Consider the following 111,363-nt stretch of genomic DNA (forward strand, 5'->3'; position numbering starts at 1 on the left):
GTTGTCCGAACCGTCCAGCACCACGTCAACGTCCTGCAGCAGGCGGTCCACGTTTTCCGAGGTGACCCGCTCGGGCACGGCCTCGACCTCGATGGACGGGTTCAACGCCAGCAGCCGCTCACGTGCCGAATCCACCTTCAGCTGGCCGACGCTGGCCTCGGTATGCACGATCTGCCGGTGCAGGTTGCTGCGCTCGACACGGTCGTGGTCGGCGAAGCGCAGGTGCCCTACCCCGGCGGCCGCCAGGTAGAACCCGGCCGGTGCGCCCAGGCCGCCCGCGCCCAGCACCAGCACCCGCGACTGCTGCAGGCGGCGCTGGCCGGCTTCGCCCACCTGCGGCAGCAGCAGGTGGCGCGAATAGCGGTCATAGAAATCGCGGTCGGCGGCGCTGGTCAGTGGCTGCACCAGCGGCAGCGCCTGCTCGCGCCAGGCCACGGTGCCGCCGGCAACGGAGGTCACGTTCGTGTAGCCCGCATCCAGCAGCGCCTGCGCCGCATCGGCCGAGCGCTTGCCGCTCTGGCAGATCAGCAGGATTTCCTGTTCCGGCAGCGGCAGGTGCGCCGCAGGGTCGGCCAGCAGTTCATCCTTGGCCACGCCACGCGCGCCCTCGGCCATGCCGCCGGCCCGCTCATGCGCCTCGCGCACGTCGATCAGCACCGCACCATGGGCCACGCGCGCACGCGCCTGCTCGGGGGAAATCTCTGGAATGCTCATGGTGTCCATTGTAGAGCCGGGCCCCATGTTGACGGAGCCGACGGCGCGTAGGACCCTCTGGCCGGTGAAACCATCGATCAATCCCGTACAGACCGGGCACCTGGTACTCCGGCCGTTCTCATGCGCCGACGGCCCCGAGGTCTTCGCCGGCATCACGCCAACGCTGACCCGCTTCATGGCATTCGATCCGCCGGACTCTTTTGCGGCATTCGAAACGATCGGCCAGGAATGGCTGCGCCTGATCGAGGAAGGCTCGGAATACACGTTCGTGATCCGGCATCTGCAGGACGGACGCTTTGTGGGCATCGCCGCCGTACACCGCGCTAGCGAGGGCGAACCCGAGCTCGGCATCTGGATAAGCGAGCGCGAGCACGGACAGGGCTACGGCCGCGAGGCAGTGCGTGCCGTCGTCCACTGGTGCGCGGAACGGCTCGCTGCGGTCGCCTATCGCTACCCAGTGGCGGTGGACAACGTGGCCAGCCGGCGGATTGCCGAAGCACTGGGCGGCCAGGTGGTCGGCACCGAGCAGAACGCGAAGTTTGCGTCGGTGGTCTATCGGATTCCGGTGCCGGGGCTGCCTGGCTGAGGTTGCCGGCCAGCGGCCGGCACTACCGACAGGATCGCCACAACGAGAAAGGCGGCCCTGCGGCCGCCTTCTCGTGGATCACTTGCCCTTGACGTGCTTCATCAAGCGCCGCTTGGCCTTGACCTGCCGTTCGGTCAGCACGTTCTTCTTGCCTTCGTACGGGTTGGCACCCTCGCGGAAGATGAACTGCACCGGCGTTCCGATCAGCTTGAAGCGCTTGCGGAAGAAGTTCTCCAGGTAGCGCTTGTACGACTCCTGCAGTTCCTTCAGGCGGGTGCCGTGCACGATGAAGGTCGGCGGGTTGGCGCCGGCCGGGTGCACGTAACGCAGCTTGGAGACGTGGCCGCGGATGGTCGGCGGCGGGTTGGTCTCGTAGGCCACTTCCAGCGCCTTGTTCACTTCGCTGGTGGTGAAGGTCTTGTTCGCCGATTCGTGCGCACGGTGCACCGCACGGAACAGCTCACGCAGGCCCGAGCCATGCTTGGCCGAGATGCGCACCGATTCGGCCCACGGCACGAAGCCCAGGCGCAGCGACAGCATCGTTTCGGCCTGCTCACGCTGGTAGTCGGTCAGGCCATCCCACTTGTTGATCGCGATCACCAGCGCGCGGCCGGCATCCAGCACGGCGCCGAGCACGGTGGCGTCCTGGTCGGTCACGCCTTCGGTGGCATCGAGCATCAGCACGGCCACCTGGCACTGCTCGATCGACTGCATGGTCTTGACCACCGAGAACTTCTCGACGACCTCGTCCACGCGCGAACGGCGACGCAGGCCGGCGGTGTCGATCAGGCGGTACTCGCGGCCGTCACGCTCCAGGTCCACCGAGATCGAATCGCGGGTGGTGCCCGGCACGTCCGAGGCGATCATGCGCTCTTCGCCGAGGATGCGGTTGACCAGGGTCGACTTGCCCACGTTGGGGCGACCGACGAAGGCGATGCGGATGCGGTTCGGATCGTTGTCCAGCTCTTCGCCGCTGCCCTCTTCCGGCAGGCGCTGGATGACCTCGTCCAACAGGTCGTCCAGGCCCTGGCGGTGGGCAGCCGACACGGTCAGCATCTCGCTGAAGCCGTAGCGGGCGAACTCCGAACGCACGGTGTCCTCGTCGGTGCCGTCGATCTTGTTGATCAGCAGCAGCGTCGGGCGCGACAGCTTGCGCAGCCAGGCCAGGATCTCATCGTCCATCGCCGAGGTGCCCTCGCGGGCATCGACGACGAACAGGATCAGGTCAGCTTCGCCAGCGGCAGCACGGGCCTGGCGCGTGGTAGCGCCAGCCAGGCCTTCTTCTTCCTCTGCGATGCCGCCGGTATCGACGACGAGGAAATGGTTGTCCTCGTCAAGCCGGCAGACGCCATAGTTGCGGTCCCGGGTGACGCCGGGCTGGTCATGGACCAGGGCGTCACGTGTACGGGTCAGTGCATTGAATATGGTCGACTTGCCGACATTCGGCCGTCCAACCAGGGCGACCAAAGGCAGCATCGCGATTACTCCGTATTAATTTGCCAACCGGAATGCGGTCAGCTTGCCATCAACGTTCTGCACCAGCAGCACTCCATCGACGACGATTGGCTGGGCCAGAAGCGCATCACCGCCGCTTTTCGCCCGCGCCGCCATCGCGCCATCGGAGGCCTGCAGCCAATGCAGGTATCCCTTGTAGTCACCGACCACCACGTAGTCGCCGTGCAGCGCCGGGCCGGTCAGCGAGCGCCGGGCCAGTGCGGTCTGCGACCACATCGCCGCGCCGCTGGCCTTGTCCAGGCCGAACACGCCGCCCTTGTTGTCGGTAACGAAAACATTGCCCGAAGACACCGCCACGCCGCCGGCACCGCCGTGGTCGCGCGCCCACAGCGGGCGACCGGTCGGGCCTTCGATGGCCATGGTCTGGTTCTTGAAGCTGCTCACGAACAGCGTGTTGCCGTCGAGCACCGGGGCGCCATCGACGTCGGCCATGCGGTCCAGCTCGGTACGGCCTTCGCCGCTGCCCACGTTCTGGTCCCACAGCGTGCGGCCGTCCTGCATGGCCAGCGCAGCGACACCGCCCTCGTCCTTGCCGATGAACAGCACGCCCGGACCAGCCACCACCGGCGCGTTGCCACGCACGGTCAGCGCCGGCAGCTCGCTGGGGTTGAACCACTTCTGGGTGCCGTTGCCGGCGTCGAACGCGGTGACGCGACCGTCATTGCTGCGCACGAAGACCATGCCCTGGGCAATGGCCGGCGCGGCGATCACTTCGTTGGGCACGCGTGCGCGCCACTTCTCGCTGCCATCGTTGATGTCCAGCGCGATCACCTGGCCATCGAGGGTGCCGATGACCACCAGGTTCTCGCCGACGCCCGGACCACCGGACAGCCGCAGCTTGGCCTTCTTCTTTTCCTTCTTCGGCTCCCAGGTCCAGACCTTCTTGCCGGTCTGCAGGTCGATGGCGTGCACGCCACCGGTGATCGCCGCGGCGAACACGTGGCCATTGGCCACTGCCGGGCCCTGGCGCACGCCGATGCGGCGCTCGCCCTTGCCCAGGTTGACCGACCAGGCCTTGTTGACCTTCAGGGTCGGCTCGAACTTGACCAGTTCGGCCGGCTCCTGTGCCTTCTTCGCTGCTGCGTCCTTGCCGGCGAACCAGCCCTTCATGGTGCTGCAACCGGACAGTGCCATGCCGAGCAGCAGCACGGAGGCGACGCGGGTGATCATGACCTTCTGACTCATCAAACCGACTCCGCAGGGGCGGCGACGGTGCCGCCGGCGTCCATAACCTTGGTTTCCAGCAGTCGCCGCTGCGGCGCTGCCACGTCCAGCGTTTTCAGCGCCTTCTCATACTGTTCGCGGGCGGCGTCACGCTTGCCCTGCGCCATCAGCGCATCGCCATGGATTTCCAGGCTGCTGCTGTCGGTGGCGCTGCCCAGCAGCTTGATCGCTTCATCGCCCTTGCCGGTTGCCACCAGCAGGCGTGCCACGCGCTGGTCGACCACGCGCTGCAGGTCGCCGTCGACCTTCACCGCGCGCAGGGTGGCCAGCGCTTCTTCATTCTTGCCCGCATCGACCTGGGCCTTGGCCAGCTGCAGCGCCGCCAGGTCGCCGTAGATGCTGGACGGGCCAGCTTCCAGCGCCTTGACCGCCTTCGCAGCGTCGTCGAGCTTGTTCTGCTGCAGGCCCACCAGGGCCTTCTGGTACTCGACATTGGCCGAAGCCAGCTTGCCGCCCTGATCCTTCTGGTACCACTGCCAGCCGGCAATGGCACCGATGGCGATGACTACGCCACCGAGGATGCTGGCGCCATTCTTCCGCAGCCAGCTGCGGACGCGTTCACTTTGTTCGTGCTCGTCGAGCAGATCGTCGATCGCCATGCGTACTCTCGCCCCGCCCATCGGGAGGGACCATTGGGATTATCGAAGGTGGTGAAACCGTGTCTCAGTGCGAAACCGGGACAACGGAGCCTTCAGAGGATACCTGAAAGCGTGCCACGTTGGCTCGCTGGTAGGGCGTCAGATCGACGATAGCGCCGTTCTGCTGAACCTGGACCGCCGAAGCGTTGCCCAGGGTCACGCGGGTCACCTGGCCCGGGGTGAAGCTGCGGGTCTCGCCGGCCTTGATCAGCGCTTTCTCGACGGTACCGCCCTCGGGGCCGGCGATATCGACCCAGCTGTCACCGCTGAACTGCATGTCCAGGTTGGCGGCAGGGGCCGGCGCAGCGCGCGGCACCGGGGCCAGCGAGGCGACGTACGGGGTGGCGGCCGGCTTGGCGACGGGCGCGGCCGCGACCTCGGCGGGCGCCGGCGCGGCAGAGCCGGGGCCGGCCGGGGTAACCGGTACGGCGGCCGGGATCACGTCCAGCGAGGCGGTGCTCGGTGAAGGCGCGGTGCCATCGAAGTGACCGCGGGTGGCGAACCAGACCGGAACTGCCAGCACGGCGGTGATACCGACATACAGCGCACGGCGGCCAAGATTCTCGGCAATCCGGCGCGCACGCGGGGTGTGGGTGTGGCTGACCAGGGTGGGCGGAACCACCGGGCCAACCTGGGCCTGTTCCAGCAGTTCGCTGACATCGACGCCGAGCAGGCGGGCGTAGCTGCGCAGCTGGCCGCGCACGAACACCGGCGCTCCCAGCTTCTGCCACTGCTCCTGCTCGAGCGACTTCACCACTTGAACCGGCATGCGCAGGCGCTGGCCGACGTCTTCGAGGGTCAGTCCGGCGGCCTCACGGGCCTGGCGCAGGCGGGTGCCGCAGCCGGCCACGGTATCGAGATCGCTCACAGTCTGGTCATCAATCACAATGCATCAACCCTGGAGTTAGGAGCCCGCGTCCTGCGGAAATTCCTGTCGAATCCGCTGAAGATAGCGATCAGATGCTGCCTGATCACCCAGTCGCGCCTCGATTTCAGACGCAAGTTGTAACACGGAACGCGTGGCCGGTGCAGCCGCAATCCTACGTTCGGCGAAGGCCCGGGCTTCCATGAACTGGCCGCGACGGAAGCTCAGCTGGGCCATCGCCTCCAACGCGACCGGGTTGCCAGGCACGTGGGAAAGGGCGGCGCGCAGGTCGCGTTCGGCACGTTCAAGCTGGCCAGCATCCAGCGCGCATCCACCGGCATTGGCCAGGGCAGCGGCGGGCGTGGCGTAGTCCGGGGCCGTCAGGGCACGATCGAACCAGACCAGCGATTCGGCCGAGTGCCCGTGCTGGCACAACCATGCCGCGTAATTATTGAGAACGTCACCGCGTTGCGGTGCCAGCTCTGCAGCGCGGCGGAAGCCATCCCCCGCCTGCTGCTCGCGACCCCTGCGGTCTTCCACCCCGGCCAGCAGCATCACCGCGTCCACACCGTTGGGCTGCAGCTTCAACGCGCGGCGCACCTTGCGCTCGGCCTCGTCCAGGCTGCCCACCTGCATGTCACGGGCGGCCAGCGCCAGCAGGTCCTCGTAGTGGAACTTCTGGCGCACGCCCGGCGCATCGCGGACGCTGTGGATCGGCGCAACCCCGCCCGGGCCGATCGGAATCTCACTGGTGGTCGTGCATCCGCCCGCTGCCAATGCCAGCGCGCCTGCGAACAGGGCCACCGGCAGGCGGTCAGGCCGCGGCATCGCTCCCCTTCCCCGCCTGCAGCGTCTTGTTGAACTCGGCCTGGCGGCGGGTACGATCCATCACCTGGCCCTTGAGCTGGCCACACGCAGCGTCGATATCGTCGCCACGGGTGCGGCGCACCATGGTCAACACGTTGCTGTCGAGCAGGATCTTCTGGAAGGCGCGGATATGCGCTTCTTCCGAGCGCTCGTAGCGGGTACCGGGGAACGGGTTGAACGGGATCAGGTTGACCTTGCCCGAGTCCCTGGCCTGCACCGCGTTGTCGAACTGGTGCATCAGCCGCGCCAGCTGGCGGGCATGCTCGGGCTGGTCGTTGATGCCCTTCATCAGGGTGTATTCGAAGGTGACCGATTCGCGGCGCTTGTTGGCGCGCAGGTAGCGTGCGCACGAAGCCATCAGCTCGGCGATCGGGTACTTCTTGTTGAGCGGCACGAGGGTCTCGCGCAGCTCATCGTTCGGCGCATGCAGCGACACCGCCAGCGACACGTCGCTTTCGGCGGACAGGCGGTCGATCTGCGGCACCAGGCCGGAGGTCGACAGGGTCACGCGCTTGTTGGCCAGGCCGTAGCCCAGATCGTCGCGCATCACGCTCATGGCACGCACGACGTTGTCGAAGTTCATCAACGGCTCGCCCATGCCCATCATCACCACGTTGGTGAGGCGGCGCATCTGGTGCGGCACGTTGCCCAGGTGGCGTGCGGCAATCCACACCTGGCCGATGATCTCGGCGGTGGTCAGGTTGCGGTTGAAGCCCTGGGTGGCGGTGGAGCAGAACGTGCAGTTCAGGCCACAACCGACCTGCGAGGACACGCACAGCGTGCCGCGGGTCTTGTCGGGGATGTACACGGTCTCGATGGCGTTCTTGCCATCCACGCCCATCGCCAGCAGCCACTTGTGGGTGCCGTCGGCGGAGGGCTTGTCGAAGATGATGTTCGGGACGAGGACCTCGGCATGCTCCTGCAGCTTGGCGCGCAGGACCTTGCCGAGGTCGGTCATCTCATCGAACTCGGTGACGTAGCGATGGTGGATCCACTTCATCACCTGATGGGCGCGGAACTTCTTCTCGCCGAGAACCTCGACGAAAAACTTCTCCAGGCCCGCGCGATCGAGGTCGAGCAGGTTCTGCTTGCCAGCCGTGGGTGCCGACTTCGGCAGCGGCTGGATGGCGATTTTCTGTACGACCTCGTTCACGGCATTACTCTCAGCGCGAGACGACTTCGGTGGCGGCGAAGAAGTACGCGATTTCAATCGCGGCATTCTCGACCGAGTCCGAGCCGTGGGCGGCATTGGCATCGATGGATTCGGCGAAGTCGGCGCGGATGGTGCCCGCAGCGGCTTCCTTCGGGTTGGTGGCGCCCAGCAGGTCGCGGTGGGCCAGGACGGCGTTCTCGCCTTCCAGGGCCTGGATCATCACCGGGCCGGAGATCATGAACTCGACCAGTGCGTTGAAGAACGGACGCTCGCGGTGCACGGCGTAGAAGCCTTCGGCTTCACGACGCGACAGCTGCTTGTACTTGGCGGCCACGACCTTCAGGCCGGCCTTTTCGAAGCGGGCGTAGATTTCGCCGATGACGTTCTTGGCAACGGCGTCCGGCTTGATGATCGAAAGGGTGCGCTCCAGCGCCATGGGATGTCTCCAATGGAATCGGGCCGCTGATGGCCCGAAGGGTAACAAAAAAAAAGCCGCGTCGAAACGCGGGCTTAGCCTGATAAACGTGCGCGGATTGTAAAAGATCCCGCTCAGTAGTGCCAGCCCATGGCTGGCAGGCAGGATGCCGGATCTCGAGCCCTGGAGCCTGCCCATTCAGGATCAAGCGTTGCCAGCCATGGGCTGGCACTACTGAATCCCTTGTAACCGGGCGACAGGATTTTGCTGCACTGCAAAATGCCATACGGTACCGTCTGGTTCTAGTATCAAACAATCGTTTGATTAAGGTCCGCCCGCCCGATGGCCAAGCCCGCCCACTTCTCGACCAAGGACCGGATCCTCGGCGCCGCCGAGGAGCTGTTCGCCCAGCACGGCTTTGCCGGCACCTCGCTGCGCCAGGTCACCAGCCAGGCCGACGTCAACATTGCTGCGGTCAACTACCACTTCGGCTCCAAGGAAAACCTGGTCAACGAGGTGTTCCGCCGCCGCATGGACGAGATGACCGGCGCCCGCCTGGCCCAGCTCGAGCGTGCCCGCAACGAACACCCCGGGCAACTGCGGCCGGTGCTGGCCGCCTTCGTCGAGCCGGCCCTGGCGCTGGCCCAGGACCGCCAGAACGGAGGTGCCTTCGTACGCGTGATCGCCCGTGCCTACGCTGAAAAGAACGACAACCTGCGCAAGTTCCTGTCCGACCACTACGGCCACGTGCTGCGTGAGTTCGGCAAGGCGATCGCCACCTGCGTGCCCGGCCTGAGCAAGGAAGAGCTCTATTGGCGCCTGGATTTCCTCGCTGGCTCGCTGACCTATGCCATGGCCGATTTCGGGCTGATCAAGCGACCTGCCGGTGTCACCGAAACGGCGCATCGTGCCCATGCCGCCCATGAACTGATCCATTTCGCCGAGGCCGGATTCCGCGCCGCCGCCCGCAGCGGCAGCGCCCTGCCCGCCTCCCTTGATTCCACCCAGTAACTGCTGACCAACAAAGGCCCTACACCATGTCCAATTCCCTGCTAGTCCGCCGCGCCGCCGTGCTGGGTGCCGGCGTCATGGGTGCCCAGATCGCCGCCCACCTCACCAATGCCGGCGTCGACACCGTGCTGTTCGACCTGCCTGCCAAGGAAGGTCCGGCCGATGGCATCGTGCTGAAGTCGATCGCCAACCTCGGCAAGCTGAGCCCGGCGCCGCTGGCCAGCAAGTCGCTGGCCGAAGCCATCACCCCGGCCAACTACGAGACCGGCCTGGAACAGCTGAAGGACTGCGACCTGATCATCGAGGCCATCGCCGAGCGCATGGACTGGAAGCAGGACCTGTACAGGAAGATCGCTCCGTTCGTGGCCGACCACGCCGTGCTGGCCTCCAACACCTCGGGCCTGGGCATCAACAAGCTGGCCGACGTGCTGCCCGAACAGTTGCGCCACCGCTTCTGCGGCGTGCATTTCTTCAACCCGCCGCGCTACATGCACCTGGCCGAGCTGATCCCGGCCACCACCACCGACGCCAGCGTGCTGGAAGGCCTGGAAGCGTTCCTGGTCACCACCCTGGGCAAGGGCGTGGTGTACGCCAAGGACACGCCGAACTTCATCGGCAACCGCATCGGCGTGTTCTCGATCCTGTCCACCATCCACCACACCCAGGAATTCGGCCTGGGCTTCGACGAAGTGGACGGCCTGACCGGCCCGCTGGTCGGCCGCCCGAAGTCGGCCACCTACCGCACCTCCGACGTGGTCGGCCTGGACACCATGGCCCACGTCATCAAGACCATGGGCGATACCCTGCCCAACGACCCGTGGCATGAGTTCTTCAAGTCGCCGAAGTGGCTGGATGCGCTGATTGCCAAGGGCGCACTGGGCCAGAAGACCGGCGCCGGCATCTTCCGCAAGGTCGGCAAGGACATCGTGGTGCTGGACCTGGAAAAGCAGGACTACCGTCCGGCTGATCGCGCCGCCGCACCGGAAGTGGTCGAGATCCTGAAGATCAAGAACCCGGCCGAGAAGTTCGCCAAGCTGCGCGAGAGCCAGCACCCGCAGGCGCAGTTCCTGTGGGCGACCTTCCGCGACCTGTTCCACTACAGCGCCTACCACCTGGCCGACATCGCCGAGACCGCGCGCGACGTCGATCTGGCCATCCGCTGGGGCTACGGCTGGTCGCTGGGCCCGTTCGAAACCTGGCAGGCTGCCGGCTGGAAGCAGGTCGCGCAGTGGATCGCCGATGACATCGTCGCCGGCAAGAGCATGAGCAACGCCCCGCTGCCGGATTGGGTATTTGACGGCCGTGACGGCGTGCATGCCGCCGAGGGCAGCTACAGCCCGTCGCGCAACGCCAAGCTGCCGCGTTCGTCGCTGCCGGTGTACCAGCGCCAGCGCTTCCCCGATCCGCTGCTGGGCGAGAAGTTCGCGCCGGGCGAGACCGTGTTCGAGAACGACGGCCTGCGCATGTGGCACGACGGCGATGGCATCGCCGTGGTCAGCTTCAAGACCAAGATGAACACCGTGTCCGACCACGTGCTGGATGGCCTGCAGGAATGCGTCACCCGCGCAGAGAAGGACTTCCAGGGCCTGGTGATCTGGCAGCAGAAGGAGCCCTTCTCCGCCGGTGCCGACCTGGCTGGCGCCTTGGGCCTGCTGCAGGCCGGCAAGGTCGACCAGTTCGAAGAAATGGTGCACAACTTCCAGCGCACCAGCCAGCGCATCAAGTACTCGCTGGTGCCGGTGGTGGCTGCCGTGCGCGGCCTGGCACTGGGTGGCGGCTGCGAGTTCCAGATGCACAGTGCCAAGACCGTGGCCTTCCTGGAAAGCTACATCGGCCTGGTCGAGGCCGGCGTCGGCCTGCTGCCGGCAGGCGGCGGCCTGAAGGAACTGGCGGTGCGTGCCTCGCAGGCCGCTGGCCCGGGCGGTGACGTGTTCGCCGAACTGAAGAAGACCTTCGAGACCGTGGCGATGGCCAAGGTGTCCAACTCGGCGGTCAACGCCAAGGAACTGGGCCTGCTGCGCAGCACCGACAAGGTGGTGTTCAACAGCTACGAGGCGCTGTACATCGCCAAGGCCGAAGCACGCGCCCTGGCCGAAGCGGGCTACCGTCCGCCGCTGCCGGCACGCCGCATCCAGGTGGCCGGCGACGTCGGCATCGCCACCTTCAAGATGATGCTGGTCAACATGCTGGAAGGCCGCTTCATCAGCCCATACGACTATGAGATCGCCGAGCGCATCGCCACCGTGCTGTGCGGCGGCAAGGTCGACCGCGGCACCCTGGTCGACGAAGAGTGGCTGCTGACCCTGGAGCGCAAGCACTTCGTCGAACTGGCCCAGCAGGAAAAGACCCAGGCCCGCATCGCGCACATGCTCAAGACCGGCAAGCCGCTGCGGAACTGACGGAAGACATCGGTAGTGCCGGCCGCTGGCCGGCAACCTCTTCCAACCCCTATTCAAGAGATCACTGCAATGACCAAGCAAATCCAGGACGCCTACATCGTCGCCGCTACCCGCACCCCGGTTGGCAAGGCGCCCAAGGGCATGTTCCGCAACACCCGCCCCGACGACATGCTCGCCCACGTGCTGCGCAGCGTCGTGGCGCAGGCGCCGGGCGTGGACGTCAACCGCATCGATGACGCGATCATCGGCTGCGCGATGCCCGAAGCCGAGCAGGGCATGAACGTGGCCCGCATCGGCGTGCTGCTGGCCGGCCTGCCGAACACCATCGCTGCGCAGACCGTGAACCGCTTCTGCTCCTCCGGTCTGCAGGCCGTGGCGCAGGCGGCCGACGCGATCCGCCTTGGCAACGCCGACCTGATGCTGGCCGGCGGCACCGAATCGATGTCGATGGTGCCGATGATGGGCAACAAGATCGCGATGGCCCCGAGCGTGTTCGACAACGACCACGTCGCCATCGCCTACGGCATGGGCATCACCGCCGAGAAGGTCGCTGAAGAGTGGAAGGTCTCGCGCGAAGAACAGGACGCGTTCGCCCTGGCCTCGCACCAGAAGGCCATGGCCGCCATCCAGAATGGTGACTTCAAGGACGAGATCAGCCCGTACGAGATCGTCTCGCACCAGCCCGACCTGGCCGACGGCAAGCGCATCATCACCCGCAACAAGGTGGCCGACACCGACGAAGGCCCGCGCCCGGATTCCTCCGCTGAAGGCCTGGCCAAGCTGCGTCCGGTGTTCCGCAACGGCCAGTTCGGCGGCACCGTCACTGCCGGCAACTCCTCGCAGATGAGCGATGGCGCCGGTGCGGTACTGCTGGCGTCGGAACAGGCGATCAAGGATTACGGCCTGACCCCGCTGGCCCGTTTCGTCAGCTTCTCGGTGGCTGGTGTGCGCCCGGAAGTGATGGGCATCGGCCCGATCGCCGCGATTCCGAAGGCGCTGAAGCAGGCCGGCCTGAGCCAGGACCAGCTGGACTGGATCGAGCTCAACGAAGCCTTCGCCGCGCAGTCGCTGGCCGTCATCCGTGACTGCGGCCTGGACCCGAGCAAGGTCAACCCGCTGGGCGGCGCGATCGCGCTGGGCCATCCGCTGGGTGCGACCGGCGCGATCCGTACCGCGACCCTGCTGCACGGCCTGCGCCGTCGCCAGCAGAAGTACGGCATGGTGACGATGTGCATCGGCACCGGCATGGGTGCGGCGGGCATTTTCGAGGCACTGTAAGGTTCAAAGCGTTGCCGGCGGACCTGTCGGTTTGCGGAAGGGCCCGGGCGGGTGAGACTGCCCGGGACACGCCGTAAACCCGTCCCTGGGGGCTTGGCAGCGGCATCCATGCCGCTGACAGTCCCGGCCAGCCTCACCCACCCGAGCCACCCAACATTCCGCGCAGCGGAGGGATGAGCAAAGGTAGTAGATCCACGCCATGCGTGGATGCTTTCGGCCTTGGGGTCAGAGCCCTTTGCTGCGCAAAGGGATCCGACCCCGACCCACGAAAAAAGGCAGCCAATGGCTGCCTTTTTGCTCTTGCTTCTGCCTTTGATTCCGCCCTGCCCGTCCGCGCCCGCAGGAAACTGTCGAGAGGCGTGGGCAGGCCGCTGCAGGACCGTTGGCGCCATGGATGGCGCCATCGAGCCCCCAAGGATGGGTTTACGGCGTGTCCTGCAGCGGCCTGCCTGCGCCTCCCCCAGCTATGCAGTAAGGCGCTGCCGGAGCGCTCGAAAAACCCTTACTCCGCCAGCATCGCCGCCAGCTTCTCGCGCGCCGGGCCGGCCAGCTTCGGGTTGTCCAGCGCGAAGCGGATCGTGGCCTCGACCAGCCCCAGATGGGTGCCGCAGTCGAAACGGGTGCCCTCGAAACGATAGGCATCGACCTCGTCGGTCTTCAGCAGTTCGGCGATCGCATCGGTCAGCTGGATCTCGCCACCGGCACCGGTGCGGGTCTGCTCAAGCAGCTCGAAGATCTTCGGGCTCAGCACGTAACGCCCCACCACTGCCAGGTCACTCGGTGCATCTTCCGGCTTGGGCTTCTCCACGATCTGCGAGATACGCCCCTTGCGGCCGTCGAACGCCTCGGTGGCGACGATGCCGTAGCTGGCCGTCTTGTCGTGGGGTACGTCCTCCACCGCGATGACGCTGGCACCACTGGCCTCGTTGAGGTCGGCCATCTGCTTGAGCGCACCCGCGCCGCGGTTCCAGATCAGATCGTCGGGCAGCAGCACCGCGAACGGCTCGTCACCGATGACCGCCTTGGCGCACAGCACTGCATGGCCCAGGCCCAGAGCCTCGGCCTGGGTGACGAAGATCGCGCGCACGCCTTCCGGCAGCACATGGCGGATCAATTCGAGCTGCTCGTGCTTGCCCGCGCGCTCGAGCTTCTGCTCCAGCTCGTAGGCCTTGTCGAAATAGTCGGCGACGGCGTGCTTGTAACGGTTGGTGATGAACACCAGGGTGTCACAGCCTGCTTCGATCGCCTCATCCACGGCGTACTGGATCAGCGGCCGATCGATGATCGGCAGCATCTCCTTCGGCACCGTCTTGGTCGCCGGAAGAAAACGCGTGCCCAGACCCGCTACCGGGAATACCGCCTTGCGAATGCGCTTGCTCATTGGTGCCTGTTGGCCTCACGTGCCGGAAAGGGCACAACCTTAGCGGATGAAATGTAAGCATCCTGTTCGATTGGCGAGAATTCCGGCATGGTCGCAAACAGGATTTCCTGGATCGTATCGATGTCGTACCGGGCAATGGCCTCGCGCAGCTTCGGCACGTTGCCCAGCACGATGTCCCGCGAGAACGAACGGACGCCGGCCTCGAGGATCTTCGGGTGCGCGGTCGGCCGGTAGTCCTCGTCGGAATAGAACAGCGTCTCGTGCAGCTTCTCGCCCTGGCGCAGGCCGGTATAGATGATCGGAATTTCCTTGTAGGGCTGCTTGCCCGCCAGGCGGATCATCTGCTCGGCCAACACCCGGATCGGCACCGGCTCGCCCATGTCCAGGGTGTAGATCGCGCCGTGCGACGCTGACGCGGCCGCCTGCAGGATCAGCTGGCACGCCTCGGGAATGGTCATGAAATAGCGGCTGACCTCCGGGTCTGTCACCGTGACCGGGCCGCCCTTGAGGATCTGTTCGCGGAACAGCGGCACCACGCTGCCGGCCGACGCCAGCACGTTGCCGAAACGCACGGTCACGAAACGGGTGTGCGTGGACTTCTGGTCCAGGCTCTGGCAGATCATCTCCGCATAGCGCTTGCTGGCGCCCAGCGCATTGACCGGGTCGACCGCCTTGTCGGTCGAGATGAACACAAAGTGCTCGACGTGGGCTTCCAGGCAGGCGCGGGCCACGTTCTCCGTGGCCAGGATGTTGTTGCGCACGGCTTCACGCAGCTGACGCTCCAGCACCGGCACGTGCTTGTAGGCAGCCGCATGGAAGGCGGTGTCGACCGGGTGCAGCGACAGCGCGTGGCGGATCACCGCAGGATCACCACAGTCACCGAGCACCGCTTCGATCTCGACATCGGGGAAGCTGCGGCGCAGCTCGCCCTCGATGGTCAACAGCAGCAGCTCACTGATCTCCAGCAGCACGATACGACCGGCGCCATGGCGCGCACACTGGCGGCACAGTTCGGACCCGATCGAGCCACCGGCACCGGTCACCATCACCGTGCGCCCGCCCAACCAGCCACGGATGAGGTTCCAGTCCGGCATGATCGGCTTGCGGCCAAGCAGATCTTCGATCGCCACTTCCTTCAACTGGCCCGGCAGCGACTGCCCCTGCAGGATGTCGCTGAGCTTGGGCACAGTCCGGAACGGAATGCCGGTGCTCTCGCAGATGGCCACCACGCGCTGCATGCCGACGGCATCGAGCGAAGGCATGGCGATCACCAGCAGCTTGGCTGCGGTCTCGCGGGCTACTGCCGGCGCGTCGTCCAGGGTTCCCAGGATCGGCAGGCTCTGCAGCTTGGCGCCACGCAGGTGCGGTGCATCATCAAGCAGGCCGACCGGCTCGAAATTGCCGGACCGGCGCAGGTCGCGCACCAGGGTCTCGGCGGCCTGGCCGGCGCCGAGAATCAGCACCCGGCGCGCGGTGGAGTCGGACTGCAGCGACTGATAGTCCTTCCATGCCCGGTACAGCAGGCGCGGCGCGCCCAGCAGTGCCGACAGCGCGAACGGATAGATCACCAGCACCGACATCGGCACGCCGTCGAAGCGCTTCCAGGCCAGTACCAGAACAATGGCGATCAGGCCGATGAAGCTGGCCTTGAAGATGTTCAGCAGGTCGCTGACGCTGGCAAAACGCCACAGGCCGCGATAGAGGCCGATACGCCAGAACACCAGTCCCTGCAGCGCCAGTACCAGCGTCGTATCCACGTTCCACAACGGCAATGCGGGAGCGTCGGCAAGGATCGAGTACCGACCCGCATGCAACAGCTGCCAACAGGCCCATACCATGAACAAGTCGTGGCAGACGATGGCCGTACGCGGCATCAGGCCGAGGATTCTGTCCCGCCAGGGTGAAGACATAGATCGAGTAATTCCTTATCGGTGGCGCAATCCATTGCGCAGGAGGAGCCACAGCAGGGTCAGCGCGGCAAACCACGCGACCGCTACGGCAGCCTCCCACCTCGGCTGCAAATTGGTGCAGATATTGAACACTGTAATACTGAACAGGCCCAGAACAAAGTACATCCCTGTCACCAGGGCATGGCTGGCTCCTGCCTGCACCGCGCGCTGGTAGACATGCTGGGTGTGGGGTTCCATCCAGCGTTGGCCTGAAAGCATGCGCGCCAACAGCGTGAAGCCCGCGTCCACAAGGAATGCAGACAACGGCAGCAACAGCAGGATCCAGTTGATGTCGGTGTGAAGTGCGGCGACCGCCAGCACGACGGCCACGGCATAACCCAGCGCGCCACTGCCCACATCACCCATGAAGATCTGCGCCTGCGGGAAGTTGAATGGCAGAAAACCCACGCACGCCAGGCCAAGAACAACGGCCACCAGCGAATAGGGCCACGGCAGCACGGTGGCAAAGCCCAGCGCAACGATGACGGCCTGGCTGCTGGCAATCCCGTTGATGCCATCCATGAAGTTCCAGATGTTGATCAGCGAGGCGGTGAAGAACAGCACCAGCAGGCTCAACAGCCAGCTGCCGCCATGCATCTTGACCAGCCCTGCCAGCAACAGGGCGGCAAGGAAATGCACCAGCAGCCGGCGCATGGCTGGCAGCGGCCGATGATCATCCCACCAGCCAATGCCGGCCACCAGCAGCAGGCCAAGTCCGGCGACGGCCAGGCTGGGCGCGGCGTCCGGCCAGAAAAATGCAGCCACGGCTGCGGCAACCAGCAGACTGATCACGATGGCGATACCGCCACCGCGAGGGGTTGCGACACTATGGCTGCGGCGCTCGCCGGGCTGATCCAGCAGCTGCCTGCGCAGCGCATACACGCGCGCTGCCCAGGTCAATGCCGCGCTCAGCAGGGCCAGGCCCAGCAGCGCGGCCATCACTAGCCACGGCATGGTTCAGAGCACCGCGTAGTTCAGCAGCGGCTTGACCGTACCCCATTCCTTGCAGCTGGGGCATTGCCAATGGTGGGTGCGGGCGCCGAACCCGCAGCGCGTGCAGCGGTAAGCGGGGTTGCGCACCAGCAGCTGGTCGGTGATGTGCTTGAGGTCATGCAGGGTCGCGGTCGAATCTGCGCCCTCGGCCAGGGTCAGGTCGATCAGGGCCGATTCGCCACGCACCGACGGGCGGTCCTTGAGCTGGCGACCGAGGTAGGCGCGCGCAGGCGCAACCCCTTCCTGCTCTTCCATCAGGCGGGTCAGGGCCAGCACCGGGGCGATGCCGCGGTAATGCTCGGTCATCTCGGACAGGAAGGCGCGCGCGCCACCCAGGTCGCCGACCTTGCGGTAGTTGTCCATCAGCGCCGGCAGCACTTCCGGCAGGTACTCCGGATCGTTGCGGGCGGCACGCTCGAAGGCGCGCACGGCGGCCTCGGCATTGCCTGCATCGGTTTCCAGTCGTCCTTCGATGATGCCGGCACGGACCGACATGGCATCGGCCTGGTAGGCGCGGGCAATGGCCGCCCTCGCCTCCTCCAGCTTGCCAGCGCCACGGAAGCGCTCGGCGAGCTCGCATTCGAACTGCCCGATCAGCTTGCCCATCGGCTCGCCGGTGACATCCTCGAAGCGGGTAGCGTTGTCGATCGCCTTTTCCCAGTCGCGCTCGGCCTGGTAGATGCCGATCAGGTGCTTGAGTGCCTGCGGTGCGCGCTGGTCCAGCTGTGCCAGTTCGGTGAACACGGTTTCGGCACGGTCCAGCAGGCCGGACTTCATGTAGTCCTCGCCCAGTGCCAGCAGGGCCTGCACGCGTTGCGCGTCGCTCAGGTCCTGGCGGTTGACCAGGCCCTGGTGCAGGCGGATGGCGCGGTCCACTTCGCCACGGCGGCGGAACAGATGGCCCAGCGCGACCTGGGTCTCGAAGGTTTCCTTGTCCAGCTCGGCGATGTGCAGGAACAGTTCGATGGCCTTGTCCGGCTGCTCGTTGAGCAGGTAGTTCAGGCCACGGAAATAGGTGCTCGACAGGTGGCTGACCTGGTTGTCACCGTGGCGTTGACCGCCGCGGCGTCCGATCACCCAGCCGGCCAGGGCCGCCAACGGCAGGCACAGGAAGAACCAGAACCACTCGGAAACGAATTCCATCGTCGATCAACGTCCATCAAAAGATTGGGAGGGGGCAACCGGCGCCGACGGTGCAGCCGCCGACTTGTTGGCGCGGCGCAGCTGGCTGTAGAGCGGAATGACCACGCTTACCAGCACCAGGCCAGCGCCGACCACGACACCGATCAGCAGGGCGGCGATCAGCGCCACGCCGACGGACGTGTTCAACTGGGTAAACAGCAGGTTGATCGACATGGCCGTCATGTTGACCGCACCGATGATCAGACCAAGGATCAGCACCGCCAGCAGGACCAGCAGACGAAAAACTTTCATGCGACAGCTCCATTGGCAGGAGGCCGTAGCTTATCCGACTCGTGGTGGGATTCGCACGAAGTCGCGCGACGGATGGCTCAGGCCGGATCTGCGTCCAGCGGCAGCACACTGCTGACCCGCTCGCGCAATTCCTTGCCTGGCTTGAAATGAGGGACATGCTTGCCCGGCAGGGCAACCGATTCGCCGGTCTTCGGGTTGCGACCCAGGCGCGGCGGACGGTAGTGCAGCGAAAAGCTGCCGAAGCCGCGGATCTCGATGCGATCGCCGGCCGACAGTGAGCCCCCCATCATTTCCAGCAATGACTTGACCGCCAGATCGACATCATCGGCCTTCAGGTGCGCCTGCCGGCGCGCGAGGATTTCGATCAGTTCGGATTTGGTCATTACCGGCTCACATCAGGGGCATCTCAGCCTGAAACGGCCCGGGCAGTGCCCGGGCCGTCCAGGAAACAACGAACAGCGTAAGGCCGATATTACTCGGACTTGTTGCCGTTCAGCTGTGCACGCAGCAGCGCGCCCAGCTGGGTGGTGCCGCTGGAAGCCGAAGAGGACTGGTATTCCTCCAGCACTTCGCGCATTTCCGCGTCGTCCTTGGCCTTGATCGACAGCTGCAGGGTACGACCCTTGCGATCCATGCCCACGAACTTGGCTTCAACCTTGTCGCCGACCTTCAGGTGCTGGGTCGCGTCGTCAACACGCTCGTTGGCGATGTCGCGAGCTGCAACATAGCCTTCGATGCCGTCGGCCAGCTCGATGATCGCGCCCTTGGCGTCGACTTCCTTCACCACGCCTTCGACCTTGGAGCCCTTCGGATTGGTCGCCATGTACTGGCCGAACGGATCCTGCTCCAGCTGCTTGACGCCCAGCGAAATGCGCTCGCGCTCCGGATCGACGGCCAGGACCACTGCGTCCAGGTTGTCGCCCTTCTTGAAGTTGCGAACGATGTCTTCGCCAGTGGTCGCCCAGCTGATGTCGGACAGGTGAACCAGGCCGTCGATGCCGCCGTCCAGGCCGATGAAGATGCCGAAGTCGGTGATCGACTTGATCTGGCCCGACACCTTGTCACCCTTCTTGTGGGTGGCAGCGAAGGTTTCCCACGGATTGGCGGCAACCTGCTTCATGCCCAGCGAGATGCGGCGACGCTCCTCGTCAACGTCCAGGACCATGACTTCAACTTCGTCACCGACCTGCACAACCTTGGACGGGTTGACGTTCTTGTTGGTCCAATCCATCTCGGAAACGTGCACCAGACCTTCGACGCCCGGCTCGATCTCGACGAATGCGCCGTAATCGGTGACGTTGGAGACCTTGCCGAACACGCGGCTGTTGGCCGGGTAACGACGGGCGATGTTATCCCACGGATCTTCGCCCAGCTGCTTCAGGCCCAGCGAAACGCGGTTGCGCTCGCGGTCGAACTTCAGCACGCGCACGTCCAGCTCGTCGCCGACATTGACGACTTCGGACGGATGGCGCACGCGCTTCCATGCCATGTCGGTGATGTGCAGCAGGCCGTCGATGCCGCCCAGATCCACGAATGCGCCGTAATCGGTCAGGTTCTTGACGACACCCTTCAGGATCGCGCCTTCCTGCAGCTTGTCCATCAGCTGCTCGCGCTCTTCCGAGTGCTCGCTTTCGACGACAGCGCGGCGCGAGACCACGACGTTGTTGCGCTTGCGGTCAAGCTTGATGAGCTTGAATTCCAGCTCCTTGCCTTCCAGGTAGGCCGGATCGCGCACGGGGCGCACATCGACCAGGGAACCCGGCAGGAAGGCGCGGACATCCTTGATGTCCACGGTGAAACCACCCTTGACCTTGCCGCTGATGCGACCGGTGATGGTTTCGTTCTTTTCCAACGCTTCTTCCAGCTCGTCCCACACCATCGCGCGCTTGGCCTTCTCGCGCGACAGGACGGTTTCACCGAAGCCGTTCTCGATCGAGTCGAGGGCGACCTTGACGATGTCGCCTTCGGCAACATCGATTTCGCCAGCGTCGTTACGGAACTGTTCGATCGGCACGATGCCTTCCGACTTCAGCCCGGCGTTGATCACCACGACGTCGCCGCGGACTTCAACAACGGTACCGCTGACGATGGCGCCCGGCTTCAGCTTGGCCAGGTTGGCCTGGCTGGCTTCAAACAGTTCGGCAAATGATTCGGTCATTAGATTTACTCTGTTGGACACATGGGTCGGTTGGCTTCCCTTCAGGGAATGGCTACCGCCCGCCTGTTGGTCGACCCCGGAAATGCAGGTCGTGTGTGGAAGTAGGAAAACCGCCACGCATCATTGCGCGACGGAGCTTTTACAGCACTGCAGATGCGCGACCTCCACCGATGCTGCTGGCAGAGCTCCCGCGCGAACGGATCAGGCAGCCGGAACCGGAAGCAGATCCATCACTCTGGCAACGACATCTTCGATGCCGATGCCTGTGGTGTCGATGAGGACAGCATCGTCTGCCGGCTTCAGGGGCGCCACGGTACGCTGAGCATCACGGGCGTCGCGGGCCATGATCTCGCGCAGGAGGTCTTCAAAGTTAACAGAAACCCCCTTGTCTTTCAACTGCTTATGCCGGCGCTCGGCGCGCTCCTCGGCACTGGCGGTCAGGAAGACCTTGTAGGGGGCGTCCGGGAAGATCACCGTGCCCATGTCGCGGCCGTCGGCGACCAGCCCCGGCTCCATCCTGAATGCGCGCTGGCGCTCCTTCAGGGCCGCGCGGACCTCGGGAATGGCGGCAATTGCCGACGCCAGCGCCCCAGTGGTCTCCAGCCGCAGCTCGTCGGTGGCGTCGGTGCCATTGACCAGCACCCGCATGGCATCGCCCTGCTCGACGAACTGGACATGGGTATCAAAGGTGCAGCGCACCAGCGCGGAGGCATCGGAGGTGTCGATGTCGGCCCAGCTGGCCGCCACGCCGACCGCGCGGTACAGAGCACCCGAATCCAGGTAGTGCCAGCCCAACCGGCGCGCCACGATGCGGCTGATGGTACCCTTGCCGGCCCCTGACGGGCCGTCGATGGTCAGGACGGGAACGAGTGGATTCATGGGGGTCCTTGCGCGTGTGAAGGGGGCATTCTAGCCCCTGCCGGACACCCCGCAACGAGCCTTTTGTGCAACCACTTGAAACCATGGGGAAAAGCCCGGTAGAATGGCGGGCTTGAACGAGCGTCCACTGCCGATTGTCTTTCGCATATCGCGGCCACGCTCCACCCGAACAACTACTGTTTACGCCGAGGTATGCCATGAAAGTTCTGTCCTCCCTGAAGTCGGCGAAGGCCCGTCACCGTGACTGCAAGGTCGTGCGTCGTCGTGGCAAGATCTTCGTCATCTGCAAGTCGAACCCGCGTTTCAAGGCGCGTCAGCGCTGAGCCCAACGGTCCTTGTGACCGCGGCTGGCCCCACGCGGGGCCGACCCGATGCAAAAAGCCGCCTTCGGGCGGTTTTTTGTTTATGCGGTTTTTTCCTGCCGTTTTTGCTGTAATCGCTGTTCTTGACCACTGGGGAGTAGATCGAGATGACGCGTTACCTGTGCACCCTGGCCGTACTGGCCACCCTGGCTGCCGCCACCCCGGCGCTGGCCGATACCCTGCTTGTCGACCGCGCCCGCGAAAAGCCGGCCGGCGCCCTGCCCGTCCGCGGCCAGAGCATGCAGCAGGTGCAGTCGCAGTTCGGCGCGCCGGCAGAGCAGCTGCAGCCGCGCGGCGGGCAGAAACGGCAATGGCCGACCATCCACCGCTGGGTGTACCCGCAGTTCACCGTCTACTTCGAGAAGCAGAAGGTGATCGACGTGGTGGCAAACCAGGCGGATCCGAACGAAATCGGCCCCAAGCCGCCGATCCGTTGACCCCCATGCCCGCCATCGGCGGGCGCGTGTAGCGAGACCATGAACCAGACCCTTCGTTTTCCTGCCGAATGGGAAGCCCAGAGCGGCGTCCTGATTGCCTGGCCCACCGCCGACACCGACTGGGCCGACCGCCTGGGCCAGGTGGAAGAGACCTACATCGCCCTGGTTGCAGCGATCACCCGCTTCCAGCCGGTGCTGATCTGCGTGGCCGACGATGACGTGGAGACCTACGCCGAAATGCGGTTGCGCTCCAACCGCATCGACATGGACAAGGTCCACTTCACCACCGCCGCCTACGACGATACCTGGCTGCGTGATTCGGGCCCGATCACCCTGCGCCGCGCCGACGGCAGCTTCCAGCTGCTGGACTTCCGCTTCACCGGCTGGGGCGGCAAGTTCGACGCCACCCTGGACGACCAGCTGGTCGGCGTGCTCGACCAGGCTGGCGTATTCAACGACGCGACGGTGCGCAGCATTCCGTTCGCGCTGGAGGGCGGCGGCATCGAGACCGATGGCGAAGGCACCCTGCTGACCACCTGGAAGTGCCTGCACGAGCGCCATCCCGACCGCGACCGCGACAGCCTGAGCGCCGACCTGGCCGACTGGCTGCAGCAGAAGCGCGTGCTGTGGCTGGATCATGGCTATCTGGAAGGCGACGACACCGACGCCCATATCGACACCCTCGCCCGCTTCGCCTCGGCCGACAGCATCGTCTACCAGGCCTGCGACGACGCCAGCGACTCGCATTACGCCGAGCTGCAGGCGATGGGCGCCGAGCTGGCTGCACTGCGCACGGCTGACGGAAAGCCGTACCGCCTGTTCCCGCTGCCGTGGGCACAGCCGGTGATCGATGAAGGTCGCCGCCTGGCTGCTTCGTATGCCAATTACCTGATCGTCAACGGCGCGGTGCTGATGCCGGCCTATGGCGACCCGGCCGATGACCTGGCCCGCGACGTGCTGGCACAGGCCCACCCGGGCCGCGAGATCGTGCAGGTGCCGTGCCGCTCGCTGATCTGGCAGAACGGCAGCCTGCACTGCATCACCATGCAGCTGCCGGCTGGGCTGTTGAAGGCATAAGCCACGCGGTAACGCCGGGCCATGCCCGGCGAGCGCGGCGACATCTGGAAAATCCGCCGGGCATGGCCCGGCGCTACCGGTTGCGTGCACCATTCAGCAGCCAACACGCTGTCGTGGCGCATCCGCGTTAACATGCGGGTTTTCCCCCGCAGGATCGCCCCGCATGAACTCGCGCAGCCCCCTTACCGTCGCCCTGATCCAGGAGCGCAACCACGGTGATGCCGCCGCCAACCTGGCGGTGATCGAAGCGCGTGTTGCCGATGCCGCGGCACAGGGCGCGAAGCTGGTGCTGCTGCAGGAGCTGCACAACGGTCCCTACTTCTGCCAGCACGAATCGGTCGATGAGTTCGATCTGGCCGAGCCGATTCCGGGCCCGAGCACCGAGCGCCTGGGCGCGCTGGCCAAGAAGCATGGCGTGGTGCTGGTCGGCTCGCTGTTCGAGCGCCGCGCTGCCGGCCTGTACCACAACACCGCCGTGGTCTTCGAGAAGGACGGCACCTTGCTGGGCAAGTACCGCAAGATGCACATCCCCGATGACCCGGGCTTCTACGAGAAGTTCTACTTCACCCCGGGCGATATCGGCTTCAAGCCGATCGACACCTCGGTCGGCCGCCTCGGCGTGCTGGTGTGCTGGGACCAGTGGTACCCGGAAGCGGCGCGCCTGATGGCGCTGGCCGGTGCTGAGCTGCTGCTCTACCCCACCGCGATCGGCTGGGACCCGGATGATGTGCAGGACGAGAAGACCCGCCAGCGCGACGCCTGGGTACTGAGCCACCGTGGCCATGCCGTAGCCAACGGCGTGCCGGTGCTCAGCTGCAACCGCGTCGGCCACGAGGCCTCGCCGCTGGGCGCCTCGGGCATCCAGTTCTGGGGCAACAGCCACGTACTGGGCCCGCAGGGCGAGTTCCTGGCCGAGGCCGGCACCGAAGCGACCATCCTGATGTGCGACGTCGACCTGCAGCGCAGCGAACACGTGCGCCGCATCTGGCCGTTCCTGCGCGATCGTCGCATCGACGCCTACGGCGACCTGCTCAAGCGCTACATCGACTGACCCGGAGCCCGCGCATGGCCGTACTCATCCGTGATGCCGGCCCTGCCGACATCGCTGCGATCACCGCGATCTACGCGGTGGAAGTGACCGACTTCGTCAACACCTACGAGTACGAGATCCCTGACCAGGCCGAGATGCTGCGCCGCATGCGCGACATCATCGACCGCGGCTTCCCCTACCTGGTGGCCGAGGTCGACGGCCAGGTTGCCGGCTATGCGTATGCCAATACCTACCGCACGCGCATCGCCTACCAGTGGACCGTTGAGAACTCGGTCTATGTCGATGCCCGCTTCCAGGGCCGTGGCGTCGGCACCAGCCTGCTGCAGGCACTGATCGATGCCTGCACCGCGCGCGGCCATCGACAGATGGTGGCGGTGATCGGCGAGCCGACCAACACGGCCTCCATCAAGCTGCACGAACGCTTCGGTTTCCAGCTGGTGGGCGTGTTCCGTGGCCTCGGCCGCAAGCATGGCCGCTGGCTGGACACCGTACAGATGCAGCGCGCGCTCGGCGATGGCGCCGATTCCGCTCCTTCCAATGAATGATTCCATGACCGAAACCCTTCCCGAAACCGGCGACGATCTGTTTGCCGGCCAGCCCGTGCGCGTCGTCGAGCGCGATGGCGTGCGCTACACCCTGTTGGGCACTGCCCACGTCTCCCATGCCAGCGTCGAGGCGGTGGAGAAAGCCATCGACAGCGGACGTTTCGATGCGGTGGCCGTCGAGCTGGACCCACAGCGCCTGCAGGCACTGAGCGACCCGGACACGCTGGCCAAACTGGACCTGGTGGAAGTGATCCGCAAGGGCCGCGTCGCGTTGTTCGCGGCCAACCTCGCGCTGTCGGCCTACCAGCGCCGACTGGCCGAACAGCTCGGCATCGAGCCGGGCGCCGAACTGAAGCGTGCGGTCGACCTGGCGCGCGAGCGCAACCTGCCGGTGCACCTGATCGACCGCGAAGTCGGCCTGACGTTCCGTCGTGCTTCGCAGCGACTGGGCTTCTTCGGCAAGCTGAAGCTGGTGGCCGGGCTTGGCGCCGGCCTGTTCTCGTCCGAGGATGTCGGCGAAGACGAGATCGAGAAGCTGAAGCAGGGCGACATGCTGGAATCGAGCTTCGGCGAGTTCGCCAGCGAGAACCCGGCGTTGTACGAAACGATCATCGGCGAGCGCGACCGCTACATGGCCACGCGCCTGCGCGAAGCGCATGATCCGCAGCAGCGCGAAGTGCTGGCGGTGGTCGGCGCCGGCCATCTGGCCGGCCTGGCGCGTTACCTGGAAACCGATACCGAGGCGCCTGCGCCGTTGCGCGAGCAGCTCGAAGCGGTGCCGAAGAAGCGCAACATCCCGTGGTTCACCCTGGCGATCCTCGCCATCGTGGCCACCGGCATCGGTGTCGGCTTCTATCGCGGTGGACTGGGCGTGGGCACCGAACTGCTGGCGACCTGGGCGATGTATACCGGCGGCCTGGCTGGCCTGGGCTGCCTGGTGGCCGGCAGCCACCCGCTGAGCATCCTCACCGCGATCGTGGTGGCGCCGTTCAAGCCGTTCCGCCTGAGCATCCCCACCGGCGCATTCGCGGCACTGGTGGAAGCGCGCCTGCGCAAGCCGACCTACGAGGATTTCCTCAAGCTGCGTGACGATGCGCAGTCGTTGAAGGGCTGGTACCGCAACCGTGTCACCCGCGTGGTGCTGACCTTCATGCTGACCAACCTGGGCAGCATGCTGGGCCTGTGGCTGACCGCGGGCAAGGTGTGGAGCAAGGTGGCGAGCTGATCGCGCTGTCCCGCCGGGCATGGCCCGGCGCTACCGGTAGGTGCCAAAGGTGTGGAGCAAGGTCGCGAGCTGATCGCGCTGTCCCGCCGGGCATGGCCCGGCGCTACCGGTAGGTGCCAACCTTGGCTGGCACGTCATTTACACCCACGACGATGGTAGCGCCGGGCCATGCCCGGCGAAAAAAAAAAAAAAGGGGAGACCGCCCCACTACGACCGGTCTCCCCCCACCACAACACGTTTCCGCCCCTACGGTCGAGCAAGCTCGACCACTACACCGCGGTTCCCGCCACGACCTCGCGGCCGCGAGCGCGCTGGATCAGCCGCACCACCGCATTGCGCAGGTCATCAAGCACCGCGTAGATCGTCGGCAGGAACAGCAGGCTGACCACGGTAGAGAACGCCAGGCCACCGGCAATCGCACGCGCCATCGGCGAGTACTCCGGCCCGTTGCCGAACATCTGTGTATCGGTCAGCGAGATCGGCACCATCGCCAGGATCGCCGTGCCCATGGTCATCATGATCGGGCGCAGACGCTCGCGTGAGCCCTCCACCAGCGCCTGGGTACGGCCCATCCCGCCGCGGCGCAGATTGTTGATGTGCTCGATCATCACGATGCCGTTGTTCACCACCACGCCCATCAGCACCAGGATGCCGATGAAGGACATGATCCCGAACGAGGTGCCGGTGATCCAGAACAGCCAGAACACGCCGAAGATCGAGAACAGCACGCCGCTCATGATCGCCGCCGGGAACAGCAGCGATTCGAACACCGCGGCCATCACCACGTAGATCATCACCAGCGCGATCAGCAGGTTGAACACCATCTGCTGCATCGCCTCGTTGTCATCGCCGTAGTCGCCGCCGTCGAAAGTGAAGCCGTAGCCGGCCGGGAAGTTCATCGGCTTGAGCACTGCCTCCATGGCCTTGCGGCCGTCCGGCGCGGTGATCTTCTCGGCCAGGTTGGCCTTGATGGTCAACGTGGTCTGGCGGTTGGTGCGGCCGATCTGGGTCGCCGAGGAACCCACATCGACACTGACCAGGCTCAACAGCGGTACGCTGCGGCCATCGCCGGTGCGCACGCTGAAGCCAGCCAGGTCTTCAGGGCTGCTCTGTTCGGCACCGGCGAAGCGCACCCACACCGGCACTTCGTTGTCGCCCCGACGGAACTCGCGCATCGGCGCACCACGCAGCGCCAGGCCAACGAAGCTGGCAACCTGCTCGGCATTGAATCCGAACGCCGCTGCACGCTCGCGGTCGACGTGCACTTTCAGCTCGCCGCCCTTCTCGCCATTGTCGATGCGCACATCGCGCAGCTCGGCGCGCTGTGCCAGCAGCGGCAGCACTTCCTGGCCTATCTCCTGCAGCATCGCGCTGGAGTCGCCAACCAGCTGCACCTGCACGCCCTGGTTGCCGCCACCGCCGCCATCACCGCCCTGGTTGCCGACGAAGTAGTCGGTGCGCGCGGACTTCGGCAGGCCCTTCCGCAGTTCCTCCTGCAGCGCCTTGATGTCCTTGGCGTACTTCTCGTCCAGGGTGACCACGGTCGAACTGCCTTCCTGTTCGCTGTACCAGGAATAGACCTGCTGCACGTGCAGGCGCTCGCGGTTCTGCTCGATCCAGCCTTCGACACGGGCCACTTCCTCGGACATCTGCCGGTAGGTGTAGGCGCCCTTCCACATGTAGCCGATGAAGATGTCCTTGCCACCGTCGCCACCGAACATGTCGATCTTGGTCAGCTTCATCGGCACCAGGCTGACCAGCACCACCAGCAGGATGCCGAGCAGGCTCCAGCCGCGATGGCGCAGTGACCAGTCCAGCAGCTGCGCGTAGCGGCGCTGCAGGCGCGCGATCACGCCGGTCTGCGAGTGCACCAGCTTCGGCGTGGCCATGCGTGCGGACAGCATCGGGATCAGGCTGACCGCCACCAGCCAGGAGGCCAGCAGCGAGACCGAGATGGTGATCGCGATCTGCGCCATGAAGATGCTGATGTTGTTGGTTTCACCAAACAGGTTGGGTACGAACACGATGCAGTGGCACAAGGTGCCGGCGCTGAGCGCGATGGCAACGTTGCGGGTGCCGATGATCGAGGCCAGGCGTGGCTGGTCCGGCAGCCGCTCACGCTCCTGGTAGATGCTTTCGACCACCACCACGGCATTGTCGACCAGCATGCCGACGGCCAGCAGCAGGCCCATCATGGTCAGGATGTTGAGCGTCACCCCGGCGAAATACATGAAGCCGAGGGTGATGGTGAAGCAGATCGGAATGGCCAGGGTCACCATCAACGTCGACGGCCAGTGGCGCAGGAAGAAGAACAGCACCGTCACCGACAGGATCAGGCCGACACCGCCGGCTTCGGCCAGCTCCAGCAGGGACGAGGTCACCGCCTTGCCCTGGTTGTCGATCACCTTGATCTGCACGTCGCGCATCGACGCCTGCGCGCGGATCGCTTCAACCTCGGCAAGCGCGCCGCGCGAGACGTCCACCAGGTTGGCGCTGCGTTCCTTGTAGATGTCCAGGCCGACGGCAGGATTGCCATCCAGACGGCGGCCATAGCTCATCCGCGCCGGCTTCAGCCGCACATCGGCAATGTCGCCCAGGCGCAGCCCCTTGGCATTGATCACCAGGTCACGCATTTCCTGCAGGTCGGTGATCTCGCCCACCGGCTGCACGCGCACGCGCTGGCCGTTGTCGTCGATCTGCCCGGCCGAGATCGAGAAATTCAGCGTGCGCAGGCGATCGCTCAGCTCGTTGATGCTCAGGCCGTGGGCGTTCAGGCGGTTCGGATCGATCGCGATCTCCACCTCGTTCGGTGGCGCGCCGGTGATCTCGACCCGGGCCACGCCCGGAATCCGCTCGATACGCCGCTTGAATTCGCGGTCGAGCATGTCATAGGCAGTGGTCAGGTCGGTGGTACTGGCCAGGCGCACCTTCAGCACCGGCTGGTCGCTGCTGGACCACTTGAACACGTTGTAGCGCTGCATGTCGTCAGGCAAATCACTGCGGATCGCGTCGATGCGCTCGCGCGCGTCCGAAGCGGCGATGGCGATATCACGATCCCAGTCACTGAACTCGATGAAGATCGACGCAGCTTCGGAGGTCGCCGACGACCGCATGCGCTTGATGCCGGTCATCGTCGCCAGCGACTCCTCCACCGGCCGGATGATGGTCCGCTCGACTTCTTCCGGGGTGGAGCCGGTATAGGGAATCTGCACGAACAGGAACGGTGCGGAGATGTCCGGCAGCGCTTCCAGTGGCAGCCGGAACGAGGCGATCAGGCCGACCACCACCAGCGACACGAAACACATGATGGTGGTGACCGGGCGGCGGATGGAGAACTCGGCAACGCTCATGCCGGTTCCTCCGCACCCGACGCACTGCCCTCGGCACCGTGCAGGCCCTCACCGGCATGCTTGCGGCCCCGCTCTCGGTAGTAGGCATCGCCGCGGCGGTCCATCAGGTCGTACACCACCGGGATCACCAGCAGGGTCAACAGGGTCGACACCAGCAGGCCACCGATCACGGTGATCGCCATCGGTGCGCGCACTTCGGCGCCCTCGCCCATCGCCACCGCCAGCGGCAGGAAGCCGAACAGCGTGCACAGGGTAGTCATGATGATCGGCCGCAGGCGCGAACGCGCACCTTCCACCAAGGCCTCGTGCTTGGCCACGCCGGCCTCGCGCAGCTGGTTGACCTTGTCGATCAGGATGATCGCGTTCTTGGTGACCAGGCCGACCAGCAGGATCAGGCCGATGAACACCACCACCGAAATCGGCTTGCCGGTCAGCATCAATGCCAGGATCGCGCCGACCAGCGCCAGCGGGATGGTGAACAGGATCACGAACGGATGCAGCAGCGATTCGAACTGCGAGGCCATCACCAGGTAGACCAGGAAGATCGCCAGGCCGAAGGCGAAGATCAGCGACTTCGCCGCCTGTGCCAGTTCCTCGCCCTGGCCGCCGATGTGCAGGCCCACGCCGGCTCCCAGCGGCTGTTCGGACACCATCTGCTGTACTTCGCGCATGGCCGCGCCCAGGTCGATGTCGCGCAGGTTGGCCGAGACCACGGCCACCCGGGTCTGGTCGGCACGATGGATCTCGCTGGGGCCGGTGGTGGCCACCACGTCGGCCACCGCATCCAGGGTGACCGGACGGGTGCTGCCCGGATTGACGATCAACCGGCGGATGCTGTCCACGCTGGCACGATCGGTTTCCTGCGCACGCACCAGCACGTCGATCTTGCGGTCGCGGAAGCTGTAGCGGGTGGCGACATCGCCGCGCACCTTCTTCACCACCACATCGGCGATCTGCCGCGTGGTCAGGCCCAGTGCACCGGCTCGCTCCTGGTCGAAGCGGATCTGGATTTCCGGGAAGCCCTCTTCCACGGTGGATTTGACGTCGGCGTAGTGCGCATTGCCGCGCAGCAGCGCCGCCAGGCGCTGGCCTGCCACTTCCAGGGTCGCCATGTCCTGCCCACGCAGTTCGATTTCCAGCGGCGTGGAGAAGCTGAACAATGCCGGCCGCGCGAAGTCGACCTGCGCACCCGGGTGCTGGCCCATGGTGTCGCGCAGGCGCTCGGTGATCTCCGCTTCGGTCTGCGGGTTGCCGCCGCCTTCCATCACGATGGTCAACTTGCCGATGTTCTCGCCACTCTCGGTCGGGCTGGCATCCAGGCGGGTACCGCTGCCGCTGACACCGTACAGCGATGCCACGCCTTCGCCCTTGCCATGCGCCAACTGCAGCTCACGCACCAGCGCATCGGTCTGCTTCAGCGGCGTGCCGGCCGGCAGCTTGACCGTCATTTCAAAACGGTCCTGCGCCAGCTGCGGGATCAGGTCGGCGCCGAGCATCGGCACCAGCGCCATCGTGCCGACAAACGCTAGCGCGGCCAGGCCCAGCACCTTGCCGGGGTGGGCCAACGCAGCCGGCAGCAGCCGCAGGTAGCCACGTTCGGCACCGGCGTACGGCTTCATGGCGATGTCGCTGGCCTTGCGCATCACCGGGCCGACCACTGCAGCTACGCCACGGCAGAGGCGCACCACCAGCCATGCCAGCGCGTAGAAACTCCAGCGCATCGTCGCCACCACACCACGACGGCCGAGTGCGACCGGCTTCTGCCAGCGGCTCTGCGGCTGCCACGGCTCGGCTGCGGCTTCTTCCGGGAAGGCCAGCGGCGGCCGACCCTTCAGCGAGCTCAGCATCGGAATCAGGGTCATCGACACCAGCAGCGAAATCGCGATGGCGATGGCCACGGTCAACGCCTGGTCGCGGAACAGCTGGCCGGCGATGCCGTCGACGAACACCAGCGGCAGGAACACCGCGATGGTGGTCAGGGTCGAGGCGACCACGGCCATGCTCACTTCACGGGTACCGGCGATCGCCGCCTGCAGGATGCCCAGGCCGCGTTCGCGCGCCTTGGCGATGCTCTCCAGCACCACGATGGAGTCATCCACCACCAGGCCGGTGGCCAGTGCCAGGCCGCCCAGCGACATCACATTCAGGCTCAGGCCAAGCTGGCCCATGAAGAAGAACGTGGCGATGATCGAGACCGGCAACGACAGGCTGATCACGAACGTGCTCCAGCCGTCGCGCAGGAACAGGAAGATGATCAGGATCGCCAGCAGGCCACCGATCACCGCGTCCTTCTTGACGTCGGCGATGGCGTGCTCGATGAAGCGCGACTGGTCTTCGATGGTGGTCAGTTCGGCATCGGCCGGGAACGTTGCCTTGATCTGCTCCAGACGCTTGCGCAGCGCTTCGGCGGTGGCCACGGTATTGGCGTCGCCTTCCTTGTAGATCGCCAGTTCGACCGACTCCTTGCCGCCCAGGCGGATGACCGCTTCGCGCTCCTTGTAGCCCTGGCGCACGGTGGCCACGTCCTTCAGGCGCACCGGCACGCCGTTGGCGACCACGCTGGAGGCACCACCAGAGGAAGCGCTCTGCGCAGCGGACGCGGCGGCGACGGCTGCAGCCGAACCGGTAGAGGCAGCGATGTTGAACATCTGCTGCAGCGCCGAGTCGGCCGCGCTGCCGTTGGCGGACTGGGTGGTGACCAGCAGGTTGCGGATTTCTTCCAGGTCGGCGAACTGGTTGACGGTGCGCACCAGGAAGCGCTGCGAGCCCTCCTCCAGGCGGCCGCCGGAAATGTTGATGTTCTCTTCCTTCAACCGCTTGATGACGGTGTCGATCGGCAGGTTGAGCTGGGCCAGTTTCTGCTGGTCGATGTCGACCTGGATCTCGTCTTCCAGGCCACCGCCCACCTTCACCGCCGCCACGCCGGTAACCGGCTCCAGCTTCTTCTTCAGGTCTTCGTCGGCATAGCGACGCAGGCCGGTCAGTTCGCGGATCGCTTCTTCGTCGGTCGCAGGCGCGGCCTTGGTCGACAGCACCAGGCGCATGATCGGCTCGGTGGAGGGATTGAAGCGCAGCAGCACCGGCGCCTTGGCTTCCAGGGGCAGGTTCAGCGCTTCCATCTTGTCGCGCACTTCCAGGCTGGCCTGGTCCATGTTGGTGCCCCAGGCGAACTCGAGCACCACATCACTCTGGCCGGTGCGCGAGACCGACTTCAGCTTGCGCAGGTTCTTGACCACGCCCACGGCTTCTTCGACCGGCTGGGTGATCAGGGTTTCCATTTCCGTCGGCGCCGCACCGGTGTACTCGGTGCGCACGGTCAGCGTCGGATAGCTCAGGTCGGGCAGCAGGTTGACCTTGAGGTTGCCCAGTGCGATCAGGCCGAACAGCAGCAGGGTGACCGTGCACATGGCGATGGTGACGCGGCGGCGGGTGGCGAACTCCACCAGGCCGCCACGCATGCCTGCGGCGGCGCCATCGCTCCCGGACGAGGCACCGTGATCGTGGCCGGGCGCGGTCATTGCGTGCTCCCGGCCTTCTCTGCCGGCTTGGCCGAGGCGGTTACGGTCTTCGCCTTGGCCTTCGGATCGGCGATCACCTGCACCGCGGTGCCGTCGCGCAGGGCGACCTTGCCGGCGGTGACGATCTGGTCACCCGCCGCCAGTCCCTCACGGATTTCCACCCACGGCCCTTCGGCGTAGCCAAGCTTGACCGGCACCCGCGCGACCTTGCCCTCGCGCACGCGGAACACTGCCGGCTCACCATCGTCCAGCAGTGCCAGGCGCGGCACCACCAGTGCATCGGCACGCTGGTCGTAGTCGATGCGGATACGGCCGAACATGCCCGGCTGCAGCGACTGCGCGGCGCCATCGAAAGCACTGACCACACGGAAGGTACCGCTGCCCGAATCCACCACCGGCGCGATACGGTCCACCACACCAGTGAAGGTCTGGCCCGGCAGCGCATCGGCCAACAGCGTGACCGGCTGGCCTGCGCGCAAGGTCGCCAGTTCGCGCTCGGGCACGTTGAGGGTGGCCTCCAGCCGCGAGTTGTCGACGATGCGGAAGATCGGCGTGTTGATCTGCACGAAGTTGCCGGTCTTGATCGATCGCGAGGCGATCACGCCGGAAATCGGTGCGACCACGGTGGTGTAGGACAGTTCCAGCGTGGCCAGGCGGTATTGCGCGCGCACGTTTTCCAGGTCGTAGCGCAGCTGATCGACATCGGCAGCGCTGACCATCTGCTGGCCGACCAGCTTCTGTGCGCGCTGGTAGTTGTTCTCCAGCTTGCGCATCTGCGCCTCGCTCTGGGCAACGGCCAGGCGTGCGCGGTCCGGATCCAGCCGCACCAGAGGCTGCCCGGCGCTGACCCGCTGCCCTTCCTCGACCAGTACCGCCAGCGCGACGCCCGAGGTCTTGGCGACCACCTGCGATTCGGCGCGCGGCTCCAGTGCCGCCGTTCCGGTGTAGCTGGCGGCCACCGCGCGATGGCTGGCCACGGCCACTTCAACCGGCACCGCGTCGACCTTCTTCTCGTCCTTGGTCTCGGCCGCCTTGGCCTCGTTGTTGGGCCCAGCGGCGCAACCGCTCAGCAGCAGGGAGGTGGAGAGCAGCAGCGCGGCAGCGCAGAGTCCGCTGCGGGGGCCGGGCAGGAAGGTTTGGTGCGACATCGTCAGATCCCTGGAGGATGCGTGGGCAGGTGTGGTAGCAAAGTAATGCACCACTTCACGGCAACACCATATCCCAAAGGTCATGGTGTCTTCACGCCGCCGGTCGGGCCGACCCCATTTCAGCTAGATGAAACCTGAGGCTATACTCGGGTCGTTCCGTACCCCACGCCGGAACGACCAGACCCGAATCCCCGGAAAAGACACCATGCGCCCGCAGCCGCTCGCCGCTTGTCTCGCTCTGGCCGTCCTCCTGCCCCTCGGGGCCGCCGCACAGCCCGCACCTGCTCCTGCAGCACCACCCGCCCCGGCACCGGCTCCGGCCCCTGTGCCGGCGGCTGCCACGCCCACCGGCAGTTTCGACAATGGCCGTGTGCTGGCCTACACCTGCCAGGGTTGCCACGGCATCACCGGTTACAAGAATGCCTACCCCAGTTACCGGGTACCGAAGATCGGTGGCCAGACCCAGCAGTACCTGACCCAGGCCCTGACCGAGTACCGCCAGGGCAAGCGCCGGCATCCGACGATGCAGGCGCAGTCGATGAGTTTCAGCGAACAGGAGATCGCCGATCTCGCTGTTTACCTGTCCACCGTCAAGTAAGGCCCGCCCATGTCGAAAGCCGCGCATCCACTGCGTCACGCCATCGCCCTGTCCGTCGCCCTGCTGCTGGCGGCCTGCTCGCAGTCACAGGTGGAGAACAGCGAGACATCCGCCGGCGATCCCGGCCACGCCAGCGGCGAGCACGGATCGTCTTCCTCCGCAGGCCTGCCTGCCGGGCGCGAAGCCGCCGGCGAGGCCCGCGCCAAGGTCAAGAGCAAGGCCACCAGCCAGAGCTGCATCGATTGCCACGGTGCCGACGGCAATGCGCCGATCGATCCGACCTATCCGAAGCTGGGTGGTCAATACGGCGATTACCTGGCGCATGCGCTGCAGGCCTACCGTGCCGGTGATCGCCAGCATGCGCTGATGACACCGCAGGCGAAGGACCTGAGCGATCAGGACATTGCCGATCTGGCCGCGTATTTCGGCAGCCGGCCGAGCCAGCTGCGGGATCTGCACGGGGTCAAATGACCGCCGGCCCGCCCCAGTGGGTGCGCACCGTTGGTTGGTGGGTGCGGACCGTTGGTCCGCACGTATCCGGATATCCACGCATGGCGTGGATCTACTGAATCCGACCGGCGCTCAGCCTTCCAGTTCTTCCCAGCGTGCGTACGCGGCATCCAGTTCAGCCTGCACCTTGGCCAGCTGCTGGGTGTGCGCGGTCACTTCGGCGCTGCTGCGCGTGTAGAACGACGGATCGTTCATTGCCGAGGTAAGCCCTTCGACATCGCCTTCCAGCTTTTCAATGGTTTTCGGCAGCTGTTCCAGCTCACGCGCTTCCTTGTAGGCGAGCTTGCGCTTGGGCGCTGCCGGTTCCGCAGCAGCCGCCGGGGCAGCGACCACCGGCTTGGCGGCAGCAACCACCGCAGGCGCAGCGGCCACGCTGGCCGCGTAACGCTGCCAGTCGCTGTAGCCGCCCACGTACTCGCCGATCACGCCATCGCCTTCCATCACCAGCGTGGAGGTCACCACGTTGTCGATGAAGTCACGATCATGGCTGACCAGCAGCAACGTGCCGTTGTATTCGCCCAGCAGCTCTTCCAGCAGCTCCAGGGTTTCCACGTCCAGATCGTTGGTCGGTTCGTCCATCACCAGCAGGTTGGACGGCTGCGCGAACAGCTTGGCCAGCAGCAGGCGGTTGCGTTCGCCACCGGACAGGCGGGTGATCGGCGCGCGCGCGCGCTCAGGGGTGAACATGAAGTCCTGAAGGTAGGCGTGCACGTGCTTGCGCTTGCCGTTGAACTCGAGGAAATCGCGGCCTTCGGCCACGTTCTCGATCGCGCTCCAGTCTTCGCGCAGCACTGCACGGTACTGGTCGAAGTACGCAACCTGCAGGTTGGTGCCGGCGTTGACCTCACCCTTCTGCGGCTGCAGTTCGCCCAGCAGCAGCTTCAACAGCGTGGTCTTGCCACTGCCGTTGGGGCCGATCAGGCCGATGCGGTCACCACGCAGGATGGTGGTGGAGAAATCGCGGACCATCGTGCGATCGCCGAAGGCGAACGAAATGTCCTTGATGTCGATGACCTTCTTGCCCGAGCTCACGCCCTGGGCCGCTTCCATCTTCACGTTACCGCTGAGGTCGCGGCGGGCGGAACGCTCGTTGCGCATCGCCTTCAAGCGGCGTACGCGGCCTTCGTCGCGGGTGCGGCGTGCCTTGATGCCCTGGCGGATCCACACTTCTTCCTGCGCCAGCAGTTTGTCGAACCGTGCGTTTTCCTGGGCCTGCGCGTTGAGGCGTTCTTCGCGACGGCGCTCGTAGTTGGCCCAGTCGCCCGGCCAGCTGGTGACCTGGCCGCGGTCGATCTCGACGATGCGGGTGGCCAGCGCACGCAGGAAGCGGCGGTCATGGGTGACGAACACCACGCTGCCGTTCCAGTTCTTGAGGAACATTTCGAGCCAGTCGATGGCTTCGATGTCGAGGTGGTTGGTCGGTTCGTCCAGCAGCAGCAGGTCGGGGCTGGAGACCAGCGCGCGGCCGAGCAGCACGCGGCGCTTCATGCCGCCAGACAGGCGCGCGAACTCCGCGTCGCCATCGAGGTCGAGCTTGGTCAGGGTCTCGCTGACCCGCTGATCCAGGCCCCAGCCGTTGGCGGCATCGATCTTGGCCTGGACGTTGCCCAGCGCTTGGCCATCGAACACGTCGGCGTGGCTGAGGTGATGGAATTCGGCGAGCCATTGGCCCAGTTCGCCCAGGCCATCGGCGACGACGTCGAACACCGAGCCAGCGGCGCCGTGCGGCACCTCCTGCTCCAGGCGAGTCACGCGCACGCCCTGCTGCACGCGCACTTCACCGTCATCGGGCTTGTGGTCGCCGGACAGCAGCTTGAGCAGGGTCGATTTGCCGGCGCCGTTGCGGCCGATCAGGGCGATGCGTTCGCCCGGCTCGATCGACAGTTCGGCTTTTTCCAGCAACAGCGGGCCGCCGACGCTGAAGTCGACGTTTTGCAGAGTAATCAGAGGCATCCGGCCATTGTAGCGGGTTGCGGGGCTTGGCCGGGCGGCGCCCGGCACCCGCGGAGGCAACGGCCGCAGCAACAGCAACAGCCAACCCCGACTTGCTGGGGGATGGTGGGGTGGGTCCGGTTGCGGGGGACGCTGCAAGTACGTCCATGTAAGCTCGGTCGCGCCATCCATGGCGCTCACGCCCCCGCAACCGGACCCACCCCGCCTTCGACAGTTTCCCGCTGCTGTTGGTGGGTGCCGACCGTTGGTCGGCACGGGGTCGGATCCTGTTGCTGCGCAATAGGCTCTAACACCTACGTGGAATTCACGCTGTGGAAGATGGATCCCGGCTACTGCACTTCCCCCAACAACGCCTGCAACCCCGGCAACCATCGCTTGCCGGGGTGGCGTACCAGCCACAGCGTGCGGTGCAGGGCCGGCAATGGCGTTTCAAGGATGCGCAGGCGGCCGAGGGCCAAGGGTTCTTCCAAGGCGTGGCGCGAGAGGCAAGCCAGGCCGAGGCCGGCGATGGCGGCCTGCTTGATCGCTTCGGTATTGCCCAGCTGCAGGGTCTGGGCGAAGCCGCGCAGATGCGGCAGCAATGCCTGCTCCACCGCTTCGCGGGTGCCGGAGCCCGGTTCGCGCAGCAGCCAGCGTGCGCGGCGCAGTTCGTCCAGCGACCAGCGCGCGGGGGCCTCGGCGGCCGCCACAATCACCAGCGGGTCCTGCTGCCAGGCCGTGACCTGCAGACCGCGCTCGTGGCATGGGCCTTCGATCAATCCTGCATCCACGTCCAGCCGTTGAACGGCCGCCACCACGCCTGCGCTGTTGTCGATGCGCAGATCGACCTCGGCCTGCGGTGCCTGCCGCAGCAGCTCGGCGATGCGCGGCGGCAGCAGGTAGTTGCCGATGGTGGTGCTGGCGGCCAGTACCAGCCGCAGCGGCGCGCCTTGGGACGGGTCACCGCCCGCCGCCAATTGCCGCTCCAGATCGGCGGCATTGACCAACAGCGCGCGCGCCGGCTCCAGCAAGGCCCGGCCGTGGCCGTTCAATGTCAGGCGACGGCCGATGCGGTCGAACAGCGGCGTGCCGAAGTGCGCTTCCAGCTCCTGCAGGGCGGCGCTGGTGGCGGACTGGGAAAGCGCGATGGCCTGGCCTGCTGCGGTGGTGCTGCCTTGGTCGGCGATGGCAACGAAGACCTGCAGCTGGCGGAGCGTCAGGCGCATGTCCATTACCTGCGTTATGGGTAGGTTTCACCGATATTATTCGTTTTACGGGTCGATCGCATGGATGCAGGCTGTACACCCCTCCCCCGCATCCCCCCCCGCCATGAACGCGCCTGCCCTGTCCCCCTGGTCCCTGCCCGCCCTGCGTCAGCGCTGGCAACCGCGCCTGCCCGGCCTGCTGCTGGTCGGCCTGGTGGCGGCGGCGTCGCTGTACCTGGCCGAGCTGCCGTGGCTGCAGGCGCATGGCCTGAGTGCGCTGACCGTCGCCATCGTCGCCGGCATCGTGGTCGGCAACACCGTGTACCCGCGACTGGCCCCTGCCAGCGCGGCGGGCGTGGGCTTCTCCAAGCACTGGCTGCTGCGTGCGGGCATCGTGCTGTACGGCCTGCGGCTGACCTTCCAGGACATCGGCAACGTCGGCGTCGCCGGCGTGCTGATGGACGTGCTGGTGGTGGCGAGCACCTTCGGCCTGGCGTGCTGGCTGGGTGTACGGGTGTTCAGGATGGAGCGCGAGGCCGCCATGCTGATCGGTGCCGGCAGCGCGATCTGCGGTGCGGCGGCGGTGATGGCCGCCGAACCGGTGGTGCGCGGCCGTGCTGCGCAGGTGACGGTGGCGGTGTCGACGGTGGTGGTGTTCGGCACGTTGGCGATGTTCCTGTATCCCGCCCTGTATGCGCTGGTGCAGTCGCACGGCTGGCTGGCGATGGACGCGCGGCAGTACGGCCTGTTCACCGGCGCCACCGTGCATGAAGTGGCACAGGTGGTGGCTGCCGGACGTGCGGTGGGCGAGTCAGCCGCCGATACCGCGGTCATCACCAAGATGGTGCGGGTGATGCTGCTGGCACCGTTCCTGGTCGCGCTGTCGCTGTGGCTGGCGCGTGGCGGCAAGGCCAACGCTGACGGCAGCAAGGCGCGCATCGTGGTGCCGTGGTTCGCGTTCGGTTTCGTGGCGGTGGCCGGTTTCAACTCGTTGCATCTGCTGCCGGCCGGCCTCCAGGCCGGGCTGGTGCAGCTGGATACCGTGCTGCTGGCCATGGCGATGGCCGCACTGGGCCTGACCACCCATGTGTCTGCGCTGCGCCAGGCCGGGTTGAAGCCGCTGCTGCTGGCATCGATCCTGTTCGCCTGGTTGCTGCTGGGTGGCCTGGCGATCCACCAGGGTGTGCTGGCGGTGCTGGGCTGAGGGCAACGTGGATCGCTAGACTTGAGGCATGCCAGTCTCCCCCACCCTGCTGCAGATCCCGCTGCGCCTGCTGGATGATCGATATGGGCGGGGCAATGTCGATGAAGCCGAAGACACGCTGGTCGAGATCGTTCAGGCGGTGATGGGCGTGCAGGCGACCTGCTCGTTCGACGTCGACACGCGGCACGCCAATCCGTGGTTCCACCAGCTGCTGCTGGAGCCCCGGGTCAGTGGAAAACCCGCCACCCCGGAGCAGTTGCAGGCGATGGCTGCGCGGCTGGTGGTCATCGGGCTGGGTTGAGGCGACGTTCGGCCAAGGTGCCGACCAAGGTCGCCCGCTACCGGGTGCCCCCACAATCGTGAACGACGGCGGGACCGGGCGCGCGCGCAGGTACAATGCGCCATGACTGATTTCTCGACCCTGCCGCTGAGCCCGGCCCTGCAGCCCGGCCTGGATGCCCTCGGCTACACCACCCTCACGCCGATCCAGGCGCAGAGCCTGCCCGCCATCCTTGATGGCCGCGATGTGATCGCCCAGGCCCCGACCGGCAGCGGCAAGACCGCCGCCTTCGGTCTTGGCCTGCTGCAATCCATCGATCCCAGCCTGATCCGCGTACAGGCGCTGGTGCTGTGCCCCACCCGCGAGCTGGCCGACCAGGTGGCCAAGCAGATCCGCAAGCTGGCCACCGGCATCCCCAACCTGAAGCTGCTGCTGCTGACCGGCGGCACGCCGCTGGGCCCGCAGCTGGCGTCGCTGGAAAGCCACGATCCGCACGTGGTGGTCGGCACGCCCGGCCGCGTGCAGGAACTGGCGCGCAAGCGCGCACTGAATCTGGGCGCCGTGCGCACCCTGGTGCTGGATGAAGCCGACCGTATGCTCGACATGGGCTTTGAGGAACCGATCCGTGAGATCGCCGGCCGCACCCACCGTGATCGCCAGAGCCTGCTGTTCTCGGCCACCTTCCCCGACACCATCCGCGCCATGGCCCGCGACCTGCTGCGCGATGCCGTGGAAGTGACCGTGGAAGGCGCCGACCAGGCCCCGGCCATCCGCCACCTGTTCTGCGAAGTCGAACCGGCACACCGGCAGAAGGCACTGGCCGGCCTGCTGCTGAAGTACACGCCCGAATCGGCCGTGGTGTTCTGCAACACCCGCAAGGACGTGGACGAAGTGGCCAACTCGCTGCAGCAGTTCGGCTTCTCCGCGCTCGCCCTGCATGGCGACATGGAGCAGCGCGACCGCGAGGAAGTGCTGCTGCGCCTGGCCAACCGCAGCTGCAACGTGCTGGTTGCCAGCGACGTTGCCGCGCGCGGCTTGGACGTGGAAGAGCTGGCCGCGGTGATCAACTACGAGCTGCCGACCGACGTCGAGAGCTACCAGCACCGTGTCGGCCGTACCGGTCGTGCCGGCGCCAGTGGCCTGGCGATCAGCCTGGTGGCGGGCCGCGAAAAGAACCGCGCCGACGCCATCGAAGCGCAGCGCGGCGAGCCGCTGGATTGGCAGAAGACGCCGCTGGCGACATCGCGCCCTGCCGAGCTGCCGCAGGCGGCCATGCGCACCCTGCGCATCGATGGCGGCAAGACCGACAAGCTGCGCGCAGGCGACATCCTCGGCGCCCTCACCGGCGATGCCGGCCTGTCGGCCAAGTTCATCGGCAAGATCGCGATCTTCCCGACCCGTTCCTACGTGGCGATCGCCCGCGAGCAGGTCAACAAGGCGGTGGCGAAGCTGGAAGCGGGCAAGATCAAGGGCCGTCGTTTCCGCGTGCGGATGATGTAACGGGCAGGACATCCGCCGGGCATGACCCGGCGCTACCTGCTTGCCGTGGGTAGCGCCGGGCCATGCCCGGCGACGCAATCAGAACACCAGTTCGGTGTGCAGCGGCAGATCCGCTTCCCAGCGGCCACGGCCGCCCAGGCCATCCAGTTCGACCAGCACGCCGGCGCCGACCACGTCCACGCCCAGGCGGCGCACCAGCGACAACGCAGCAACCAGCGTACCGCCGGTTGCCAGCACGTCGTCGATGATCGCTACGCGCGCACCGGCCGACAGCGCGTCGGCATGCACTTCAATGCAGTCGCTGCGGTATTCCAGCGTGTATTCCTCGCGCAGCACCTTGCCCGGCAGCTTGCCCGGCTTGCGCACCGGCACGAAGCCCACGCCCAGTTCCAGCGCCATGGCCGCACCGAGGATGAAGCCGCGCGATTCGATACCGACCACCGCGTCCAGCTTCTGATCGCGCCAGCGATCGGCCATCGCCACGACCGCGCCACGGAAGTCCTCGCTGTGAGCGAGCAGCGGCATGATGTCCTTGAACAGGATGCCCGGCTTGGGGAAGTCGGCGATGTCGCGCAGGCGGGAGGCCCACTGCGGAGCGACGATGGCGTCGGTCATGGCGATTCGGTTGACTGATGGCGGCATAGGGTACCCGTTCCGGGCGCCGGCTGCCTGTCGGGGATCCGGCCGGACTGCCTCCGGCACCTGCAAAGGCCTCCAGGCAACCGCCGAAGCACCAGCATTCCATGGGTTGGCGGATCGGCCGGCACCGCAGCAGGTGCAGGGCGCAGCCCTGCGAAAGAACGCGTTTCAGGAACTGCAGGACAGCATCGAACAGCCTGCGCGGTCGTCAGCCCACGCCGGCCGCTTGCCGGCGCAATGTTCCAGACCCGGGCGTTCGGTGTACGGATCACGCAGTACGTCCTGCAGGGCATGCACACCGCCCAGGTCGCCCTGCTCGGCGCGGTCGATCGCTTCCTGTGCCAGCCAGTTGCGCAGCACATACAGTGGATTGGCCGCACCCATCTTCGCCACACGCTCGGCTGCCGGCAGCGGATCGGCACGCAGCCGCGCCGCGTACTCCTGCAGCCACTGCTGCAGAGGTTCCTGCACCGCGTGCTGGCGCTCGGCGTCGTAGAAGACCTCGGCCAATACGCTTGCATCGGGTGCGTTGGCATCGATGCGCATCAACGCACGCCATGCCAGGGTCATGTCCATGCCGCCGTCCTGCATCAGCTGCTGCCAGCGCTGGTAAAGCTGCAGATCGGCATCGTCGGCCGCGGCCAGCCCCAGCTTGGCTGCAACATCGCGACGGGTGCAGGCGACAAAGGTCGCCTGGTAAGCGGCCAGCCCTGCCTGCAGCGGCTGCACGTCGGCGAACAACGGCGACAGCGCCTGCGCAAGCCGGTTGAGATTCCAGTACGCCACCTGCGGCTGGGTGCCGAAACGATAGCGGCGTCCCTGCGCATCGGTGGTGTTCGGGGTCCAGTCCGGGTCGAAGTCTTCGACCCAGCCATAGGGGCCATAGTCCAGCGTCACGCCGAGCACGGAAAGGTTGTCGGTGTTCATCACCCCATGCACGAAGCCCACGCGCATCCAGTGCGCGATCATCTCTGCGGTACGCACGGCGATCTTTGCGAACCAGTCGCCATACAGCGCTTCGCCCTGCCCCTTCAGCTCCGGGAAATCGCGGGCGATGCACGCCTCGACCAGTTGCTTCAGCAGTGCGGTCTCGCCACGTGACGCAGGCAGTTCAAACGAACCAAAGCGCAGGAACGAGGGCGATACCCGGCAGACGATCGCGCCGGGCTCCGCGCGCGGATGACCGTCGTAGAACATGTCGCGCACCACGTCTTCGCCGGTGCCGACCAGCGACAGGGCGCGCGTGGTCGGCACACCCAGGTGATGCATGGCCTCGCTGCACAGGAATTCACGGATCGACGAGCGCAGCACCGCACGGCCGTCGGCGCCGCGCGAATACGGCGTCGGCCCGGCACCCTTCAGCTGCAGCTCCCAGTGCCGGCCATCGGGGGCGATCACCTCGCCCAGCGAGATGGCGCGGCCATCACCGAGCTGACCGGCCCAATGGCCGAACTGATGGCCCCCATAGTTGGCCGCCCACGGCTGCATGCCCGCATACAACGCGTTGCCGCCGAACACCTCGGCGAAGCCTTCATCATCGACCTGCGCAGGATCGAACCCCAGCATCCCGGCAACCTCTGGCGACCACGCCAGCAGCACCGGCGCTGCGACAGGCGTCGGCATCACCGACGACCAGGCCGCACCCAGCACTTCGCGCCGGCGCGGACCGGACTCGGGATCGCCCGGCAGCAGATTCAGCAGGCGGTTGTCGAACTGGGGGGCAGTGGTATCCATGGGCAAAGCATGGGGGCGGCGACGGCCATCCTCAATCGCCGCGCAAGGCCTGCAATGCCCCGCCGTGCGCCTCGGCGCGCCGGTAGGCCGGGCGCTCGCCGATGCGCTTGAGGAAGCCACGCAATGCCGGCTTGTCGTCCAGCCCGCCGCCGCGTGCGGCCGCCGCCTGGATCGGGAAGCTCATCTGGATGTCCGCAGCGGTGAAGCGTTCGCCTGCAAACCACGGGCTTTCGGCCAGACGCCGTTCCATCCAGTCCAGATGCAGGCGCCGCTGCGGGCCGATGAAACCGCGCTCGGCCTTGTCGGCGATGCTGCGGGCGATCGGCCGCGCGAAGAACGGCATCGGCGCGCTGCGGATGCGACTGATCACCAGGGTCAGCAGCATCGGCGGCATGGCCGAACCTTCGGCATAGTGCAGCCAGTAGCGGTAATCGATGCGCTCTTTGCCTTCGGCCGGTACCGGCGACGGCGACAGCTGGCGATGCACGTCGTAGCGGTCAACCAGGTAGTCGAGGATGGCGCCGGATTCGGCCAGGATGAGCTCGCCATCCTGCAGCACCGGCGCCTTGCCCAGCGGATGCACCTGGCGCAGTTCCGGCGGCGCCAGCAGGGTCTTCGGATCGCGCGGGTAGCGGCGCAGTTCGTAGTCCAGTCCCAGCTCTTCCAGCATCCACAGCACGCGAAGCGAACGGGAATTTTCCAGATGATGGACGATGCGCATGGGCGGCTTCCGCAGAAAGGTGCCCGATGGTAGCGCGGCCTGGTGCACGCAGGTGTCTGCTACCCTGCCCGGCCGTGGAAGGCCTGCCAGCATGGACACCCCGCCGTTCGATGCACTGCTTGGTTACCTCGGGCAATCCGAGGACCACAACTGGACGCAGTACATCTGCGAACACGTTGCCAAGGGCGTCCTGCGCAGATTCGAAGCGCACGATTGGCAGCGCCTGCAGAAGATGATCGCAGCGCAGCCCGCGTTCTGGCAGCAACGCTGCACCGACGCGCTGGGTGAATGCATGAGGCCCGAAGCGTTGCCGCTGCTGTTCAGTCAGCTCCATTCCAGCGATGACGACAGCCGGATACTGGCGGCCTATCACCTGCAATGGATGGAAGTGCCGGTGGGTCCGGAGGTGGTTGATGTCCTGCGCGAGATCCTGTCGCGCATTCCGGCAGCCGAACGCGCCGAGTACCAGGAAATAACCCAGCTGCTGGAGCGGGCGCTGGCTGCGGGTTGAACCCCTCGTGCGACGCAAACGAAAAACGCCGGGGGCTTTCGCTCCCGGCGTTCTGGCTACCAAACGGCAGCAGACGGATTAGACCGCCTGCACCTGGTCAGCCTGCATACCCTTCTGGCCCTGGACGGCGACGAAGGTAACCTTCTGGCCTTCCTGCAGGGTCTTGAAGCCGGTGCCCTGGATCGCGCGGAAATGCACGAACAGGTCCGGGCCGCTTTCCGGGGTGATGAAGCCGAAGCCCTTGGCGTCGTTGAACCACTTGACAGTGCCGGTCTGACGATCAGACATATTTACTAACTCCTGAAACACATGTTGAAAAAAATCGCAGCCACCGGGTATCGGGGCCGAGACTGAGTTGCAGGCGTTGGTAAAGCGGATCGATGAGCGGATCGTGAGATCAACTGCACCAGGCCACGATTCACGGTGACCCTAGCAAACACAGTGGGTCAGACGATACGCGTGTTTTGAGCAAAAAGCGATAGCCATGATATTCAGCGTCAAACGGCCAGCCTCTAGACAGGGCAAGGGGTTGCACCAGATCGAGGCTAAACCCGGGTCCCCATTCAGGTTTTTCCTACCCTACACTGGGTAAATGACTGAAGCTGAAACCCGAGCTGAACCCCTGCTCCCCCGCATCTGGGTGGACGCAGACGCCTGCCCTGTCGTCATCCGCGACATCCTGTTCCGCGCAGCTGAACGGGTCGGCGTGGAGCTGACCCTCGTCGCCAACCAGTGGATCCGCACCCCGCCTTCGCGCTGGCTGCGCTCCATCCAGGTTCCGCAGGGACTGGATGTGGCTGACAGCGCCATTGTCGAGCGGGTGGCCGCCGGCGACCTGGTGGTCACCCAGGACATCCCCCTGGCGGCCCTGGTGCTGGAGAAGAAGGGCGTGGCCCTGAATCCGCGCGGCCAGCTGTACACCCCCAACAACATGGCCGAGCGGCTGTCGATGCGCAATTTCATGGAAGAACTGCGTGGCGCCGGCGTCCAGACCGGCGGGCCGCCGCCGCTTGGCGCGCGTGACCGCCAGTTGTTCGCTGCCGAGCTGGACCGCTGGCTGGCGCGACGACCGGGCAGGTGAATCCGGCTGTGCGTCAGCCGGGAACGCACAAGGTGCGCGCGCTGCGGAAGCTGCGTCGCTGGCCGGTCAACGGGTCGTCGAAGGCCAAGGCCTGCGCCAGCAGCTGCAACGGTGGCTCGGCCACACCCTGTGGCCGCACGTGCAGCTGCGGATAGAGCTCGTCGCCCAGGATCGGCGCCCCGAGCGCGGCCATATGGACGCGCAGCTGATGCTTGCGCCCGGATTCGGGCGCTAGCTGGTAGCGCCAGACCGGGCCGTGCGCATCCAAGACCTCGACACGGGTCAGCGCATTCGGCTCGCCGGGAACTTCAGCCATACGGAAGAACGGTTCCCCCGGCTGCAGCCGGCTATGCCGCTCCAGTGGAAACCGCAGGTCCGGCAGGTCCGGCGCCAGCGCCTGGTAGGTCTTCTCGATGCGGCGCTCACGAAACAGCCTCTGGTACGCGTCGCGCGTTTGCGGCTGGGTGGAAAACAGCACCAGGCCGGCCGTCAGCCGGTCCAGCCGGTGCAACGGCACCAGGTCGGCGTTGCCGGTGCGCTCGACCAGGCGCGCCAGCAGGGTCTGGCGCACAAACGCACCGGCCGGGGCGGTCGGCAGGAAGTGCGGCTTGTCAGCCACCAGCAGGTGCGCGTCGTGATGCAGGATGTTCTCTTCGAAGGGAATCACCGGCTCATCGGCCACTTCACGGAAGTAGCGGATCTCCAGCCCCACCTGCCACGGCATGTCCGGTGCCAGCGCCCTGCCCTGTGCGTCCTGTATCCGCCCGCGTGCGAAGCGACTCTCCCATTGCAGCCGGTCGATGCGCGGGAAGCGCGCGCACAGGCCGTCCAGCAGGGAAACCCAGTTACCGGGCGGCAGCTGAAGTCGGCTGGGCAGGGACATACGACAGGACACGCCAGAAGCATCAGGGCGGCCAGCGTGCCACCGATCACGCCCTGCCGACACCCCCATATCGGACACCCCCGGGGCAAACCTCTATCATTGACGGTCTTTACCCCTCTGGATCTTCATGGCCCTCACCGCCACCATCCGCAAGGCCGAACTGCAGATCAGCGACATGGATCGCGGCTACTACGCGACCCACAACCTGACCCTGGCCCAGCATCCGTCCGAAACCGACGAACGCCTGATGGTGCGCCTGCTCGCCTTCGCGCTGAACGCTGGCGACCGCCTGGAATTCGGCCGCGGCCTGAGCACCGACGACGAGCCGGACCTGTGGGAACACGACTACACCGGTGACATCCTGCAGTGGATCGACCTCGGCCATCCGGACGAGTCGCGCATCCGCAAGGCCAGCAACCGCAGCCGGCAGGTGCAGGTGGTCAACTACGGCGGCAACGCATCGGACATCTGGTGGCAGAAGCAGGGCAAGGGCCTGGCCCGCTTCGACAACCTGTCGGTGGTCGACCTGGACGGCGGCTTCGTCGATCTGTGGGGCCAGCAGATCCAGCGCGCGATGCGCTGGAGCGTGCTGATCCAGGACGCCGAAGTGCAGCTGCTCAACGATCAGATGCAGCTGGACGTGATCCCCAACTGGCGAAAGCGCGCCAAGGCATGAGCACGATCCGCTGCGACGTGCTGGTGATCGGTGCCGGCGCTGCCGGGCTGATGACCGCGATCACGGCGGGCCAGCGAGGCCGGCATGTGCAGGTGATCGACCACGCCAACAAGATCGGCAAGAAGATCCTGATGTCCGGCGGTGGCCGCTGCAACTTCACCAACACCGGCACCACCCCGGCCAACTTCCTGTCGGCCAATCCGCATTTCTGCAAGTCGGCACTGGCGCGTTACTCGCCGTACCACTTCATCGACATGGTCGAGCGCCACGGCATCGCCTATCACGAGAAGGAACTGGGCCAGCTGTTCTGTGATGTCTCGTCCAAGCAGATCGTGAAGATGCTGGTGGACGAATGCCAGCAGGCCGGCGTGCAGATCCGCACGCAGTGCAGCGTGGAGCGCATCGAGCACGGCACTGACGGCTTCCGCGTGTACACCACGCACGGCCTGTTCCATTGCGCCTCGCTGGTGGTCGCCACCGGCGGCCTGTCCATTCCCAGCCTGGGTGCAACCGGGTTCGGCTATGAGATCGCGCGCCAGTTCGGCCACCAGGTGCTGCCCACCCGCGCCGGCCTGGTGCCGTTGACCCTCAGCGGCACCCACCAGGAGCGCCTGGCCGAGCTCAGCGGCGTCGCCCTGCCGGTCGAGGCCAGCTGCAATGGCACGAGTTTCCGCAACTTCATGCTGCTGACCCATCGCGGCGTCAGTGGCCCGGCCATCCTGCAGATTTCCTCGTTCTGGCAGCCCGGCGACGCGCTGTCGCTGGATCTGCTGCCCGGCCAGGATGCCGCCGAATGGCTGCGCCAGATGAAACGCGAACGCCCCGCCGCGGAACTGCGCACGGTGCTGGGCGATGTGCTGCCCAAGCGGCTGGCGCAGCGCCTGTGCGAGCACTGGCTGCCCGACCGCCCGGTACGCCAGCTGGACGAGCCGGACCTGCGCAAGGCCGCACAGGTGCTTTCAGCGTTCCCACTGGTGGCCAGCGGCACCGAGGGCTACCGCACCGCCGAAGTCACCCTGGGCGGCGTCGATACCAACGAGGTCTCTTCCTCGACGCTGGAATCCAAGCGCGTACCCGGCCTGCATTTCGTCGGCGAGGTGCTGGACGTGACCGGCTGGCTGGGCGGCTACAACTTCCAGTGGGCCTGGGCCAGCGGGCACGCGGCCGGCGGCGTGGTGTGAACCGCATCGCCGTTCCATGCACGCAACCGTTGCGCGCATGGACGCGCCGCCACGCATCGTGTATCTAGATTTGCAGATTGGGGAGCAGTGCATGCAGAACGCGAACGACATCACCATCCGCCTGCTGATCGTCGATGACAGCGGCGAGAACGCCGAAGCCATCGTCAGCACCCTGCGCAACAGCGGCATCGCCGTGCGCCCATGGCGCCCGCAGGACTCGGCCGAGCTGTCGCAGGTGCTGGCCAGCCAGGCGATCGACCTGGTGCTGGCTGCGCCCTCGCAGAGCATTCCACTGCCACTGGTGGCCCAGCACATCGCCGCCAGCGGCAAGGACATCCCGCTGGTGCTGCTGGCCGAACGCATCGACGAGGACGAACTGGTACAGGCCAGCAGCAACGGGGTTCGCGCCCTCGCCCTGCGCCAGCGCACCGAACACCTGCTGGCGGTGGTCCGCGACCAGTGGGTCGACCTGCAGGCGCGCCGCGGCCTGCGCCGGATCGAAGCGCAGATGCGCGAGACCGAGCGTCGCTGCGACGCGCTGATCGCCTCTTCGCGCGAGCCGATCGCCTATGTCCACGAAGGCATGCATATCCGCGCCAACGATGCTTACCTGGAAATGTTCGGTTACGAGGATTTCGAGGAGGTCGAAGGCATCTCGCTGCTGGACATGGTTGCCGCCCAGCACGTGGATGATTTCAAGCAGCTGCTGAAGTCACTCAGCCGCGGCGAAGCGCCTCCGCCGCAGTACCAGCTGGACGCCCGCCACCAGGACGGCAGCGCCTTCCCGGCGACGATGGAATTCACCGCAGCCACCTACGAGGGCGAATCCTGCCTGCAGGTGGTGTTCCGCCGGCGCATGGAATTCGACCCGGAGCTGGCGCGCGAGGTCGAGGACCTGCGCCAGCGCGACCAGGTCACCGGCCTGCTCAACCGCCCCACCTTCATGCTGCAGGTCGAGGACGCGGTTGCCCAGGCCGGGCGCAGCGAAGGCCAGTTCGGACTGCTGATGGTCGAACCGGACCACTACGCGCGCCTGCTCCCGGATATCGGACTGGCCTCGGCCGACGCCCTGATCGGCGCCCTCGCCACCCTGCTGGCCGACGTTGTTGGCGACGATGCGCAGCTGGCCCGTTTCGGCGAACACAGTTTCGCCGTACTGCAGTCCGGCCCCTATGCGCAGACCGTGGCACTGGCCGAGCGCATCCGCGAAGCCTACGCCGCACACGTCTTCAGCATCGGCGCGCGCTCGGCCACGGTGACCGTCAGCATTGGCGGGGTGCAGGTGGGCGAGAAGATCGCCAGCATCGGCCAGGTGCTGGCGCGCGCCAGCGAATGCACGCAGGCCGCAGCCGCCCTCGGCAATACCTGCCGCATCTTCGACCCGGCCGCTGTTGATCGCGTGGAGGAAGAGCGCGTGCAGCGCTGGGTCGCACGTATCCGTGAAGCCCTGGCAGGCGATGGCTTCCAGCTGCATTACCAGCCGGTGCTGAACCTGCAGGGCGAGTCGCTGGAACTGTATGAAGCGTACCTGCGGCTGGAACACAACGGAGAACTGCTGAGCCCGACCGCCTTCCTCGGCATTGCCGAAGAGCATGGCCTGCTGGCGGACATCAACCGCTGGGTCGTCTCGCAGGCAATCGCGGTGCTGGGCGCGCGTGCCCGCGAGGGTCATCCCACCCAGGTGCTGGTGAAGGTCACGCCGGAATCGTTCGATGATCCGAAGATGATCGCCACGCTGCGCCAGCAGCTGCAGGCGCACGGCGTGCCGGGCGAACGCCTGTGGCTGCATGCACCGGAATCGAAGGTGTTCACCCACCTGCGCAGTGCCCAGCAGTTCCTGGCGGAAGTGGCACCGCTCGGCTGCCGGATCGGCCTGGAGCAGTTCGGCTCGGGCCTGGACTCGTTCCAGCTGCTGGCCCACTTCCAGCCGCAGTTCCTCAAGCTTGATCGCGGCTTCACCAGCGACCTGGCCGCCACCCGCGAGAACATCGACCGGGTCAGCCAGATAACCGCACGCGCGCAGGAAGCGGGCATCCGCACCATCGCCGAGTTCGTCAGCGACGCCAACTCGATGACACTGCTGTTCAGTGCCGGCGTGGACTACGTACAGGGCGATTTCGTCGGCCCGGCAGCGCCGGCGATGAACTTCGAGTTCGGCTGACACCTCACCGGTGGCGCCGGGCCTTGCCCGGCGGATGGCCTGCAGACCGCTGCGCTCGCCGGGCATGGCCCGGCGCTACCCATGAAGAAGGCCGGCTTGCGCCGGCCTTTTCCGTTGATCAGGCCAGATCGACCAGGTTGTCGATCTTCACGTCCGGGTTGACGTCGGCTTCGTAGTCGACGCCTTCGACACCGAAACCGAACAGGCGCAGGAAATCGGCCTTGTAGCCGGCCAGGTCGCTGATCTCGTACAGGTTCTCGTTGGTCACCTGCGGCCACAACGCCAGCACCTTGCCCTGCACGTCAGCGGCCATTTCCTTGTAGTCGGCGCGCAGGCGGCCTTCCTCATCGATCAGCGCAACGGTATGGCCATCGCCATCGACCAGGTCGTGGCGCAGGCGATCGACGGCCACGCCATCGGCCTTGGCGCCGTACAGGATGTCGTACAGCACGTCGAGCTGCTCGATGCAACCTTCGTGGGTGCCCTTTTCCTTCATCACCTTGAACAGCAGCGACAGGTACAGCGGCATGGTCGGAATGGCCGAGCTGGCCTGGGTCACCACCGCCTTCAACACCGACACGCGCGCATCGCCGCCGATCCTGGCCAGCTTCTCGCGCAGCCCCAGCACCTTGTCGTCCAGATCCTTCTTGGCAGCACCGATGGAGCCGTTCCAGTAGATCGCCTGGGTGATCTCTTCGCCCACATAGGTGAAGGCCGTGGTGGTGCAGCCGTTGGCCAGCACGCCGGCATCGGCCAGCGCGTCGATCCACATCTGCCAGTCCTCGCCGCCCATCACCGCGACGGTGCCGGCGATTTCTTCCGGGGTGGCCGGCTGCAGATGGGTTTCGGTCAGCACTTCCTTGTCGGTATCCAGGCCACGCAGGGTGATCGGCTCGCCGATCGGCTTCAGCGTGGAGCTGATGATCTCGCCCGTCTTGGGATGCTTGCGGCGCGGTGCGGCCAGGCTGTAGACCACCTGGTCGACCTGGCCGAGATCGGCCTTGATCATCTCGATGGTCCTGGCCTTCACCTCATCGGAGAACGCATCGCCGTTGATGCTCTTGGCATACAGACCCGCTTCGTCGGCGTACTTGTGGAACGCCGCCGAGTTGTACCAGCCCGCCGTGCCCGGCTTGGTTTCACTGCCCGGGCGCTCGAAGAAGATGCCCAGGGTTGCCGCGCCACTGCCGAAGGCGGCCGTGATGCGCGCGGCCAGGCCGTAGCCGGTCGAGGCGCCGATCACCAGCACGCGCTTGGGGCCGTTCTGGATCGGCGGGCGCGCACGGATGTAGTCGATCTGCTGCTTGACGGCGGCGTCGCAGCCGGTCGGGTGGGTGGTGACGCAGATGAAGCCGCGGACGCGCGGTTTGATGACCATGAAGACCTCGGGTTGGCAGGTGCGGCGCGCGGGGCGCTCAGCAGGAATACGTGGCGCGCGCGTGCGCGCGAACCGCAGGATCGTAGTGCGCGGGGGAAGATTGCACAACCGACGGCGGCGTAGGGTGGGTTTCTTTTTGCAGGGTTGCACCCTGCACCCGCAGAGGCAACGTCAACGGCAGAAGCTGGGTTCCTGTGGGTTGGCGGGGTGGGTCCGGTTGCGGGGGACGCTGCAAGTCCCCCTCCGGGGCCCGGCCCAGCCGCTGGCGGCTGTGCGTTCGGGCGCTTGCGAAGCAGTGCTTCGCGAGCAAAGCGCCCTTACCCATGTAAGCTCGGTCGCCGCATCCATGCGGCTCACGCCCCCTCAACCGGACCCACCCCGCCTTCGACAGTTACCCGCGATCTGTCTGAACGGCATTCTGCTCTGGTGGGTGTCGACCTTGGTCGACACGGTAGATCTGATCCAAATTTGATTATCGATATCTGACAGATGTGTCGACCAAGGTCGACACCTACCAACAGCCGCAGGAATCTGTCGGAGGTGGGGCGGTGTCGGAGTGCGGGGTGTCAGCAGCATGGATGCGGCTGCCAAGCCTACAGGGACGTACTTGCGGCGTCCCCGCACTCCGACACCGCCCCGCCAAACCACGGATACCCGCTTTGGACGTTGACGTTGCCCTTGCCTCGGCGGGTGCAGGGCGCAGCCCTGCCAACAAAAAACCCCGCTTGCGCGGGGTTCTCTGTGTACTGCGTGCAGCAGATGCTTACGGACGGCGCGCCAGGGCCTCGACGTCCTTGGCCTTGGGCAGCAGGTCCTGCTTGGTCACGCGCAGGGCACCCACGGTCAACATCGGCACCGCCACCAGGATCGAGGACAGCACCACGATCACCGCACCGATCATGTGCGTCTCGGCCAGGCCTTCCATCGAGCTGCCGCCGTACAGGTACAGGGCCAGTGCGGACAGGAAGAACATCACCGCGGTGATCACCGTACGCGACAGGGTCTGGTTGATCGAGCGGTTCAGCACTTCCATCGGCTCCACGCGCAGGCTGCGGAAGTTCTCGCGGACGCGGTCGAACACCACGATGATGTCGTTGATCGCAAAGCCCATCACCGACAGCAGGCCGGCCAGCACGGTCAGGTCGAACTCACGGCCCAGCAGCGACACGTAGGCCACCGTCACGATCAGGTCGAACATCGCCACGATGCTCGCGGTGACCGCGAACTTCCATTCGAAACGCACCGCGATGTAGATCAGGAAGCCGGCCAGCATGAAGATGGTGGCGTACAGGCCATTCATCGCCAGGTCCTTGCCGATCTGCGGGCCAACAAACTCGTTGCGCAGCACGGTGGCCTGGTTGTCAGCCGAAGAGACCGCCTTGACCACGGCCGCGGCAGTCGCCTTGTCCTCGGCCGAAGCGCCGCCGGTACCCGGAGCATGCTCACCGTGCGGGGCCAGGCGGATCAGCAGGTCGGTGTTGCCACCCACGCTCTGTACCTGGGCGCCGTCGAAGCCGTTCTGCTCAAGTTTGCTGCGGACGTCCTCGACATCCACCGCGTGTTCGAAGCGGGCTTCGATCAGGGTGCCGCCGGTGAAGTCCAGAGCGTAGTTGAAGCCCTTGAAGCCGATGATGCCGATCGAGGCCAGGAACACGATGATCGTGACGACCATCGCGACATGGCGCCAGCGCATGAAGTCGATCTTGGTATCGTTCGGGAGGATGTGCAGCGGAAACAGTTTCATGTGCGTGTCGTCCCGTCAGATGGCCACGTTCTGGAGCTTCTTGCGACGGCCGTAGATCAGCGTCGCCAGTGCACGCGATACGGTGATCGCGGTGAACATGGAAGCGAAAATACCGATGATCATGGTCAGCGCGAAGCCCTTCAGCGGACCGGTACCGAATGCGAACAGCGCCACACCGACGATCAGACCGGTCAGGTTGGCGTCGAGGATGGTGCCCGAAGCGCGCTCGTAACCGGTCACGATCGCGGTCTTGCCCGGCACGCCGGCACGCAGCTCTTCACGGATACGCTCGTTGATCAGCACGTTGGCGTCGACCGACAGACCGACCGACAACGCCAGGCCGGCAAAGCCCGGCAGGGTCATGGTCGCGCCGAACAGCGACATCACCGCCACCACGATCAGCAGGTTGAACAGCATCGCGATCGAGGTGATCAGACCGAACATGCGGTAGTAGATGGTGAAGAACACCAGAGTGAACATGAACGCGTAGACCACCGCGGTGATGCCGTTCTTGACGTTCTCCGCGCCCAGGCTCGGGCCGACCACGCGCTCTTCGACGAAGTCCATCGGCGCAGCCAGCGAGCCCGACTTCAGCAGCTTGGCCAGGTCCTCGGCTTCCTTCTTCTGCAGACCGGTGGTCTGGAAGTTCTTGCCGAACACGCCGTTGATGTTGGCCACCGAGATCACTTCCTCGTTGACCTTGAAGCCACGCACTTCCTCACCGTCAACAACGGTCACGGTCGGCACGCGCTCGGTGTATACCACCGCCATCGGCTTGTTCACGTTCGCGCTGGTGAAGTCGAACATGCGCTGGCCACCGACGTTGTTCAGCGTCACGCTGACTGCCGGGGTGCCGCTGGTGGAGTCGGTCACCGCCTGCGCGGCCACCATCTGGTCACCGGTGACGATCACGCGCTTGTTCAGCAGCACCGGGCCGCCGTTGTCACGGCGCTGGTAGACCTTCGCTTCCGGCGGAATGCGGCCCGAGGCGATGGCGTCCTGCGCATTACCGTCCACCACGGCCCGGTATTCCAGGGTGGCGGTGGCACCGATCATGCGCTTGGCTTCGGCCGTGTCCTGCACGCCCGGCAGCTGCACCACCACGCGATCAGCACCCTGGCGCTGGATGATCGGCTCGGACACGCCGAGCTGGTTCACGCGGTTGCGCAGGGTGTTGATGTTCTGCTCGATGGCGCCGTTGGCGATCTGCGCGATCTCCGCTTCCGGAATGGAGACCGTAATGCGGTTGCCACTGACGTCATAGCCGAGCGTCGGCTGCGCCTTGGCCAGCGCGGCGCGGGCTCGGGTACCGGCGTCTTCGCCGGCCGAGGGGCTCAGGTTGGCGACGATGGTGTTGTCGGCACGACGCTCGACCGACTGGTAGGCGATGCGCGCATCACGCAGGGTGCTGCGCACGTCCTCGGTGTAGGCGTCCAGGCGCTTGTCCAGCGCGGCTTTCTGGTCGACCTGCAGCACGAAGTGCACACCGCCCTGCAGGTCCAGGCCCAGCACCATCGGGCGGCCGCCGAGCTTGGCCAGCCAGTCCGGCACGGTCGAGGCCAGGTTCAGGGCAACCGTGTAGTTCTCGCCCACGCTGTCACGCAGCGTATCGCTGGCGGCAGACTGCGACTTCAGGTCCGACAGGCGGACGATCAGGCTGTCCCCTTCCTTCTCTGCACCGATCGTGGTGACACCGGCCTTCTTCAGGTCGGCCAGCACACGGTCGCGCAGCGCATCGTCGATCTGCCCGCCACGGTTGGCGGTGATCTGGATGGCCGGGTCCTTCTGGTACATGTTGGGCAGAGCGTACAGCGTGCTGAGCGCCAGTACGATCACGATGACGACGTACTTCCAGCGTGGAAATTCGAGCATTGCTTGGGTCCCGCGCGGCGCCATCCCCGGCGCCGCGGTTGTGCTTCAGAAAGGGAGTGGCTTACTTGGCCGAATCCAGGGTGCCGGTCGGCAGCACGCTGCCGACAGCGCCCTTCTGCACGCGGATGCGCACGTTCTCGGCCACTTCGACGGTGACGAAGTTGTCGCCGATATCGGTGACCTTGCCGGCGATGCCGCCATTGGTCAGCACTTCGTCGCCGCGCTTGATCTTCTCCAGCATGGCCTTGTGCTCCTTCTGCCGCTTCATCTGCGGGCGGATCATCAGGAAGTACATGATGGCGATCAGGATGATCGGGAACAGCAGCGTGGTCAGGCCCATGCCCTGCGGTTGGCCGCCAGCGGCCTGGGCGTGGGCGGCGGGAATCAGGAAGGCAAGCAGGTTCATCGTTGGTCCTTTGGTTGGGCGGCGCTTCGGCCGTTTCACGGGCACGAGGTGTCGACCGCGGATCTGGGTCAGCCTTGAAGTATGCCACGGCCCCGGGCGTTCGTCCTTGGGCCGTTTGGCAGGGGGTGCTGCGGGTTTACAGGGGCGGCGCTACCGCCCCGCGTGCTGCGTAGAAGGACTCGCGGAAGGCCAGGAAGGTTCCCGCCTCGATGGCTGCGCGGATGTCAGCCATCAGTTTTTCGTAATAGAAGAGGTTGTGCTGGGTGCCCAGCATCGGCGCCAGCATCTCGTTGCAGCGGTCCAGATGGCGCAGGTACGAGCGGGTATAGCCGCCGGCACAGGCCACGCAGCCACAGCCCGGCTCGATCGGGTCCATGTCCCGCGCGTACTGCGAATTGCGGATGCGGACGGTGCCGAACGAGGTGAAATAGTGGCCGTTGCGCGCATTGCGGGTCGGCATCACGCAATCGAACATGTCCACGCCGCGGGCGACACCCTCGACCAGGTCTTCAGGGCGGCCAACGCCCATCAGGTAGCGCGGACGGTCGGCCGGCAGCTCCGGGTCCAGATGGTCGAGCATGGCGTTGCGCTCGTCTTCCGGTTCGCCCACGGCCAGGCCGCCAATGGCATAGCCGTCGAAGCCGATCGCCTGCAGGGCCTCGGCCGAACGGCTGCGCAGGTCGGTGTGCACCCCGCCCTGGACAATGCCGAACAGAGCCGCATCGTTGCCCAGTTCGTCATGCGCGTTGCGGCTGCGCTGGGCCCAGCGCAGGCTCAGTTCCATCGATCGGCGGGCGACGTCCTCGGTGGCCGGGTACGGCGTGCACTCGTCGAAGATCATCACCACGTCCGAATCGAGCACCTTCTGGATCTTCATGCTCTCCTCCGGGCCCAGGAACACCCGGGCACCGTCGGTCGGCGAGGCGAAGGTCACGCCCTGCTCGGTGATCTTGCGGCGGTGGGCCAGCGAGAACACCTGGAAGCCACCGGAGTCGGTCAGGATCGGGCCATCCCAGCGGCAGAAGCCGTGCAAGCCGCCGTGGTCGGCGATGATGTCCAGGCCCGGCCGCAGGTACAGGTGGAAGGTGTTGCCGAGAATGATCTCGGCGCCCAGCGCACGCACCTGGTCCGGCAGGATGCCCTTGACCGAGCCATAGGTCCCCACCGGCATGAAGGCCGGCGTTTCCACCGTGCCACGCGGGAAGGTCAGGCGGCCACGGCGGGCGCGGCCATCACGGGTCTGGAGCTGGAACTGCAATCGGGACATGGAGCGGTCGTTCGGGCAAATAGTCGCCCATTGTCTCCCAAAACCGCCTTTCCTGCTCCGGTAGCGCCGGTCCATGCCCGGCGGATGACCCGCAACTGCGCCCCGCCGGGCATGGCCCGGCGCTCCCCACCTCGCCCTACCCCGCCTGCGGGAACAGCAGCATCGCGTCGCCGTAGCTGAAGAAGCGGTAGCGCTGCTCGATCGCGTGCTGATAAGCCTCGAACACGCGCTCCTTGCCGGCAAACGCCGAGATCATCATCAGCAGCGTGCTTTCGGGCAGATGGAAATTGGTCACCATCGCGTCGACGCTGCGGATCCGGTAGCCGGGGGTGATGAAGATCTGCGTTTCACCCGCAAACGGCAGCAACTCCCCCTCACGCATCGCACTTTCCAGCGCGCGCACCACCGTCGTGCCGACGCCAATCACCCGGCCACCGGCCGCACGCGTGCGTCGCACCTGCTGCACCAGCTCGGCACCGACGTTCAGCCACTCGCGGTGCATGACGTGGTCCTTCAGGTCGTCGGCGCGCACCGGCTGGAACGTACCTGCGCCCACGTGCAGGGTGACGTGGCCGAAATCCACACCCTTGTCCTTCAGTGCTGCCAGCAGCGCCTCATCGAAGTGCAGGCCGGCGGTCGGTGCCGCCACGGCGCCCACTTCGCGCGCGAACACGGTCTGGTAGCGCTCGCGGTCGTCCACACCGGGCTCGCGCTGGATGTAGGGCGGCAGCGGCAGCCGCCCGGCGTGCAGCAGCCACTGCTCCAGCGATTCCGGCACATGGAACTGCAGCACGTAGAACTCGCCGTCGCGCCCCAGCACTTCGGCTTCGCCACCGGCATCCAGGGCGATGCGGCTGCCGGCCTTCGGCGACTTGCTGGCACCGACCTGGGCCCGCGCCTGCTGGCCGCCGAGCAGGCGCTCGATGAGGATCTCCACGCGGCCACCGCTGGCCTTCTGCCCGAACAGGCGCGCCGGAATCACCCGGGTGTCGTTGAACACCAGCAGGTCGCCCGGTTGCAGCAGCGATGGCAGGTCGCGCACCTGCAGGTCGGTGAAGGCAGCCGGCGCCGGCGGCACCAGCAGCAGGCGGCTCGCCGAGCGTTCGGCCAAGGGGGCCTGGGCGATCAGTTCGGCCGGCAGTTCGTAATGGAAATCGGACTTCTTCAAGGCAGTGGACGGCAACAGGTCGACAATGGCGCGCATTGTACGTCCAGCGTCTGCGAGCCGGCACGAGCGAGACCGAACGTCGCGCAAAATGCTGCTATGCAGCAGTCTTTTGCGGGGTTATCGCGCAAAAAAACAAGTGCTAGCATCGACGAGGAAGTCCGCTGCACGAGCCCGCCCCAAGCGCGCGTGAAGACGCGCGTTTTGCTTTTGAAGGCCCGTGCGACCCAACGTTTCAGGAGATCTGCAATGAGCTTCATCGAACGCCTCGCCCCCCTCCGCGCCCAGCCCGGCACCCGCCTCACCAACGGCCTGGATGACGCAACCCTGACCGCCCTCGCCGCCAACCACCCGCAGCTGGTCGCCGCGGTCGATGCCGCTGCTGCCGAATTCGCGCGCGTGCAGGCTGAGCTGGGGCCGCTGCTGGCACAGGATGAGCAGGCGCAGATCGATGCCATGCAGGACGGCTTCGTCAATTTCTACGCCGATGATGCGGTGACCCCGTACGTGGCGCTGGCCGCGCGCGGTCCGTGGGTGGTCACCCTGAAAGGCGCGGTGCTGTACGACGCCGGCGGCTACGGCATGCTGGGCTTCGGCCACACCCCGGACGCCGTCATGGAAGCGATGTCACGGCCGCAGGTGATGGCCAACATCATGACCCCCAGCCTGTCCCAGCAGCGCTTCATCACCGCGCTGCGGGCCGAGATCGGCCACCGTCGTGGCGGCTGCCCGTTCACGCGCTTCATGTGCCTGAATTCCGGCTCTGAAGCGGTTGGCCTGGCCGCGCGCATCGCCGACGTCAACGCCAAGCTGCAGACCGACCCGGGTGCCCGCCACGCCGGTGCGGCAATCAAGCGCGTAGTCATCAAGGGCAGCTTCCACGGCCGCACCGACCGACCGGCGCTGTATTCCGATTCCAGCCGCAAAACCTACATGCAGCACCTGGCCAGCTACCGTGGCGAGGAGTCGGTGATCACCGTCGCCCCGTACGACGAGGCCGGCCTGCGCAAGGTGTTCGAGGATGCCGCGCACAACAACTGGTTCATCGAAGCGGTGTTCCTGGAGCCGGTGATGGGCGAAGGTGACCCGGGCCGCTCCGTGCCGCCGGCGTTCTATGCGCTGGCCCGCGAACTGACCCGCGCCCACGGCAGCCTGCTGCTGCTGGACTCGATCCAGGCTGGCCTGCGCGCCCATGGCGTGCTGTCGGTGGTCGACTATCCCGGCTTCGAAGGGCTGGACGCGCCGGACATGGAAACCTACTCCAAGGCACTGAACGCCGCGCAGTATCCGCTGTCGGTGCTGGCCGTGACCGAGCACGCCGCGCAGCTGTACCGCAAGGGCATCTACGGCAACACCATGACCAGCAATCCGCGCGCGCTGGACGTGGCCTGCGCCACCTTGGCCCAGTTGACCCCGCAGGTCCGCGCCAACATCGCCGAGCGCGGTGCCGAGGCCGTGCGCAAGCTGGAGCAGCTGAAGAGCGAGCTGGGCGGCCTGATCACCAAGGTGCAGGGCACCGGCCTGCTGTTCTCCTGCGAACTGGCCCCGCAGTTCAAGTGCTATGGCGCCAATTCCACCGAGGAATGGCTGCGCCAGCACGGCATCAACGTGATCCATGGTGGCGAGAACTCGCTGCGCTTCACCCCGCACTTCGGCATGGACAGCAGCGAGCTGGACCTGCTGGTGGGCATGGTGGGCCGCGCACTGCGTGAAGGGCCGCGCCGCGAACAGGCGGCCGCTGCGTAATCCCAGACCCTCGTAGAGCCGGGCGCTGCCCGGCTGAAGGGCTGGCCGTGATCTGAACGAAATGCCGCCGGGCATGGCCCGGCGCTACAGAGAACAACGGCGAGGCCTCATAATTGCCCGGACACCCCGCCCTGCGACCGGCTTCACTGGTTGACCGCGGGGCGTTTTCGTTTCCGGCCAAGACAGGAAAGATCCATGAAGTCGATCTGTGTGTACTGCGGTTCCAACGCTGGCAGCAAGCCGGTCTACACCGAACGCGCCATCGCGCTGGGCGATCGCATCGCCCGCGACGGCATGCGCCTGGTGTACGGCGGCGGCAATGTCGGCCTGATGGGTACCGTGGCCAATGCCGTACTGGCCGCCGGCGGTGAGGTCACCGGCGTGATTCCGCGCCAGCTGGCCGACTGGGAAGTGGCCCATCGCGGCCTGACCGAACTGGAGATCGTCGGTTCGATGCATGAGCGCAAGTCGCGCATGTTCGATCTGTCCGATGGCTTCGTCGCCCTGCCCGGCGGCTTCGGCACCATGGAAGAGATCTTCGAGATGCTGACCTGGCGCCAGCTCGGCATCGGCAACAAGCCCTGCGCGTTCCTCGATGTGGACGGCTTCTATGCGCCGTTGATCGGCATGATCGATCGCATGGTGGAAGAGCGATTCCTGCACCCCGAGCAGCGCCAGGACCTGTGGTACGGCTCGGACATCGAAGAGATGCTGGCCTGGATGAAGAACTACCAGCCGGCCCAGGCCTCGAAGTGGATCGACGAGAAGCGCCGCGCGGCGCTGCGTTGAAGACTACGTGCGCGGTGGCTCAGGCTGCCGCGCGCGTCCACGGTGCCGGCCGGCCCAGCAGGTAGCCCTGGCCGTAGTCGCAGCCGAGCTCGAACAGCGTGTCACGCTGCGCCTCGGTCTCGATGCCTTCGCCGATCGTCTCGATGCCCAGCGTGCGTGCCAGTGACAGCACGCCTTCGACCAGCGCGCGCGTGCTCTGTGCCTCCGGGCCGTGCAGGCCGGCAATGAAGCTCTGGTCGATCTTCAACGTGCTGATCGGGAAACGGTGCAGGTAGGACAGCGCCGAGAAACCCGTTCCGAAATCATCCAGCTGCACCTGGATGCCACGTTCACGCAGGCCCTTCAGGATGCGCAGCGTGTGTGGACCATCGTCGAGCAGCGCCACCTCGGTGATCTCCAGGCGCAGCCGCCGCGGGTCCGCGTTGCTCGCCTCCAGCAGGCCATACAGGCGCTCGCTGAACTCGGCGGAGCGGAAATGCCGTGGCGACACGTTGACCGACACATAGCCACGCCCGCCGTCGGCAAGGCCGGCAATGACCTGCTCATAGATCAGCCAGTCGACCTGTTCGATCAGGCCACTTTCCTCGCCCAGTTCCAGGAACGCGCCCGGCAGCAGCAGTCCACGGCGCTCGTGCTTCCAGCGCAGCAGGGCCTCGTGGCCGACCACCTCGCCGTCGGAGAGGCGCACGATCGGCTGGTAGAACGGCACGAAATCACGGTTGTTGATCGCCCGCCGCAGGTCGGCCTCCAGATCCAGGCTGCGCAGCGCCTGCTCGCGCATTTCCTCATCGAAGATCGAGCAGCGGTCGTGGCCCTGCGCCTTGGCCCGGTACATCGCCGCATCGGCGTCGCGCAGCAGTTCCTCGCCGGTGCGATAGCGCGGGTTCCACAAGGCGATGCCCAGGCTGCCGGAAGGGAACAGCTCGCGACCGGCGATCCACATCGATTCCTGCAGCGCCAGCAACAGCCGCTGGCCGAAATCCAGTGCCTGCGCCAGGCCCTCCGGACAGTGCAGCAGCACGGCGAACTCATCACCGCCCAGGCGCGCCACCACATCATTGTCGCCGGCCATGGACACGATGCGCTTGGCCACTTCCACCAGCATGCGATCGCCGGCGGCGTGACCGATGCTGTCGTTGACCAGCTTGAAGCGGTCAAGGTCCAGGAACAGCACCGCGAACACCGGGCCACCTTCGCGCCGGGCCAGCGCCAGCGCATCCTGCAGCCTGTCCAGCAGGTGCAGGCGATTGGGCAGTCCGGTCAGCGCGTCGTGCATCGCCTGGTGGGTCAGTCGCTGCTCGGCGCGCAGGCGCTCGGCGATCTGGCCGAGCAGCTTTTCGTTCACCTCGCCCAGCTCGCGGGTGCGCTCCTCCACCCGCTTTTCCAGCTCGGCATGCGCCGAACGCAGTCGTTGCTGGTCGCGCTGGCGCGCAAGACCGGTGCCGATGTTCTGCGCAACGAAGATCAGCAGGCGCTGGTCATGCACGCTGAAGGCGATCTGCTCGGTGTAACTCTGCACCACGATCGCACCGACCACTTCGTCGTCGCGCAGCAACGGCACGCCGAGCCAGCACTGCGAACGTGCGCCGGATTCACGCACCTCGCCGGTTTCCAGCAGCGCATCGATCTGCGCACGCGAGGCCAGCAATGGCCGACGATGGCGGACCACATACTCGGTCAGGCCGCGGCTGAACGCGCGCGGTGCACGACTCGCGTTGTGCTCGTCGACCGAATAGACGAAATCCAGCCCATCGCCCTCGGCATTGACCAGCGCGATATAGAAATTGCGCGCATCCAGCAGGCGCCCGACCACGCCGTGCACCTGCCCGTAGAACTGCGCCAGGCTGTCGGCCGACATCGCCATTTCGGCGATGTTGTACAGGGCGGTCTGCAACTGCTCGGCGCGGCGGCGCTCGGCTACTTCATCCTGCAGGCTGAGATTGGCGCGCTGCAGTTCCTGCGTGCGCCGTTCCACCTGCTGCTCCAGCCGCACCTGCGCCTGGCGGCGGTCCATGGCGGTCTGCACGTGCTGGGCGACAAAACCCAGCAGGGCCCGTTCGGCCTCGCCGTAGCGGTCGGCATGCTCGTAGCTCTGCACCACGATCGCACCACACACGCGGCCATCGCGCAGCATCGGCACGCCCAGCCAGTCCAGGCTCTCCGGGCCGCGCTGCGGGTCGTGCTCCTGGTCTACCCGCGCCAGCAGTTCGCGCGAAGGCCCGCTCAACGGCCGGCCATGCCGCAGCAGCGCTACTGTCAAGCTGCGCGGCATCTGGTCGATGTCGTAGCCCTGGGCAGGATCGGCGACGAAATCATCGACCTGGTCGGCGAAGTACAGGAAGCGGATCTGCCGGCGGGCATCGTCATACTCGACGATGTAGCAGTTCTGCGCGTACATCAGCGTGCCCAGCACGCCATGCACGTGGCGCAGCATCTCGCTCATTTCCAGGTCGGCACCGGCCAGGTCGGCAATCTGGAACAGCGCCTGCTGCAACCGCTCAGCTTCTTCCAGCGCCTTGATCTGCCCCGCCTGGCGGCCCCGCTGCAGGGCCAGCTCCATGGCCTGCCGGGCCAGCCCCCACCAGGCTGGGGAAGGCGTCGCGCCGCGTACCGACAGCAGCAGCCGGGCGCCGTCGTATTCCCAGCCGTGGCGGCCTTCAGCATGGTCGGCCAGCGGCTGCCAGATGTCCTCCTCGCCACCGCCGATCGGCCAACCGCCCTGCCCGCTGCCGAGCTGCGGATCGTCCCAGCCGACGCGCACGATCGCCGTTTCCGGCAGCAGCGCATGCAGCGCGCGCACCAGCGCTGCGCTCAGCACGGGCTCGTTGTTTGACGCTTCCAGCGCGCGGTCGGCTTCGGTGGACAAATGACGTTCTCTTGGCGCCGCCTGAGCGCCGCCTCCCCTGAATTACCGAGCATAACGCGCCACCCGGGGGGCAATGGAAGCCCGGCAACCCCGAAACGTGCCTTCGGGCGTTATTCCTGTCGATCCCCTCCCGGTTCCTGCCGTGACTGTCGCCCTGTCCCACCCCATCGCTGGCTATGCGCCACCGCCTGCAGGGCTTACCCTGTACGGCGTGGATGCCAGCGCCCTGCCAACCGATGAAGCCTTGATGCTGGCCTGGGCCGCCGGTGAAGTGCACGCGTTCGAAAGCCTGTATGCCCGTCATCGCAAGCGCCTGTTCGGCTTCCTGCTGCGGCAGCTGCGCGACACCGCGCTGGCCGAGGAGATGTTCCAGGACGTCTGGCAGCGGGTGATCAGCGCGCGTGCAGGCTGGCAGGCCGATGCAGCCTTCAGCACCTGGCTGTTCCGCATCGCCCACAACCGCCTGAACGACCACTGGCGCGCCGCCCGCCATCGCCCCCCTGCACCGGCCGATGCCGATCTGCGCTTGGCCGCGCTGGAAGATGGGCAGACACCGGAAGCGGAATTGTCCGAATTCGAGCAACGTCGCCGCATCCAGCTGGCGATGGAAGAACTGCCCGCAGAACAGCGCGAAGTGCTGCAGCTGCGGCTGGAACAGGAACTGAGCCTGGAGGAGATCGGCCAGATCACCGGCGTTGGCCGGGAAACCGTGAAATCGCGGCTGCGCTATGCGATGGACAAGCTGCGTGCGGGACTGAACGCATGAACCGAGACGATGCACTGACGCCGGAAGAACGCGAACTGGCACGCCTGCTTGGGCGCCGCACCGAACAGGGCCCTCCGCCGGCACTGGACGCGGCGATCCTCGCCGCTGCGCGTGCGGCCGTGGAGACGCCAGCACGCGAGGCAGCCCCAGCGCCGGCGGCACCGCGCACGCCGCGCCCGCGCCGCCGCTGGCCGGCCGTATTCGGCGTGGCCGCATCGACGGTGTTCGCCGTTGGCATCGCCTGGCAGATGCGTCCAGAGCCGCCCTCGGCCCCTGCCGAGGCAGTTGCCACCGCGCCGGCTGCGCAGGAAATGGCGGCCGATGCGAGCGCCGAAGGCACGGCCTACGACAGCGCGGCCGCCGATGTCGCGGCCACCGATGCCGCACAGCTACCTGCACCGGCCGCGGCACCGGCGCCTGCGCCGGCCAAGGCAGCACCGGCTCCGGCACCGGCCATCGCGGAGGTGGTGAAACCCGCGCCTGCCGCACCCCGGCAGGCACCTGCTCCGATGATGGCGCCGGCACCGCCACCTGCGCCTGCAGCCGACACAGCGTTTGCGCCGCCTCCGATGCCAGCGGCAGCGCCCCCCGCGGCCGAGGCCTATTCGGCACCTGCGCCTGCGGCCCCTGCCGCGGCGATGAGGGCCCGCAAGGCCACTGCGGCGACGGCCGAATCCATGCCCTCCGCACAGGCCACGGCCGAAGACCGCGTCGCGCTCACCGCGGCCAAGCAGGACGCGGCCGGCAGAACCGCGCCTGGCGTCATGCGCCGCGCAAGCGACGCGAACCTCAGCGCGGACGCGGTACAGGCCGAAGTGCAGGCCGATGCCGGGCTGCCACGCCGGCAATGGCTGCAGAAGATCCGCGAGCGCCGCGACGCCGGCCAGCGCGACCTGGCCCGGGCGAGCCTGGAGCGTTACCTGCAGACCTATCCAGAGGCGCGCCTGCCAAAGGATGTGCGGCCATTGCTGGACGACTGAAGCACGTCGGCGGCAAGCCCGTAGAATGAAGGGAATGCCCGACACCCTCGCCCAACCGGTCAACCACACCCTGGACGTCAAGCACAGCCGCTTCATCGCGCATGCCGCGCCGATCGAGAGCGCGTCTGCGGCGATGGCATTTCTGCAGGACGTATCGGTAGCCGATGCGACCCACAACTGCTGGGCCTACCGGCACGGCCAGGACTATCGCTCCAGCGATGACGGCGAGCCCGCCGGCACCGCGGGCCGCCCGATCCTGGCTGCCATCGATGGCCAGGGATTCGACCGGGTGATGGTGGTGGTCACCCGCTGGTTCGGCGGCATCAAGCTGGGCGCCGGCGGCCTGGTCCGGGCTTACGGCGGCGCCGCTGCCGAATGCCTGCGCACCGCGCCGCGCCTGCCACTGGTGGCGATGGCGCGGCTGCAGCTGGTGGCTGGATTCGAGGACCTGGGCGCGCTGCATGCGGCCCTGCCGGCCCACGCGGCCGAAAAGCGCGATGAACAGTTCGATGCCAATGGCGTGAGATTGCGGGTGGAATTGCCCGCAGACCAGGTCGACGCATTGAAAATCCGCCTGCGCGACGCCACCCGTGATCGTATCCGTATCCAAGATGACCCCCTCGATGACTGACAAGGACGCACCGGCGACCGACCCGGCCTCCCCGCCGCTGCGCCGCCTCGGCAGCCTGCGCACACTGTGGCCGTTCGTGCGCCGCCACAGCGGATTGTTCAGCGCCTGGCTGCTGGCCCTGGCCGTTTCGTCAGCGGCGACCCTGAGCCTGCCGCCGGCGGTGAAGCAGATGATCGACCACGGCTTCAGCAGCGGGGGCCAGATCAACCGTGCCTTTGCATTGCTGATGCTGGTCGCCGTGGTGCTGGCGTTGGCGACGGCGGCGCGCTTCTACTTTGTTTCGCTGCTCGGCGAGAAGGTCGTGGCGGATCTGCGCAGCCGGCTGTACGCGCACCTGATCCAGCTCGGCGCCGGCTTCCACGACCGCAGCCGCAGCGGCGAGCTGGTTTCGCGCCTGACCGCCGACAGCGAACTGCTGCGCAGCGTGGTCGGCTCGACCATGTCCGTGGCGCTGCGCAGCAGTGTCACCGTGGTCGGCAGCCTGGCGATGCTGTTCGTCACCAGTCCGCGGCTGGCCGCCTGGTCGCTGCTCGGCATCCCGCTGGCAGTGCTGCCGATCATCATCGGCGCGCGCAAGCTGCGTACCATCGCGCGCAGCAGCCAGGACCGCATCGCCGATGCCAACAGCCTGGCCAGCGAAACACTGGGCGCGGTGCGCACTGTGCAGGCGCATGCGCGCGAGCCCTATGAACGCGGCCGTTTCGACCATGCGCTGGGCGATGCGATCCGTGCCGCGCGCCGGCGCATCGGCGCGCAGTCGCTGGTGACCGCCAGCGCCATCCTGCTGGTGTTCGGTGCGATTGTCGGGGTGCTGTGGCTGGGCGCGCACGACGTCATCGACGGGCGGCTCAGCGCCGGTACGTTGGGCCAGTTCGTGCTGTACGCACTGATCGGCGGCGGTTCGGTCGGTGCGCTGGCCGAAGTGTGGAACGAACTGCAGCGCGCCTCCGGCGGCATGGGCCGCATCGGCGAGCTGCTGCAGGAAGACATCGAGATCCGTGCGCCGGCCAAGCCGCGTGCGCTGCCACAGCCGCTGCGTGGCGAGATCCATTTCGACGACGTGGTGTTCAACTACCCGCAGCGACCGGACCAGGCCGCGCTGGATCATTTCAACCTGCACGTGCGGCCGGGTGAAACCGTCGCCCTGGTCGGCCCGTCAGGCGCCGGCAAGAGCACGGTGCTGTCGATGCTGCTGCGCTTCCACGATCCGGCAAGCGGCCGCATCTGCGTGGACGGCATCGATGTGCGCGACGTCGATCCTGCCGAGCTTCGGGCGCACCTGGCGCTGGTGCCGCAGCAGCCGACATTGTTCGCCGCCAGCGCACGCGACAACATCCGCTATGGCCGGCTGGAGGCCAGTGACGCCGAGGTGGAGGACGCAGCCCGTGCCGCCGAGGCCGACGCCTTCCTGCGTGCTCTGCCAGAGGGCTACGACAGCGAACTGGGCGAGCGCGGTGCCCGCCTGTCCGGTGGCCAGCAACAGCGCGTGGCGATCGCCCGTGCCTTGCTGAAGGACGCACCGATCCTGCTGCTCGACGAAGCCACCAGCGCGCTGGATGCACAGAGCGAACATGGCGTGCAGCAGGCGCTGGAACGCTTGATGGCGGGGCGCACCACGGTGGTCATCGCCCATCGGCTGGCGACCGTGCTGAAGGCCGACCGCATCGTGGTAATGGACCATGGCCGTATCGTGGCCGAAGGCACGCATACGCAGCTGCTGGCTGAAGGCGGCCTGTATGCGGAGCTTGCACGCCTGCAGTTCATCGATTGATGACGGCCGGCTAACACCGGCCGGATCACTCTGGTGGCGTAGCGAAGAACCACTGAAGGAGGCCAGGCATGTCGTTCCGTCAGTTCCCTGCTGTCGACAGCAATGGCGAAAGCCACATCATCATCGAGTTCAAGCCAGAGGCCAGCGGCAGTGGGCATGGCTCCGAAGCGACGCCGCGTTATGAGCTTGATGACGGCCGCCAGCTGGTACGCAACGGCCGCGAGTTCACCACCAGCGGCGGCGAGGTCAGGTTGTCGATCTAGCGATGCACCGCAGAGCCGGGCATGCCCCGGCTCTACAGCTGTTACGGACAGAAAAAAGGTTGGTCATTTTTTGACCAACCATCTTGACAGCCTTGCACGCCAAGGCCTGCCGCCGGTTATCCACATGTTTGCGCAGAAGCCATCCACACGCCCTGTGGATGAATGGCGTTACGCCAGCACCCGGCCGATCCCGCTGGCATCCACTGCTGCCGCGGCTGCCGCGATAGCCCCTGGCTCGCTGCCGGCCACGAAACCGATGCGGAAATGCACTTCGCCGGCGGGCGTGCGCGAGGAGTGGATCGAGGCGAGGCTGATGCCATGCTGCTCGAACACGTTCAGCAGCTCACGCAACGAACCGGCGCGGTCTTCAGGCAGATGCACCGACAGTGCGTTGCGCTCGGTCAGGTCGGCCAGCAGATAGCCGACGCGCTCGAAGGTGTAGTTGCCCGCAGCCAGCGCCTGATCGCCGAAGGCACACCTGTTGGCCTCCAGCAGGTGATCGCGGAACGCGCCCCGCGCAGCTTCGTCGCCCTGCCCCACCTGCACCTGCAGCGTCTGCAGCTGGCCGATCAGGCGTTGCAGCATCGGCGCCACATAGGGATTGCCGAACTGGATGTCTTCGTAGATCGCCGGATTCAACGACAGGATGCGCGAGATGATCGCGGTATCCAGTTCGAACGAAGCCGATCGATACGGCAGCATCGCCGCCAACGTGCCCAGCTGCGGTTGGTACTCGCGCAGCACACCTGCCTGGGCCAGGTGGGTCGCATGCACCATCGCCTGCACCAGCGCCATCATCTGGTCATGGTGCTGCGGGGTGGCGCGCACGCATTCGGCCTGCAGTGCCAGGCACAGTGCGTCGACCCACGGCCGCCAATGCTGCAGCCTGGCCTCGCAGACCACCATCACCCGGCCCTTCAGGGTCGGCGCCTTGGGCGGCGCCGTCATCGGATGCAGGCCCACCACCTCGGCGCACGAGGCCAGCATCGCCTGCACCGGCGCTTCCTTAACCGAGGTCACATCCAGCCACAAGCGTTCCTGCTCGCGGCCCGCCGACAGGCGCACGTACTCGGCAATCAACGCGGAGGTGTGCCGGATCGGTGCGGAGAACACCAACACGTCGGCCTGTTCCAGCAACTGCTCCGGCGCATGCGAACCCGCATCGGCCGGATCGTGGCCGATCACGCGCACCTGCATGTGCTGTTCGAAGAACCGGGTCAGCCAGCGTCCATAGGCGCCGGCACTGCCGACGATGCCGACCGTGCGCGGCGTGCGTTCGTGCAGATCGCTCATGCCAGCCGTTCGGCGCGGAAGCGCATGCCATCGGCCAGTGCCGCCGGTGCGGCCGCGATCACGTCGAACTCTTCGAAGCCGTGGGCCAGGGTCGCCTCCAGCGCCGCATGGGTGCCGGCGATGGCCCGCGAGATGGCCATCTGCATCGGCTCACCACGCAACAGGAAGGACACCATCAGCGACATCAGCACATCGCCGGTGCCTGCCACATCCACCGGCAGCAGCGGCGAGGTCCAGCGCCAGGTTTCCTCGCGCCCCACAGCCAGCGTCACCAGCTCGCCCGGATTGCCGCCGACGCTGTGCGCCAGCACCCACTGCGGTCCCCGCGCCAGCAGCGCGCGCGAGGCAGCAATGGCATCGGCTTCGGCCAGCGCCGGCATGCCGGTCAGGCGACCGAGTTCGAAGGCATTCGGGGTAACCAGCCATGCATGCGGCAGCAGGCGCTCAGCGAAGATCGCTTCCAGTCCCGGCTCCACGTAGGGGCCGGTGTGGGTATCACCGATCACCGGGTCCAGGCAGTAGCGCAGCTGCGGGCACGCCGGCAGGATCCCGTCCAGCCAATCAGCAAACGCAGCACCATTGGCAGCGCTGCCGAAGTAGCCGGAGACCAGCATCTTCGCCCGCTGCGGAAGACCCCGTTCATGCGTGCCGAGCAGCAGATCGGCAAACCAGTCGCTGGGCAGCACACGGCCACGGGTGGTCTCGTAGAACGGTGCATTGCTCAGCAGCGTGGTCGGGATCGAGGCCACGCGCACGCCGAGCGCACGCATCGGCGGTAGCGCGGCGCTGTTGCCGGCATGGCCGTAGACCAGTTGTGATTGGACCGAAATGACATCGATCGGCGAAGGGCCGTCGGGCCGCTGGCGGCGGCCGTGGACCAGGTGGTTGTCGAGGGATTCGCTCATGCCCGCATTCTACGCCCAAGGGGGTTTTCGGCAGGGCTGCGCCCTGCACCTGCAGAGGCAATAGCCACAGCCAAAGCCGAGGCAACAGCAACAGCCGGCTCTGGCTTTTCTGTGGTTTGGCGGGGCGGTATGGGGCTGCAGGACACGCCGTAAACCCCGCTCCGCGGTCCGGCCCAGCCGCTGGCGGCTGTGCGTTCGGGCGCTTGCGAAGCAGTGCTTCGCAAGCAAAGCGCCCTCACCCTTGGGGGCTCGATGGCGCCATCCATGGCGCCAACGGTCCTGCAGCCCCATACCGCCCCGCCCTCGACAGTTTCCCGGTGACGGATGGTGATGGATCCACGACATGCGTGGATGAATCTCCATCGGAATCGAATATTTCGAATTCGAATCGAAGAGCATCCACGAAGTGTCGACCAAGGTCGACACCCACCAACAACAAGTCATGCCATCCCGACAGATTGCGGAAATCCGTCGAAGGCGGGGTGGGTCCGGGTGCGGGGGTGTCCGCGGCATGGGCCCGAGGCATGCCTCGGGCGGGTTGGGCAGGACGCCCAACCCCGGTCTTGCCGTGTGCGCAGGATTGCGCACACGAGCAAGCCGCGGCCAAGCCCCAGGGATGGATTCACGGCGTCCCCCGCAACCGGACCCACCCCGCCATCCCACGAAATGCACGCTTTTGCCGTTGCCGTTGCCGTTGCTCTGGCCTCTGCAGGTGCAGAGCGCAGCCCTGCCGAAGAACACCCCTCAGTGCGCAACAGGCCTGGACGGCGGCAGCCAGGCCGCGACGATGCCCAGCAACGGCAGGAACGCGGTCAGCTGGTAGACGAATTCGATGCTGGTCTTGTCAGCCAGCAGACCGAGCACCGCTGCGCCGAGGCCGCCCATGCCGAAGGCAAAGCCAAAGAACAGCCCGGACACCATGCCGATGCGGTGCGGCATCATTTCCTGCGCATAGACCACGATCGCCGAGAAGGCCGAAGACAGCACGAAGCCGATCAGCACCGCCAGCACCGTCGTCCACAGCAGGTCGGCATGCGGCAGCATCAGCGCGAACGGTGCCACGCCCAGGATCGAGGCCCAGATGATCGGCTTGCGACCGATACGATCGCCCAGCGGCCCGCCGAAGAATCCACCCGCGGCGGACGCTACCAGGAAGGCGAACAGATGCAGCTGCGCCTGCGCCACCGGAATGCCGAAATGATGCATCAGGTAGAAGGTGAAGTAGCTGCCGATGCTGGCCATGTAGAAGTACTTGCTGAAGATCAGCACCAGCAGGATGGCCAGCACCCGGGCGATCGTGCGCGGCGGATGGCGCGCGGCAGTCACACCATGCGCTGCTGGCCTGGGCGCGCCCAGATGCAGCGAGTACCAGCGACCGACATAGGTCAGCAGGGCAATGCCGATCAACGCTGCACCGGCAAACCACGATGCGGAATGCTGGCCATAGGGCACGATCACCGCTGCGGCGATCAGCGGCCCCAGCGCCGTGCCGAAGTTGCCTCCCACCTGGAATACCGACTGCGCCAAGCCATGACGGCCGCCGGAGGCGAGGCGTGCGATGCGCGAGGCTTCCGGATGGAAGATGGCCGAACCGATACCGACCAGCGCGGCGGCCAGCAGCACCATCGCGTAGTTGGGCGCAAAGCCGAGCAGCAGCATGCCGCACAAGGTCGAGGCCATGCCGATCGGCAGCGAGTACGGGGCCGGCCGGCGGTCGGTGGCAAGGCCGACCAGCGGCTGGAAGATCGAGGCGGTGAGCTGGTAGGTCAGCGTGATCAGGCCGATCTGGGTGAAGCTGAGATTGAAGCCGCCCTTGATCACCGGATAGATGGCCAGGATCAGCGACTGCATCATGTCGTTGACCATGTGGGAGCTGGAGATCGCCGCCAGCACTCCGGGCGATACGGGGCGGGCGGATACGGCGGGAGAAGCCAGAGTCGACATTGCGCACGGTCAGGATGGGGGCGAGCCGTGCATGCTACGGTGGGCATCTACTCCCTTCTGCCGCGTTCTGGTCATGGCCTATCGCAAAAAGGACACCCCCTGCCCCGTCCGCGAAACCGCGCCGTGGAACGAGGTGCCGGTGCATCGCCCGGTCACCTGCCGCGCACGCGACTACCGCGCCGGCACCCACATCGCGGCGCACAAGCACCGGCGGCACCAGCTGGTCTATTCCATGTCCGGGCTGATGGTGGTGCGCTCGGAAGTCGGCCGCTGGGTGGTGCCCTCTACCCGCGCCATCTGGATGCCGGCGGGCATGGCCCATGCGGTGGACTGCATCGCCGAGGTGCACATGCGCAGCCTGTACATCGAACCGTCATTCGCCCCGCAGCTGCCCGCAGAGCCCTTTGCCGTGCAGGTGGCACCGCTGCTGCGCGAACTGCTGCAGGCAGCCATCCTGATCGACGGGCCGCATGAAGAAGACAGCCGCGATGGCCGCGTGGTGCGGCTGATGCTCGACGAACTGCACCGCATGGACGTACTGCCGTTGCACCTGCCCGAGCCCGTCGACCCGCGCCTGCACAGGATCTGCCAGCACATCCAGAAACATCCCGGCGACGAGGCGACCCTGCAGGACTGGGCGCAGGCGTTGGCGATCGACGTGAAAACCATCCAGCGCCACTTCGCCAGCGAGCTGGGCATGACGTTTGGCCAGTGGCGGCAGCAGGCGCGCCTGCTGGCCGCGATGGAACGGCTGGCCCGCGGCGAGAAGGTGATCGATGTTGCGCTGGCGATGGGCTACGACAGCCCCAGTGCATTCACCAGCATGTTCAAGCGCCAGCTGGGGCAGACGCCGGCGGCATTCTTCCGTTGATCCGTCGCACCGCGTCCACGCATGGCACGGATCTGCTGCGCCGGAAACGAAAACGCCGGGGATGGCCCGGCGCTGCCGTTCAACATTTCCCTCAAGGGATCAGGACGTCATCCGATCCCAGAAGCCCTTGACGCCGTCGATGAAGGTCGCCGACTTCGGCGAATGCTTGCGCGCGTCCTCGCCGTTGAAGGTGGCTTCGAACTGCTCCAGCAGTTTGCGCTGGTCGCTGGTGAGGTTTACCGGCGTCTCCACTACCACGCGGCAGTACAGGTCACCCTCGCTGCGGCTGCGCACCGAACGCACGCCCTTGCCACGCAGGCGGAACAGCTTGCCGGTCTGGGTCTCGGCCGGGATACGGATTTCCGCTTCACCACCGAGGGTGGCCACGCGCACGGTATCGCCCAGTGCGGCCTGCGAAATGCGGATCGGCACTTCGCAGTGCAGGTCGTCGCCGTCGCGCTGGAAGATGTGGTGCTCGCGCACGCGCACTTCCACGTACAGATCGCCCGGTGGCGTCCCCGCAGGGCCGGCCTCGCCCTCACCCGCCAGGCGGATGCGGTCGCCGGTATCCACGCCCGCCGGCACCTTCACCGACAGCACCTTGTCTTCTTCGACACGGCCGTTGCCGTGGCAGGTCTTGCAGGGCTTGGCGATGATCTGGCCACGACCACCACAGTTGTGGCAGGCCTGCTGCATGGCGAAGATGCCGCGCTGGATGCGCACCTGGCCACGACCATGGCAGACGTTGCAGGTCTCGACCTTGCCGTCTTCCGAGCCGCTGCCATCGCAGTCGCCGCATTCGGCCAGGGTCGGAATCTCGATGCGACGCTCGACGCCACGCACCGCTTCTTCCAGGTCCAGCTCCATCACGTAACCGATGTCGGCGCCGCGACGCGCCTGGCGCGGGCCACCACCGCCGGCACCACCAAAGATGTTGCCGAAGATGTCGCCGAAAATATCGTTCATGTCCGGGCCGCCCGGACCACCGCCACCACCGCCCATGCCGTGTTCGAACGCGGCATGGCCATGGCTGTCGTACATGCGGCGCTTGTTGCCGTCGGACAGGACTTCGTAGGCTTCCTTGCACTCCTTGAAGGAGGCTTCGGCCGCCGCATCACCCGGGTTGCGGTCCGGGTGGAACTTCATCGCGCAACGGCGATAGGACTTCTTCAGTTCTTCGTCGGTAGCGGTGCGGGCAACGCCCAGCACTTCGTAGTAATCGCGCTTGCTCATATCGTGGATCGCATTCCGGAAAGTCGGGATTCGTCAAAGCGGAAGAGCGGAACCATGTCCGCTCTTGCGTCGGGCGCCCCGACACGCCAGAGGGCGGTCAGGACCCTGGTACGACAACGGGACGCTGGCAACCAGCGTCCCGTGTCGGTCCGGATCAGGACTTCTTGTCGTCCTTGACTTCGGTGAACTCGGCGTCCACCACGTCATCCTGCGCCTTGCCCGCATTGCCGGCGTCGGCACCCGGGGCGGCACCGCCCTGGTCGGCCGAAGCCGCAGCGAACAGCGACTGGCCAGCTTCTTCCAGCACCTTCGACTTGGCTTCGATCTGCGCCTTGTCGTCACCCTTCATCGCGGTTTCCAGATCGGCCAGGGCCGCTTCCACCTTGCCGATCACTTCGCCACCAACCTTGCTGCCGTGCTCGGTGATTGCGCTGCGGGTGCCGTGGATCAAGGCATCGGCCTGGTTGCGGGCCTGCACCAGCTCCTGGAACTTCTTGTCTTCTTCGCGGTTGGCTTCCGCGTCGGCGACCATGCGTGCGATCTCTTCCTCGGAAAGACCCGAACCGGCCTTGATCTCGACCTTCTGTTCCTTGTTGGTCTTCTTGTCCTTGGCCGACACGTGCAGGATGCCGTTGGCGTCGATGTCGAAGGACACTTCCACCTGCGGCAGGCCGCGCGGGGCCGGCTCGATGCCGGACAGGTCGAACTTGGCCAGCGACTTGTTGAAGCGGGCCTGTTCGCGCTCACCCTGCAGAACGTGCACGGTCACGGCCGACTGGTTGTCCTCGGCGGTGGAGAACACCTGCGAGGCCTTGGTCGGGATGGTGGTGTTCTTTTCGATGATCTTGGTGAACACACCGCCCATGGTTTCGATGCCCAGCGACAGCGGGGTCACGTCCAGCAGCAGCACGTCCTTGACGTCGCCACCAAGCACGCCGCCCTGGATCGCAGCACCCAGTGCCACCGCTTCGTCCGGGTTGACGTCCTTGCGCGGTTCCTTGCCGAAGAACTCGGTGACAGCCTGCTGCACCTTCGGCATGCGGGTCTGGCCACCGACCAGGATCACTTCGCTGATGTCGCTCGAACGCAGGCCGGCATCGTTCAGGGCGACGCGGCACGGCTCGATCGACTTCCTGATCAGCTCTTCCACCAGCGATTCCAGCTTGGCGCGGGTCAGCTTGATGTTCAGGTGCTTCGGACCCGACGCGTCAGCGGTGACGTACGGCAGGTTCACTTCGGTCTGCTGGGCGCTGGACAGTTCGATCTTGGCGCGCTCGGCAGCATCCTTCAGGCGCTGCAGGGCCAGCGGATCCTTGCGCAGGTCGATGCCCTGGTCCTTGTTGAACTCTTCAACCAGGTACTCGATGACGCGGTTGTCGAAGTCTTCGCCACCCAGGAAGGTGTCGCCGTTGGTGGCCAGCACCTCGAACTGCTTTTCGCCGTCGACATTGGCGATCTCGATCACCGAGACGTCGAAGGTGCCGCCGCCCAGGTCGTAGACAACGATCTTGCGATCCTTGTTGTCGCCCTTGTCCAGGCCATAGGCCAGCGCGGCCGCGGTCGGCTCGTTGATGATGCGCTTGACGTCCAGGCCGGCGATGCGGCCAGCGTCCTTGGTTGCCTGGCGCTGGCTGTCGTTGAAGTAGGCCGGCACGGTGATGACCGCTTCGGTGACCTTCTCACCGAGGAAGTCCTCGGCGGTCTTCTTCATCTTCTCCAGCACCTTGGCCGAGATTTCCTGCGGTGCCATCTTCTTGGCATCGCTGGTGGCCACCCAGGCATCGCCATTGTCATGGGCCAGGATGCTGTACGGGACGTGCGCGATGTCCTTCTGCACTTCGGCGTCGGTGAACTTGCGGCCGATCAGGCGCTTCACCGCGTAGAAGGTGTTCTTCGGATTGGTCACGGCCTGGCGCTTGGCCGAGGCACCGACCAGGACTTCGCCGTCCTTGGTGTAGGCGACGATCGACGGGGTGGTGCGATCGCCTTCCGAATTTTCGATGACGCGGGCCTTGCCGCCGTCCATGATCGCCACGCACGAGTTGGTGGTGCCGAGGTCGATACCAATGATCTTGCCCATGGGGGAGACTCCTGAAGGATGTTGTTTTTGTCAGTCCGGCCGTTCGGCCGGTGGATGAATGGGATGTGGGGGAGGCTCGTGGAACATTCAAGCCATCCCCCGAACGCTGTGTTTCCGTTCGCCCAACACGTTCAGCGTCGGTCGTGCCGATGCCCCAGTCGCGGCGGGAAAACCCGCGCCAGGCCAGGCCCGGCGCCCGCGGTCAGTCGGCGGCAACCACCACCAGCGCCGGCCGCAGCAGGCGCTCGTTGAGCAGGTAGCCCTTCTGGAACACGGTCACCACGCTGCCCGGTGCGGCGCCGGGGGCAGCGACCTGGCTGATCGCCTGGTGGTGTTCGGGGTTGAACGGCTGCCCGGTCGGGTCCAGCAGCACCAGGCCGTTGTCACCAGCGACCTTCAGCAGCTGCTTGTAGGTCAGCTCCAGGCCCTCGCGAAGCGGATGGGCATCGTCGCCGGCGGCCTTGAGGCCGGCATCGAGGCTGTCGAATACCGGCAGCAGTTCGCCCAGCAGCTTCTCGTTGGCGAACTTGCGCGCCTGTTCGATGTCGCGGGCCACGCGCTTGCGCTGGTTGTCGAGGTCGGCGCGCTCACGCAGCGCTTCGGCCTTGACCTGCTCCACTTCGGCACGGAGCTGTTCGATCTGTTCGTTGACGCCCTCGGCGGCAGCTGCGTCGGCGGCGGCCTGCTGGGCGGCGATGTCTGGCTGATCTTGATTCATGTCTGGGTCCCTGGCGGTCACTCTCCGCCTCCACCCACCCTAGTGTGGGCGGGATGCTGCGTTTCAAGCGTCCGATGCACCCGGAGTTCGCCCGCTCGGCGAAAAGGCCGCGCCGAGCACATCGGCGGTGGCCTGGACCAGCGGAATCATCCGGTCGTAGGCCATCCGCTTCGGCCCGATCACGCCCAGCACGCCCAGTACCTGGCCGTTGGCGGTGTACGGCGCGGTGACCAGCGAGACCCCCTGCAGGGGAACCACGCCGGTTTCCTCGCCGATGAAGATGCGCACGCCGGGGGCCTGGATGGTCCGCTCCAGCAGCTGCAGGATCTCGCGCTTGCTGGAAAACAGCTCGAACAGCTCGCGCAGGCGCTCCAGGTCGGACAGGTCCTGCACACCCATCAGACGCGTCTGGCCGGCCACCAGCATGTCGTCGGCCGGCGGCTGCAGGGCCTGCTCGGCCAGTTCGACGCTGTGCGCCAGCACCTGTTCCAGCTCGGAACGGGCGTCGCGCAGCTCCAGCAGCAGGCGGGTACGGATCTCGGCCAGGGGCAGCCCGGCAAAGTGGGCATTGAGGTAGTTGGCCACCTGCTCCAGCTGCCCCGGTGCGAAGTCCTGGCGGGTCTCGATCACCCGGTTCTGCACTTCATTGTCGGCAAACACCAGGATCGCCAGCACCCGGCGCCCGTCCAGCGCCACGAAATCGATCTGGCGGAAGGCGAACTGCTCGCGGCGCGGCGCGCTGACCACGCCAACGAAGTGGCTCATCGCCGACAGCAGCTCCGACGCACTGCCGAGCAGCGCCTGGGTACTGCCGCCTCCGGCCAGCTCCTGACGCAGCCGGGCCAGCTCCCCTTCGCCCGGCGGCTGCATCTGCAACAGGCTGTCGACGAACACCCGGTAGCCATGCGCGGTTGGAATCCGGCCCGCCGACGTATGCGGCGAGGCCAGCAGTCCCAGGTCTTCCAGGTCACCGAGGATGTTGCGGATGGTGGCCGGACTGACCTCCAGACCGGCCACGCGCGCCAGTGTCTGCGAACCCACGGGCTCGCCATCCTGGATGTAGCGCGCGATCAGCGTGCGCAGCAGGTGCCGCGCGCGCGGGGCAAGTTGGTCGGGAGAACCGTGCATGGAATCAACCTGTGAGACAGGGTCATTAGATAATGGCGGCGCATCCCCTTGGCAAGTCATTGGACGACCCCGCCGCGCGTGCTAGCGTTGCGCGGCTGCAGACATCCCCTTACCCATGCTCAGACATCTTTCAATCAAGGATTTCGCCGTCGTCCGCGCCACCGAACTGGAGTTCGGGCCGGGCATGACCGTGGTTTCAGGCGAGACCGGCGCGGGCAAGTCGCTGATGGTCGACGCCCTGGGCTTCCTGTCCGGACTGCGCGCCGACAGCGGCGTGGTCCGCCATGGCGCGGCCCGGGCCGAGCTGTCGGCCGAATTCGCGCTGGACCAGCTGCAGGCCGCCCGCCAGTGGCTGGCCAGCAATGAGCTGGACGATGAAGACCAATGCCAGCTGCGCCGCGTGATCCGCGCCGACGGCGGCTCGCGCTCGTGGATCAACGGCCGCCCGGTCACCCTGGCGCAGCTGGCCGACCTCGCCGGCCTGCTGGTGGAAATCCATGGCCAGCATGAGCAGCAGGCCCTGCTGACGCGCCCGTCGCAGCTGGCCCTGCTGGACGCCTATGCCCGCAACGAAAGCGAACGCCGCCAGGTGCGCCGCGCTGCCGCCACCTGGCAGGCGCTGGTCGATGAATCCCTCGCACTGTCGCAACAGGGCGACGTGAGTGACCGCATCGGCTTCCTCGAACACCAGCTGCGCGAACTGGACCGTGAGGATCTGGAGCCGGAGTCGATCACCGCGCTCGGCGCCAGCCATCGCCGTCAGGCGCATGCCAGCGCCCTGTTGGCCGCCTGCCAGGCAGCTTCAGACCAGCTCAACGGCGACGAAGGCCACTCGGCACTGGACCTGCTGCAGCAGGTGCGGCATGAACTGGCCCGGGTGGCCGAACATGACCCGCGGCTGGGCGATGTCGATGCATTGATCGACAGCGCTTCCATCCAGCTGCACGAGGCCCTCGCCCTGCTCGACCGGGTGCATGACGACCTGGACGCCGATCCGGACCAGTTCGAGGAGAACGAGCGCCGCCTCGGCCGCCTGCACGACCTGGCCCGCAAGCACCGCGTGCCGATGGATGAGCTGGCTGCGCAGCGTGAGCGCATGCACGCCGAAGTGGAACAGCTGCGCGGCGCCGACGAGCGCCTGCAGCGTCTGGCCGGCGAAATTGAGAAGGCCGCAGCGGCCTGGCGTGTCGAGGCCGCAGCACTGACCACCAGCCGCCGTACCGCTGCTGCCGAGCTGTCGGCCACCACCACCGGCATCATTGCCGAGCTGGGCATGGGCGGCGGCCAGTTCCTGATCGAGCTGGAGCCGCAGGACAACGGCAAGCCGGACCCGCAGGGCGCCGAGCGCGTCGAGTTCCTGGTGGCAGCCAATGCCGGCCAGCCACCGCGTGCGCTGCGCAAGGTCGCTTCCGGTGGCGAGCTGTCACGTATTTCGCTGGCCATCGAAGTGGCCGCGCTCGACCTGGATGCAGTGCCGACCATGGTGTTCGACGAAGTCGACTCCGGCATCGGTGGCGCGGTGGCCGATATCGTCGGCCAGAAGCTGCGCGCCCTCGGCGAAAAGCGCCAGGTGCTGTGCGTGACCCATCTGCCGCAGGTTGCCTCCAAGGGCCACGCCCATTACCGGGTCAGCAAGGCACCGGTGGAAGGCATGACCCAGAGCGCGGTGGAGAAGCTCGACGCAAAGGCCCGCGAGGAAGAGCTGGCGCGCATGCTGGGTGGCGTGGAAGTGAGCAAGGAAGCCCGCGCCGCCGCGCGCAAGCTGCTGCAGGTGTAGGATCCTGCACGCCTGTTGGCGCGCGTGAATCGCGGGCATTCATCCACGCATGGCGTGGATCTACTGCAGGCCTGACGCCCGGTAGTGTCGGCCGCTGGCCGGCAACCCGACGCACGTGGACCAATACCTACCCCCGCGGCTGCGTCAGGTCGACGTTCTCCACCAGGAAATCAAGGAACGCGCGCACCCGCAGCGGCAGGTAGCCCCCCTGCCCGAGGAACACCGCGTGCACCTCTTCCAGGTCGCCCGGGTTGGCGTCCTCCAGCACCGGCAGCAACCGGCCTGCCGCGATGTCGGCCTGCACCTGGAACGCCGCCAGCCGGGCCAGGCCCAGCCCACCCAGCACCAGCTGACGCAGCGCGTCGCCATTGCTGGCGCGCGCATTTCCGCTGGGCAGTACCCGCTGCTGCTGGCCATCCTGCAGCAGCGGCCAGCCCTGCACCGACCGTGCATGGCCGATATCCAACCGGTTGTGCACCAGCAGCGCGTCGGCATTGGCCGGCAGTCCGTGTCGTGCCGCATAGGCCGGTGCCGCCACGATCATCATCCGCGTTGCTCCCAGCCGGCGCGCGACCAGACTGGAACTCTTCAACGGGCCGGCCCGCACCGCCACGTCCGTGCGCTGCTCCAGCAGATCGATCACCTCGTCGGTCAGGGTCAGGTCCACACCGACCTGCGGGTGGCGCTGCAGGAAGTCTGGCAGCAGTGGCAGCAGGAAGTGCTGGCCGAACGGCACGTTGGCATTGACCCGCAGCCGCCCCCGCGGCTCGGCGTGGGCGCTGGCACAGCGTTCGGCCTCTTCCAGATCGGCCAGCACCCGCAGGCCGCGCTCATAGAACGAACAACCCTCCGGGGTCAGCTGCAACTGGCGGGTGGAGCGCTGCAGCAGGCGCGTGCCCAGCCGCTGCTCCAGCCGCGCGACCAGCTTGCTGACCGCCGACGGCGTCATCTCCAGGCTGCGGGCGGCAGCGGAAAAGCCGCCGGTTTCGATCACCCGCACGAACACTTCCAGTTCGCCGGATCGGTTGATGTCGGTGCGTGCCATGCGATGAATCAGATTCACAGATGATTATCCATGCGCAGTCTAGTTCACAGATGATCCTGGACGCACCATGGCCGTCACTCCCACCGGGTCATTTCGATGAATCGCCTGAGCCAACTGACCGCCACCGCCCTGCTTGCCCTGTCCGGCGCCGCCACTGCGTCACCCGCCCCGCACTGGGTCGCCAGCTGGCAGGCCAGCCCGCAGCCGGTGTGGGGCAGCGATTTCCTGTTTCCTACCCTCATTCCCGGCCAACTGCAGGACCAGACCTTCCGCCAGAGCGCTCGCATCAGCCTGGGCGGGTCGCGCCTGCGGATCCGCCTGAGCAATGCCTACGGCACCCAACCTTTGCGGATCGGCGCTGCCAGCATCGCCGTGCATGCGGGGGACACGCCGCAGCCGCTGCGCTTCGGCGGCCAGCCCGGGGTCGTGATTGCGCCCGGGCAGGACCGCCTGAGCGATCCGCTGTCCCTTCCCACCGCTGATCGGCAGGCGGTGCAGGTCAGCGTTTACCTGCCCGACCGCACGCCGCTGCAGACCTTCCATTGGGAAGGGCGGCAGACCAGTTGGATTGCGCCGGGCGACCAGCATCAACGGCCCGCGCTGCACGACGCCAGCAGCACCACGGCCCGCCTGCTCCTGTCGGCCATCGACGTCGAGGTCCCGGCCAGCGCGCGCAGCGTGGTGGTGATCGGCGATTCCATCACCGATGGCGCCACCGCCAGCCTCGACCAGGACCAGCGCTGGACCGATCACCTCGCCGCGCGGCTGGCACCCGAAGGTGTAGCGGTGGTCAATGCCGGCATCTCCGGCGGTCGCCTGCTGCGCGATGGCATGGGCGAATCGGCCCGCAAGCGCTTCCAGAGTGACGTGCTCGACCAGCCGGGCGTCGCCAGTGTGATCGTGCTGATCGGCATCAACGACATCAGCTGGCCGGGCACGGCCTTTGCCCGCACGCAGGCCAGGCCCAGCCTGGCCGAGCTGCAGGCCGGCTACCGCGACCTGGCCCAGCGCGCCCATGCACACGGCCTGCGCATCCTCGGCGCGACACTGACACCGTTTGCCGGCGCCCTGCCCGGCACCCCGCTGGACGACTACTACGCCGCGGACAAGGACGCCCTGCGCCAGCAGCTCAACGCCTGGCTGCGCACGGACAGCCCGTTCGACGCGGTGATCGACCTCGATGCGGCCCTGCGTGATCCGGCCGATCCCTCACGGATGGCGGCGGCCTACGACTCCGGCGACCACCTGCACCCGGGCGATGCGGGGAACCGGGCGATGGCCGAGACGGTGGATCTGGACGTCCTGATGGGGCCATCCACGCAGGGCGTGGATCTACCGCGACGCTGAGGCCAGACAAGCAAAAACCCCGGGCAGGCCCGGGGTTTCGTCGCAATCAGCTGGCTGCGGGGCTTACTTGCGCTTCTTGCGCACGTACAGCACCAGCGAGTGCTCTTCGAGCTCGTAGCCGTGATCGGCAGCGATCTTGCGCTGCAGGTCTTCGATCTCGGTGCTTTCGAACTCGATGATCTTGCCGCTGTCCACATCGACCATGTGGTCATGGTGGCCGCCGCGGTCGAGTTCGTAGACGGCCTGGCCGCCTTCGAAATTGTGCTTGAGCACGAGGCCGGCGGCCTCGAACTGGGTCAGCACCCGGTACACCGTGGCCAGGCCGATCTCGTCGCCATGCTCCAGCAGCTGGCGGTAGATGTCTTCGGCGGTCATGTGGTGCTGGGCATTGCGCTGCTCGAGCAGCGCCAGGATCCGCATCCGCGGATGGGTCACCTTCAGGCCGACTTTACGCAGGTCGTGGGTTTCCATAGGTCTCCGTTCATTGGCGATTTAGCGCCAGCTGCCTCGGATTGGGTCGCGGTGGCACGCCGGGAGTGTATCATCGGATTGATTTCCCCAACCGCCAGTCCCGATGCGCAATCTCCTGTTGGTCGCCGCCGTCGCCTTGTCCACCACCGGGTGCGGCATCATCTACAAGCAACCCATCTACCAGGGCAACCTGATCCGGGAAGATGCCGTGGCCAAGCTGCAGGTCGGGCAGAGCAAGCAGCAGGTCAACGCCCTGCTGGGCACCCCCTCTGTGCCGGACCCGTTCCACGCCCAGCGCTGGGACTACACCTCGACCGAGCGCGTGAACCGCCTGGGCCGTACCGACGTGAAGAATTTCGTCGTGTACTTCGAAAATGATGTGGTCACCCGTTGGGAAGGCGATTACTTCCCGGCCAACGACAAGGCCCTTGCCCAGCAGACCGTGCGCCAGTTCGGCCGCAATCTGCCGAAGGACAAGAAGAAGAAGGGCGGCCGCTGAGCCACCCTGCCCGTCCTCCGGGACGGGCCTGGGGATCACCCGCCGCGCGCGCGACGCCGGCGGTTGTCCTTGGGGTCGGCCTGCAGCACGCGCAGCAGCTCGACACGATCGCCATCCAGCAGCACCTGCTGCGGCCGCGCCAGTACGCCATGCACGGCGGCGGCCGGACAGTCGGTACTGCCTTCGAGCCCGGCCGCTGCTATCGCATCAGCCACGGTCGTCCCTTCGTCCAGCTGCAACCGGCGCGACAGCACCCGCTGTGGCCAGGCCAGCACGACCTCGACCTCGATCATCGTTCAGTCCTCGTCGGCGACGCGGACGAAATCGTTGACCATGCGATCGGCCAATCCCTGGAAGCCGATGGCCAGCGCTGGACCCAGCAGGCGTGAACTCGGCTCGAAGTCCAGGGTGAGGGTGACCTTGCAGGCATCTTCGGCCAGGGCATGGAATTCCCAGCGGCCATGCAGTTGCTTGAACGGCCCCTCGCGCAGCTGCATGTCGATGCTGTGCGGGCGTTGCAGGGTGTTTTCGGTCTGGAACCAGGTGCTGAACGAACCCAGGCCCAGGTCCAGGCGAGCGACCAGCCGGTCTTCGCCCTGCTCGACGATGCGGGCATCGGAGCACCAGCGGAAGCGGCGCGGATAGGCCTGGACGTCGTTGACCAGATCGAACATGCGCGCGGCCGAATGTTCGACCAAGGCACTGCGGCGGATAGTAGGCATGAATACAGGACGCTTCGGCAATCGACCGGGCGGGCCCGAATCGGAGACAATACGGAAATGAGCAAGAACACCGGCAAGGATAAAGCAAAGAGCGCGACGGCCAACAAGACCATCGCGTTGAACAAGCGTGCCCGTCACGAGTACCACATCGAAGACCGCTTCGAAGCCGGCCTGGCCCTGCAGGGCTGGGAAGTGAAGTCGATCCGCGCTGGCCGCGGCAACATCGTCGACGCCTACGCCTATGTGAAGGACGGCGAGATCTTCCTGATCGGCGCGCAGATCACCCCGCTGATCCAGGCCTCCACCCACGTGGTGGCCAACGACCGGCGCGAGCGCAAGCTGCTGCTGCACCGGAGCGAGATCGACAAGCTGGTTGGCAAGGTCGAGCGTGATGGCTACACGATCGTGCCCACCGCCATGTACTGGAGCAAGAACAAGATCAAGCTGGAAGTGGCGCTGGCCAAGGGCAAGCAGACCCACGACAAGCGCGATGCCGCCAAGGATCGTGACTGGGCGATCGAGAAGCAGCGGGTGATGCGTCGCGGCAACCGCGACGCCTGATGGAGCGCGCCGACGCTCCTGCGGCGGCCAATGCTGAAGACGCGCGCGAGCTGTGTGCGCGGTTGTATGCGTTCAATCGCGCCAGCAGCGGTTTCAACTTCGAAGACGTGCCGGTCCGGCTGGCCTGGCGCGATGAACAAGGTGAACTGCGGGGCGGACTGCTTGCCGATGTCTGCGCAGGCTGGCTGCAGGTGCATGTCCTGTGGGTCGACCCGGAACTTCGCGGGCGTGGCATCGGCCAGCGCCTGTTGGCGGATGCCGAGATCCAGGCCCGTCACGTTGGTGCGTGCGGGGTGATGCTCGACACCTTCGACTGGCAGGCCGAACACTTCTACCTGCGACAGGGCTATGAAGTGTTCGGGCGGCTCCCCGACTGCCCGCCGGGCCACGAGCGGATCTATCTGCGCAAGGTGCTGCCAGGCCTTTAGCCCACGGCACCTCCGTCGGCTTTCGAAGGATTGCGCCAGACTGCCCCAGCGCGGGGCATCGCCCACCGTTACGGGCAACGACTCAACCCGCCAGCATGCCCTGCCCGCGCAGACGCGGTGACAGCGCCGCGTGCATCACCGCCAGGTGCATCACCACCGACAGCTCCGGGGCATGGCGATCATCGCCGGCACGCCACTGCTGCGCCAGCCGCGCGGCGTCGACGGGCAGCAGGGCCAGCAACTGGGCGTCGTCCAGCGCGTCGGCGGATGCCTGCAGCTGCCGCGCCAGTTGCCGCGACTGCCACACGTGCACGCCAATGCTGAGGCTGGCCAGCGACATCAGGGTCAGGGCCAGGCCATGTTCGAACCACTGTGACAGCACATCCGGACCCCACAGGAGTGCGGCCAGTACCGCCAGGGCCGGCAGCCGCCAGCCCAGCCAATGGAAGCGGCCACGCCGAGGCCAATGCACCACCACCGCACTGGCGATCAGCGCGGCTGCAGCCGTGGCCGGCAACTCGGTTGCCCAGGTTGCCGCCAACAACACCGCCAGCACCGCCCAGACCCAGCCGGGCGGCAGTGCCCGCCGCTGGTAATCGGCCCCTACCGGGCCAACCAGCTGACGCAGGCTGCGTTGTTGCATTGCTTCGGTCACCGGCCGTCTCCGTCTCTGTTCTGGCTGGAATGGTCGTAGCCAGTGTGTCGCAAATTCGTGCCAACGACGTTAGCAATCCGCTATGACGGACGCTCTACAACATGTTGCGGATTGACGTGGCGACCGGCCGACGCCTGCCATTCAGGCCGCGCGGAGATCCTTGCTGAGGAACACGCGGCTGGTCCCCGGCGGATCGCACGGGACCTGGCCGAATACGGTCCAGCCATGCTTCACATAGAAGTCCGGCGCCTGGAAGCTGATGGTGTAGAGCACGGCGGAACGGCAGCCGCGCCGGCGAGCCTCCTCTTCGGCAGCGGCAAGCATCTGCGACCCCAGGCCATTACCCCGGTGTGCGGGCGGCAGGTAGAACAGGTCGATGAACAACAGGCCCAGCGAGGTGCGCCCGCTCAAGCCACCCACCACTTCGCCGCTGGCCGGATCGGTGGCCAGCACGGCCAAGGTGCGTCGATCGGCATGGCCGGCCGCCTGCAGATTGAACTGATCCGGGCCATCGGCAATCAGCTCCAGTGCTTGCGGGCTGGGGATGTCGGTCACGGCGATTTCGAGCTGCTTGCGTTCCATTCCCTGGGCGACTAACGGAACCGCCGATGCTAGCAAGCGACCTGCGGAAGCGGGTGACTGTTCAGGTTTTTTTGGCATAGCATGCGCAGCGTTGGGCAGGTACTGACCGTAGCGACACGGAACAGGCCTCGTACCTTGCAGAACTTGAAGAAACCTGGGGTGCATTGTCCCCGTGACGCCATCGGCGCCGGTTTCGCAAACACCAGAATAACGAAGCCCATCAATGCCTTAGCGTGATGGGCTTTTTCGTTCACGCCTGCCGGATGGGCAGAAATGGGCATCGATTGGCAGCGTTTGGTCAACTTCTTGGTCAACATTAGATGTTGATTGTTGCCGTCGTCAGCGCGCCGATGGATCTCCGAGCTGCTGGTTCTCGTCTTCCAGCTTCCTTATCTCATCACCCAGAGCTATGTGCAGGCGGTCATAGATCGGGTGCGCCTGCCAGAAAGCTTGCGCTTCGGCTTTCGCAACCGAGTTGGTCACTTGATACAGCAGCTCCCGGTACTCAGAGAGCTGTTCATAAACAGTGCGCGCGTGAATTCTCGCGTGTATCGGCACGACCTCGGCTACAGCGAGCCTGAAATCCTCCGCAACCTGAGGAGGTAACTTGTACGTCCCCCACTCGCCGGTCCTGTCGTACGCCTTGATTTCCTCGAGGTGAACAACAGCCGCCGTCCGCATGAGCTTCAGCAATAGGGTTGAACGGAGATGAGGTTCGCGCGCTCAGCATCTATGCGCCGCATGCGTAGAGCGTCGTAGCGTTGCTCTCGCCGTAATTCCTTCGCGTGCCTCCGGCGACCTTTCTCTGTCAGGTGGTCCTGGAGCCATTTCAGACCGAAGCCGAGGATCAGCGTGGCCACCGGCACCAGCCACTTCCAGTCGTCGCCAGCACTCGCCGCTGCACTGGCCGCCGGCGCGGCCTTGACGGTCGCCAGTAAAAGAGCTTCCAGCATCTTCAGTTCCCCTAGATCCTGTCACAAGTTTGCCTGAACGATTTGACGAATAGTTTAAATCGGCGGTGCGTGCAAATCGCCAAAGCAGCGGCAGTAACTCCTTCAGATCGCGCCCCCGAGCTGGCGCCAGGCAGCTGGCCGATCAAATAGTCCAGCGCCAGCCTCCTCGCTCTCGCCAATACGACCACAGCTAGGTCACCGACCACCACACCTCTGTCGAGCCGCATTCCTAATCCTGTGACTGCTATAGGGTTTTTCCTACGAGCAAGAGGCATAGACTCCGATAGCGCACTTGAGAACGTGGGCGCAGCCTTGTGCAGCTGCAAACCTAAGCGGAGGCATCGACATAAGAACACGTTTTGCACGAAACCTGATTACCTTTTCCAACAGGGAGTTGTAGCGCATGAAAATGGATAGGAAGTGGGGAATTTTGGCTCTTTCGGTCGGACTGACCTTGGGCAGCACCTACACAGTAGGTGCGCAACAGGATCCCGAGGCCGTCCCGATGCTATCTGATCAAAATAAGCTGCTTGTCACGTCAGAGATTCAGAATGATGTGCAGCGGTTCGTCAATGCCCAGAAGCGAATCGATGGACAAGGCAGGAACATACTGGCTCGGATCACCCCAGATCCGTCGCGCCAGTGGATTTATGTGGATCTTGATGGTGCCTTTCTACCCAAGGGCCGAACCGAAATGGGGGAGGACCTTGGGCAACTCGTTAGGGATATTCAGAACCATGTCGTAGATCTTCTTACAGGCATCGTAGAGTTCAAGGCCGTCGTCATCAGGGTCGATGGCAAGCGCCTGGATGAGATTTATCCCCCTCGCTACAAGTCCAAGCAGAGCGCACGGGCCACTTCACAACTGACTACCCCAGTAGATGGCTTAGTCGTGCTCAGTCCATCGCACGGAAAATACTTTCACTACGGCAGTAACAAATGGGAGTATCAGCGCCCGCTCTATGTGAACTCCACTGTAGTCCACGAGGACACTATTACCCCGGGCTACACCTCGATGCTGCAGAGCCTTCTGACATTGAGGAGCCCGACGCATGCCACGTCAATCCGTCAGACTCGAGACATTGGCAACACTGCGATTGATCCTAACAGCGGCTTGAAATGGGCAGAGCTCGCTGCACGCTACTACTTGGCCAGGCTCTATCCCAATGAAACCGGGATGTGGAATCAGTACCCTAATGGAAAGCCGAACCGCGCAGACCTCCGTGAGTATGACGACGATATTGCCGTTCGCCCCAATTTTGCAAACTTCCTAAACGCTGAAACAATGATCTCCATTCACACGGATGGCAGTGACACTAACCCTTCAGCCCGAGGGCTGTCTGTGTTCACCAACCTCAATGATCCTAAATCCGTGGCGCTTGCCGAGAGTGTGAAGTGCTACGTTCAGGAGCAGATCAAGCAGCGTCCTGATTATCCGACCTTTCCCATTCGCTCAGGCCCGAACGATGGCGTTGGTTATGGAGAGGTCCGAGAGGCGGATATGGAAACGGTTTTAGTCGAGGTAGGCTTCCACACCAATGCCGAAGACGCTGCACTGCTTCAGACCACTGAGTTCCGTACCATTTCGATGAGAGGTATCGAAAAGGGCTACCGCATGTATAGGGAGGGGAAGGCATGCGCGCCTTTTGCAATTACATCTCTAGGCCCGGCTGCTGGCAAGGCCCCTGGCAAAGTACCCGTGTCCTTCACCTATGCGGGTCATCCGCAAGGAACAATGAAGGCAGATGTTGAAATTGTGAAGTGCGCACCAGGCAATACCTGCTACGGCGCGAAAGGTCTTCCGGTCACACTCTCCGACGGAAAGCTATCGTGGAACTTCACATGCGGCACCGTCGTCGGAAACCCGACGCATACTGTACGGACGAAGATCTATGATGCTGATGGTGTCTTCGCAAATGCTGTCGAATCAGCCGTGACATGCCAGGTGTAAGGCGGCCGAGAACTCGCCCTAGTTACCTGAGTTCGCGCTAAAGCATGACCGTTTGCCAAGGCCTCCTCGTCAGGGAGGCCTTTTAGCTCATGCCTCGATTGAAAGAGGCTTCTAGGAAGGGGGCCGCCGTGGCGGCCCCATGGACCTTACAGGTCCGACAGGCCCAATCGTCTCCGCAGGGCTACCAGGAGCACTATCGAGGTTCGCACCAGAGCCCATGCGCGTAGCCACAGCGAGCGCGGTGTGCTTCTCGAGGGGATCGCGCATGTACCCGACCGCGCCGGCAATGTCGCTACTGGCCAGCGGCGCCAACCCGCCCGGAGATCCGGTGACTGCCGCCGAAGCTCGCCGGGTGCTGACCGACCACCTGGCCAACGGCCGCAGGGTCATCCCGCTCGCTCCCTGCGAGGGCTTCGACTACTCCGGCACCGGTTGCCCGGGCCACCTGGCAGCAGCTGAGGCAGACCATGGCTGATGCAGGCATTGCCGATGGCACTGCCACCCGGATTCTGCAGCTGCTGCAGGAGGGCCCGGGCTTGGCCGGCGAGTTGGCCGCCGAACTGCAGCTGCCTTCGAACCGCGTCAGCAGCTACCTGCACCAGCTGGCCAAGACCGGCCGGGTGGAGCGCGCGTTCTTCCATGGCCCTGACGAGCGCTCATCGGTCCTCTGGAGCCTGCAGGTCGTGCACCATGAGTAACCACGGACCCTCGTCACGAGGATTGTCGAGGACCGGATCCCCCGCGAACCTGCGGCCGGTCCGATTCGTCACACTCAAGCAGTTCGAGGCACTGACCGGCTACACGGTCGATGCCATCAACTCGAAGATCAAGCCTGGCGATTGGCTGGAGGGCGCCGTGTTCTTCAAGGCGCCGGACGGAAGAAGCCTGATTGACCTGGAGGGGTACGAAGAGGGGGTAATGCACGGCAAGGCGGCGTCAGGCCAGCCACACGGAGCATCGCAATAGACTTCTACTACCGGGGCAAGCGGTGCCGAAAGCGGATCAAGCTCCCTTCGACCGCACGGAACCTTCGGTGCTGCGAGAACCTGCTGGGGCAGATCAAGGTCGAGATCGAGAAGGGCACGTTCGACTATGCCACCCACTTCCCCGGCAGCAAGCGCACGGTGCAGGTGGCGGCGAAGCCAGCGGCCTTGGATACCTTGGAGCAGGTGCTGACACGGTGACTGGCACAGAAGGAGCCTGAGCTCGAGCACAGCAGCCTGATCGGCTACCGCCGCATCGTCGACAACATCCTGGTGCCGCGATGCGGAACGATCGCGCCGCGTGACTTCGACCGTATCGCGCTGAAGGAACTGGTGGCCACATTCGACGAGTCGACCTCGGCCAAGCGTATCAACAACGTCCTGGGCCCGCTCCGCAGTGCCCTCGGTGAGGCAGTGGCAGATGACTTGATCCCGAGCAACCCTCTGGACGGCTTATGGGTGAAGCGGCGTGCCAAGGTCAACGCGCGGGAAGAGGTCGATCCCTTCACACCGGAGGAAGTCCAGGCGATCCTGGCCGCCTGCCGCGAGGACCAGGTCCGCAATTACTGCCAGTTCAACTTCGCCAAGGGCCTGCGCACCTCGGAAATGATCGGCCTGTGCTGGTCGGATATCGACTGGCGCAAGGGCACGGTCAAGATCCGCCGCGCTTGGGTTATGGGAAAGATGGAGGCTCCCAAGACCGAATCAGGCGTGCGCGAAGTGCAGCTGCTGCAGCCGGCGATCGACGCCCTGAAGGCTCAGCAGGCCGACACCGCCACCGCCGGCAAGCTCGTCTTCCACTATCCCAGGACGAAGGCCCGCTGGGGGTCCGACCAAACCATCCGTGCCGGTGAATGGCAGCGCGCGCTGCGCAAGGCCGGCGTCCGGTACCGGTACCCGTATCAGATGCGCCACACCTTCGCCTCTCAGGCGCTCAGCGCGGGCGAGAACGTCATGTGGGTGGCGAGGCAGATGGGCCACCGAGACTGGACGATCACCGCCAAGAAGTACGGCCGGTGGATTCCTTCGATGGTTCCCGATGCCGGCGCCAAGGCCGCGGCGGCCTGGAATCCGCTGACTGCCCCCTGCCCCGCAGCCTGCTGCTGGACGGCAGCGGCGACTGAACGGTCCCGGCACCGTCCCTGGGCGCGTGACTGTTCAGGAAGATTGCCGTACCATCCACATCGTTAGGCGGGTTCTCGGTCAACTTTTGGTCAACCAAGGGCCTGAAAGCCTTGCAATACTTGAAGAAACCGGGGGTGCATTGGTTTCGACGGGGGTTGTGAAGTCGCCTGGCGCATGCCGAGGGGGTAGCTTTCCTCGTAAATCCAGCTGCAAAACTCTAGTTGCCAACGACGACAACTACGCTCCGGTCGCTCTCGCAGCCTAAAAACTGCGGTGCGTGACCTTCTGCCGACTTAGGCGGAGCCTCGAAACTGCTTGTGTCCATGCTCGCAGCGTAGAGTCATTATCATGGAATCGCGCTGGGCGGCTGCCTGTCAGTCCGGCACAAGAACACAACAGGCTGGTTCCCGGGTGCGCTTTGCACACCGTGCTGCTCGGGGATGAGATTCAACGGTGAGCTAAGCATGTAGTGCTGGGGATGGAGTGCCTTCGGACGGCGGTTCAATTCCGCCCACCTCCACCAATGAGCGGTTCGTCAAGAACCGGAGAAGCCCGGAAACCCACAAGCAGCAAGGGTTTCCGGGCTTTTTTTCTTTCCGGCCTCGTTCGCGTCAGTTCGTTGCAGGCCGTGAGACGATGGGGGCATATTTTGGGGCATCCGCCCGGACCTGACAGACACGTGCCCCACTGACCGACCTGGCCATTCGGAAGGCCAAAGCAACTGACCGCACCCAGAAGATCTTCGACGGCGGGGGGCTGTATCTGGAGATCTCGCCCAAGGACAGCCGCTGGTGGCGGCTGAAGTACCGCTTCGACGGCAAGGAGAAGGTGCTAGCTTTCGGCCTGTACCCGGACGTGAGACTGGCCGATGCCAGAGATGCTCGCGACGACGCCCGGCGCCTACTGCGCGGACGCATTGATCCGGGAGAGCAGAAGAAGGCAGCCGCCACGACCACTGTCGTGGACGCCGCTTCAAGCTTCGAGGCGATCGCCAGGGAGCAGCTGGCCTCCCGCCCGTGGGTGCCGCAGTACAGCAAGAAGGTCGAGGAATGGTTCGCCAATGATGTGTTCCCCCACATCGGGAAACTGCGTGTTGCCGACCTGAAGGCCTCTGACTTCCTGAAGATCGCCCGGAAGATGGAGGCGCGCCAGGCGTTCGAAACCGCCCATCGCGTCATGCAGAACTTTGGCCAGCGGTTCGATCTGCAGGAGGGATGCCCGCTGGCCGATGTCAGCAAACGTCAACGCTTCCGGGCGAATGTACCTGCAGCCGGATAGTTGCCAGAACCAAACCCAGACGTGTACAGCTGCGTCCGGGACTTCCAGCTCGGGGGATTCGGCCAAGCCGAACCTTGCGCGAGATCAGCATCGCCGACCCCCGCGGCAGGCTCCATCAGGGAACCGCGCGCCGGTCGCTCAGGTTTCGCTTGCGCCGCCAGCCGATGCTCGTAGAACGGGTGCCGCTTGTCGTCAAAGATCCGGTACAGCGCGGCCAGGTAGCCACCAGCATCGGCCCGCGCGTGCGCGGGGTGAACGGCACCACCTGGTTCTTGCCGTCCAGACCCTCCACGCTAATCGTAGAAGGGGTCGACCACCATCAGGCCGTAAGTGTGAATCGCCCAGTGTTCCGCAAACGCGCACCAGCGCTATTGACAAACCTGCGAGAACCGATAAAGGTTCTTCAGAACGTTCAGCTTACGTTTTATTTCCATAAGGACTGGATGCAACATGAAACGCAGGACAATTGTGCTGACTTCTGTCGCTGCAGTTGCGGCGCTTAGCGCCGCAGGCTTTTTCCTAATCCAGAATGACACGAAGTTCGCGCCTGCTAAGACTAGCCAATCAGCCGTTAGTGCTCGGCGTGGTCCTTCCTCCAACGAAGAACCGGGGTTTCAGCCCGCGTCCACAACGAGCGCACCTGACAGGTACACCGCTGCTAGGCCAGCACAGGCTGCTAGACCAGCACAGACCGATGCCGAGACGGCATACGAACTCGTTGAGATCAACTTGCGTTGTCAGATCGACCGTGAAGCATCTGCCAATGGAGGGCACCTTCGGAGTACGTCTGAAGAACTTTGCAAGGATCTGTCACTTAAGCCACTTAGCCGAGAAGAGATATTTGAGGCAATTACCTATGCCGCTGAACATGGAAGCACCAAGGCTCAGCTCGACTACTCTCTCTACGCATCGAGAATTTTTGAAGACGAGCTGCATTCGCTCGATCCTGATCTGATTCGCGAGTACAAGGAGAACACGATCAGATTCCTCGAGGCCGCTGGAAGCTCTGATCAACCACAGGCCTACGCTCGGCTGAGCGACATATACAAGAATGGCGCACTCACCTCGAAAGATCCGGTGATGGCCTATGCATACGCGGAAGCATACCTCCGCACAGGTTCAAGTCGTTATGGCGCGTCGTTCTTGAGCAACGCCTCGTCTGGCTTGGATGGCGCCCAATTGCGCCGCGGTAAGGAAATCGCCAATCAGATCCTTAGCAAAAGGAGTGCCTCAAGGTAAGTATGGATGACACTGTTGCGCCAGATGAGAGAACGTTGAAGAGGAAGCGCACCCGTTTGCTGCTGGGTGGAATCGTGGTGGCAGTGGCGGGGCTTGCGATCGCGGCCAGCGCTGGAAAGTATTATTGCCCCGAGTGCACATTTAATGAGCCCGCTGCATTTGGCGACACGGAGATGTACATACGCAGCGAAGTCAACCAGCATGTCAACTCATGGGTGGACAGTAAGGGAAACCCTCTGGATGTAACGATCTGCAATGGAACACAGTGCGCCACCTACCTATACGTAAAGCTTAGCTCGGTGTGGCTTCTCAAGAAGCTAGAGAACAGCAGCTGGAAGGGTAGCGGTGGCGGTGGAATGGAGGGCGGCGGACCAGGCGGTGGCTTCGGTGGGGATGAGTGCTCAGTCGTTCCCAAAACTGGCAGCGCTTGCGTCAGCGTAAACGGCGTGAACCACTGCCAGACGATCGATAGCACCTATATCGATTGCGGATTCGGTGCTTGATCCCCAAGGTGGAATCTAAAGCGCCCGGGGCACCTTGTCCCCGGGCTTCTATTTTCCGACGTCCCCCCGGTTTTGAGTAGCACGGCGATTTGGAGTTCAATCCCCATCGTTACGCCGCCAACCGGGAAGGTATTGGTGATCAGGGTCTGCTGCGTCACCTGCAACTGGGAGATGAACGCCCGGTTGTCGCTCGTCATGTGGAAGTAGTCAGCCGTCATCGTGCATCGATCCTGCGATGCCGAGCTGTAGTAGAACCGCGGTGATGGGACGACTCTGGCGTGTAGCTGATGTGATCCATGGCTACAGGAGAAGCTGCCATGGATCTCGACAGAATCGACGTTGTTTCCTGGATTGACCAGATCCTGGATCATGATCCGGCAACCTTCGAAGACGCCTACTGGGGGCTTCGCCCGGCCGCAGCCATTGCGGTGCCGTACCTGCTTGCCCGGCTGCCCGCCGTGGATGATGGTTACTCGCGCGGAAAGCTGCTGGAACTGCTCGGCGAATCAGGCGACAGCACGGTCAGCCCGACCCTGCGGGCTGAGCTGCAGCACCCGTTGGCAGAGGTCCGCCAGTGGGCGCAACTGGCCTTGGATGCCCTTGATCGGGGAATCCCTTGGCAGCCCAGCGAGGGGGCCTAGCCGACAACGCTGCCCTGCCCCACACTCAGCCTGTCTTCCCGGACTTGGTGCCAGCGCCTACGCTGCTCCGCGACATACAGAAGGATCTGCAATGAACAAGCCGCTTATCGCCCTGATGCTGGGCCTGACCTTGACAACCGCCGCTGTTGCCGCACCTCCGGCAACCAGCACCACCGCACTGGAAGCCCTGCTGGCCTGCAAGGCGGGTTCCGATTTCACCGAAGCGCAGGTGGAGCAGGCATTCCAGTCCGCCGGCCTGAGCCGCGACCCCGGCAGCGTGTTCGAGCCCAAGGGCAAGCCGGTGGCGCTGTTCGGAGGCACCGTAGCCAGCGCGGATGTGAGCGTATCAAATGTCCACAAGAGCCTGCACGTATACCTGAACAACGTCGACCACACGCGTCTGGCGCATGCGTGGTCGGTGACCACCGCCGATGATGCCGCGCAGACGGAGGAACCGTCGTACATCAAGCATACCGACGCCCGTCACACCCTGCATGTCGGCGCCGCAGACGACTACGAGGGCTACTCGGCCTCGGTGACCTGTCAGATCCATCCGTGACCGGACCGATGATCGACTGAAGAGCCAGCCCGGGCGCTATAACCAACGCCGGACCTGCTGCCGGAATGCCTTGTACTGGACGCCGAAACGCTCGCCAAGAACGCGCTCTTCCGGATGGATCTGAAAACGTGTGATGTACAGGACAAACATCGGCACCACTGCGAGTGCCAGGAGGTTCTGCAGATACAGCATGCCTCCGAGCAGGAAGGCCGCTTGCCCCAGATACATGGGGTTGCGCGTATAGCGGTAGATCCCTCCGGTGATCAGCGCGGTCGATGAGGTCGGCCGCATCGGATTGACTGTGGTACCCGCACGCTGGAATGCCCACTTGGGCAACAGGTTCATCACCAGTCCCGCTGCCATTACCGCCACCGCGGCCCACCATGGCGTGGGCAATTCCGCTGCGGGCAGCCAGCGGCTGAGGCCGAGACCGAGCAGACCGCAAAGCAGCATTACAAAAGGTGGGGGAACACGGGTTTCCAGCAATCGCATCGGCCGTCCCGGCATGGGATGTCCGGGACAGTGTCACATGCCGATGCCGGGTCCGCACATCGGCGGGCATGGAGCCACCTGCCGCCTGCTTCCGCGTTGACACGCCTGCCGCTAGAGTGGCGCCAGCGCAGGGAGTCCACATGCAAAGAACAGGCATCGGCGTCATCCGCACCACCTTCGTCCTCGTTGCCCTGCTCGCCCTGAGCGGGTGCGCGACGCTGCGCCAGTTCGGCCCATCGGTGCAGGTGGGCACGGTCACGCCAGGACAGTACATCGCGCTCAAGCGCGGTGACATTCTCACCAGCGGCAAGCTCAGCGCGGCCACCATGGAGACCCTGCGCGTGGCCGGCCTGGACGAGGGCGCCTGTGCCAAGCCCGGCCTGCCCTGCATCGAGGCGATGGAGGGCAGCATCGTCGTCCGCGAGGAAGACAAGCGCTCGGCGCTGGCCGAACTGTGGGTGCAGTATGCGATGACGATGCCGGCGCCAAAGCGCGAGTCGGCGTCGGTGGCCCGCAGCAAGGCCGCGACCACCCCGCCCGACCCGACCTTCCAGCCGCGCCTGGATGCGTGGATGCAGATCGCGCGGCAGTCCTACGCATATCTGTTCTTCACCGAACGCACCGCCAACCAGCGTGGCTTCGAAGACCGCCAGACCCAGGTGCGGGACTACTACAACCTGGCCGTTCAGGAATCAGCCGTGCTGCTGTTCGAAGCCTATTCGAGCAAGCAGGTGCGCAACGACAACGGGCGGTTCCAGCTGGGACGCTGGACCTTCGTACTCGCGCCTGCCGACGATGGCCCGGCAGCGGGCACGCGCGAGCCGATCGAACTGGTACCGGCCGCATCGATGTCCTTCACCGGCACCCTGCGCAGCGTGCATCGCCGCGACGGCTTTGGTGCCGAACTGGTGGCGGTGATGGCCGACCCGGCCAGCACCGGGCCGGCGGCCGCCGCCGCTGGTACCGCAACGACGGCCGAGCGCGACTGGAGCGAGATGCCGTCGCCGTCGATGACCGTGCTGCTGCGTTTTTCCGGCAACAACCTGTGGGAAGTGCTGCACGACGACGAGCCGGAACTGGAGATCCACGACCCCTACCAGGTGGCGGTGGTGGAACTGCACGGCGAGCAGGTGCCACTGGCGGCGAACTTCACCGCCGGTTACGCGCTGTGGCTGGCCCGCTCCAACTTCAGCCGGCAATCGCTGCGTACGCTGTTCGGCGGCAAGGGCGGTATCGACAAGCCGCATCTGTTCATGATGCAGCCGTACGATCCGGACCGCCGCGTGCTGCTGATGATCCATGGCCTGGCCAGCAGCCCGGAGGCGTGGGTCAACGTGGCCAACGAGCTGATGCGTGACGATGAGATCCGCGGCGACTTCCAGATCTGGCAGTTCTACTACCCGACCAACATGCCGATCGCCCTCAGCCACGATGAGATCCGGCGGATCCTGCATGAGGCACTGCAGCACTTCGACCCAACCGCCAAGGCGCTGGCATCGCGCGACATGGTCGTGGTCGCGCACAGCATGGGCGGGGTGATTTCGCGGCTGATGGTGTCCTCCTCTGGTGACCATCTGGTCGATACCCTGCTGGCGACCGCGCAGATGACCCCGGCGCAGCGCGAACTGCTGCGTACGAAGGGCGCGCCGGTGCTGACATTCCAGCCGGAACCGGAAATCTCGCGGGTGGTGTTCATCGCTACCCCCCATCGCGGCACAGATGTTGCCGGCACGCGCCTGGGGCGCTGGCTCGGCCGCTTCGTGCGCCTGCCGCTGACCGTGCTGGAGGATGTCGCGACATTGGCAAACGACGGCAAGGTCGAGCGCAACGATGACAAGCACGGCTACCAGATGAACAGCATCCAGAACCTGGACAAGGACGATGCCTTCGTCAAGGCCGTGGCTGATCTGCCGATATCGCCGAAGGTGCGTTACCACTCGATCATCGCGCGGACCCAGGCCGAAGGCCCGCTGGAAAAGACCGACGATGGACTGGTTCCCTACTGGAGCTCGCACCTGCCGGAGGCCGTCTCGGAAAAAGTGATCGTGTCCGGTCACAGCGTGCAGGAAGCCACGCCGGCCATCGTCGAACTTCGCCGCATCCTGCATGAGGACATGGAGGCTCATCCTCTGCCGGCGAAGTAGCGCACGACTTACAGCAACCATGGCCCGCGCTTTCCTATCCGGGCCACCGACAACGAGGCAATGGAATGCATATCTCAACACTGGTCGAGCTGCTCGGCAGCAAGGGCTCGGATGCTCATCTGCAGGCATGGTTCGCGCAGCACGGCATCGGCAAGCCCCCGACCACGATCAGCGCGAACCAGGGGCAGAAATCGGTCAAGGACAAGCTCCACGACATGGAGTTCTACTTTGCCTTCGACATCATCAATGATCGCTTCTATCCGCCCACCGTCGGAGCGCGTGGCAGCCTGCTGAGCCACTTCAAGTCCGCCACCCTGTTCAGTCACCGGCCCAAGGGCAATCCGCCAAAGCCCGAAGGCTTCTGGGACGGATACGTGCAGCCATCAGCCACACTCCAGGACTGCCTGGCGTACTTCAACGGCCGGTTGGAAGAATTCGGCGACACCGCCTACTTTGAAAAGCCGCTTACCGGGGACGTCGACATCAAGCTCTGGTTCTGCAAGCGCAGGCAGCGCGTGGACACCATCCAGCTCAATCTGCATGAGGACCGCGAGTTCATCGGCCATCATGATTTCGACCCTGGCAATGAACACAACACCACTCCGCAGGCGGCAACGCTGGTACTGAAGTGGCTGTTCGATCGCCGGCACCTGCGGGTGCCGCAGGCACTCTACGAGGCCGGGTTGGAGGATGATCACCAGGCGATCCTGCGCTTTGCCGAGCAACATCTTGGCAACCACGTCTGGGCAGGCCAGCTTCACGATTCACCTGCGCTGCGCAGCGTGCTGGCCCACACCAGGACCACCCGCCCCCTGCAACTGGACAACGGCAGCCCGCTGCACCTGTTCGACAAGTGGCTGTACCTGAAGGCAGGCGGAGCATGGGAACGGCATCATGCCCTCTACAACGACGACACACTGGCGGACTGGAGTGCGAGCGTGGATGCGTTCGAACGCGCGGTGGTACTTGATGCCGCGCAGCGACAGGCTTTCCTGGCAATGCTGGACGACGCCTACCAGCGGGTTCAGCAAGCGCACCCTGCCTGATCGCATTGAGGGAAATCCCTCATCGTGCGTACGCATCGCTCTGGCTAAGGTGACCACTCTCTTCCGCAGGAGGTCCGCATGAACACGTCAGAGCCCAGCCGTCAGCCCAGCCCCGACCCGGCCGAGCGCAATGCGTTTTTCCCGTCGCCGTACTCGCTGTCCCAGTTCACTTCGGCAACCACCGATCTGTCCGGCGCGGACTATCCCGATGCCCGTCGTGATGGACGCTGGAAAGTGCTGATGATCGCCGCCGACGAACGTTATCTGCCGACCGCCAACGGCCGCCTGTTCTCGACCGGCAACCATCCGGTGGAGACGCTGCTGCCGATGTATCACCTGCACAAGGCCGGTTTCGGGATCGACGTGGCGACGCTGTCGGGCAACCCGGTGAAGTTTGAGTGGTGGGCGTTCCCACGCGAAGACCGCGAGATCGGCGGCCTGTACGAACGCTACGAATCCCGCTTCCGCCAGCCTCTGCACCTGGACGAGGTGGCGAGGGCACTCGATACCGGTTCGGACTATGCCGCGGTGTTCATTCCCGGCGGTCACGGTGCGTTGATCGGCCTACCGGAAAGCCGCGCAGTGAAGGCCATCCTGCAGTGGGCGGTGGACAATCAACGTCACATCATCACCCTCTGCCACGGCCCTGCCGCGCTGCTGGCAGCCGGCGTGGATGAGCCCAATGGCGGTTCATTGTTCCGCGGCCATCGGATCTGCGCCTTCCCCGATGCGATGGACCGGCAGACCCCGGATATCGGCTACATGCCGGGTCAACTGCCGTGGTTCTTCGGCGAGCGCCTGGCCCAGCAGGGCGTGCAGATCGTCAACGAGGGCATCGATGGCAGCGTGATGCAGGACCGCCTGCTGTTGACCGGCGACAGCCCGCTGGCGGGCAATGCGCTGGGCAAGCTGGCTGCGCGCACCCTGCTGGATGCGCTGGCCGCACGCTGACCGGCATGGATACCGTCGTGCAGTCATTGCTGGTGCTGGAACGTGCACGTTCGCTGGCAGCCATCGGTACCGTACTGCGCGGCGTCGGCGCGCCGCTGGGTTATGACCGCACGCTGATGTTCGCTACCGGCACCGATCTGGACCGAGGCGCGCAGCGCCTGTACTGGATCGATGGCGATTGGTTCGGCGAGGGCGCCAGCAGTGGCGTGGCGCACTACCTGCATGCGTGCCCGGTCAATCGCCATGTGCTGGACAGCGATGCGCCGTTCTTCTGGAGCAAGCAGCAGGGCGTGCGCGGCGAGCGCTACCAGGTCGTGCGGCAACCGCGCGGCGAAGGACTGCACGGCCTGCAGGTGCCGGTGTTCGGTGCGACCGGCCTGGAAGGGGCAGTCAGCTGGGGAGGACGCACGATCGACGCATCTCCATCGGCACGGTTGCTGCTGGAGCTGATTGGCACCGCCGCCTTCCGTATGGCGCATCGGCTGTCTGTCGCCCCGGCGGTTGTGCCTGCCGGCACCCTCAGCGCCCGCGAGCGTGAGGTCCTGCGCTGGGTTGCCGCTGGTCGTCGCCAGGCCGATATTGCTGCGACTTTGGGGCTGTCCACACGCACGGTGGAAAACCACCTGCGCAGAGCACGCCAGCGGCTGGGCGTGGCGACCACGGCGCAGGCAGTGCGTGCGGCAAGCCGGCGCGGTGAGATCGGGGACTGAGCGCAGGCGCGGCACTTCCGGCTACTGCGGACGCATGTTAAACAGGCCAAGCGCATGTGCGCGATTGCAGAAAGCAAGGATGATGCTTATGAAACTGCAACTGGCCTCGATGGCCGCATTGGTGTTGGTAGTCGGCAGCTTGGCGGCGATGGGAGACGCCCACGCAGACCCCTCGGGCGGTGCCATCTGCGTACCAGTGAAAATGGGCCCCCACTATCACCAGCGGTGCGAGATCCACGACATCGACGAGAACGGAAATCCCTATACCTGGGTGTACTGGATCGACCAGAACGGTCAGTGGTACCTCCCGGCGGACTGATCTGGATTGAACACCGACTACGACTACAAGGAGTGTGATCAATGACGTTGCACAATCGAATGACCGCTTTTTCCTTCGCTGCAGTAGTTGCGCTTGCCGCGCTGGTGCCTTCAGCACCGGCAAATGCCGCCGAAGAGGTCGGCCTGCAGGAAGAGTGCGTGCCCTTCCGGGCCGGCTTCGGCATCCACCAGCGTTGCACGCTGTACGTGGTCTATGACGATGGCACCCGCGTGGCCAGCGACCACTACAACCGCGACGAGAACGGGATGATGTACGACCCCTGATCGCCTGTGGCATCTGCCGGGCGGCCGCACGCCGTCCGCCCGGCCCTTGCAGCCGCCCATCCCGGCATACCACTGCCCTTGCCTTCCATGGCATCCTCCATGAAACCGCTTTCATGGAATGGAGGGATTCCACGATGTTGTCTCGCTTCCGCACGTCCGCGCTCTGCGCACTCCTGGCTTTCGCAGTGCCCGCCGTCACCTGGGCAGCCTCGCCCGCGCCGTTGAAGGTGATGTCCTTCAACGTACGCACCCCTGCCGACACCGACCCCGGCAAGCGCTGGGAGGACCGCCGCGACGCCATGGTCAAGGTGATCCAGCAGGCACACCCAGCCGTGATCGGCACCCAGGAGCTGGTGCTGGAGCAGGCCAATTACCTGGCCGAGCACCTGCCCGACTATCGCTGGTTCGGCGAAGGCCGCCGCGGTGGCAGTGGCGACGAACACATGGGCGTGTTCTACGACAGCAAGGTGCTGGCGATGGAAGAGTCAGGCAACTTCTGGCTGTCCGATACGCCCGAGGTCGCAGGCAGCATCAGCTGGGGCAACCTGTTCCCGCGCATGGTCACCTGGGCCGTGTTCCGCCGCCTGGATGATGGCCGTCGCTTCTACTTCATGAACACCCACCTGCCCTACCGCGACGAGGACGAACCGCGCCGGATCAAGGGAGCCGAACTGATTGCCACGCGCGTGGCCGCGCTGCCTTCCGACCTGCCGGTGGTGCTGACCGGTGATTTCAACAGCGAGCCCGGCGGCGGCACCTATCAGGCCTTCACCCGGGTGCTTCAGGACACCCGTCGCCAGGTCAAGTCGCCGCAGGGTCCGCGCCTGACCTTCCACAACTTCACAGGAACGGCGACCGCCGAGCTGGACTGGGTGCTGGTGCGTGGCTTCCACGCGCGCAGCTTCCTCACCGATGACCGCCGCATCGACGGCGTACTGCCCTCCGACCACTTCCCGCTGGTGGTTGAGCTGGACTGGCCGAAACACTGAGCAATGCGGCGACCCTCGCTACGGCGACGGTCGCTTGCCCAGCAGGCGGTACAGCGCCTGGTGCTGGTCGCGCGCCTGGCAGATGCGCGCGCCGACGGCAAGGAACACCGCAATGCCGACAAGGCCAGCACCCAGCATTGAATCGGGCAGGCGCACGAAGCCGATCACTGCGGCCATCGCGGCCAGTACCAGCAACACCACCACGCCGACCGACAGCCCGGCCCCCGGCAGGCCGGGATCACCGAGCAGCGTCCGTTGCGCCGATTGCTTCTGTTCGCCCATGTCCTGTCCTCCCGTGGTTTTCTCCACTAGTTACACGGCGGGCGGCACTTCCGGCAGAGTCAGAAACGTCACAGCGGCGAGAACGTCCACGGCGGCCCGCGCGCTACCCTGCCAGCATCATCGTTGAGCGGAGACAACGCATGACCCATCGCAGCCGACTGGCCGGGTTCATCATCGATTGCCAGGACACGCCCGCCGCAGACAGCGCGCGCTTCTGGGCCGCAGCGCTGGGCCTGCAGGCCGAGCCTGCCCGTGCTGAAGGCGACGCAGAGTATGCCGATCTGACAGGCGCGCCGGCGGGATTGAACGTGGAGGTGCAGCGGGTCGATCACCCGTCGCGGGTGCATCTGGATATCGAAAGCGACGACATCGACGCCGAAGCCGAAAGGCTGGAAAAACTCGGTGCCCGCCGGGTCGGTTTCGTCAAACGCTGGTGGGTGATGGAAGCGCCCACCGGTCATCGATTCTGCATCGTGCGCATGCGTGATCACGATGCTCCGGCCAACCACTGGCCATGATGGAAAAAGGGACGGAAGCAGATGCTTCCGTCCCCCTGTCGATCAGCGCGCCTGCGCCACGCTCGGCGCCTGCGGTGACTGGCCCCAGCCACCGAGTGCCTTGTACACACCCACGACACTGACATTGACCTCTGATTCGGCGGCCGCCAGTGCATCATCGGCCACCAGCTGCGTGCGCTGCGCGTCCAGCAGGGTCAGGAAGTCCTCCGACCCTTCGCGGTAGCGGATCTGCGCCAGCGATTCGGCACGCCGTGCCGCCTGCGCCTGCTCGACAACGATGGCCAACCGCGCCTGCTGCTTGGAGTAGCGGGTCAACGCGTTTTCGGTGTCCTCCAGCGCCAGCAGCACCGCCTGTTCGTACTGCGCGGCCACGCCCTCGGCCTCAGCCTTGCTGGCACGCAGGCGTGCCTTGACCGTGCCGAAGTCGAATGCCGCCCAGCTCAACGATGGGGTCAGCGACCAGGCCTTGTTGTTGCCGTTGACCAGGCCACTGGCATCGCCGCCGAGGAAGCCGACGAAACCGGACAGCGACAACCGCGGGAACAGATCGGCCGTGGCCACGCCGACACGCGCGGTGGCGGCAGCCAGGCGACGCTCGGCCACGCGCACGTCGGCACGCTGGCGCAGCAGTTCGCGGGTATCACCCAGCGGCAGTGCCTTGGCAAACGCCGGCACTTCGTGCGGCGCCAGCATGGCGGTCAACACTTCCGGACGCTGGCCAAGCAGGACAGCCAACCGGTTGCGCGACTGCGTCTCGGCCACTTCCAGCAGCGGGATGTCGGCCTCGATGGCCTTCAACCGTGCGCGGCTGCTCTGCACGTCCAGTTCGCTGCCGGCACCCAGTTCCCAGCGCGCCTCGGTCAGCCGCTGCGTATCGCGCAGGTTGACCAGGGTGCGCTGGGCCACCGCAATGCGCTTCTGGGTGCCACGCAGTTCGAAGTAGTTGCGTGCCACTTCGGCAGCGATCAGCACCTGCGCGTCGGCAAGGTTGGCCTGCTCGGCGTCCAGGTCGGCACGCGCAGCCTCTGCAGCACGGCGCTTGCGGCCGAACAGATCCAGCTCCCAGCCCGCATCGAAGCCGAGCTGGTAGCTTTCACTGAACACCCGCTGCCCACCCAGCTGCGGATCGGGTTGCTTGCGGCGGTCGTAGCTGCCGCCAGCGGTAACGTGTGGCGCCTGGTCGAAGCGGCTCTCGACAAACACGGCACGGGCCTGGCTGACACGGGCGACAGCCACGCGCAGGTCCAGGTTGTCCGACAGCGCGCCGTGCACCAGTTCTTCAAGCACCGGGTCATCGAACTGCGCCCACCAGCTGGCCACCGGCGAGGCGGTGCTGAAGACCGGCTGCTGTGCACCCTGCAGGACGACGGGCTCCTGCACCGGTGCCTTGTAGTTGGGGCCGACGCTGACACAGCCCGCCAGCACCAGGCTGGAGACGGCCATCGCCAGGGTGCGGATCACCATGGCAGCACCTCGCCCAGGTAGGTGAAGCTGCCGCTGGCGCCGGACTCGCCGATCAGCGCCATCTGCACGCTGGAACGCGCGCCCTCGGCGATTTCGATCTCGCCGTTGCCACCGTTCATATCGGTTTTCACGTAACCGGGGTGCACGGTGTTGACCTTGATCGGCGTACTGCGCAGTTCATGGGCCAGGGCCAGGGTCCAGCTGTTCACCGCGGCCTTGGACGCGTTGTAGGCCGGGATCTTGAAGTCGTAGATGCCCGAGGTCGGATCGGCATGCAGGGTCTGCGAGCCGAGCATGCTGGAGACGTTGACGATGCGGCCGGACTTGGCCTGCTTGATCAGCGGCAGGAAGGCCTGGGTCACCGCCACCAGCGCATACACGTTGGTCTCGAACGTGCGACGCCAGGTGTCCAGCGACTGCTCCGACGGCAGTTGCGCTGGGTTCTCGATCATGATGCCGGCGTTGTTGACGAGGATGTCCAGACGACCATGGCGCTGACGCACCTGCTCGACCGCCTCGGCGATGCTGGCGCCATCATTGACGTCCAGCTGCAGCGCTTCCACCGGCAGGCGCTCGGCCTGCAGCTTCAACGCCAGTTCCACTGCGGTTTCGCGCTTGCGCCCGGCCAGCAGCGTGTGCACGCCGGCCTGTGCCAGCTGGCGCACGGTTTCCAGGCCGATGCCGCGGGTTGCGCCGGTGACCAGCGCGATCTTGTTCTGATGGGTGTTCATGGATTCATTGCCTTGGTAGGGGGAAGCGGGCGCCGGTGATTGCCGGCGCCGCTGTTTTCCATGTCAGTGATGGATGGTCGGCTCGCCGTGCTGCACCAGCTGGCCACCACCGTTGCGGGTGACGAACTTGCGCAGTGCCACGTAGAACACCGGGGTCAGGAACAGGCCGAACAGGGTCACGCCCAGCATGCCGGCGAACACCGTGATGCCGGTCACCGAGCGCACTTCGGCGCCAGCGCCATGCGACAGCACCAGCGGCACCGTGCCGGCGATGAAGGCGATGGAGGTCATCACGATCGGGCGCAGACGCAGGCGGCAGGCTTCCAGTGCCGCTTCGACGATGCCCTTGCCGCCCATCTCCAGCTCTCTGGCGAACTCGACGATCAGGATCGCGTTCTTGCACGCCAAGCCCATCAGCACCACCAGGCCGACCTGCACGAACACGTTGTTGTCGCCGCCGGTCATCCACACGCCGAACAGCGCGGACAGCAGGGTCATCGGCACGATCAGGATCACCGCCAGCGGCAGCGACCAGCTTTCGTACAGCGCGGCCAGCACCAGGAACGCCAGCATGATCGCCACCGGGAACACGATGAAGGCCGCCTTGCCCTGGGTCGCCTGCTGGTAGCTCAGGTCGGTCCATTCGGTAGCCATGCCCACCGGCAGCACCTTGGCGGCGATGGCGGTGAGGTTGTTCATCGCTTCGGCCGAGGACAGCACACGCGGGTCGGCTTCACCGGCCAGGTCAGCGGCCGGGTAGCCGTTGAAGCGCAGCACCGGGTCCGGACCGTAGGTTTCCTTGACGGTGACCATCGAGCCGATCGGCACCATCTCGCCACGGTCGTTGCGGGTCCGCAGCTTGCCGATGTCTTCGACGCTGTCACGGAACTGGCCATCGGCCTGCGCGATCACCTGCCAGGTACGTCCGAACTGGTTGAAGTCGTTGACGTAGGCCGAACCCAGGTAGGTCTGCAGCGTATCGAACAACTCGGTCAGCTGTACGCCCTGGGCCTTCGCCTTGACCCGGTCCACCTCGGCATCCAGCTGCGGCACGTTGGCCTGGTAGCTGGTGATCGGGAAGGCCATGCCCGGGGTCTGCGCAACCGCGCCCTGCATCGACTGCACCGCGTTCTGCAACGCGCCATAGCCGAGGTTGCCACGGTCCTGGATGAACATCTGGTAGCCGTTGCCGTTACCGAGGCCGAGGATCGGCGGCGGCATCATGGCGAAGGCGAACCCTTCCTGCAGGCCTGCGATCTTCTGGTTGATCTCCGCATTGATCTGCGCCGCGGTGCGGCCATGGCGCTCGCTGAACGGCTTGAGCGGAATGAACGCAACACCGGTGTTGGGCGTGTTGGTGAACTGCAGGGCATTCAGACCGGGGAACGAGATGGTGTGAGCCACACCGTCGGTTTCCTGGGCGATCTTGGCGACCTTGCGCAGCATTTCATCGGTACGCGCGATCGACGAACCCTCCGGCAGCTTCACGCCGGCGATCAGGTACAGCTTGTCCTGGGTCGGAATGAAGCCCGGCGGCACCAGCTTGAAGATGAAGCCGGTACCGACCAGCAGCACCGCATACACCACGAATACCGCACCACGGCGACCGAGGATCTTCGACACGCCACGCTCGTACTTTTCCGAGCTGGACTTGAAGAAGCGGTTGAACGGACGGAACACCCAGCCGAACAGACGGTCGATGATGCGGGTCGGGGCATCCTTCGGCGCGCCATGCGGCTTGAGCAGGCGGGCCGCCAGGGCCGGCGACAGGGTCAGCGAGTTGATCGCCGAGATCACCGTGGAGATGGCGATGGTGACCGCGAACTGCTTGTAGAACTGACCGGTGACGCCCGACAGGAACGCCATCGGCACGAACACCGCACACAGCACCAGGGCGATGGCGATGATCGGCCCGGACACTTCGCGCATCGCCTGATGCGCAGCGGCCAGCGGGGTCAGGCCTTCTTCGATGTTGCGCTCAACGTTTTCCACCACCACGATCGCGTCATCGACCACGATGCCGATCGCCAGCACCAGGCCGAACAGGCTCAGCGTGTTGATCGAGAAGCCCAGCAGGTACAGCGCGCCGAACGTACCGACGATCGACACCGGCACGGCGATGAGCGGGATGATCGACGCACGCCAGGTCTGCAGGAACAGGATCACCACCAGCACCACCAGCGCGATGGCTTCGAGCAGGGTGGAGACCACGGCCTTGATCGAGTCGCGCACGAAGATGGTGGTGTCATACACCGCTTCGTACTTCACGTCGGCCGGCATGGTCTTCTGCATCTCGTCCATGCTGGCCATCACCGCATCGCGGATCTCCAGCGCATTGGCGCCGGGGGCCTGGAAGATACCGATACCCACCGCGTTCTTGCCGTCCAGCTGCGAGCGCAGCGTGTAGTCACCGGCACCCAGTTCGACACGGGCCACGTCCGCCAGCCGCACCACTTCACCGTCGGTGCCGCTCTTGAGCACGATGTCGCCGAACTCCTGCTCGCTGCGCAGGCGGCCCTGGGCATTGATCAGGGTCAGGAACTGGCTGTTGGGCATCGGTTCGGCGCCGAGCTGGCCGGCCGAGACCTGCACGTTCTGCTCGCGCATGGCGCGCACCACGTCGCTGGCGGTCAGGCCGCGCGCGGCCACCTTGTCCGGGTCCAGCCAGGCGCGCATGGCATAGTCACCACCGCCGAAGATCTGTGCGTCGCCGACGCCCTGGATACGTGCCAGCGCATCCTTGACGTGCAGGCGGGCGTAGTTGCGCAGGTACAGGGTGTCGTACTTGCCGTTGGGCGAGGTCAGGTGCACCACCATCAGGAAGGTGGGTGACTGCTTCTGGGTGGTCACGCCTTGCCGGCGCACGTCCTCGGGCAGTCGCGCCTGGGCCTGGGCAACGCGGTTCTGTACCTTCACCGCCGCTTCGTCCGGGTCGGTGCCCGGGCGGAAGGTGATGGTCATCTGCAGCACGCCGTCGGAACCGGCCACCGACTTGAGGTAGATCATGCCCTCAACGCCGTTGATGGCCTCCTCCAGCGGGGTGGCCACGGTTTCGGCGATCACCTTCGGGTTGGCGCCCGGGTAGACCGTGCGTACGACCACCGACGGCGGCACCACTTCGGGGTACTCACCGATGGGCAGCATCGGAATCGAGATCAGGCCTGCGGCGAAGATCACGATCGACAGCACCGCCGCGAAGATCGGCCTGTCGATGAAGAAACGGGAAAAGTCCATGGAAGAATTCCTGGAAAAGGCCGTCGGCGGGCAACAGCCGACCTGCCCCTCGCCAATCTGGCGAAGGCAGTGACGGCTGCCGCTGGCACCGGCAGCTAAGCGGGGACGCGGATCAGGAGCCGGCGGATCAGTGGTTCAGTGCGGCAGTTGCATCGCGACCCGGCGCCGGCGCAGCGGTGGGCTGCATCGCCACCGCCTTCGCCTGCACCGGCATACCGGGCATGAAGACCTTCTGCACGCCATCGATGATCACCTTGTCACCGGCGGCCAGGCCCTGCTCGACGATGCGCAGGCCTTCGGCGGTGCGGCCGAGGCGGATGTCACGGCGCTGGGCCTTGCCATCCTTGTCGACCACATAGACGTACTTGCGGTCCTGGTCGGTCAGCACGGCCTTGTCGTCGATCAGCATGGCCTGGAACTGGCCGCTGCCGAGCAGCTGCACGCGGGCGAACAGGCCCGGGGTGAACTGGCGATCGGCGTTGTCCAGCAGCGCGCGGACGCGGATGGTGCCGGTGCTGCGGGTCACCTGGTTGTCGAGGAAGTCGACCTTGCCCGAGTGCGGGTAGCCTTCTTCACCGGACAGGCCGATCTTCACCGGCAGCTCGCTGTCGCGCTCGCTCGGGCGCTCGCCTTTGCGTGCCATCTGCGCATAGCGCAGGAAGGTGCTTTCGTCGGCATCGAAGTACACGAACACCGTATCAAGCGAGACCAGCGTGGTCAGCACGCTGGCGCTGTCGCCGGCGGTGACCAGGTTGCCGGCGGTGACCATCGCCCGGCCGGCACGGCCGTCGATCGGCGCACGCACCTTGGTGAACTCCAGGTTGAGGCGGGCGGCATCCACCGCGGCCTGCGCAGCCTGCACCGCCGCACCGGACTGGTCGGCGGCCGCACGACGCTGTTCGGCGGTCTCGGTGGAAATCGCCTGCTGTTCGGCCAGGCGCTTGGCACGCTCGGACTCGCTGCGGGCCAGCACCGCCTGGGTGCGCGCACGGGCCAGTTCGGCGTTGGCGCGGTCGTACTCGGCCTGGTAGCTGCGGGCATCGATGGTGAACAGGACGGCGCCCTTCTTCACTTCTTCGCCTTCAACGTAGTTGACCTTGTCGATGTAGCCGGACACGCGCGGGCGCAGCTCGACGCTCTGCACGGCCTCGACGCGCCCGCTGAACTCGTCCCACTGGCTGACCTGCTTGAGCAGCACGGGGGCAGCTGAGACCTGCGGCGGGGGCGGCGCGCCGGCTTCTTCGGCATGGCCACCGCTGCAGGCCGCCAGCACGGCAGCGGCGAGGATCGACACGCCAGCCATCGCGATGCGATGACCGAAACGATGTGGAGTGGTATTGGGGGAAGTCATGGCATGCATCCGTACGGAGGGGTGGTACAGCTATTTGAGAATTGCTATCAACTTTCGGCGGCGTATCCTGCGACCTCAACCAAAGTCGAGGTCAAGCAACGCCTGCGGTGTCGCGCCACAGCGGCGGTATTTCCAGGTGCAGCAGGCCGCGTGGCAGTTCGGCATCACTGCTGTCGCAACGGACGATTGCGCGGTTGTCGCGGCACCCGTCGAGCAGGGACACCACGCGGCGACCGACCAGCAGTGAACTCGGCCATTCAATACAGGCGTTGGCAGCGTTGGCCGGCGTGCAGACCGGACTGCACACTTCCAGCATCTGCGCGCGAACGCCCACGGCCTGCGCTTCCTGGTGCACCACCTGCGCGTACATGCGCAGCGCGGCGGTGGTGATCGAGGTCTCGCCATAGCCTGCCCAGGGCTTGAGCCCGGCCGGGCTGCCGATCATCACGTAGCGGCGAGCGTGCACGTTGTCCTGCAGCAGCGGCAGCAGGTGGTGCACCGCGTGCACATGCGGCATCAGGTCCGCCTGCAATGCCGCCGACAGAGCGTCACCGCCACGCTCGACCACGCGGCCACGGTTGTACGGGCCGCCCATCGCGGCAACCACCGCTGCCAGCGGGCGCGGGCGCTGCGCCACGCGTTCGGCCAGCGCACGTGCCGAACTGTCGTCGCTGAGCGAGCCCAGCATCGTCTGCAGGCCCGGCTCATCAGCGAACTGCTCGTGC

Annotated in this window: 106 protein-coding genes, 1 other RNA gene and 2 pseudogenes (2 of these 109 only partly in view); 53 read left to right on the forward strand and 56 right to left on the reverse strand. The window is 65.8% G+C overall.

Features of this window, described 5'->3' with window-relative positions:
* Positions 1 to 714, reverse strand: the 5' portion of a protein-coding gene (gene moeB / locus K5K93_RS03860; protein WP_222389876.1) for a molybdopterin-synthase adenylyltransferase MoeB. Its footprint begins 423 nt before the window's first position; only the first 714 of its 1,137 coding nucleotides appear in the window; the start codon lies at positions 712 to 714; its stop codon lies beyond the left edge, outside the window.
* 64 nt (positions 715 to 778) lie between these two features.
* Between moeB and K5K93_RS03865 the strand changes: the two genes are divergently transcribed.
* Entirely contained in the window at positions 779 to 1,300 is a 522-nt protein-coding gene (locus K5K93_RS03865) for a GNAT family N-acetyltransferase (protein ID WP_261311923.1), read from the forward strand.
* 78 nt (positions 1,301 to 1,378) lie between these two features.
* Here the strand turns inward: K5K93_RS03865 and der are convergent, their stop codons facing one another.
* The 7 genes from der to ndk form a co-directional block, all read right to left on the reverse strand.
* Positions 1,379 to 2,776: a ribosome biogenesis GTPase Der gene (gene der / locus K5K93_RS03870; RefSeq protein ID WP_093819797.1), complete on the reverse strand. Its 1,398-nt coding sequence runs from the start codon at positions 2,774 to 2,776 to the stop codon at positions 1,379 to 1,381.
* Between the two features lie 15 nt (positions 2,777 to 2,791).
* Positions 2,792 to 4,000, reverse strand: a complete 1,209-nt coding sequence (gene bamB / locus K5K93_RS03875) for an outer membrane protein assembly factor BamB (RefSeq protein WP_093819799.1) — start codon at positions 3,998 to 4,000, stop codon at positions 2,792 to 2,794.
* The gene (locus tag K5K93_RS03880) at positions 4,000 to 4,638 is read right to left on the reverse strand and encodes a tetratricopeptide repeat protein (RefSeq protein WP_093819802.1); all 639 of its coding nucleotides are present in this window, start codon (positions 4,636 to 4,638) and stop codon (positions 4,000 to 4,002) included. Before K5K93_RS03880 ends, bamB begins: the two co-directional genes overlap by 1 nt.
* A gap of 64 nt (positions 4,639 to 4,702) precedes the next feature.
* Entirely contained in the window at positions 4,703 to 5,563 is an 861-nt protein-coding gene (locus tag K5K93_RS03885; protein WP_093819804.1) for a RodZ domain-containing protein, read from the reverse strand.
* Between the two features lie 18 nt (positions 5,564 to 5,581).
* Positions 5,582 to 6,370: a tetratricopeptide repeat protein gene (locus K5K93_RS03890; RefSeq protein ID WP_093819806.1), complete on the reverse strand. Its 789-nt coding sequence runs from the start codon at positions 6,368 to 6,370 to the stop codon at positions 5,582 to 5,584.
* Positions 6,357 to 7,562, reverse strand: a complete 1,206-nt coding sequence (rlmN, locus tag K5K93_RS03895) for a 23S rRNA (adenine(2503)-C(2))-methyltransferase RlmN (RefSeq protein WP_093819808.1) — start codon at positions 7,560 to 7,562, stop codon at positions 6,357 to 6,359. Before rlmN ends, K5K93_RS03890 begins: the two co-directional genes overlap by 14 nt.
* Positions 7,563 to 7,572: 10 nt before the next feature.
* Positions 7,573 to 7,998, reverse strand: coding sequence for a nucleoside-diphosphate kinase (gene ndk / locus K5K93_RS03900; protein ID WP_008265389.1), 426 nt, complete (start codon positions 7,996 to 7,998; stop codon positions 7,573 to 7,575).
* A 321-nt stretch (positions 7,999 to 8,319) separates the two neighbouring features.
* Between ndk and K5K93_RS03905 the strand changes: the two genes are divergently transcribed.
* The 3 genes from K5K93_RS03905 (at position 8,320) to K5K93_RS03915 (ending at position 12,665) form a co-directional block, all read left to right on the forward strand.
* Positions 8,320 to 8,988 carry a TetR family transcriptional regulator gene (locus K5K93_RS03905; RefSeq protein WP_093819811.1) on the forward strand — a complete coding sequence of 223 codons (669 nt, stop codon included), beginning with the start codon at positions 8,320 to 8,322 and terminating at the stop codon, positions 8,986 to 8,988.
* 26 nt (positions 8,989 to 9,014) lie between these two features.
* Entirely contained in the window at positions 9,015 to 11,387 is a 2,373-nt protein-coding gene (locus K5K93_RS03910; RefSeq protein ID WP_093819813.1) for a 3-hydroxyacyl-CoA dehydrogenase/enoyl-CoA hydratase family protein, read from the forward strand.
* Positions 11,388 to 11,456: 69 nt separating this feature from the next.
* Entirely contained in the window at positions 11,457 to 12,665 is a 1,209-nt protein-coding gene (locus K5K93_RS03915) for an acetyl-CoA C-acyltransferase (RefSeq protein WP_032977565.1), read from the forward strand.
* Between the two features lie 502 nt (positions 12,666 to 13,167).
* On the opposite strand, the gene galU is transcribed toward K5K93_RS03915, so the two are convergent.
* From galU to cmk, 8 genes are all read right to left on the reverse strand, one after another.
* Positions 13,168 to 14,046, reverse strand: coding sequence for a UTP--glucose-1-phosphate uridylyltransferase GalU (gene galU / locus K5K93_RS03920; RefSeq protein WP_025875017.1), 879 nt, complete (start codon positions 14,044 to 14,046; stop codon positions 13,168 to 13,170).
* A complete protein-coding gene (locus K5K93_RS03925) occupies positions 14,043 to 15,956 on the reverse strand; it encodes a nucleoside-diphosphate sugar epimerase/dehydratase (RefSeq protein WP_162292037.1) in 1,914 nt (637 codons plus the stop codon). Before K5K93_RS03925 ends, galU begins: the two co-directional genes overlap by 4 nt.
* A gap of 15 nt (positions 15,957 to 15,971) precedes the next feature.
* Positions 15,972 to 16,949 (reverse strand): glycosyltransferase family 4 protein, encoded by a 978-nt coding sequence (locus tag K5K93_RS03930; RefSeq protein WP_222389877.1) that lies wholly within the window; start codon positions 16,947 to 16,949, stop codon positions 15,972 to 15,974.
* 3 nt (positions 16,950 to 16,952) lie between these two features.
* Positions 16,953 to 18,131, reverse strand: coding sequence for a lipopolysaccharide assembly protein LapB (gene lapB / locus K5K93_RS03935; RefSeq protein ID WP_049466151.1), 1,179 nt, complete (start codon positions 18,129 to 18,131; stop codon positions 16,953 to 16,955).
* 6 nt (positions 18,132 to 18,137) lie between these two features.
* On the reverse strand, positions 18,138 to 18,422 hold the full coding sequence (locus tag K5K93_RS03940; RefSeq protein WP_025875021.1) for a lipopolysaccharide assembly protein LapA domain-containing protein: 285 nt from the start codon (positions 18,420 to 18,422) through the stop codon (positions 18,138 to 18,140).
* Positions 18,423 to 18,499: 77 nt separating this feature from the next.
* Entirely contained in the window at positions 18,500 to 18,805 is a 306-nt protein-coding gene (locus K5K93_RS03945) for an integration host factor subunit beta (protein WP_005409286.1), read from the reverse strand.
* An 89-nt stretch (positions 18,806 to 18,894) separates the two neighbouring features.
* Positions 18,895 to 20,580: a 30S ribosomal protein S1 gene (rpsA, locus tag K5K93_RS03950; RefSeq protein WP_049466147.1), complete on the reverse strand. Its 1,686-nt coding sequence runs from the start codon at positions 20,578 to 20,580 to the stop codon at positions 18,895 to 18,897.
* Positions 20,581 to 20,781: 201 nt separating this feature from the next.
* Positions 20,782 to 21,459, reverse strand: coding sequence for a (d)CMP kinase (gene cmk / locus K5K93_RS03955; RefSeq protein WP_032977572.1), 678 nt, complete (start codon positions 21,457 to 21,459; stop codon positions 20,782 to 20,784).
* 197 nt (positions 21,460 to 21,656) lie between these two features.
* On the opposite strand from cmk, the gene ykgO reads away from it, so the two are divergent.
* The 6 genes from ykgO (at position 21,657) to K5K93_RS03985 (ending at position 26,156) form a co-directional block, all read left to right on the forward strand.
* A complete protein-coding gene (gene ykgO / locus K5K93_RS03960) occupies positions 21,657 to 21,782 on the forward strand; it encodes a type B 50S ribosomal protein L36 (RefSeq protein WP_005409283.1) in 126 nt (41 codons plus the stop codon).
* A 146-nt stretch (positions 21,783 to 21,928) separates the two neighbouring features.
* Complete coding sequence (locus K5K93_RS03965) at positions 21,929 to 22,258, forward strand: hypothetical protein (protein ID WP_089240526.1); 330 nt, start codon at positions 21,929 to 21,931, stop codon at positions 22,256 to 22,258.
* A 39-nt stretch (positions 22,259 to 22,297) separates the two neighbouring features.
* Complete coding sequence (locus K5K93_RS03970) at positions 22,298 to 23,335, forward strand: agmatine deiminase family protein (RefSeq protein WP_222389878.1); 1,038 nt, start codon at positions 22,298 to 22,300, stop codon at positions 23,333 to 23,335.
* Between the two features lie 163 nt (positions 23,336 to 23,498).
* Positions 23,499 to 24,386: a carbon-nitrogen hydrolase gene (locus K5K93_RS03975; RefSeq protein WP_222389879.1), complete on the forward strand. Its 888-nt coding sequence runs from the start codon at positions 23,499 to 23,501 to the stop codon at positions 24,384 to 24,386.
* A 14-nt stretch (positions 24,387 to 24,400) separates the two neighbouring features.
* Positions 24,401 to 24,931, forward strand: coding sequence for a GNAT family N-acetyltransferase (locus K5K93_RS03980; protein WP_025875048.1), 531 nt, complete (start codon positions 24,401 to 24,403; stop codon positions 24,929 to 24,931).
* Positions 24,924 to 26,156, forward strand: coding sequence for a TraB/GumN family protein (locus K5K93_RS03985; protein WP_032951769.1), 1,233 nt, complete (start codon positions 24,924 to 24,926; stop codon positions 26,154 to 26,156). Before K5K93_RS03980 ends, K5K93_RS03985 begins: the two co-directional genes overlap by 8 nt.
* Before the next feature lie 269 nt (positions 26,157 to 26,425).
* Here the strand turns inward: K5K93_RS03985 and K5K93_RS03990 are convergent, their stop codons facing one another.
* The 3 genes and pseudogenes from K5K93_RS03990 to K5K93_RS04000 form a co-directional block, all read right to left on the reverse strand.
* The gene (locus tag K5K93_RS03990) at positions 26,426 to 29,506 is read right to left on the reverse strand and encodes an efflux RND transporter permease subunit (RefSeq protein ID WP_093819826.1); all 3,081 of its coding nucleotides are present in this window, start codon (positions 29,504 to 29,506) and stop codon (positions 26,426 to 26,428) included.
* Positions 29,503 to 32,958 (reverse strand): annotated as a pseudogene (locus K5K93_RS03995) (efflux RND transporter permease subunit); the annotation flags it as partial. The gene K5K93_RS03990 and the pseudogene K5K93_RS03995, both read right to left, overlap by 4 nt.
* A 62-nt stretch (positions 32,959 to 33,020) precedes the next feature.
* On the reverse strand, positions 33,021 to 34,172 hold the full coding sequence (locus tag K5K93_RS04000; RefSeq protein WP_093819830.1) for an efflux RND transporter periplasmic adaptor subunit: 1,152 nt from the start codon (positions 34,170 to 34,172) through the stop codon (positions 33,021 to 33,023).
* 205 nt (positions 34,173 to 34,377) lie between these two features.
* Between K5K93_RS04000 and K5K93_RS04005 the strand changes: the two genes are divergently transcribed.
* Both K5K93_RS04005 and K5K93_RS04010 read left to right on the forward strand, forming a co-directional pair.
* A complete protein-coding gene (locus tag K5K93_RS04005; protein ID WP_025875058.1) occupies positions 34,378 to 34,770 on the forward strand; it encodes a c-type cytochrome in 393 nt (130 codons plus the stop codon).
* 9 nt (positions 34,771 to 34,779) lie between these two features.
* Positions 34,780 to 35,241 carry a cytochrome c gene (locus K5K93_RS04010; RefSeq protein ID WP_049466129.1) on the forward strand — a complete coding sequence of 154 codons (462 nt, stop codon included), beginning with the start codon at positions 34,780 to 34,782 and terminating at the stop codon, positions 35,239 to 35,241.
* A gap of 111 nt (positions 35,242 to 35,352) precedes the next feature.
* Here K5K93_RS04010 and K5K93_RS04015 read toward each other — a convergent pair whose 3' ends face one another.
* Together K5K93_RS04015 and K5K93_RS04020 are read right to left on the reverse strand one after the other, a co-directional pair.
* Entirely contained in the window at positions 35,353 to 37,233 is a 1,881-nt protein-coding gene (locus K5K93_RS04015; protein WP_222389881.1) for an ATP-binding cassette domain-containing protein, read from the reverse strand.
* Positions 37,234 to 37,562: 329 nt separating this feature from the next.
* Entirely contained in the window at positions 37,563 to 38,438 is an 876-nt protein-coding gene (locus K5K93_RS04020; RefSeq protein WP_222389883.1) for a LysR family transcriptional regulator, read from the reverse strand.
* A gap of 103 nt (positions 38,439 to 38,541) precedes the next feature.
* Here K5K93_RS04020 and K5K93_RS04025 point away from each other — a divergent pair, with 103 nt between their 5' ends.
* The 3 genes from K5K93_RS04025 to dbpA all read left to right on the forward strand — a co-directional run bounded on the left by K5K93_RS04025 (position 38,542) and on the right by dbpA (position 41,401).
* Positions 38,542 to 39,621, forward strand: coding sequence for a YeiH family protein (locus K5K93_RS04025; RefSeq protein WP_222389885.1), 1,080 nt, complete (start codon positions 38,542 to 38,544; stop codon positions 39,619 to 39,621).
* A 28-nt stretch (positions 39,622 to 39,649) separates the two neighbouring features.
* Positions 39,650 to 39,922 carry a hypothetical protein gene (locus tag K5K93_RS04030; protein ID WP_222389888.1) on the forward strand — a complete coding sequence of 91 codons (273 nt, stop codon included), beginning with the start codon at positions 39,650 to 39,652 and terminating at the stop codon, positions 39,920 to 39,922.
* Positions 39,923 to 40,024: 102 nt separating this feature from the next.
* Positions 40,025 to 41,401 (forward strand): ATP-dependent RNA helicase DbpA, encoded by a 1,377-nt coding sequence (gene dbpA / locus K5K93_RS04035; RefSeq protein ID WP_025875072.1) that lies wholly within the window; start codon positions 40,025 to 40,027, stop codon positions 41,399 to 41,401.
* 78 nt (positions 41,402 to 41,479) lie between these two features.
* Here the strand turns inward: dbpA and K5K93_RS04040 are convergent, their stop codons facing one another.
* From K5K93_RS04040 to K5K93_RS04050, 3 genes are all read right to left on the reverse strand, one after another.
* Positions 41,480 to 42,016, reverse strand: coding sequence for an adenine phosphoribosyltransferase (locus tag K5K93_RS04040; RefSeq protein ID WP_222389889.1), 537 nt, complete (start codon positions 42,014 to 42,016; stop codon positions 41,480 to 41,482).
* A gap of 192 nt (positions 42,017 to 42,208) precedes the next feature.
* Complete coding sequence (locus K5K93_RS04045) at positions 42,209 to 43,774, reverse strand: YdiU family protein (protein ID WP_222389891.1); 1,566 nt, start codon at positions 43,772 to 43,774, stop codon at positions 42,209 to 42,211.
* A gap of 31 nt (positions 43,775 to 43,805) precedes the next feature.
* Entirely contained in the window at positions 43,806 to 44,495 is a 690-nt protein-coding gene (locus tag K5K93_RS04050) for a glutathione S-transferase (RefSeq protein WP_093819888.1), read from the reverse strand.
* A gap of 91 nt (positions 44,496 to 44,586) precedes the next feature.
* On the opposite strand from K5K93_RS04050, the gene K5K93_RS04055 reads away from it, so the two are divergent.
* Complete coding sequence (locus tag K5K93_RS04055) at positions 44,587 to 45,006, forward strand: hypothetical protein (RefSeq protein ID WP_025875106.1); 420 nt, start codon at positions 44,587 to 44,589, stop codon at positions 45,004 to 45,006.
* Between the two features lie 78 nt (positions 45,007 to 45,084).
* On the opposite strand, the gene K5K93_RS04060 is transcribed toward K5K93_RS04055, so the two are convergent.
* Complete coding sequence (locus K5K93_RS04060; RefSeq protein WP_025875108.1) at positions 45,085 to 45,294, reverse strand: cold-shock protein; 210 nt, start codon at positions 45,292 to 45,294, stop codon at positions 45,085 to 45,087.
* 304 nt (positions 45,295 to 45,598) lie between these two features.
* Between K5K93_RS04060 and K5K93_RS04065 the strand changes: the two genes are divergently transcribed.
* Entirely contained in the window at positions 45,599 to 46,087 is a 489-nt protein-coding gene (locus K5K93_RS04065) for a YaiI/YqxD family protein (protein ID WP_127563463.1), read from the forward strand.
* 13 nt (positions 46,088 to 46,100) lie between these two features.
* Here the strand turns inward: K5K93_RS04065 and K5K93_RS04070 are convergent, their stop codons facing one another.
* Positions 46,101 to 46,970 (reverse strand): pseudouridine synthase, encoded by an 870-nt coding sequence (locus K5K93_RS04070; RefSeq protein WP_222389894.1) that lies wholly within the window; start codon positions 46,968 to 46,970, stop codon positions 46,101 to 46,103.
* 127 nt (positions 46,971 to 47,097) lie between these two features.
* Here K5K93_RS04070 and K5K93_RS04075 point away from each other — a divergent pair, with 127 nt between their 5' ends.
* The 3 genes from K5K93_RS04075 to K5K93_RS04085 all read left to right on the forward strand — a co-directional run bounded on the left by K5K93_RS04075 (position 47,098) and on the right by K5K93_RS04085 (position 50,988).
* On the forward strand, positions 47,098 to 47,646 hold the full coding sequence (locus tag K5K93_RS04075; RefSeq protein WP_025875114.1) for a YaeQ family protein: 549 nt from the start codon (positions 47,098 to 47,100) through the stop codon (positions 47,644 to 47,646).
* The gene (locus tag K5K93_RS04080; RefSeq protein ID WP_222389897.1) at positions 47,643 to 48,827 is read left to right on the forward strand and encodes an NAD(P)/FAD-dependent oxidoreductase; all 1,185 of its coding nucleotides are present in this window, start codon (positions 47,643 to 47,645) and stop codon (positions 48,825 to 48,827) included. The genes K5K93_RS04075 and K5K93_RS04080 overlap by 4 nt, the downstream gene beginning before the upstream one ends.
* Positions 48,828 to 48,918: 91 nt before the next feature.
* Positions 48,919 to 50,988 carry an EAL domain-containing protein gene (locus K5K93_RS04085; protein ID WP_222389898.1) on the forward strand — a complete coding sequence of 690 codons (2,070 nt, stop codon included), beginning with the start codon at positions 48,919 to 48,921 and terminating at the stop codon, positions 50,986 to 50,988.
* A 118-nt stretch (positions 50,989 to 51,106) separates the two neighbouring features.
* Here K5K93_RS04085 and fabV read toward each other — a convergent pair whose 3' ends face one another.
* From fabV to queA, 6 genes are all read right to left on the reverse strand, one after another.
* Entirely contained in the window at positions 51,107 to 52,366 is a 1,260-nt protein-coding gene (gene fabV, locus K5K93_RS04090; RefSeq protein WP_222389901.1) for an enoyl-ACP reductase FabV, read from the reverse strand.
* A gap of 763 nt (positions 52,367 to 53,129) precedes the next feature.
* Positions 53,130 to 54,110, reverse strand: coding sequence for a protein translocase subunit SecF (gene secF / locus K5K93_RS04095; protein WP_025875120.1), 981 nt, complete (start codon positions 54,108 to 54,110; stop codon positions 53,130 to 53,132).
* Positions 54,111 to 54,125: 15 nt separating this feature from the next.
* Complete coding sequence (secD, locus tag K5K93_RS04100) at positions 54,126 to 55,982, reverse strand: protein translocase subunit SecD (RefSeq protein ID WP_222389903.1); 1,857 nt, start codon at positions 55,980 to 55,982, stop codon at positions 54,126 to 54,128.
* A gap of 61 nt (positions 55,983 to 56,043) precedes the next feature.
* Positions 56,044 to 56,388, reverse strand: a complete 345-nt coding sequence (gene yajC, locus K5K93_RS04105; RefSeq protein ID WP_025875124.1) for a preprotein translocase subunit YajC — start codon at positions 56,386 to 56,388, stop codon at positions 56,044 to 56,046.
* Between the two features lie 136 nt (positions 56,389 to 56,524).
* On the reverse strand, positions 56,525 to 57,655 hold the full coding sequence (gene tgt / locus K5K93_RS04110) for a tRNA guanosine(34) transglycosylase Tgt (protein ID WP_222389904.1): 1,131 nt from the start codon (positions 57,653 to 57,655) through the stop codon (positions 56,525 to 56,527).
* A gap of 136 nt (positions 57,656 to 57,791) precedes the next feature.
* Entirely contained in the window at positions 57,792 to 58,859 is a 1,068-nt protein-coding gene (gene queA / locus K5K93_RS04115) for a tRNA preQ1(34) S-adenosylmethionine ribosyltransferase-isomerase QueA (protein WP_093819902.1), read from the reverse strand.
* Between the two features lie 210 nt (positions 58,860 to 59,069).
* On the opposite strand from queA, the gene K5K93_RS04120 reads away from it, so the two are divergent.
* Together K5K93_RS04120 and K5K93_RS04125 are read left to right on the forward strand one after the other, a co-directional pair.
* Positions 59,070 to 60,566, forward strand: a complete 1,497-nt coding sequence (locus tag K5K93_RS04120; protein ID WP_222389905.1) for an aminotransferase class III-fold pyridoxal phosphate-dependent enzyme — start codon at positions 59,070 to 59,072, stop codon at positions 60,564 to 60,566.
* 195 nt (positions 60,567 to 60,761) lie between these two features.
* Complete coding sequence (locus K5K93_RS04125; protein ID WP_025875132.1) at positions 60,762 to 61,355, forward strand: TIGR00730 family Rossman fold protein; 594 nt, start codon at positions 60,762 to 60,764, stop codon at positions 61,353 to 61,355.
* Between the two features lie 19 nt (positions 61,356 to 61,374).
* Here K5K93_RS04125 and K5K93_RS04130 read toward each other — a convergent pair whose 3' ends face one another.
* Positions 61,375 to 64,221: an EAL domain-containing protein gene (locus K5K93_RS04130; RefSeq protein WP_222389906.1), complete on the reverse strand. Its 2,847-nt coding sequence runs from the start codon at positions 64,219 to 64,221 to the stop codon at positions 61,375 to 61,377.
* 247 nt (positions 64,222 to 64,468) lie between these two features.
* Between K5K93_RS04130 and K5K93_RS04135 the strand changes: the two genes are divergently transcribed.
* From K5K93_RS04135 to K5K93_RS04155, 5 genes are all read left to right on the forward strand, one after another.
* On the forward strand, positions 64,469 to 64,987 hold the full coding sequence (locus K5K93_RS04135) for an RNA polymerase sigma factor (RefSeq protein ID WP_229291374.1): 519 nt from the start codon (positions 64,469 to 64,471) through the stop codon (positions 64,985 to 64,987).
* Positions 64,984 to 65,967: a hypothetical protein gene (locus K5K93_RS04140; protein ID WP_222389908.1), complete on the forward strand. Its 984-nt coding sequence runs from the start codon at positions 64,984 to 64,986 to the stop codon at positions 65,965 to 65,967. Before K5K93_RS04135 ends, K5K93_RS04140 begins: the two co-directional genes overlap by 4 nt.
* 34 nt (positions 65,968 to 66,001) lie before the next feature.
* A complete protein-coding gene (locus K5K93_RS04145; protein ID WP_033830875.1) occupies positions 66,002 to 66,598 on the forward strand; it encodes a YigZ family protein in 597 nt (198 codons plus the stop codon).
* The gene (locus K5K93_RS04150; protein ID WP_222389909.1) at positions 66,591 to 68,369 is read left to right on the forward strand and encodes an ABC transporter transmembrane domain-containing protein; all 1,779 of its coding nucleotides are present in this window, start codon (positions 66,591 to 66,593) and stop codon (positions 68,367 to 68,369) included. The genes K5K93_RS04145 and K5K93_RS04150 overlap by 8 nt, the downstream gene beginning before the upstream one ends.
* Before the next feature lie 68 nt (positions 68,370 to 68,437).
* Positions 68,438 to 68,632: a hypothetical protein gene (locus K5K93_RS04155; protein ID WP_025875144.1), complete on the forward strand. Its 195-nt coding sequence runs from the start codon at positions 68,438 to 68,440 to the stop codon at positions 68,630 to 68,632.
* Positions 68,633 to 68,800: 168 nt separating this feature from the next.
* On the opposite strand, the gene K5K93_RS04160 is transcribed toward K5K93_RS04155, so the two are convergent.
* From K5K93_RS04160 to K5K93_RS04170, 3 genes are all read right to left on the reverse strand, one after another.
* Positions 68,801 to 69,925 (reverse strand): prephenate dehydrogenase, encoded by a 1,125-nt coding sequence (locus tag K5K93_RS04160; RefSeq protein ID WP_222389910.1) that lies wholly within the window; start codon positions 69,923 to 69,925, stop codon positions 68,801 to 68,803.
* The gene (gene pdxY, locus K5K93_RS04165; RefSeq protein ID WP_208081411.1) at positions 69,922 to 70,830 is read right to left on the reverse strand and encodes a pyridoxal kinase; all 909 of its coding nucleotides are present in this window, start codon (positions 70,828 to 70,830) and stop codon (positions 69,922 to 69,924) included. Before pdxY ends, K5K93_RS04160 begins: the two co-directional genes overlap by 4 nt.
* Positions 70,831 to 71,574: 744 nt before the next feature.
* Positions 71,575 to 72,774 (reverse strand): MFS transporter, encoded by a 1,200-nt coding sequence (locus K5K93_RS04170; RefSeq protein ID WP_222389911.1) that lies wholly within the window; start codon positions 72,772 to 72,774, stop codon positions 71,575 to 71,577.
* Between the two features lie 73 nt (positions 72,775 to 72,847).
* On the opposite strand from K5K93_RS04170, the gene K5K93_RS04175 reads away from it, so the two are divergent.
* Positions 72,848 to 73,645, forward strand: a complete 798-nt coding sequence (locus K5K93_RS04175; protein WP_093819924.1) for a helix-turn-helix transcriptional regulator — start codon at positions 72,848 to 72,850, stop codon at positions 73,643 to 73,645.
* A gap of 99 nt (positions 73,646 to 73,744) precedes the next feature.
* Here the strand turns inward: K5K93_RS04175 and dnaJ are convergent, their stop codons facing one another.
* The 4 genes from dnaJ to hrcA form a co-directional block, all read right to left on the reverse strand.
* Positions 73,745 to 74,878, reverse strand: a complete 1,134-nt coding sequence (gene dnaJ / locus K5K93_RS04180; RefSeq protein ID WP_025878872.1) for a molecular chaperone DnaJ — start codon at positions 74,876 to 74,878, stop codon at positions 73,745 to 73,747.
* Positions 74,879 to 75,032: 154 nt separating this feature from the next.
* Complete coding sequence (dnaK, locus tag K5K93_RS04185) at positions 75,033 to 76,958, reverse strand: molecular chaperone DnaK (RefSeq protein WP_025878871.1); 1,926 nt, start codon at positions 76,956 to 76,958, stop codon at positions 75,033 to 75,035.
* 202 nt (positions 76,959 to 77,160) lie between these two features.
* Positions 77,161 to 77,676, reverse strand: a complete 516-nt coding sequence (gene grpE, locus K5K93_RS04190) for a nucleotide exchange factor GrpE (protein WP_025878870.1) — start codon at positions 77,674 to 77,676, stop codon at positions 77,161 to 77,163.
* Between the two features lie 63 nt (positions 77,677 to 77,739).
* Positions 77,740 to 78,804: a heat-inducible transcriptional repressor HrcA gene (hrcA, locus tag K5K93_RS04195; RefSeq protein WP_222389912.1), complete on the reverse strand. Its 1,065-nt coding sequence runs from the start codon at positions 78,802 to 78,804 to the stop codon at positions 77,740 to 77,742.
* A gap of 115 nt (positions 78,805 to 78,919) precedes the next feature.
* Between hrcA and recN the strand changes: the two genes are divergently transcribed.
* A complete protein-coding gene (gene recN, locus K5K93_RS04200; protein ID WP_222389913.1) occupies positions 78,920 to 80,581 on the forward strand; it encodes a DNA repair protein RecN in 1,662 nt (553 codons plus the stop codon).
* A gap of 127 nt (positions 80,582 to 80,708) precedes the next feature.
* Here the strand turns inward: recN and K5K93_RS04205 are convergent, their stop codons facing one another.
* Positions 80,709 to 81,626 (reverse strand): LysR family transcriptional regulator, encoded by a 918-nt coding sequence (locus tag K5K93_RS04205; protein ID WP_222389915.1) that lies wholly within the window; start codon positions 81,624 to 81,626, stop codon positions 80,709 to 80,711.
* 96 nt (positions 81,627 to 81,722) lie between these two features.
* Here K5K93_RS04205 and K5K93_RS04210 point away from each other — a divergent pair, with 96 nt between their 5' ends.
* Positions 81,723 to 82,973, forward strand: a complete 1,251-nt coding sequence (locus K5K93_RS04210; RefSeq protein ID WP_222389916.1) for an SGNH/GDSL hydrolase family protein — start codon at positions 81,723 to 81,725, stop codon at positions 82,971 to 82,973.
* 63 nt (positions 82,974 to 83,036) lie between these two features.
* Here K5K93_RS04210 and fur read toward each other — a convergent pair whose 3' ends face one another.
* Positions 83,037 to 83,444, reverse strand: coding sequence for a ferric iron uptake transcriptional regulator (fur, locus tag K5K93_RS04215; protein WP_025878865.1), 408 nt, complete (start codon positions 83,442 to 83,444; stop codon positions 83,037 to 83,039).
* Between the two features lie 103 nt (positions 83,445 to 83,547).
* Between fur and bamE the strand changes: the two genes are divergently transcribed.
* Positions 83,548 to 83,943 (forward strand): outer membrane protein assembly factor BamE, encoded by a 396-nt coding sequence (gene bamE / locus K5K93_RS04220; protein ID WP_049468453.1) that lies wholly within the window; start codon positions 83,548 to 83,550, stop codon positions 83,941 to 83,943.
* A gap of 35 nt (positions 83,944 to 83,978) precedes the next feature.
* Here bamE and K5K93_RS04225 read toward each other — a convergent pair whose 3' ends face one another.
* Both K5K93_RS04225 and K5K93_RS04230 read right to left on the reverse strand, forming a co-directional pair.
* The gene (locus K5K93_RS04225; protein WP_222389917.1) at positions 83,979 to 84,236 is read right to left on the reverse strand and encodes an RnfH family protein; all 258 of its coding nucleotides are present in this window, start codon (positions 84,234 to 84,236) and stop codon (positions 83,979 to 83,981) included.
* 3 nt (positions 84,237 to 84,239) lie between these two features.
* The gene (locus K5K93_RS04230; protein ID WP_093819936.1) at positions 84,240 to 84,665 is read right to left on the reverse strand and encodes a type II toxin-antitoxin system RatA family toxin; all 426 of its coding nucleotides are present in this window, start codon (positions 84,663 to 84,665) and stop codon (positions 84,240 to 84,242) included.
* Positions 84,666 to 84,722: 57 nt separating this feature from the next.
* Here K5K93_RS04230 and smpB point away from each other — a divergent pair, with 57 nt between their 5' ends.
* Both smpB and K5K93_RS04240 read left to right on the forward strand, forming a co-directional pair.
* Positions 84,723 to 85,226 (forward strand): SsrA-binding protein SmpB, encoded by a 504-nt coding sequence (gene smpB, locus K5K93_RS04235; protein ID WP_025878861.1) that lies wholly within the window; start codon positions 84,723 to 84,725, stop codon positions 85,224 to 85,226.
* Positions 85,226 to 85,654 carry a GNAT family N-acetyltransferase gene (locus tag K5K93_RS04240; RefSeq protein ID WP_222389918.1) on the forward strand — a complete coding sequence of 143 codons (429 nt, stop codon included), beginning with the start codon at positions 85,226 to 85,228 and terminating at the stop codon, positions 85,652 to 85,654. The genes smpB and K5K93_RS04240 overlap by 1 nt, the downstream gene beginning before the upstream one ends.
* An 82-nt stretch (positions 85,655 to 85,736) precedes the next feature.
* Here K5K93_RS04240 and K5K93_RS04245 read toward each other — a convergent pair whose 3' ends face one another.
* The 4 genes from K5K93_RS04245 to K5K93_RS04260 all read right to left on the reverse strand — a co-directional run bounded on the left by K5K93_RS04245 (position 85,737) and on the right by K5K93_RS04260 (position 87,844).
* Positions 85,737 to 86,309, reverse strand: a complete 573-nt coding sequence (locus tag K5K93_RS04245; protein ID WP_025878859.1) for a hypothetical protein — start codon at positions 86,307 to 86,309, stop codon at positions 85,737 to 85,739.
* Positions 86,310 to 86,450: 141 nt separating this feature from the next.
* Entirely contained in the window at positions 86,451 to 86,864 is a 414-nt protein-coding gene (locus K5K93_RS04250; protein ID WP_261311924.1) for a GNAT family N-acetyltransferase, read from the reverse strand.
* Between the two features lie 366 nt (positions 86,865 to 87,230).
* On the reverse strand, positions 87,231 to 87,584 hold the full coding sequence (locus K5K93_RS04255; RefSeq protein WP_222389921.1) for a hypothetical protein: 354 nt from the start codon (positions 87,582 to 87,584) through the stop codon (positions 87,231 to 87,233).
* The gene (locus K5K93_RS04260; RefSeq protein ID WP_222389922.1) at positions 87,578 to 87,844 is read right to left on the reverse strand and encodes a hypothetical protein; all 267 of its coding nucleotides are present in this window, start codon (positions 87,842 to 87,844) and stop codon (positions 87,578 to 87,580) included. Before K5K93_RS04260 ends, K5K93_RS04255 begins: the two co-directional genes overlap by 7 nt.
* A 403-nt stretch (positions 87,845 to 88,247) precedes the next feature.
* Between K5K93_RS04260 and K5K93_RS04265 the strand changes: the two genes are divergently transcribed.
* The 8 genes from K5K93_RS04265 to K5K93_RS04295 all read left to right on the forward strand — a co-directional run bounded on the left by K5K93_RS04265 (position 88,248) and on the right by K5K93_RS04295 (position 93,181).
* Entirely contained in the window at positions 88,248 to 89,795 is a 1,548-nt protein-coding gene (locus tag K5K93_RS04265) for an N-acetylmuramoyl-L-alanine amidase (protein ID WP_222389923.1), read from the forward strand.
* A 265-nt stretch (positions 89,796 to 90,060) separates the two neighbouring features.
* Complete coding sequence (locus K5K93_RS04270; RefSeq protein WP_222389924.1) at positions 90,061 to 90,270, forward strand: hypothetical protein; 210 nt, start codon at positions 90,061 to 90,063, stop codon at positions 90,268 to 90,270.
* Positions 90,263 to 90,493 (forward strand): winged helix-turn-helix domain-containing protein, encoded by a 231-nt coding sequence (locus tag K5K93_RS04275; protein ID WP_222389925.1) that lies wholly within the window; start codon positions 90,263 to 90,265, stop codon positions 90,491 to 90,493. Before K5K93_RS04270 ends, K5K93_RS04275 begins: the two co-directional genes overlap by 8 nt.
* Positions 90,486 to 90,761, forward strand: coding sequence for an excisionase (locus K5K93_RS04280; RefSeq protein WP_222389927.1), 276 nt, complete (start codon positions 90,486 to 90,488; stop codon positions 90,759 to 90,761). The genes K5K93_RS04275 and K5K93_RS04280 overlap by 8 nt, the downstream gene beginning before the upstream one ends.
* Positions 90,758 to 90,979, forward strand: a complete 222-nt coding sequence (locus K5K93_RS20255; protein WP_261311989.1) for a DUF3596 domain-containing protein — start codon at positions 90,758 to 90,760, stop codon at positions 90,977 to 90,979. Before K5K93_RS04280 ends, K5K93_RS20255 begins: the two co-directional genes overlap by 4 nt.
* Before the next feature lie 132 nt (positions 90,980 to 91,111).
* Entirely contained in the window at positions 91,112 to 91,969 is an 858-nt protein-coding gene (locus K5K93_RS04285) for a site-specific integrase (protein ID WP_261311925.1), read from the forward strand.
* A 64-nt stretch (positions 91,970 to 92,033) separates the two neighbouring features.
* Positions 92,034 to 92,426, forward strand: a transfer-messenger RNA (tmRNA) gene (gene ssrA, locus K5K93_RS04290).
* A gap of 215 nt (positions 92,427 to 92,641) precedes the next feature.
* Complete coding sequence (locus K5K93_RS04295; RefSeq protein ID WP_261311962.1) at positions 92,642 to 93,181, forward strand: integrase arm-type DNA-binding domain-containing protein; 540 nt, start codon at positions 92,642 to 92,644, stop codon at positions 93,179 to 93,181.
* Between the two features lie 152 nt (positions 93,182 to 93,333).
* Here K5K93_RS04295 and K5K93_RS20260 read toward each other — a convergent pair.
* Positions 93,334 to 93,516: pseudogene (locus K5K93_RS20260) on the reverse strand (hypothetical protein); the annotation flags it as partial.
* 115 nt (positions 93,517 to 93,631) lie between these two features.
* Here K5K93_RS20260 and K5K93_RS04300 point away from each other — a divergent pair.
* The 4 genes from K5K93_RS04300 (at position 93,632) to K5K93_RS04315 (ending at position 96,123) form a co-directional block, all read left to right on the forward strand.
* Positions 93,632 to 94,420, forward strand: coding sequence for a hypothetical protein (locus tag K5K93_RS04300; protein ID WP_222389929.1), 789 nt, complete (start codon positions 93,632 to 93,634; stop codon positions 94,418 to 94,420).
* 2 nt (positions 94,421 to 94,422) lie between these two features.
* Positions 94,423 to 94,923, forward strand: a complete 501-nt coding sequence (locus K5K93_RS04305; RefSeq protein ID WP_222389933.1) for a hypothetical protein — start codon at positions 94,423 to 94,425, stop codon at positions 94,921 to 94,923.
* Positions 94,924 to 95,240: 317 nt separating this feature from the next.
* On the forward strand, positions 95,241 to 95,564 hold the full coding sequence (locus K5K93_RS04310) for a hypothetical protein (protein WP_222389936.1): 324 nt from the start codon (positions 95,241 to 95,243) through the stop codon (positions 95,562 to 95,564).
* 91 nt (positions 95,565 to 95,655) lie between these two features.
* The gene (locus K5K93_RS04315) at positions 95,656 to 96,123 is read left to right on the forward strand and encodes a hypothetical protein (RefSeq protein ID WP_261311926.1); all 468 of its coding nucleotides are present in this window, start codon (positions 95,656 to 95,658) and stop codon (positions 96,121 to 96,123) included.
* Between the two features lie 36 nt (positions 96,124 to 96,159).
* On the opposite strand, the gene K5K93_RS04320 is transcribed toward K5K93_RS04315, so the two are convergent.
* On the reverse strand, positions 96,160 to 96,615 hold the full coding sequence (locus tag K5K93_RS04320) for an isoprenylcysteine carboxylmethyltransferase family protein (protein ID WP_222389939.1): 456 nt from the start codon (positions 96,613 to 96,615) through the stop codon (positions 96,160 to 96,162).
* Between the two features lie 140 nt (positions 96,616 to 96,755).
* Between K5K93_RS04320 and K5K93_RS04325 the strand changes: the two genes are divergently transcribed.
* The 7 genes from K5K93_RS04325 (at position 96,756) to K5K93_RS04355 (ending at position 103,058) form a co-directional block, all read left to right on the forward strand.
* The gene (locus K5K93_RS04325) at positions 96,756 to 98,759 is read left to right on the forward strand and encodes an alpha/beta hydrolase (protein WP_222389941.1); all 2,004 of its coding nucleotides are present in this window, start codon (positions 96,756 to 96,758) and stop codon (positions 98,757 to 98,759) included.
* A 65-nt stretch (positions 98,760 to 98,824) separates the two neighbouring features.
* On the forward strand, positions 98,825 to 99,805 hold the full coding sequence (locus K5K93_RS04330; protein WP_222389943.1) for a hypothetical protein: 981 nt from the start codon (positions 98,825 to 98,827) through the stop codon (positions 99,803 to 99,805).
* 78 nt (positions 99,806 to 99,883) lie between these two features.
* Positions 99,884 to 100,756 carry a glyoxalase III HchA gene (gene hchA / locus K5K93_RS04335; RefSeq protein ID WP_222389945.1) on the forward strand — a complete coding sequence of 291 codons (873 nt, stop codon included), beginning with the start codon at positions 99,884 to 99,886 and terminating at the stop codon, positions 100,754 to 100,756.
* Between the two features lie 5 nt (positions 100,757 to 100,761).
* Positions 100,762 to 101,466, forward strand: a complete 705-nt coding sequence (locus K5K93_RS04340) for a PA1136 family autoinducer-binding transcriptional regulator (RefSeq protein ID WP_025878851.1) — start codon at positions 100,762 to 100,764, stop codon at positions 101,464 to 101,466.
* 88 nt (positions 101,467 to 101,554) lie between these two features.
* Entirely contained in the window at positions 101,555 to 101,785 is a 231-nt protein-coding gene (locus K5K93_RS04345; RefSeq protein WP_080149121.1) for a hypothetical protein, read from the forward strand.
* Between the two features lie 59 nt (positions 101,786 to 101,844).
* On the forward strand, positions 101,845 to 102,069 hold the full coding sequence (locus tag K5K93_RS04350; protein ID WP_261311927.1) for a hypothetical protein: 225 nt from the start codon (positions 101,845 to 101,847) through the stop codon (positions 102,067 to 102,069).
* 134 nt (positions 102,070 to 102,203) lie between these two features.
* On the forward strand, positions 102,204 to 103,058 hold the full coding sequence (locus K5K93_RS04355) for an endonuclease/exonuclease/phosphatase family protein (RefSeq protein WP_140225928.1): 855 nt from the start codon (positions 102,204 to 102,206) through the stop codon (positions 103,056 to 103,058).
* Between the two features lie 18 nt (positions 103,059 to 103,076).
* On the opposite strand, the gene K5K93_RS04360 is transcribed toward K5K93_RS04355, so the two are convergent.
* Positions 103,077 to 103,340 carry a hypothetical protein gene (locus tag K5K93_RS04360; RefSeq protein WP_222389947.1) on the reverse strand — a complete coding sequence of 88 codons (264 nt, stop codon included), beginning with the start codon at positions 103,338 to 103,340 and terminating at the stop codon, positions 103,077 to 103,079.
* 140 nt (positions 103,341 to 103,480) lie between these two features.
* Here K5K93_RS04360 and K5K93_RS04365 point away from each other — a divergent pair, with 140 nt between their 5' ends.
* Complete coding sequence (locus K5K93_RS04365) at positions 103,481 to 103,858, forward strand: VOC family protein (RefSeq protein ID WP_033830848.1); 378 nt, start codon at positions 103,481 to 103,483, stop codon at positions 103,856 to 103,858.
* A 42-nt stretch (positions 103,859 to 103,900) separates the two neighbouring features.
* Here K5K93_RS04365 and K5K93_RS04370 read toward each other — a convergent pair whose 3' ends face one another.
* The 5 genes from K5K93_RS04370 to K5K93_RS04390 form a co-directional block, all read right to left on the reverse strand.
* Complete coding sequence (locus K5K93_RS04370; RefSeq protein WP_117310127.1) at positions 103,901 to 105,322, reverse strand: efflux transporter outer membrane subunit; 1,422 nt, start codon at positions 105,320 to 105,322, stop codon at positions 103,901 to 103,903.
* Complete coding sequence (locus K5K93_RS04375; RefSeq protein ID WP_222389948.1) at positions 105,316 to 106,053, reverse strand: SDR family oxidoreductase; 738 nt, start codon at positions 106,051 to 106,053, stop codon at positions 105,316 to 105,318. The genes K5K93_RS04370 and K5K93_RS04375 overlap by 7 nt, the downstream gene beginning before the upstream one ends.
* Before the next feature lie 63 nt (positions 106,054 to 106,116).
* A complete protein-coding gene (locus tag K5K93_RS04380) occupies positions 106,117 to 109,287 on the reverse strand; it encodes a multidrug efflux RND transporter permease subunit (protein WP_025878843.1) in 3,171 nt (1,056 codons plus the stop codon).
* A gap of 127 nt (positions 109,288 to 109,414) precedes the next feature.
* Positions 109,415 to 110,638, reverse strand: coding sequence for an efflux RND transporter periplasmic adaptor subunit (locus tag K5K93_RS04385; protein WP_025878842.1), 1,224 nt, complete (start codon positions 110,636 to 110,638; stop codon positions 109,415 to 109,417).
* A gap of 91 nt (positions 110,639 to 110,729) precedes the next feature.
* Positions 110,730 to 111,363, reverse strand: partial view of an SDR family NAD(P)-dependent oxidoreductase gene (locus K5K93_RS04390; protein ID WP_025878841.1) — the 3' portion only. 137 nt of this gene lie beyond the right edge of the window; 634 of the gene's 771 nt are visible here — the last part of the coding sequence; its start codon lies off the right edge, out of view; its stop codon occupies positions 110,730 to 110,732.

This window comes from Stenotrophomonas sp. DR822, assembly GCF_019793815.1.
GTDB lineage: Bacteria > Pseudomonadota > Gammaproteobacteria > Xanthomonadales > Xanthomonadaceae > Stenotrophomonas > Stenotrophomonas indicatrix.

Excerpts from the sequence above, each read along its gene's own strand:
- der (WP_093819797.1), bottom strand. The coding sequence starts at position 2,776 with ATGCTGCCTTTGGTCGCCCTGGTTGGACGGCCGAATGTCGGCAAGTCG.
- bamB (WP_093819799.1), bottom strand. The coding sequence starts at position 4,000 with ATGAGTCAGAAGGTCATGATCACCCGCGTCGCCTCCGTGCTGCTGCTC.
- K5K93_RS03880 (WP_093819802.1), bottom strand. The coding sequence starts at position 4,638 with ATGGCGATCGACGATCTGCTCGACGAGCACGAACAAAGTGAACGCGTC.
- K5K93_RS03890 (WP_093819806.1), bottom strand. The coding sequence starts at position 6,370 with ATGCCGCGGCCTGACCGCCTGCCGGTGGCCCTGTTCGCAGGCGCGCTG.
- ndk (WP_008265389.1), bottom strand. The coding sequence starts at position 7,998 with ATGGCGCTGGAGCGCACCCTTTCGATCATCAAGCCGGACGCCGTTGCC.
- K5K93_RS03905 (WP_093819811.1), top strand. The coding sequence starts at position 8,320 with ATGGCCAAGCCCGCCCACTTCTCGACCAAGGACCGGATCCTCGGCGCC.
- K5K93_RS03910 (WP_093819813.1), top strand. The coding sequence starts at position 9,015 with ATGTCCAATTCCCTGCTAGTCCGCCGCGCCGCCGTGCTGGGTGCCGGC.
- K5K93_RS03915 (WP_032977565.1), top strand. The coding sequence starts at position 11,457 with ATGACCAAGCAAATCCAGGACGCCTACATCGTCGCCGCTACCCGCACC.
- galU (WP_025875017.1), bottom strand. The coding sequence starts at position 14,046 with ATGAGCAAGCGCATTCGCAAGGCGGTATTCCCGGTAGCGGGTCTGGGC.
- K5K93_RS03925 (WP_162292037.1), bottom strand. The coding sequence starts at position 15,956 with ATGTCTTCACCCTGGCGGGACAGAATCCTCGGCCTGATGCCGCGTACG.
- K5K93_RS03930 (WP_222389877.1), bottom strand. The coding sequence starts at position 16,949 with ATGCCGTGGCTAGTGATGGCCGCGCTGCTGGGCCTGGCCCTGCTGAGC.
- lapB (WP_049466151.1), bottom strand. The coding sequence starts at position 18,131 with ATGGAATTCGTTTCCGAGTGGTTCTGGTTCTTCCTGTGCCTGCCGTTG.
- K5K93_RS03940 (WP_025875021.1), bottom strand. The coding sequence starts at position 18,422 with ATGAAAGTTTTTCGTCTGCTGGTCCTGCTGGCGGTGCTGATCCTTGGT.
- K5K93_RS03945 (WP_005409286.1), bottom strand. The coding sequence starts at position 18,805 with ATGACCAAATCCGAACTGATCGAAATCCTCGCGCGCCGGCAGGCGCAC.
- rpsA (WP_049466147.1), bottom strand. The coding sequence starts at position 20,580 with ATGACCGAATCATTTGCCGAACTGTTTGAAGCCAGCCAGGCCAACCTG.
- cmk (WP_032977572.1), bottom strand. The coding sequence starts at position 21,459 with ATGAATCCACTCGTTCCCGTCCTGACCATCGACGGCCCGTCAGGGGCC.
- ykgO (WP_005409283.1), top strand. The coding sequence starts at position 21,657 with ATGAAAGTTCTGTCCTCCCTGAAGTCGGCGAAGGCCCGTCACCGTGAC.
- K5K93_RS03965 (WP_089240526.1), top strand. The coding sequence starts at position 21,929 with ATGACGCGTTACCTGTGCACCCTGGCCGTACTGGCCACCCTGGCTGCC.
- K5K93_RS03970 (WP_222389878.1), top strand. The coding sequence starts at position 22,298 with ATGAACCAGACCCTTCGTTTTCCTGCCGAATGGGAAGCCCAGAGCGGC.
- K5K93_RS03975 (WP_222389879.1), top strand. The coding sequence starts at position 23,499 with ATGAACTCGCGCAGCCCCCTTACCGTCGCCCTGATCCAGGAGCGCAAC.
- K5K93_RS03980 (WP_025875048.1), top strand. The coding sequence starts at position 24,401 with ATGGCCGTACTCATCCGTGATGCCGGCCCTGCCGACATCGCTGCGATC.
- K5K93_RS03985 (WP_032951769.1), top strand. The coding sequence starts at position 24,924 with ATGAATGATTCCATGACCGAAACCCTTCCCGAAACCGGCGACGATCTG.
- K5K93_RS03990 (WP_093819826.1), bottom strand. The coding sequence starts at position 29,506 with ATGAGCGTTGCCGAGTTCTCCATCCGCCGCCCGGTCACCACCATCATG.
- K5K93_RS04000 (WP_093819830.1), bottom strand. The coding sequence starts at position 34,172 with ATGTCGCACCAAACCTTCCTGCCCGGCCCCCGCAGCGGACTCTGCGCT.
- K5K93_RS04005 (WP_025875058.1), top strand. The coding sequence starts at position 34,378 with ATGCGCCCGCAGCCGCTCGCCGCTTGTCTCGCTCTGGCCGTCCTCCTG.
- K5K93_RS04010 (WP_049466129.1), top strand. The coding sequence starts at position 34,780 with ATGTCGAAAGCCGCGCATCCACTGCGTCACGCCATCGCCCTGTCCGTC.
- K5K93_RS04015 (WP_222389881.1), bottom strand. The coding sequence starts at position 37,233 with ATGCCTCTGATTACTCTGCAAAACGTCGACTTCAGCGTCGGCGGCCCG.
- K5K93_RS04020 (WP_222389883.1), bottom strand. The coding sequence starts at position 38,438 with ATGCGCCTGACGCTCCGCCAGCTGCAGGTCTTCGTTGCCATCGCCGAC.
- K5K93_RS04025 (WP_222389885.1), top strand. The coding sequence starts at position 38,542 with ATGAACGCGCCTGCCCTGTCCCCCTGGTCCCTGCCCGCCCTGCGTCAG.
- K5K93_RS04030 (WP_222389888.1), top strand. The coding sequence starts at position 39,650 with ATGCCAGTCTCCCCCACCCTGCTGCAGATCCCGCTGCGCCTGCTGGAT.
- dbpA (WP_025875072.1), top strand. The coding sequence starts at position 40,025 with ATGACTGATTTCTCGACCCTGCCGCTGAGCCCGGCCCTGCAGCCCGGC.
- K5K93_RS04040 (WP_222389889.1), bottom strand. The coding sequence starts at position 42,016 with ATGACCGACGCCATCGTCGCTCCGCAGTGGGCCTCCCGCCTGCGCGAC.
- K5K93_RS04045 (WP_222389891.1), bottom strand. The coding sequence starts at position 43,774 with ATGGATACCACTGCCCCCCAGTTCGACAACCGCCTGCTGAATCTGCTG.
- K5K93_RS04050 (WP_093819888.1), bottom strand. The coding sequence starts at position 44,495 with ATGCGCATCGTCCATCATCTGGAAAATTCCCGTTCGCTTCGCGTGCTG.
- K5K93_RS04055 (WP_025875106.1), top strand. The coding sequence starts at position 44,587 with ATGGACACCCCGCCGTTCGATGCACTGCTTGGTTACCTCGGGCAATCC.
- K5K93_RS04060 (WP_025875108.1), bottom strand. The coding sequence starts at position 45,294 with ATGTCTGATCGTCAGACCGGCACTGTCAAGTGGTTCAACGACGCCAAG.
- K5K93_RS04065 (WP_127563463.1), top strand. The coding sequence starts at position 45,599 with ATGACTGAAGCTGAAACCCGAGCTGAACCCCTGCTCCCCCGCATCTGG.
- K5K93_RS04070 (WP_222389894.1), bottom strand. The coding sequence starts at position 46,970 with ATGTCCCTGCCCAGCCGACTTCAGCTGCCGCCCGGTAACTGGGTTTCC.
- K5K93_RS04075 (WP_025875114.1), top strand. The coding sequence starts at position 47,098 with ATGGCCCTCACCGCCACCATCCGCAAGGCCGAACTGCAGATCAGCGAC.
- K5K93_RS04080 (WP_222389897.1), top strand. The coding sequence starts at position 47,643 with ATGAGCACGATCCGCTGCGACGTGCTGGTGATCGGTGCCGGCGCTGCC.
- K5K93_RS04085 (WP_222389898.1), top strand. The coding sequence starts at position 48,919 with ATGCAGAACGCGAACGACATCACCATCCGCCTGCTGATCGTCGATGAC.
- fabV (WP_222389901.1), bottom strand. The coding sequence starts at position 52,366 with ATGGTCATCAAACCGCGCGTCCGCGGCTTCATCTGCGTCACCACCCAC.
- secF (WP_025875120.1), bottom strand. The coding sequence starts at position 54,110 with ATGAAACTGTTTCCGCTGCACATCCTCCCGAACGATACCAAGATCGAC.
- secD (WP_222389903.1), bottom strand. The coding sequence starts at position 55,982 with ATGCTCGAATTTCCACGCTGGAAGTACGTCGTCATCGTGATCGTACTG.
- yajC (WP_025875124.1), bottom strand. The coding sequence starts at position 56,388 with ATGAACCTGCTTGCCTTCCTGATTCCCGCCGCCCACGCCCAGGCCGCT.
- tgt (WP_222389904.1), bottom strand. The coding sequence starts at position 57,655 with ATGTCCCGATTGCAGTTCCAGCTCCAGACCCGTGATGGCCGCGCCCGC.
- queA (WP_093819902.1), bottom strand. The coding sequence starts at position 58,859 with ATGCGCGCCATTGTCGACCTGTTGCCGTCCACTGCCTTGAAGAAGTCC.
- K5K93_RS04120 (WP_222389905.1), top strand. The coding sequence starts at position 59,070 with ATGAGCTTCATCGAACGCCTCGCCCCCCTCCGCGCCCAGCCCGGCACC.
- K5K93_RS04125 (WP_025875132.1), top strand. The coding sequence starts at position 60,762 with ATGAAGTCGATCTGTGTGTACTGCGGTTCCAACGCTGGCAGCAAGCCG.
- K5K93_RS04135 (WP_229291374.1), top strand. The coding sequence starts at position 64,469 with ATGCTGGCCTGGGCCGCCGGTGAAGTGCACGCGTTCGAAAGCCTGTAT.
- K5K93_RS04140 (WP_222389908.1), top strand. The coding sequence starts at position 64,984 with ATGAACCGAGACGATGCACTGACGCCGGAAGAACGCGAACTGGCACGC.
- K5K93_RS04145 (WP_033830875.1), top strand. The coding sequence starts at position 66,002 with ATGCCCGACACCCTCGCCCAACCGGTCAACCACACCCTGGACGTCAAG.
- K5K93_RS04150 (WP_222389909.1), top strand. The coding sequence starts at position 66,591 with ATGACTGACAAGGACGCACCGGCGACCGACCCGGCCTCCCCGCCGCTG.
- K5K93_RS04155 (WP_025875144.1), top strand. The coding sequence starts at position 68,438 with ATGTCGTTCCGTCAGTTCCCTGCTGTCGACAGCAATGGCGAAAGCCAC.
- K5K93_RS04160 (WP_222389910.1), bottom strand. The coding sequence starts at position 69,925 with ATGAGCGATCTGCACGAACGCACGCCGCGCACGGTCGGCATCGTCGGC.
- pdxY (WP_208081411.1), bottom strand. The coding sequence starts at position 70,830 with ATGAGCGAATCCCTCGACAACCACCTGGTCCACGGCCGCCGCCAGCGG.
- K5K93_RS04170 (WP_222389911.1), bottom strand. The coding sequence starts at position 72,774 with ATGTCGACTCTGGCTTCTCCCGCCGTATCCGCCCGCCCCGTATCGCCC.
- K5K93_RS04175 (WP_093819924.1), top strand. The coding sequence starts at position 72,848 with ATGGCCTATCGCAAAAAGGACACCCCCTGCCCCGTCCGCGAAACCGCG.
- dnaJ (WP_025878872.1), bottom strand. The coding sequence starts at position 74,878 with ATGAGCAAGCGCGATTACTACGAAGTGCTGGGCGTTGCCCGCACCGCT.
- dnaK (WP_025878871.1), bottom strand. The coding sequence starts at position 76,958 with ATGGGCAAGATCATTGGTATCGACCTCGGCACCACCAACTCGTGCGTG.
- grpE (WP_025878870.1), bottom strand. The coding sequence starts at position 77,676 with ATGAATCAAGATCAGCCAGACATCGCCGCCCAGCAGGCCGCCGCCGAC.
- hrcA (WP_222389912.1), bottom strand. The coding sequence starts at position 78,804 with ATGCACGGTTCTCCCGACCAACTTGCCCCGCGCGCGCGGCACCTGCTG.
- recN (WP_222389913.1), top strand. The coding sequence starts at position 78,920 with ATGCTCAGACATCTTTCAATCAAGGATTTCGCCGTCGTCCGCGCCACC.
- K5K93_RS04205 (WP_222389915.1), bottom strand. The coding sequence starts at position 81,626 with ATGGCACGCACCGACATCAACCGATCCGGCGAACTGGAAGTGTTCGTG.
- K5K93_RS04210 (WP_222389916.1), top strand. The coding sequence starts at position 81,723 with ATGAATCGCCTGAGCCAACTGACCGCCACCGCCCTGCTTGCCCTGTCC.
- fur (WP_025878865.1), bottom strand. The coding sequence starts at position 83,444 with ATGGAAACCCACGACCTGCGTAAAGTCGGCCTGAAGGTGACCCATCCG.
- bamE (WP_049468453.1), top strand. The coding sequence starts at position 83,548 with ATGCGCAATCTCCTGTTGGTCGCCGCCGTCGCCTTGTCCACCACCGGG.
- K5K93_RS04225 (WP_222389917.1), bottom strand. The coding sequence starts at position 84,236 with ATGATCGAGGTCGAGGTCGTGCTGGCCTGGCCACAGCGGGTGCTGTCG.
- K5K93_RS04230 (WP_093819936.1), bottom strand. The coding sequence starts at position 84,665 with ATGCCTACTATCCGCCGCAGTGCCTTGGTCGAACATTCGGCCGCGCGC.
- smpB (WP_025878861.1), top strand. The coding sequence starts at position 84,723 with ATGAGCAAGAACACCGGCAAGGATAAAGCAAAGAGCGCGACGGCCAAC.
- K5K93_RS04240 (WP_222389918.1), top strand. The coding sequence starts at position 85,226 with ATGGAGCGCGCCGACGCTCCTGCGGCGGCCAATGCTGAAGACGCGCGC.
- K5K93_RS04260 (WP_222389922.1), bottom strand. The coding sequence starts at position 87,844 with ATGCTGGAAGCTCTTTTACTGGCGACCGTCAAGGCCGCGCCGGCGGCC.
- K5K93_RS04265 (WP_222389923.1), top strand. The coding sequence starts at position 88,248 with ATGAAAATGGATAGGAAGTGGGGAATTTTGGCTCTTTCGGTCGGACTG.
- K5K93_RS04270 (WP_222389924.1), top strand. The coding sequence starts at position 90,061 with ATGTACCCGACCGCGCCGGCAATGTCGCTACTGGCCAGCGGCGCCAAC.
- K5K93_RS04275 (WP_222389925.1), top strand. The coding sequence starts at position 90,263 with ATGGCTGATGCAGGCATTGCCGATGGCACTGCCACCCGGATTCTGCAG.
- K5K93_RS04280 (WP_222389927.1), top strand. The coding sequence starts at position 90,486 with ATGAGTAACCACGGACCCTCGTCACGAGGATTGTCGAGGACCGGATCC.
- K5K93_RS04300 (WP_222389929.1), top strand. The coding sequence starts at position 93,632 with ATGAAACGCAGGACAATTGTGCTGACTTCTGTCGCTGCAGTTGCGGCG.
- K5K93_RS04305 (WP_222389933.1), top strand. The coding sequence starts at position 94,423 with ATGGATGACACTGTTGCGCCAGATGAGAGAACGTTGAAGAGGAAGCGC.
- K5K93_RS04310 (WP_222389936.1), top strand. The coding sequence starts at position 95,241 with ATGGATCTCGACAGAATCGACGTTGTTTCCTGGATTGACCAGATCCTG.
- K5K93_RS04315 (WP_261311926.1), top strand. The coding sequence starts at position 95,656 with ATGAACAAGCCGCTTATCGCCCTGATGCTGGGCCTGACCTTGACAACC.
- K5K93_RS04320 (WP_222389939.1), bottom strand. The coding sequence starts at position 96,615 with ATGCGATTGCTGGAAACCCGTGTTCCCCCACCTTTTGTAATGCTGCTT.
- K5K93_RS04325 (WP_222389941.1), top strand. The coding sequence starts at position 96,756 with ATGCAAAGAACAGGCATCGGCGTCATCCGCACCACCTTCGTCCTCGTT.
- K5K93_RS04330 (WP_222389943.1), top strand. The coding sequence starts at position 98,825 with ATGCATATCTCAACACTGGTCGAGCTGCTCGGCAGCAAGGGCTCGGAT.
- hchA (WP_222389945.1), top strand. The coding sequence starts at position 99,884 with ATGAACACGTCAGAGCCCAGCCGTCAGCCCAGCCCCGACCCGGCCGAG.
- K5K93_RS04340 (WP_025878851.1), top strand. The coding sequence starts at position 100,762 with ATGGATACCGTCGTGCAGTCATTGCTGGTGCTGGAACGTGCACGTTCG.
- K5K93_RS04345 (WP_080149121.1), top strand. The coding sequence starts at position 101,555 with ATGAAACTGCAACTGGCCTCGATGGCCGCATTGGTGTTGGTAGTCGGC.
- K5K93_RS04350 (WP_261311927.1), top strand. The coding sequence starts at position 101,845 with ATGACCGCTTTTTCCTTCGCTGCAGTAGTTGCGCTTGCCGCGCTGGTG.
- K5K93_RS04355 (WP_140225928.1), top strand. The coding sequence starts at position 102,204 with ATGTTGTCTCGCTTCCGCACGTCCGCGCTCTGCGCACTCCTGGCTTTC.
- K5K93_RS04360 (WP_222389947.1), bottom strand. The coding sequence starts at position 103,340 with ATGGGCGAACAGAAGCAATCGGCGCAACGGACGCTGCTCGGTGATCCC.
- K5K93_RS04365 (WP_033830848.1), top strand. The coding sequence starts at position 103,481 with ATGACCCATCGCAGCCGACTGGCCGGGTTCATCATCGATTGCCAGGAC.
- K5K93_RS04370 (WP_117310127.1), bottom strand. The coding sequence starts at position 105,322 with ATGGTGATCCGCACCCTGGCGATGGCCGTCTCCAGCCTGGTGCTGGCG.
- K5K93_RS04375 (WP_222389948.1), bottom strand. The coding sequence starts at position 106,053 with ATGAACACCCATCAGAACAAGATCGCGCTGGTCACCGGCGCAACCCGC.
- K5K93_RS04380 (WP_025878843.1), bottom strand. The coding sequence starts at position 109,287 with ATGGACTTTTCCCGTTTCTTCATCGACAGGCCGATCTTCGCGGCGGTG.
- K5K93_RS04385 (WP_025878842.1), bottom strand. The coding sequence starts at position 110,638 with ATGACTTCCCCCAATACCACTCCACATCGTTTCGGTCATCGCATCGCG.